The sequence below is a fragment of the Mycobacterium sp. NGS48 genome (assembly GCF_059812585.1).
Genome location: NZ_JCALCY010000003.1, coordinates 391,718 through 507,060, shown reverse-complemented (window position 1 = coordinate 507,060; position 115,343 = coordinate 391,718). Strand labels below are relative to the sequence as shown.

The 115,343-nt window shown below is 67.3% G+C and carries 103 protein-coding genes and 2 pseudogenes (2 of these 105 running past the window's edge); 28 read left to right on the top strand and 77 right to left on the bottom strand.

What is annotated here, in order from left to right:
* Together AC5Y42_RS09270 and AC5Y42_RS09265 are read left to right on the top strand one after the other, a co-directional pair.
* On the top strand, positions 1–544 hold the 3' portion of the coding sequence (locus AC5Y42_RS09270; protein ID WP_499897515.1) for a methionyl-tRNA formyltransferase. The gene continues 395 nt to the left of window position 1, outside the view; 544 of the gene's 939 nt are visible here — the last part of the coding sequence; the start codon falls outside the window, past its left edge; the stop codon is at positions 542–544.
* Complete coding sequence (locus tag AC5Y42_RS09265; RefSeq protein ID WP_499897514.1) at positions 541–8,223, top strand: amino acid adenylation domain-containing protein; 7,683 nt, start codon at positions 541–543, stop codon at positions 8,221–8,223. Before AC5Y42_RS09270 ends, AC5Y42_RS09265 begins: the two co-directional genes overlap by 4 nt.
* 15 nt (positions 8,224–8,238) lie before the next feature.
* Here AC5Y42_RS09265 and whiA read toward each other — a convergent pair whose 3' ends face one another.
* From whiA to AC5Y42_RS09225, 8 genes are all read right to left on the bottom strand, one after another.
* On the bottom strand, positions 8,239–9,216 hold the full coding sequence (gene whiA / locus AC5Y42_RS09260) for a DNA-binding protein WhiA (RefSeq protein ID WP_499897603.1): 978 nt from the start codon (positions 9,214–9,216) through the stop codon (positions 8,239–8,241).
* Positions 9,213–10,268: a YvcK family protein gene (locus tag AC5Y42_RS09255; RefSeq protein ID WP_499897513.1), complete on the bottom strand. Its 1,056-nt coding sequence runs from the start codon at positions 10,266–10,268 to the stop codon at positions 9,213–9,215. Before AC5Y42_RS09255 ends, whiA begins: the two co-directional genes overlap by 4 nt.
* Positions 10,265–11,173 carry an RNase adapter RapZ gene (rapZ, locus tag AC5Y42_RS09250; RefSeq protein ID WP_499897601.1) on the bottom strand — a complete coding sequence of 303 codons (909 nt, stop codon included), beginning with the start codon at positions 11,171–11,173 and terminating at the stop codon, positions 10,265–10,267. The genes AC5Y42_RS09255 and rapZ overlap by 4 nt, the downstream gene beginning before the upstream one ends.
* Positions 11,174–11,184: 11 nt before the next feature.
* The gene (gene uvrC, locus AC5Y42_RS09245) at positions 11,185–13,128 is read right to left on the bottom strand and encodes an excinuclease ABC subunit UvrC (protein WP_499897512.1); all 1,944 of its coding nucleotides are present in this window, start codon (positions 13,126–13,128) and stop codon (positions 11,185–11,187) included.
* A 77-nt stretch (positions 13,129–13,205) separates the two neighbouring features.
* A complete protein-coding gene (locus tag AC5Y42_RS09240; RefSeq protein ID WP_499897510.1) occupies positions 13,206–13,670 on the bottom strand; it encodes a PH domain-containing protein in 465 nt (154 codons plus the stop codon).
* Positions 13,667–14,149 (bottom strand): 6,7-dimethyl-8-ribityllumazine synthase, encoded by a 483-nt coding sequence (gene ribH, locus AC5Y42_RS09235; protein WP_499897509.1) that lies wholly within the window; start codon positions 14,147–14,149, stop codon positions 13,667–13,669. Before ribH ends, AC5Y42_RS09240 begins: the two co-directional genes overlap by 4 nt.
* Positions 14,146–15,423 (bottom strand): bifunctional 3,4-dihydroxy-2-butanone-4-phosphate synthase/GTP cyclohydrolase II, encoded by a 1,278-nt coding sequence (locus AC5Y42_RS09230; RefSeq protein WP_499897508.1) that lies wholly within the window; start codon positions 15,421–15,423, stop codon positions 14,146–14,148. The genes ribH and AC5Y42_RS09230 overlap by 4 nt, the downstream gene beginning before the upstream one ends.
* A 92-nt stretch (positions 15,424–15,515) precedes the next feature.
* Positions 15,516–16,115: a riboflavin synthase gene (locus tag AC5Y42_RS09225; RefSeq protein WP_499897507.1), complete on the bottom strand. Its 600-nt coding sequence runs from the start codon at positions 16,113–16,115 to the stop codon at positions 15,516–15,518.
* Positions 16,116–16,185: 70 nt separating this feature from the next.
* Between AC5Y42_RS09225 and AC5Y42_RS09220 the strand changes: the two genes are divergently transcribed.
* Both AC5Y42_RS09220 and AC5Y42_RS09215 read left to right on the top strand, forming a co-directional pair.
* Positions 16,186–16,887, top strand: a complete 702-nt coding sequence (locus AC5Y42_RS09220; protein WP_499897505.1) for an LppX_LprAFG lipoprotein — start codon at positions 16,186–16,188, stop codon at positions 16,885–16,887.
* Between the two features lie 4 nt (positions 16,888–16,891).
* A complete protein-coding gene (locus AC5Y42_RS09215) occupies positions 16,892–18,430 on the top strand; it encodes an MFS transporter (RefSeq protein ID WP_499897504.1) in 1,539 nt (512 codons plus the stop codon).
* On the opposite strand, the gene ribD is transcribed toward AC5Y42_RS09215, so the two are convergent.
* Genes ribD through fmt form a run of 4 tightly spaced genes read right to left on the bottom strand, consistent with a single transcriptional unit; the run spans position 18,427 to position 22,445 of the window.
* Positions 18,427–19,446, bottom strand: a complete 1,020-nt coding sequence (ribD, locus tag AC5Y42_RS09210; protein WP_499897502.1) for a bifunctional diaminohydroxyphosphoribosylaminopyrimidine deaminase/5-amino-6-(5-phosphoribosylamino)uracil reductase RibD — start codon at positions 19,444–19,446, stop codon at positions 18,427–18,429. The genes AC5Y42_RS09215 and ribD overlap by 4 nt on opposite strands.
* Complete coding sequence (rpe, locus tag AC5Y42_RS09205) at positions 19,443–20,120, bottom strand: ribulose-phosphate 3-epimerase (protein WP_499897501.1); 678 nt, start codon at positions 20,118–20,120, stop codon at positions 19,443–19,445. The genes ribD and rpe overlap by 4 nt, the downstream gene beginning before the upstream one ends.
* 4 nt (positions 20,121–20,124) lie before the next feature.
* A complete protein-coding gene (locus AC5Y42_RS09200; protein WP_499897499.1) occupies positions 20,125–21,516 on the bottom strand; it encodes an RsmB/NOP family class I SAM-dependent RNA methyltransferase in 1,392 nt (463 codons plus the stop codon).
* On the bottom strand, positions 21,513–22,445 hold the full coding sequence (gene fmt, locus AC5Y42_RS09195; protein WP_499897498.1) for a methionyl-tRNA formyltransferase: 933 nt from the start codon (positions 22,443–22,445) through the stop codon (positions 21,513–21,515). Before fmt ends, AC5Y42_RS09200 begins: the two co-directional genes overlap by 4 nt.
* Positions 22,446–22,500: 55 nt before the next feature.
* Between fmt and AC5Y42_RS09190 the strand changes: the two genes are divergently transcribed.
* Positions 22,501–23,481, top strand: coding sequence for an NAD(P)H-dependent flavin oxidoreductase (locus AC5Y42_RS09190; RefSeq protein ID WP_499897496.1), 981 nt, complete (start codon positions 22,501–22,503; stop codon positions 23,479–23,481).
* A 23-nt stretch (positions 23,482–23,504) separates the two neighbouring features.
* Here AC5Y42_RS09190 and AC5Y42_RS09185 read toward each other — a convergent pair whose 3' ends face one another.
* From AC5Y42_RS09185 to AC5Y42_RS09175, 3 genes are all read right to left on the bottom strand, one after another.
* Positions 23,505–25,460: an aconitate hydratase gene (locus AC5Y42_RS09185; protein ID WP_499897495.1), complete on the bottom strand. Its 1,956-nt coding sequence runs from the start codon at positions 25,458–25,460 to the stop codon at positions 23,505–23,507.
* Between the two features lie 73 nt (positions 25,461–25,533).
* Positions 25,534–27,549, bottom strand: a complete 2,016-nt coding sequence (locus AC5Y42_RS09180) for a primosomal protein N' (RefSeq protein ID WP_499897493.1) — start codon at positions 27,547–27,549, stop codon at positions 25,534–25,536.
* Between the two features lie 6 nt (positions 27,550–27,555).
* Positions 27,556–28,278, bottom strand: coding sequence for a lysoplasmalogenase (locus AC5Y42_RS09175; RefSeq protein WP_499897599.1), 723 nt, complete (start codon positions 28,276–28,278; stop codon positions 27,556–27,558).
* Between AC5Y42_RS09175 and lipI the strand changes: the two genes are divergently transcribed.
* From lipI to AC5Y42_RS09155, 4 genes are all read left to right on the top strand, one after another.
* Positions 28,277–29,215: an esterase LipI gene (gene lipI, locus AC5Y42_RS09170; RefSeq protein ID WP_499897491.1), complete on the top strand. Its 939-nt coding sequence runs from the start codon at positions 28,277–28,279 to the stop codon at positions 29,213–29,215. The genes AC5Y42_RS09175 and lipI overlap by 2 nt on opposite strands.
* On the top strand, positions 29,212–30,153 hold the full coding sequence (locus tag AC5Y42_RS09165; protein ID WP_499897489.1) for an alpha/beta hydrolase: 942 nt from the start codon (positions 29,212–29,214) through the stop codon (positions 30,151–30,153). Before lipI ends, AC5Y42_RS09165 begins: the two co-directional genes overlap by 4 nt.
* A gap of 95 nt (positions 30,154–30,248) precedes the next feature.
* Positions 30,249–30,530: a hypothetical protein gene (locus tag AC5Y42_RS09160; RefSeq protein ID WP_499897487.1), complete on the top strand. Its 282-nt coding sequence runs from the start codon at positions 30,249–30,251 to the stop codon at positions 30,528–30,530.
* A gap of 94 nt (positions 30,531–30,624) precedes the next feature.
* Positions 30,625–32,112, top strand: a complete 1,488-nt coding sequence (locus AC5Y42_RS09155) for a flavin-containing monooxygenase (protein WP_499897485.1) — start codon at positions 30,625–30,627, stop codon at positions 32,110–32,112.
* A gap of 67 nt (positions 32,113–32,179) precedes the next feature.
* Here AC5Y42_RS09155 and metK read toward each other — a convergent pair whose 3' ends face one another.
* The 5 genes from metK to mihF form a co-directional block, all read right to left on the bottom strand.
* Positions 32,180–33,391: a methionine adenosyltransferase gene (gene metK / locus AC5Y42_RS09150; RefSeq protein ID WP_499897483.1), complete on the bottom strand. Its 1,212-nt coding sequence runs from the start codon at positions 33,389–33,391 to the stop codon at positions 32,180–32,182.
* A 100-nt stretch (positions 33,392–33,491) separates the two neighbouring features.
* Positions 33,492–34,733 (bottom strand): bifunctional phosphopantothenoylcysteine decarboxylase/phosphopantothenate--cysteine ligase CoaBC, encoded by a 1,242-nt coding sequence (gene coaBC, locus AC5Y42_RS09145; protein ID WP_499897481.1) that lies wholly within the window; start codon positions 34,731–34,733, stop codon positions 33,492–33,494.
* A gap of 39 nt (positions 34,734–34,772) precedes the next feature.
* The gene (gene rpoZ, locus AC5Y42_RS09140; protein ID WP_499890324.1) at positions 34,773–35,102 is read right to left on the bottom strand and encodes a DNA-directed RNA polymerase subunit omega; all 330 of its coding nucleotides are present in this window, start codon (positions 35,100–35,102) and stop codon (positions 34,773–34,775) included.
* A 69-nt stretch (positions 35,103–35,171) separates the two neighbouring features.
* Entirely contained in the window at positions 35,172–35,798 is a 627-nt protein-coding gene (gmk, locus tag AC5Y42_RS09135; RefSeq protein WP_499897479.1) for a guanylate kinase, read from the bottom strand.
* Positions 35,799–35,862: 64 nt separating this feature from the next.
* Entirely contained in the window at positions 35,863–36,180 is a 318-nt protein-coding gene (mihF, locus tag AC5Y42_RS09130; protein ID WP_003932123.1) for an integration host factor, actinobacterial type, read from the bottom strand.
* 518 nt (positions 36,181–36,698) lie between these two features.
* On the opposite strand from mihF, the gene AC5Y42_RS09125 reads away from it, so the two are divergent.
* Positions 36,699–37,106 carry a TOBE domain-containing protein gene (locus AC5Y42_RS09125; RefSeq protein WP_499897478.1) on the top strand — a complete coding sequence of 136 codons (408 nt, stop codon included), beginning with the start codon at positions 36,699–36,701 and terminating at the stop codon, positions 37,104–37,106.
* A 528-nt stretch (positions 37,107–37,634) separates the two neighbouring features.
* Here AC5Y42_RS09125 and pyrF read toward each other — a convergent pair.
* The 7 genes from pyrF to pyrR form a co-directional block, all read right to left on the bottom strand.
* On the bottom strand, positions 37,635–38,453 hold the full coding sequence (gene pyrF, locus AC5Y42_RS09120; RefSeq protein WP_499897476.1) for an orotidine-5'-phosphate decarboxylase: 819 nt from the start codon (positions 38,451–38,453) through the stop codon (positions 37,635–37,637).
* Entirely contained in the window at positions 38,450–41,797 is a 3,348-nt protein-coding gene (gene carB, locus AC5Y42_RS09115) for a carbamoyl-phosphate synthase large subunit (RefSeq protein ID WP_499897474.1), read from the bottom strand. Before carB ends, pyrF begins: the two co-directional genes overlap by 4 nt.
* 97 nt (positions 41,798–41,894) lie before the next feature.
* The gene (gene carA, locus AC5Y42_RS09110; protein WP_499897472.1) at positions 41,895–43,013 is read right to left on the bottom strand and encodes a glutamine-hydrolyzing carbamoyl-phosphate synthase small subunit; all 1,119 of its coding nucleotides are present in this window, start codon (positions 43,011–43,013) and stop codon (positions 41,895–41,897) included.
* The gene (locus AC5Y42_RS09105) at positions 43,010–43,510 is read right to left on the bottom strand and encodes a PH-like domain-containing protein (RefSeq protein WP_499897471.1); all 501 of its coding nucleotides are present in this window, start codon (positions 43,508–43,510) and stop codon (positions 43,010–43,012) included. Before AC5Y42_RS09105 ends, carA begins: the two co-directional genes overlap by 4 nt.
* Positions 43,507–44,799 (bottom strand): dihydroorotase, encoded by a 1,293-nt coding sequence (locus tag AC5Y42_RS09100; protein WP_499897469.1) that lies wholly within the window; start codon positions 44,797–44,799, stop codon positions 43,507–43,509. Before AC5Y42_RS09100 ends, AC5Y42_RS09105 begins: the two co-directional genes overlap by 4 nt.
* The gene (locus AC5Y42_RS09095) at positions 44,796–45,752 is read right to left on the bottom strand and encodes an aspartate carbamoyltransferase catalytic subunit (protein WP_499897468.1); all 957 of its coding nucleotides are present in this window, start codon (positions 45,750–45,752) and stop codon (positions 44,796–44,798) included. The genes AC5Y42_RS09100 and AC5Y42_RS09095 overlap by 4 nt, the downstream gene beginning before the upstream one ends.
* Positions 45,749–46,312, bottom strand: coding sequence for a bifunctional pyr operon transcriptional regulator/uracil phosphoribosyltransferase PyrR (gene pyrR / locus AC5Y42_RS09090; RefSeq protein ID WP_499897467.1), 564 nt, complete (start codon positions 46,310–46,312; stop codon positions 45,749–45,751). The genes AC5Y42_RS09095 and pyrR overlap by 4 nt, the downstream gene beginning before the upstream one ends.
* A gap of 94 nt (positions 46,313–46,406) precedes the next feature.
* On the opposite strand from pyrR, the gene AC5Y42_RS09085 reads away from it, so the two are divergent.
* Positions 46,407–47,063, top strand: coding sequence for a class I SAM-dependent methyltransferase (locus AC5Y42_RS09085; protein WP_499897465.1), 657 nt, complete (start codon positions 46,407–46,409; stop codon positions 47,061–47,063).
* Positions 47,060–48,265: a serine hydrolase domain-containing protein gene (locus tag AC5Y42_RS09080; RefSeq protein WP_499897463.1), complete on the top strand. Its 1,206-nt coding sequence runs from the start codon at positions 47,060–47,062 to the stop codon at positions 48,263–48,265. Before AC5Y42_RS09085 ends, AC5Y42_RS09080 begins: the two co-directional genes overlap by 4 nt.
* A 91-nt stretch (positions 48,266–48,356) precedes the next feature.
* Here the strand turns inward: AC5Y42_RS09080 and AC5Y42_RS09075 are convergent, their stop codons facing one another.
* The 13 genes and pseudogenes from AC5Y42_RS09075 to AC5Y42_RS09015 form a co-directional block, all read right to left on the bottom strand.
* On the bottom strand, positions 48,357–49,511 hold the full coding sequence (locus AC5Y42_RS09075; protein ID WP_499897462.1) for an acyl-CoA dehydrogenase family protein: 1,155 nt from the start codon (positions 49,509–49,511) through the stop codon (positions 48,357–48,359).
* Positions 49,512–49,612: 101 nt separating this feature from the next.
* The gene (locus tag AC5Y42_RS09070) at positions 49,613–50,188 is read right to left on the bottom strand and encodes a TetR/AcrR family transcriptional regulator (protein WP_499897459.1); all 576 of its coding nucleotides are present in this window, start codon (positions 50,186–50,188) and stop codon (positions 49,613–49,615) included.
* An 89-nt stretch (positions 50,189–50,277) separates the two neighbouring features.
* Positions 50,278–50,727 (bottom strand): annotated as a pseudogene (locus AC5Y42_RS09065) (HEAT repeat domain-containing protein); the annotation flags it as partial.
* A 112-nt stretch (positions 50,728–50,839) separates the two neighbouring features.
* Positions 50,840–52,012 carry a site-2 protease family protein gene (locus AC5Y42_RS09060; RefSeq protein WP_499897457.1) on the bottom strand — a complete coding sequence of 391 codons (1,173 nt, stop codon included), beginning with the start codon at positions 52,010–52,012 and terminating at the stop codon, positions 50,840–50,842.
* 17 nt (positions 52,013–52,029) lie between these two features.
* A complete protein-coding gene (locus tag AC5Y42_RS09055; RefSeq protein WP_499897456.1) occupies positions 52,030–52,632 on the bottom strand; it encodes a DUF5994 family protein in 603 nt (200 codons plus the stop codon).
* A gap of 254 nt (positions 52,633–52,886) precedes the next feature.
* Positions 52,887–54,062, bottom strand: a complete 1,176-nt coding sequence (locus tag AC5Y42_RS09050; RefSeq protein WP_499897451.1) for an MSMEG_1130 family ribosome hibernation factor — start codon at positions 54,060–54,062, stop codon at positions 52,887–52,889.
* A 75-nt stretch (positions 54,063–54,137) separates the two neighbouring features.
* A complete protein-coding gene (locus tag AC5Y42_RS09045; protein WP_499897445.1) occupies positions 54,138–54,608 on the bottom strand; it encodes an STAS domain-containing protein in 471 nt (156 codons plus the stop codon).
* Between the two features lie 33 nt (positions 54,609–54,641).
* Entirely contained in the window at positions 54,642–55,142 is a 501-nt protein-coding gene (locus AC5Y42_RS09040) for a GreA/GreB family elongation factor (protein WP_499897444.1), read from the bottom strand.
* A gap of 356 nt (positions 55,143–55,498) precedes the next feature.
* Complete coding sequence (locus AC5Y42_RS09035) at positions 55,499–58,300, bottom strand: aminotransferase class I/II-fold pyridoxal phosphate-dependent enzyme (RefSeq protein WP_499897442.1); 2,802 nt, start codon at positions 58,298–58,300, stop codon at positions 55,499–55,501.
* Between the two features lie 59 nt (positions 58,301–58,359).
* The gene (locus AC5Y42_RS09030) at positions 58,360–58,719 is read right to left on the bottom strand and encodes an antitermination protein NusB (protein WP_499897441.1); all 360 of its coding nucleotides are present in this window, start codon (positions 58,717–58,719) and stop codon (positions 58,360–58,362) included.
* Positions 58,716–59,204: a transcription antitermination factor NusB gene (gene nusB, locus AC5Y42_RS09025; RefSeq protein ID WP_499897439.1), complete on the bottom strand. Its 489-nt coding sequence runs from the start codon at positions 59,202–59,204 to the stop codon at positions 58,716–58,718. Before nusB ends, AC5Y42_RS09030 begins: the two co-directional genes overlap by 4 nt.
* Before the next feature lies 1 nt (position 59,205).
* The gene (efp, locus tag AC5Y42_RS09020) at positions 59,206–59,763 is read right to left on the bottom strand and encodes an elongation factor P (RefSeq protein WP_499897438.1); all 558 of its coding nucleotides are present in this window, start codon (positions 59,761–59,763) and stop codon (positions 59,206–59,208) included.
* Between the two features lie 7 nt (positions 59,764–59,770).
* Positions 59,771–60,871 (bottom strand): M24 family metallopeptidase, encoded by a 1,101-nt coding sequence (locus AC5Y42_RS09015; RefSeq protein ID WP_499897436.1) that lies wholly within the window; start codon positions 60,869–60,871, stop codon positions 59,771–59,773.
* A 34-nt stretch (positions 60,872–60,905) separates the two neighbouring features.
* On the opposite strand from AC5Y42_RS09015, the gene AC5Y42_RS09010 reads away from it, so the two are divergent.
* A complete protein-coding gene (locus AC5Y42_RS09010) occupies positions 60,906–61,610 on the top strand; it encodes a B-4DMT family transporter (RefSeq protein ID WP_499897434.1) in 705 nt (234 codons plus the stop codon).
* Here the strand turns inward: AC5Y42_RS09010 and aroQ are convergent.
* From aroQ to AC5Y42_RS08960, 10 genes and pseudogenes are all read right to left on the bottom strand, one after another.
* Complete coding sequence (aroQ, locus tag AC5Y42_RS09005; RefSeq protein ID WP_499897432.1) at positions 61,607–62,035, bottom strand: type II 3-dehydroquinate dehydratase; 429 nt, start codon at positions 62,033–62,035, stop codon at positions 61,607–61,609. The two genes, AC5Y42_RS09010 and aroQ, sit on opposite strands and share 4 nt — an antisense overlap.
* The gene (gene aroB, locus AC5Y42_RS09000) at positions 62,032–63,120 is read right to left on the bottom strand and encodes a 3-dehydroquinate synthase (RefSeq protein WP_499897430.1); all 1,089 of its coding nucleotides are present in this window, start codon (positions 63,118–63,120) and stop codon (positions 62,032–62,034) included. Before aroB ends, aroQ begins: the two co-directional genes overlap by 4 nt.
* Positions 63,121–63,275: 155 nt before the next feature.
* Positions 63,276–63,791, bottom strand: a pseudogene (locus tag AC5Y42_RS08995) (shikimate kinase); the annotation flags it as partial.
* Entirely contained in the window at positions 63,791–64,996 is a 1,206-nt protein-coding gene (gene aroC / locus AC5Y42_RS08990; RefSeq protein WP_499897429.1) for a chorismate synthase, read from the bottom strand. The gene aroC and the pseudogene AC5Y42_RS08995, both read right to left, overlap by 1 nt.
* Positions 64,997–65,056: 60 nt before the next feature.
* Positions 65,057–65,446 carry a prepilin peptidase gene (locus AC5Y42_RS08985; RefSeq protein WP_499897597.1) on the bottom strand — a complete coding sequence of 130 codons (390 nt, stop codon included), beginning with the start codon at positions 65,444–65,446 and terminating at the stop codon, positions 65,057–65,059.
* A 33-nt stretch (positions 65,447–65,479) separates the two neighbouring features.
* Entirely contained in the window at positions 65,480–66,286 is an 807-nt protein-coding gene (locus AC5Y42_RS08980) for a shikimate dehydrogenase (RefSeq protein WP_499897427.1), read from the bottom strand.
* Positions 66,264–67,442 (bottom strand): endolytic transglycosylase MltG, encoded by a 1,179-nt coding sequence (locus tag AC5Y42_RS08975; RefSeq protein WP_499897426.1) that lies wholly within the window; start codon positions 67,440–67,442, stop codon positions 66,264–66,266. Before AC5Y42_RS08975 ends, AC5Y42_RS08980 begins: the two co-directional genes overlap by 23 nt.
* A gap of 55 nt (positions 67,443–67,497) precedes the next feature.
* Positions 67,498–67,998, bottom strand: coding sequence for a Holliday junction resolvase RuvX (gene ruvX, locus AC5Y42_RS08970; protein ID WP_499897425.1), 501 nt, complete (start codon positions 67,996–67,998; stop codon positions 67,498–67,500).
* Complete coding sequence (gene alaS / locus AC5Y42_RS08965; RefSeq protein ID WP_499897423.1) at positions 67,999–70,695, bottom strand: alanine--tRNA ligase; 2,697 nt, start codon at positions 70,693–70,695, stop codon at positions 67,999–68,001.
* Positions 70,696–70,787: 92 nt separating this feature from the next.
* On the bottom strand, positions 70,788–71,177 hold the full coding sequence (locus AC5Y42_RS08960) for a secondary thiamine-phosphate synthase enzyme YjbQ (RefSeq protein ID WP_499897595.1): 390 nt from the start codon (positions 71,175–71,177) through the stop codon (positions 70,788–70,790).
* Positions 71,178–71,353: 176 nt separating this feature from the next.
* Between AC5Y42_RS08960 and AC5Y42_RS08955 the strand changes: the two genes are divergently transcribed.
* Positions 71,354–71,974, top strand: coding sequence for an antibiotic biosynthesis monooxygenase (locus AC5Y42_RS08955; protein ID WP_499897592.1), 621 nt, complete (start codon positions 71,354–71,356; stop codon positions 71,972–71,974).
* Here the strand turns inward: AC5Y42_RS08955 and AC5Y42_RS08950 are convergent.
* Genes AC5Y42_RS08950 through AC5Y42_RS08940 form a run of 3 tightly spaced genes read right to left on the bottom strand, consistent with a single transcriptional unit; the run spans position 71,971 to position 75,432 of the window.
* Positions 71,971–72,882, bottom strand: coding sequence for an HpcH/HpaI aldolase/citrate lyase family protein (locus AC5Y42_RS08950; protein WP_499897421.1), 912 nt, complete (start codon positions 72,880–72,882; stop codon positions 71,971–71,973). The two genes, AC5Y42_RS08955 and AC5Y42_RS08950, sit on opposite strands and share 4 nt — an antisense overlap.
* A 16-nt stretch (positions 72,883–72,898) precedes the next feature.
* Positions 72,899–74,083: a CaiB/BaiF CoA transferase family protein gene (locus AC5Y42_RS08945; protein ID WP_499897590.1), complete on the bottom strand. Its 1,185-nt coding sequence runs from the start codon at positions 74,081–74,083 to the stop codon at positions 72,899–72,901.
* Positions 74,083–75,432 (bottom strand): LLM class flavin-dependent oxidoreductase, encoded by a 1,350-nt coding sequence (locus AC5Y42_RS08940; protein ID WP_499897420.1) that lies wholly within the window; start codon positions 75,430–75,432, stop codon positions 74,083–74,085. The genes AC5Y42_RS08945 and AC5Y42_RS08940 overlap by 1 nt, the downstream gene beginning before the upstream one ends.
* 69 nt (positions 75,433–75,501) lie before the next feature.
* On the opposite strand from AC5Y42_RS08940, the gene AC5Y42_RS08935 reads away from it, so the two are divergent.
* Complete coding sequence (locus tag AC5Y42_RS08935) at positions 75,502–76,149, top strand: GntR family transcriptional regulator (protein ID WP_499897418.1); 648 nt, start codon at positions 75,502–75,504, stop codon at positions 76,147–76,149.
* A gap of 3 nt (positions 76,150–76,152) precedes the next feature.
* Here AC5Y42_RS08935 and AC5Y42_RS08930 read toward each other — a convergent pair whose 3' ends face one another.
* The gene (locus tag AC5Y42_RS08930; RefSeq protein ID WP_499897417.1) at positions 76,153–77,493 is read right to left on the bottom strand and encodes a replication-associated recombination protein A; all 1,341 of its coding nucleotides are present in this window, start codon (positions 77,491–77,493) and stop codon (positions 76,153–76,155) included.
* Between the two features lie 97 nt (positions 77,494–77,590).
* On the opposite strand from AC5Y42_RS08930, the gene AC5Y42_RS08925 reads away from it, so the two are divergent.
* Positions 77,591–78,499: a hypothetical protein gene (locus tag AC5Y42_RS08925; RefSeq protein ID WP_499897416.1), complete on the top strand. Its 909-nt coding sequence runs from the start codon at positions 77,591–77,593 to the stop codon at positions 78,497–78,499.
* On the opposite strand, the gene AC5Y42_RS08920 is transcribed toward AC5Y42_RS08925, so the two are convergent.
* On the bottom strand, positions 78,492–79,337 hold the full coding sequence (locus AC5Y42_RS08920; RefSeq protein WP_499897414.1) for a DUF3097 domain-containing protein: 846 nt from the start codon (positions 79,335–79,337) through the stop codon (positions 78,492–78,494). The two genes, AC5Y42_RS08925 and AC5Y42_RS08920, sit on opposite strands and share 8 nt — an antisense overlap.
* Before the next feature lie 10 nt (positions 79,338–79,347).
* Entirely contained in the window at positions 79,348–80,274 is a 927-nt protein-coding gene (locus AC5Y42_RS08915; protein ID WP_499897588.1) for a TIGR00341 family protein, read from the bottom strand.
* A gap of 36 nt (positions 80,275–80,310) precedes the next feature.
* Here AC5Y42_RS08915 and AC5Y42_RS08910 point away from each other — a divergent pair, with 36 nt between their 5' ends.
* The gene (locus AC5Y42_RS08910) at positions 80,311–80,700 is read left to right on the top strand and encodes an MmcQ/YjbR family DNA-binding protein (protein ID WP_499897412.1); all 390 of its coding nucleotides are present in this window, start codon (positions 80,311–80,313) and stop codon (positions 80,698–80,700) included.
* Positions 80,701–81,019: 319 nt separating this feature from the next.
* Positions 81,020–81,412 (top strand): transglycosylase family protein, encoded by a 393-nt coding sequence (locus tag AC5Y42_RS08905; RefSeq protein WP_499897408.1) that lies wholly within the window; start codon positions 81,020–81,022, stop codon positions 81,410–81,412.
* A gap of 14 nt (positions 81,413–81,426) precedes the next feature.
* On the opposite strand, the gene AC5Y42_RS08900 is transcribed toward AC5Y42_RS08905, so the two are convergent.
* Together AC5Y42_RS08900 and aspS are read right to left on the bottom strand one after the other, a co-directional pair.
* Positions 81,427–81,819: a PaaI family thioesterase gene (locus AC5Y42_RS08900; protein WP_499897407.1), complete on the bottom strand. Its 393-nt coding sequence runs from the start codon at positions 81,817–81,819 to the stop codon at positions 81,427–81,429.
* Positions 81,820–81,897: 78 nt separating this feature from the next.
* Positions 81,898–83,673, bottom strand: a complete 1,776-nt coding sequence (gene aspS, locus AC5Y42_RS08895) for an aspartate--tRNA ligase (protein ID WP_499897406.1) — start codon at positions 83,671–83,673, stop codon at positions 81,898–81,900.
* A gap of 67 nt (positions 83,674–83,740) precedes the next feature.
* Between aspS and AC5Y42_RS08890 the strand changes: the two genes are divergently transcribed.
* Complete coding sequence (locus AC5Y42_RS08890) at positions 83,741–84,622, top strand: oxidoreductase (protein ID WP_499897404.1); 882 nt, start codon at positions 83,741–83,743, stop codon at positions 84,620–84,622.
* An 87-nt stretch (positions 84,623–84,709) separates the two neighbouring features.
* The gene (ypfJ, locus tag AC5Y42_RS08885) at positions 84,710–85,588 is read left to right on the top strand and encodes a KPN_02809 family neutral zinc metallopeptidase (RefSeq protein ID WP_499897402.1); all 879 of its coding nucleotides are present in this window, start codon (positions 84,710–84,712) and stop codon (positions 85,586–85,588) included.
* Here the strand turns inward: ypfJ and AC5Y42_RS08880 are convergent.
* The 3 genes from AC5Y42_RS08880 to AC5Y42_RS08870 are packed head-to-tail and all read right to left on the bottom strand — an operon-like array spanning position 85,585 to position 88,305.
* The gene (locus AC5Y42_RS08880) at positions 85,585–86,595 is read right to left on the bottom strand and encodes an Rv2578c family radical SAM protein (RefSeq protein ID WP_499897400.1); all 1,011 of its coding nucleotides are present in this window, start codon (positions 86,593–86,595) and stop codon (positions 85,585–85,587) included. The two genes, ypfJ and AC5Y42_RS08880, sit on opposite strands and share 4 nt — an antisense overlap.
* Positions 86,596–86,625: 30 nt before the next feature.
* Positions 86,626–87,504, bottom strand: a complete 879-nt coding sequence (locus AC5Y42_RS08875) for a dihydrodipicolinate synthase family protein (RefSeq protein ID WP_499897398.1) — start codon at positions 87,502–87,504, stop codon at positions 86,626–86,628.
* A gap of 15 nt (positions 87,505–87,519) precedes the next feature.
* The gene (locus tag AC5Y42_RS08870; protein ID WP_499897396.1) at positions 87,520–88,305 is read right to left on the bottom strand and encodes an aldolase; all 786 of its coding nucleotides are present in this window, start codon (positions 88,303–88,305) and stop codon (positions 87,520–87,522) included.
* A 156-nt stretch (positions 88,306–88,461) separates the two neighbouring features.
* On the opposite strand from AC5Y42_RS08870, the gene AC5Y42_RS08865 reads away from it, so the two are divergent.
* Both AC5Y42_RS08865 and AC5Y42_RS08860 read left to right on the top strand, forming a co-directional pair.
* Entirely contained in the window at positions 88,462–90,015 is a 1,554-nt protein-coding gene (locus tag AC5Y42_RS08865; protein ID WP_499897395.1) for a purple acid phosphatase family protein, read from the top strand.
* A 77-nt stretch (positions 90,016–90,092) separates the two neighbouring features.
* Positions 90,093–91,328, top strand: a complete 1,236-nt coding sequence (locus tag AC5Y42_RS08860; RefSeq protein ID WP_499897393.1) for an acyl-CoA dehydrogenase family protein — start codon at positions 90,093–90,095, stop codon at positions 91,326–91,328.
* A 74-nt stretch (positions 91,329–91,402) separates the two neighbouring features.
* On the opposite strand, the gene hisS is transcribed toward AC5Y42_RS08860, so the two are convergent.
* A complete protein-coding gene (gene hisS, locus AC5Y42_RS08855) occupies positions 91,403–92,665 on the bottom strand; it encodes a histidine--tRNA ligase (RefSeq protein ID WP_499897391.1) in 1,263 nt (420 codons plus the stop codon).
* Positions 92,666–92,722: 57 nt separating this feature from the next.
* A complete protein-coding gene (locus AC5Y42_RS08850; RefSeq protein WP_499897389.1) occupies positions 92,723–93,382 on the bottom strand; it encodes an MBL fold metallo-hydrolase in 660 nt (219 codons plus the stop codon).
* 90 nt (positions 93,383–93,472) lie between these two features.
* On the opposite strand from AC5Y42_RS08850, the gene AC5Y42_RS08845 reads away from it, so the two are divergent.
* Both AC5Y42_RS08845 and AC5Y42_RS08840 read left to right on the top strand, forming a co-directional pair.
* Positions 93,473–94,348 (top strand): peptidylprolyl isomerase, encoded by an 876-nt coding sequence (locus AC5Y42_RS08845; RefSeq protein ID WP_499897388.1) that lies wholly within the window; start codon positions 93,473–93,475, stop codon positions 94,346–94,348.
* A gap of 21 nt (positions 94,349–94,369) precedes the next feature.
* Positions 94,370–95,206, top strand: coding sequence for a peptidylprolyl isomerase (locus tag AC5Y42_RS08840; RefSeq protein WP_499897386.1), 837 nt, complete (start codon positions 94,370–94,372; stop codon positions 95,204–95,206).
* Positions 95,207–95,364: 158 nt separating this feature from the next.
* On the opposite strand, the gene AC5Y42_RS08835 is transcribed toward AC5Y42_RS08840, so the two are convergent.
* From AC5Y42_RS08835 to yajC, 6 genes are all read right to left on the bottom strand, one after another.
* Positions 95,365–97,728, bottom strand: a complete 2,364-nt coding sequence (locus AC5Y42_RS08835; protein WP_499897383.1) for a RelA/SpoT family protein — start codon at positions 97,726–97,728, stop codon at positions 95,365–95,367.
* A 49-nt stretch (positions 97,729–97,777) separates the two neighbouring features.
* Complete coding sequence (locus tag AC5Y42_RS08830) at positions 97,778–98,302, bottom strand: adenine phosphoribosyltransferase (protein WP_499897381.1); 525 nt, start codon at positions 98,300–98,302, stop codon at positions 97,778–97,780.
* Positions 98,299–99,951 carry an ABC transporter substrate-binding protein gene (locus AC5Y42_RS08825; protein ID WP_499897379.1) on the bottom strand — a complete coding sequence of 551 codons (1,653 nt, stop codon included), beginning with the start codon at positions 99,949–99,951 and terminating at the stop codon, positions 98,299–98,301. The genes AC5Y42_RS08830 and AC5Y42_RS08825 overlap by 4 nt, the downstream gene beginning before the upstream one ends.
* A gap of 4 nt (positions 99,952–99,955) precedes the next feature.
* Positions 99,956–101,197 carry a protein translocase subunit SecF gene (secF, locus tag AC5Y42_RS08820; protein ID WP_499897376.1) on the bottom strand — a complete coding sequence of 414 codons (1,242 nt, stop codon included), beginning with the start codon at positions 101,195–101,197 and terminating at the stop codon, positions 99,956–99,958.
* A gap of 4 nt (positions 101,198–101,201) precedes the next feature.
* On the bottom strand, positions 101,202–102,857 hold the full coding sequence (gene secD, locus AC5Y42_RS08815; protein WP_499897374.1) for a protein translocase subunit SecD: 1,656 nt from the start codon (positions 102,855–102,857) through the stop codon (positions 101,202–101,204).
* 70 nt (positions 102,858–102,927) lie between these two features.
* The gene (gene yajC / locus AC5Y42_RS08810; protein WP_499897372.1) at positions 102,928–103,251 is read right to left on the bottom strand and encodes a preprotein translocase subunit YajC; all 324 of its coding nucleotides are present in this window, start codon (positions 103,249–103,251) and stop codon (positions 102,928–102,930) included.
* Between the two features lie 59 nt (positions 103,252–103,310).
* Between yajC and AC5Y42_RS08805 the strand changes: the two genes are divergently transcribed.
* Together AC5Y42_RS08805 and AC5Y42_RS08800 are read left to right on the top strand one after the other, a co-directional pair.
* The gene (locus AC5Y42_RS08805) at positions 103,311–103,982 is read left to right on the top strand and encodes a nitroreductase family protein (RefSeq protein WP_499897370.1); all 672 of its coding nucleotides are present in this window, start codon (positions 103,311–103,313) and stop codon (positions 103,980–103,982) included.
* A 58-nt stretch (positions 103,983–104,040) separates the two neighbouring features.
* Positions 104,041–104,286, top strand: coding sequence for a hypothetical protein (locus AC5Y42_RS08800; RefSeq protein WP_499897369.1), 246 nt, complete (start codon positions 104,041–104,043; stop codon positions 104,284–104,286).
* 4 nt (positions 104,287–104,290) lie between these two features.
* Here the strand turns inward: AC5Y42_RS08800 and AC5Y42_RS08795 are convergent, their stop codons facing one another.
* Positions 104,291–105,709: a serine/threonine-protein kinase gene (locus AC5Y42_RS08795; RefSeq protein ID WP_499897368.1), complete on the bottom strand. Its 1,419-nt coding sequence runs from the start codon at positions 105,707–105,709 to the stop codon at positions 104,291–104,293.
* Positions 105,710–105,802: 93 nt separating this feature from the next.
* Here AC5Y42_RS08795 and gabT point away from each other — a divergent pair, with 93 nt between their 5' ends.
* Positions 105,803–107,143 (top strand): 4-aminobutyrate--2-oxoglutarate transaminase, encoded by a 1,341-nt coding sequence (gene gabT / locus AC5Y42_RS08790; protein ID WP_499897366.1) that lies wholly within the window; start codon positions 105,803–105,805, stop codon positions 107,141–107,143.
* A gap of 172 nt (positions 107,144–107,315) precedes the next feature.
* On the opposite strand, the gene AC5Y42_RS08785 is transcribed toward gabT, so the two are convergent.
* Complete coding sequence (locus AC5Y42_RS08785; protein WP_499897365.1) at positions 107,316–107,558, bottom strand: hypothetical protein; 243 nt, start codon at positions 107,556–107,558, stop codon at positions 107,316–107,318.
* Positions 107,559–107,861: 303 nt separating this feature from the next.
* Between AC5Y42_RS08785 and car the strand changes: the two genes are divergently transcribed.
* Positions 107,862–111,341, top strand: a complete 3,480-nt coding sequence (gene car / locus AC5Y42_RS08780) for a carboxylic acid reductase (RefSeq protein WP_499897363.1) — start codon at positions 107,862–107,864, stop codon at positions 111,339–111,341.
* Positions 111,342–111,395: 54 nt separating this feature from the next.
* Here car and AC5Y42_RS08775 read toward each other — a convergent pair whose 3' ends face one another.
* The 6 genes from AC5Y42_RS08775 to AC5Y42_RS08750 all read right to left on the bottom strand — a co-directional run.
* Positions 111,396–112,073, bottom strand: coding sequence for a hypothetical protein (locus AC5Y42_RS08775; protein WP_499897361.1), 678 nt, complete (start codon positions 112,071–112,073; stop codon positions 111,396–111,398).
* 83 nt (positions 112,074–112,156) lie between these two features.
* Entirely contained in the window at positions 112,157–113,200 is a 1,044-nt protein-coding gene (ruvB, locus tag AC5Y42_RS08770) for a Holliday junction branch migration DNA helicase RuvB (RefSeq protein WP_499897360.1), read from the bottom strand.
* A complete protein-coding gene (gene ruvA / locus AC5Y42_RS08765) occupies positions 113,197–113,787 on the bottom strand; it encodes a Holliday junction branch migration protein RuvA (RefSeq protein WP_499897358.1) in 591 nt (196 codons plus the stop codon). Before ruvA ends, ruvB begins: the two co-directional genes overlap by 4 nt.
* Positions 113,784–114,338 (bottom strand): crossover junction endodeoxyribonuclease RuvC, encoded by a 555-nt coding sequence (gene ruvC / locus AC5Y42_RS08760; protein ID WP_499897356.1) that lies wholly within the window; start codon positions 114,336–114,338, stop codon positions 113,784–113,786. The genes ruvA and ruvC overlap by 4 nt, the downstream gene beginning before the upstream one ends.
* A gap of 99 nt (positions 114,339–114,437) precedes the next feature.
* Complete coding sequence (locus AC5Y42_RS08755; RefSeq protein ID WP_499897354.1) at positions 114,438–115,190, bottom strand: YebC/PmpR family DNA-binding transcriptional regulator; 753 nt, start codon at positions 115,188–115,190, stop codon at positions 114,438–114,440.
* 45 nt (positions 115,191–115,235) lie between these two features.
* Positions 115,236–115,343 carry the end of an ABC1 kinase family protein gene (locus AC5Y42_RS08750; RefSeq protein WP_499897353.1) on the bottom strand. The gene runs 1,278 nt beyond the window's last position, so 108 of the gene's 1,386 nt are visible here — the last part of the coding sequence; the start codon falls outside the window, past its right edge — the gene reads right to left on this strand; its stop codon occupies positions 115,236–115,238.

Sequence of the window (115,343 nt, the reverse complement as noted above, 5' to 3'; positions counted from 1 at the left end):
CGTGCACCGGATGGACGACGGCCTGGACACCGGGGACATCCTGGTACAGCATTCGTTACCGATCCGTCCAACCGACACAGGCACCGAGTTGGTACTGCGAGGTATGGACCTCATTCCTGGTGCGCTGGCCGAAGCGCTGAATCAGTTGGAATCCGGCACCGCGGATTGGCGACCACAGAATAAAGCCGAACGAACGTACTGCCACAAGCGTTCGGAGCGCGACAGTTTGATCGACTGGACCTGGCCCGCCGAAGATCTCGGGCGGTTCGTACTTGCATTGTCCGACCCCTATCCCCGCGCGTTTACCTATTACCGCGGTGAACGGATCGAAGTCATCGAGGCACGTGTTTCCGAGGCGCGTTACGGCGGTACCCCGGGCCGGGTGATAGTGCAGGAAGAAGGCGGCGCAGTTGTCTGCGGCCCCAATGCATATCGGGGCGACAATTGCGGTCTGGTGATCACTCGCGTTCGTACCGCGGCCGGCGTCGAGCACCGGGGCGATGAATACTTCCGCCGCGGAGGCTATTTGGACAGCCACGCATGACCGTGCCGCAGATGGGCAGCGCCGCACAGCTGGGGCTGACTCGGGCGCAACTGGACATCTGGCTTGCCCAGCAGACTGGTCGCTTCACTGCGAAGTGGCAGCTGGGCGTGCTTGTGCGCCTCGAGGGCGCGATCGACGCTGGCTTGCTTGAGCGGGCGGTGCGGCAGGTGGTGAGCGAGGCCGAGCCGCTCAGGGCCGCCTTTTTCGAAGTGGACGGGCAAGTTTTCCAACAGGTTGTCGAGTACCCGGACGTAGAGCTTGCTCGCTATGACCTGCTGGGCTCGCGGGATCCCGCACAAGATGCCCATCGGATAGCGGCATCGATCCAACGCACGCCCATGCCACTCGATGGCCCGCTGTTCAGGTTTGCGGTATTGCAGACGCGAGTGGACGAGTCGTACCTGTTCGTGTGCTGCCACCACATCGTGATAGACGGAATGGGCATCGCGGCGGTTTGTCACCGGATCGCTACCGTCTATTCCGCGATCGCGACGGGGGCGTCCGTTCCTTCTGCGATTTTTGGCTCGCTGCGCGAACTCATCGAGTGTGAATCAGAATATGAAGCATCCACCGATTATCTCGATGATCAGGCTTATTGGACGGCGAACCTTCCACAGGAACGCAGGTCGCGTCGTCGATCGGCGCATGCCGTGGACGGGCGCGATCCCGGCGAGTCGTCTGCGCTGGCGCAGATAGACCCGTTCGTCGTCGCCGAGATCCGCACATTCTCAACCGCATTGGGAGTGCGTCGAGCATCGGTGATCACTGCGGCCTGCGCGCTGCTGGTGCACGGATGCGACGTTGAGGGTACTGAGGTCGTACTCGATTTTCCGGTGAGCAGGCGTGTGCGTCCGGCAGCGCAGACGGTGCCCGGCATGGTTTCCGGAGTAGTGCCGCTGGTGTTGAAAGCTTCACCGGGTTCGGCGGTTGCCGATTTTTGCCGCCACGTCGAAACGCGAATGCAAGAAGCGGTGCAGCACCAGCGGTTCCCGGTGCACTTTCTCGAGAAGAAGGCGGGTCTTCGCAGCACCAGCGAGGCACCGAACAGGGTCATTGTCAATTTCATTCCGACGACACGGGTAGCGGACTTTGCGGAAGCTGCAGGATCGGGCGTTGTGACCCATTCCGGTTTCGAGGATCAGCTCGAGTTGTGGTTCATCCGTGCCGATGAGCAGCTCTTTCTCAGGATGGCCGGCCCAGGCCAGTTGTTCTCCGATCGCGATGCCAGCGAATTAGTTCAGCGGTTGGAGCGGGTGCTGATGGCGATGACAGCCGACCCGGGCCGATCGCTGTCGTCACTGGATCTGCTGGACTCCAATGAGCATGCCCGGCTGGATGATTGGAGCAACCGGGCGCCATCGGGCGAGCCGGCAGCCGCGCCGGTGTCGATCCCGGGCTTGTTCACCGCACACGTCGAGCGCGCCCCAGAGGCGGCGGCGCTGACGAACCAGGGCCATTCACTGACGTACCGGGAACTCGACGAGGCGGCCAATCAGTTAGCGCACCTGTTGGTTTGCCATGGCGCGGGTCCGGGTGAGCGGGTGGCGCTGATGTTTTCCCGCTCTGCCAAGGCGATCATCGCGATCTTGGCGGTGCTCAAGACCGGGGCGGCCTACGTGCCGATCGACCCGGCGGTGCCACGGGCGCGGATCGAGTTCATGGTCGCCGACGCGGCGCCGATCGCAGCGATGACCACCGCCGAATTCGCCGATCGGCTGGACGGGCACGGTCTGTCGGTCATCGATGTAGACGATCCCGCTATCGACAGCCAACCCAGCACGGCGCTCACGGCGCCTGCCGCCGACGACATCGCATACCTGATCTACACCTCGGGCACGACCGGCGTGCCCAAAGGTGTTGCCGTGCCTCATCGCAACGTGATCCGGCTGCTGGGCGCGCTGGACGGCGAGCTGAAGCCGTCGCCCGGCCAGGTGTGGACGCAGAGCCACTCCTTGGCGTTCGACTTCTCGGTATGGGAGATCTGGGGGGCACTGCTGCGCGGTGGCCGGCTGGTCGTCGTGCCCGAGTCGGTAACGCGCTCACCCGAAGAGTTCCACGCATTGCTAATCGCCGAACAGGTCAGCGTGTTGAGCCAGACCCCGTCGGCGTTCTATGCGTTGCAGGCGGCCGATGCACTGGCACCGGAGCTGAGACAACAGCTCAAGCTCGAGACGGTGGTATTCGGCGGCGAGGCACTGGAACCGCCGCGTCTTGCGGCATGGTTCAACCATCACCCGGGACCCCCGCGCCTGATCAACATGTACGGGATCACCGAGACGACGGTGCATGCCTCGTTCCGAGAGATTCTTCCCGCCGACGTCGACAGCAATGCCAGCCCGATCGGGGGCCCGTTGGCCCATCTTGGCTTCTTTGTGCTGGATGACTGGTTGCGACCGGTTCCCGCTGGCGTGGTCGGCGAGTTGTATGTGGCCGGTGCCGGCGCGGCCTACGGGTATTTCGGCCGATCGGCATTGACGGCGTCTCGATTTGTGGCGTGTCCGTTCTTCGGCGAAGGCCTTGCGGGACAACGGATGTACCGCACCGGGGATCTGATGTGGTGGGGTGCTGACGGGCAGCTGCGGTATGTGGGGCGCGCAGATGAGCAGGTCAAGATCCGCGGGTATCGCATCGAACTCGGGGATGTCCAGGCGGCGTTGTGCGGGTTGGACGGTGTGCAGCAAGCGGTAGTGATCGTCCGTGAGGACCGCCCCGGCGATAAGCGCCTAGTGGGTTATGCGGTCGGGACCGCCGACCCGGGCGGGCTGCGCACCCAGCTGGCCGATCGGTTGCCGCTCTACATGGTTCCGGCCGCGGTGGTGGTGATCGACGCGCTGCCACTGACGATCAACGGCAAACTGGACACCCGCGCGCTGCCGGCACCGGAGTATCAGGACGGCACTAGTTACCGGGCCCCGGCCAGCACGGTCGAAGAACTCCTGGCCGGGATCTACGCCCTGGTGCTCGGCGTAGAACGCGTCGGAGTGGATGATTCGTTTTTCGACCTCGGCGGTGATTCGCTGTCGGCGATGCGGGTGGTCGCCGCGATCAACACCAACCTGGATGCCGGCCTTTCGGTGCGGACCGTTTTCGAGGCGCCCACGGTGGCCCAGCTGGCGCCTCATATCGGTACCGAGGCGGGTGGGTTGCAGCAGTTGGTGGCCGGCGAGCGGCCTTCGGCGATTCCGTTGTCGTTTGCCCAGAGCGGATTGTGGTTCCTGGATCAGTTGCAAGGTCCGTCGCCGACGTACAACATGGCGGCGGCGTTCCGGCTGTGTGGTCGCCTCGATGCCGACGCGTTGGGTGCGGCGATTGGCGATGTGGTGGGCCGCCATGAGAGCTTGCGCACCTCGTTTACGGCGGCGGACGGGGTGCCCCAGCAGCTGGTGGTGGCCGCCGAGCAGGCCGACTTCGGCTGGCAGATCATCGACGGGACCGGATGGTCTGCGGTCCAGCTGGACGATGCCATCGTCGCTGCGGCGCGTCACAGTTTTGACCTGATAACCGAGATCCCTTTGCGAGCATCGCTTTTCCGCGTCGCCGACGACGAACACGTCCTGGTGGCTGCGGTGCACCACATCGCCGGCGACGGCTGGTCGATCACCCCGCTGATGCGTGATCTGGGTATGGCTTATGCCAGCCGATGCGCGGGGCGGGCACCCGATTGGGCCGACCTTCCGGTGCAGTATGTCGATTACACATTGTGGCAGCGGGCTCAGCTCGGTGATCTCGACGACGTCCACAGCCCAATCGCCGCCCAGCTGGCCTATTGGGAGGGTGCCCTCGCCGGGATGCCCGAGCGCCTACTGCTGCCCACCGATCGGCCCTACCCGCCGGTCGCCGATTACCGCGGCGCCAGGATCGCGGTGGAGTGGTCGGCGCAGCTGCAGCAGCAGGTCGCCCGGGCGGCCCGCGAAAACAACGCGACCAGCTTCATGGTCATTCAGGCGGCCTTGGCCGTGCTGCTGTCCAAGTTCAGCGCCAGCAGCGATGTGGCCTTCGGGTTCCCGATCGCCGGTCGCCGCCATCCCGCACTCGATGAGCTGGTGGGCTACTTCGTCAACGCGTTGGTGCTGCGGGTTGATCTGGCCGGTGACCCTACGGTCGCCGAGGTGCTCGCCCGGGTGCGACAGCGCAGCCTGGCCGCCTACGAGCACCAGGACGTGCCCTTCGAGGTACTCGTTGAACGGCTCAACCCCATCCGGAGCCTGAGCCATCACCCCCTGATCCAGGTGGCGTTGGCCTGGCAGAACTTCGCTTGGCAGCATGACGGCCCCGCTGCCGGGTTGGCCCTGGGGGATCTGCAGGTCACCCCCATGCCGGTGGACACTCACACCGCCCGCACCGACCTGTCCATTTCCCTGGGGGAACGCTGGACCGAAGCCGGTGAGCCCGACGGGATTTGGGGAGGTGTGGAATTCCGCACCGACGTGTTCGATGCGGAACGCATCGAACGGCTGGTCGAGCGGCTGCAGCGGGTGGTGCTGGCCATGACCGCTGACCCCGCCCAGCGGCTTTCGTCGATCGATGTGCTCGACGCCGGTGAGCATGCCCACCTGGATGAGATCGGCAACCGGGCGGTGTTGACCGAGCCCGCGCCGACGCCGGTGTCGATTCCGGCGTTGTGGGCCGCCCAAGTTGCCCGCACACCCGAGGCGCTGGCAGTGACCTGTGCAGGCCTGTCATTCAGCTATCGCGAGGTCGACGAGTCCGCTAACCGGTTGGCCCATCTGCTGTCCGGCCAGGGCGCCGGCCCGGGTGAGTCTGTGGCGCTGCTGTTTTCACGGTCCGCCGAGGCGATCATCGCGATCTTGGCGGTGCTCAAGACCGGGGCTGCCTATCTGCCGATGCATCCGGCGGTGCCGCGGGAGCGGCTCGGGTTCATGGTCGCCGATGCGGTGCCAGTCGCCGCGATCACCACCAGCCGGCTGGCCGACCTGTTCGACGGGTGCGACCTGCGGGTCATCGATGTGAACGACCCCGCTCTTGACGGCCAACCCAGCACCGAGCTACCGGCGCCGAGCCCCGACGACATCGCCCACATCATCTACACCTCCGGCACTACCGGTACGCCCAAGGGTGTGGCGGTCACCCACCACAACGTAACCCAACTGATCGAGTCGTTGGGTACCGCCCTGCTTGGTCCGGGACAGGTAGGGACGCAATGGTATTCGTATGCCTTCGACGCCTCCATCGAAGAAATCTGGGGTGCGCTGTTCCACGGCGGGCGGCTACTCGTTGTGCCCGAGTCGGTGGCGGCCGCACCGGAGGACTTCCAGGCCTTACTGGCTGCGGAGAAGGTCAATGTCGTGCACCAGACCCCCTCTGCGGTAGGGGCGCTTACCCCTGAGGGCTTGGGAACCGCCGCGCTGATCGTCGCCGCCGAGCCCTGCCAGACGGAACTGGTGGACCGGTGGGCGCCCGGCCGGGTAATGAACAACGCCTATGGACCGACCGAGACCACGCTGTGTGTGACGGTCAGTGCGCCGTTGAAGCCGGGGTGCGGGGTGCCGATCGGTGCGCCCGTCGCCGGGGCGGCGCTGTTCGTGTTGGACAACCGGCTCCACCCGGTGCCGGCCGGTGTGGTCGGTGAGTTGTACGTGGCCGGCCGCGGGCTCGGCGCAGGCTATGTGCGCCGAGCGGCTTTGACCGCGTCGCGGTTTGTGGCCTGCCCGTTCGGGGGAATCGGGGCTCGTATATATCGCACTGGCGACCTCGTGCGCTGGCGCAGCGACGGGCAGCTGGACTATGTGGGGCGCATCGATGAGCAGGTGAAAATTCGCGGGTACCGCATCGAACTCGGTGAAGTGTCCGCAGCTTTGGCCGAACTGGACGGGGTGGCGCAGGCGGTGGTCATCGCCCGCGAAGACCGCCCCGGCGACAAGCGCCTGGCGGGCTACGTCATCGAGTCGATGCCCGGGGCAGTGGACCTGGCCGGTGCGCGCCCGAACCTGGCCAAGCGGCTACCGGCCTACATGGTCCCCGCGGCGGTCATGGTGGTGCCGGCGTTGCCGCTCACGCTCAACGGCAAACTCGACACTCGGGCCCTGCCGGCGCCCGACTATCAGGGCGCCGATCAATACCGCGCGCCGGCCAACGCCATCGAGGAGATCCTGGCCGGCATCTACGGCCAGATCCTGGGGCTCGACCGGGTCGGAGCCGACGACTCATTCTTCGACCTGGGCGGGGATTCACTTTCTGCGATACGCGTGATCGCCGCGGTCAACAAATCTTTGGACCTCAGCCTTACGGTCCGCGCTCTGTTCGACGCACCGACGGTGAGCGGTTTGAGTCAACAGTTGGACAGCCAGGCCACCGATCCACGCTTTGTGTCCGTGCACGGTCACGACACCGCCGAGGTGCATGCCGCCGACCTCACGTTGGACAAGTTCATCGACGCTGCGACACTGGCAGCCGCCCCGACCCTGCCGGGCCCCAGCGCCCAGGTGCGGACCGTCCTGTTGACCGGAGCGACCGGCTTCCTTGGGCGCCACCTGGTGTTGGACTGGCTCGAGCAGCTCGAGCTGATCGATGGCACGCTAATCTGCCTGGTGCGGGCCAAGTCCGACGACGACGCGTGGCAACGGCTGGAAAAAACCTTCGACGGTGGCGAGTTCGAGGGCGACCCGCAACTCCTGCAGCGCTTCCGAGAACTGGCCGCCGATCATCTGCAGGTGATCGCCGGCGACAAGGGCGAAGCCAACCTGGGCCTGGACCAGCAGACCTGGCAGCGGCTGGCTGACACCGTCGATCTGATCGTCGATCCCGCAGCCGTGGTCAACGCCGTCCTGCCCTACAGTGCACTGTTCGGGCCCAACGTCGTCGGGACTGCCGAGCTGATCCGTATCGCGCTCACCACGAAACTCAAGCTCTACACCTACGTTTCGAGTGCCAACGTGGGCCACCAGATCGAATCGTCGGCGTTCACCGAAGACGCCGACATTCGGATCATCAGCCCCACCCGCGCCATCGACGACCGGTTGGCCAACGGCTGCAACAGCAAGTGGGCCAGCGAGGTGTTGCTGCGTGAGGCCAACGACTTGTGCGGGCTGCCCGTCGCGGTGTTCCGCTGCGACGTGATCCTGGCCGACGCCACCTACGCGGGCCAACTCAACATGTCGGACATGTTCACCCGGGGCATGCTGAGCCTGGTGGCCGCCGGGATCGCGCCCCGTTCGTTCTACCAACTCGACTCCGACGGCAGTCGGCAACGCGCCCATTTCGACGCGCTGCCAGTCACATTCGTCGCCGAGGCAATCGCCACGCTGGGCGCCCAAGTGGCCAGTTCCTCTTTAACGGGCTTTCAGACCTATCACGTGGTGAACCCGCACGACGACGGCATCGGGCTCGACGAGTACGTGGACTGGCTGATCGAGGCCGGCTACCCGATCCAGCGCATCGATGACTTTGAGGAGTGGTTGCAGCGGTTTGAGACCGGGCTGCGCGCCCTGCCGAATCGACAGCGCCGGCATTCGGTGTTGCAGATGCTGCTGTTGCGCGGTTCCAATCAATGGCAGCCCCTGGAGCCGCCGAACGGCTCCTACGCGCCCGCCGAGCGGTTCCGTGCTGCGGTGCAAGAGGCCAAAATCGGTCCCGACAAGAACGATCCGGACATCCCGCACATCTCGGCGCCGATCATCGTCAAATACGCCACCGACTTACAATTGCTCGGGCTGCTTTAAAGAGCGTAGTCCGGGTTACGCATCTTCCAGCAGGTCCGCAGTCACCGCCGACTCGGTGTCCGGAATGCCGTCCTGTTTGGCCTTGCGGTCAGCCATCGACAGCAGACGTCGAATACGCCCCGCCACAGCATCTTTCGTCATTACCGGATCGGCCAGCCGACCCAGCTCCTCGAGTGAGGCCTGCCGGTGTTCGACGCGCAGCTTGCCGGCCGCGGCCAGATGGTCGGGCACGCCGTCACCGAGAATCTCCAGCGCCCGCTCCACCCGGGCGGCCGCAGCCACCGCCGCACGGGCCGAGCGCCGCAGGTTGGCGTCGTCGAAGTTGGCCAGCCGGTTAGCTGTGGCCCGTACCTCGCGGCGCATCCGGCGTTCCTCCCACACCAACCGGGTGTCCTGGGCGCCCATCCGGGTCAGCAAGGCACCGATCGCCTCGCCGTCGCGAACCACGACCCGATCGGCCCCCCGTACCTCGCGGGCCTTCGCGCTGACGCCGAGTCGGCGCGCCGCGCCCACCAGCGCCAGCGCGGCCTCCGGGCCGGGACAGCTGACCTCCAGCGCCGACGAGCGCCCCGGCTCGGTCAGCGAGCCGTGCGCTAGGAAGGCGCCGCGCCAGGCTGCCTCCGCGTCGGCGACGCTGCCGCCGACGACCTGCGCGGGCAGGCCCCGCACTGGGCGTCCCCGCAAATCCAGCAGTCCGGTTTGGCGGGCCAGCGCCTCGCCGTCGTTGGCGACCCGCAGCACATATCGGGTTTGCTTGCGAATCCCACTGGCGGACAACATATGCACGATCGCGTTGTAGCCGTACAAGTCGAAGATGTCTTTGCGCAGCCGCCGGGCGATGCTGCCCAGGTCAACCTCGGCTTCGACCACTACCCGGCCCGCCACGATGTGCAGTCCGCCGGCGAACCGCAGCAAGGAGGTGACCTCGGCCCGCCGCGCGCTCACCGAGCTCACCACCAGCCGGCTCAACTCGTCTTTGACTTCGGCCGTCATTGCCACCCGTCGTCACCTCTCGGTCCGTCTGCGCCGGTCTTTCGACCTTTACCTTCAATCGTCATGGGGGCCGTCACCGAGGGCGCTGCTGGGCCGGTGTCGCGCACCCCCACCCCTTCCAGCGCGGCGGCCAGCTTGCCAGGGTCATGTAAAGGTGTACCAGGCCGGGCCACGTCGGCGAACTGAACCTGCGCATGCAGCAGCGTCGCGGTGCGGCGCAGCTGGTCACGCTCCCGCTCACTGGGCACCCGCTCAGCGTCGATGATGATGTCGTGGACGGTGAAGTCCGGGGCGTGCTGGGCAAGGACGTGCAGATGGCGCTCCACCGAGAAGCCTGCCGTCTCCCCCGGCTCGGCGACCAGGTTGAGTACCAGCGCCCGACGGGCGCTGGTGGCCTGCAGCGCCGCGGCCAGCCCCGGCACCAGCACATGCGGGATCACGCTGGTAAACCACGACCCCGGGCCCAACACCACCAGGTCGGCGCTCATGATCGCGTCAATGGCCTGCCGGGTGGCCGGCGGATCGCCCGGCAGCAGTCGTACCCGCCGCACCTTGCCGGGAGTGGTCGCGATCGCCACCTGGCCGCGGATCAGCCGGAACATCCGCGGGTCGGCTTCCAGGCCGGAGACATCAGCCTCGATCTGCAGCGCGATCGGACACATCGGCAGCACCCGGCCCCGGACACCGAGAATGCGGCCCAGTTCGTCGAGCGCGGCGACCGGGTCGGCCAACACCTCGGACAGGCCGGCGACCAGCAGGTTGCCGATCGGATGCCCGGCCAAGGCGCCGCTGCCGCCGAACCGGTGCTGCAGGATGGTCGCCCACAGCTGCCCGTGCGGGCTGTCGGATGCCAACGCCGCCAACGCCATTCGCAGATCACCGGGTGGTACCACGTTCAGTTCGCTACGCAGCCGGCCCGAGGACCCGCCGTCGTCGGCGACGGTGACCACCGCGGTGACGTGCGGCGTCAGCCGGCGAGCCGCCGAGAGCGTCGCATACAGCCCGTGACCACCGCCGAGGGCGACAATGCTGGGACTAGTCTCGGGACTCATTCGCGGCCTAGATCCCGGTGCAGCACCCGCACCGACAGTCGAGCGTTGGGCTCGAGCAGCCCCGCCAGCGCTTCGGCGATGGCCACACTGCGATGCTTGCCGCCCGTGCAGCCGATGGCGACGGTCATGTAGCGCTTCCCCTCCCTGCGGTACCCGTCGACAACCAGGGACAGCAACCGATGGTAGGTCTCCAGGAACTCCGCCGCGCCACTCTGGCCGAGCACGTAGTCACGAACCGCCGGATGTTGGCCGGTATGCGGGCGTAATTCGTCGACCCAGTGCGGATTGGGCAGGAAACGCACGTCCATCACCATGTCGGCGTCCATCGGCAGCCCGTATTTGAAGCCGAAGGACTCGACGGTGACGCTGGTGTGGGCGACGGCCTCGGTGCCGAATGCGCGTTCGATGCTTTCCCGCAGCGCCCGCACCGACAGCGTCGAGGTGTCGATGATCAGGTCGGCGTTCGCGCGCACCGGCGCCAGCATCTCGCGCTCGGCGGCGATTCCCTCGGCCAATGTCTGCTGGCCCTGCAGCGGGTGGCTGCGGCGGTTCTGCTCGTAGCGGCGTACCAGCATGTCGTCGGAGGCCTCCATGAACAGCACCCGCGGAGTGATGTTGCGGGTAGCCAGGTCGGTGCGCACCCAGTCCAGGTCCCCGGTGAACCCGCGGGAGCGCACGTCCATCACCACCGCGAGCTGGGTGATTCGCGACCCGGCGGCCAGCCCGAAGTCCACCATCCGGGTGATCAGCTGTGGCGGCAGGTTGTCGGCGACATACCAGCCGAGGTCCTCGAGCACCTTTGCCGCGGTGCCGCGTCCCGCACCTGACAGCCCGGTCACCAGGACGACGTCGATTCCGGTTTCGGTTGTGCCGCCGGCATGATCGGGCTTGCGCGCCAATTCCATTCCGTCGCCTGTCATCCCGACGCCCGTTCAGCAATCTGGTCGCCGCCGCGCAACGCCTCGAGTACCGCGGTCGCGGTCGCCACACCGATGCCCGGGACCGCGGTGATCTCCTCGACGGTGGCCTCCTTGAGTCGGGCCACCGATCCGAAATGGGTGACCAGTGCCTTGCGGCGATGCTCGCCGAGCCCGGGCACCGCGTCCAGCGCCGATGCGGTCATCCGTTTGGACCGTTTGCTGCGGTGATAGGTAATCGCGAACCGATGCGCCTCGTCGCGGACCCGCTGCAGCAAATACAACCCCTCGCTGTTGCGAGGCATGATGATCGGGTCCGGCTCCGAGGGCACCCACACCTCTTCCAGCCGCTTGGCCAACCCGATCACCGCGACATCGGTGATGCTGAGGTCATCGAGCACTGCGCTGGCCGCGTTGACCTGCGGCGCGCCGCCGTCCACGACGTAGAGGTTCGGCGGATAGGCAAACTTGCGCGACTTCCCCTCCGGTGCAAGGGTGTTCGCGTCCTGCAGGTGGCGGGCGAAGCGGCGCCTGGTCACTTCGGCGATCGAGGCGACGTCGTCGGAGCGGCCGCGGCCGGCGGCCTCCCGGATGGCGAAGTGACGGTAATCCGACTTGCGCGGAAGCCCGTCCTCGAAGACCACCAGCGAACCCACCACATCGGTGCCCTGCACGTGGCTGATGTCGACGCATTCGATCCGCAGCGGCGCGTCCGCCAAGCCAAGAGCTTCCTGAATATTCTGCAGCGCAGCAGATCTGGCGGTGAAGTCGCCGGCCCGTCTCAGTTTGTGTTGCTGCAAAGCGTCTTTGGCGTTTCGCTGCACGGTTTCGGCCAGCGCCCGCTTGTCTCCGCGGCGCGGCACCCGAAGTTTCACCCGCGAACCGCGCAGATTCGACAGCCAGCTGGCCAGCTCGTCCGCGTTGGGCGGCAGACAGGGCACCAAGACCTCGCGAGGCACCGGGTTGGTGGATTCGTCGGCGGCGCCATCGAGCTCGGCCTGGTCGGCGTAGAACTGGGTCAGGAACTGCTCGACAAGTCGCGCTTCCCCCGAATCACCGGGTTCGCCCGGCTTTTCGACGATCCAGCCGCGCTGGCCGCGAACCCGCCCGCCACGGACGTGAAACACCTGCACCGCGGCTTCCAGATCGTCGTCGGCGAACGCCACCACGTCGGCGTCCGTACCGTCACCGAGCACCACGGCCTGCTTTTCCAGCGCCCGCTTCAACGCGGAGAGATCATCACGCAGCCGCGCGGCCCGCTCGAAGTCGAGTTGCTCGGCGGCCGAGTTCATCTGCTGTTCCAGGGTCCGCGCGTACCGGTCGGTCTTGCCGGACAGGAAGTCGCAAAAATCCAGCACGATCTGGCGATGCTGCTCGGCGCTGACCCGGCCGACGCACGGCGCCGAACACTTGTCGATGTAGCCGAGCAGACATGGCCGGTCGATTTGCTTGTGGCGCTTGAACACTCCGGCCGAGCAGGTGCGTGCGGGGAACACCCGGGTCAGCAGGTCCAGGGTTTCCCGGATGGCCCAGGCATGCGAGTACGGCCCGAAATAGCGCACGCCCTTGCGCCGCGGTCCGCGGTAGACCATCAGCCGCGGGAATTCCTCGTTGAGAGTGACCGCCAGCACCGGGTAGGACTTGTCGTCGCGGTAGCGGACGTTGAATCGCGGGTCGAACTCCTTGATCCAGTTGTATTCCAGCTGCAGCGCCTCGACCTCGGTGTTGACCACCGTCCACTCGACCTTGGCCGCGGTGGTCACCATCTGCCGGGTCCGCGGGTGCAGGCCGGCGACATCGGCGAAATACGACGTCAGACGGCTGCGCAGGCTCTTGGCTTTGCCGACGTAGATCACTCGGCCGTACTGGTCCCGGAACCGGTAGACGCCCGGCTCGACCGGGATGGACCCGGGCGCGGGGCGATACGTCGCGGGATCTGGCACGTTTCTAGGCTAGTCGGCGCTCCGGGGAGTCGAACGTGAAGTTGGGTTCACACTCGGCGTCGAACGTGAAACTAGTTTCACGCTCGCGGCGATTGGTAGCGCACCACGAGCGCCCGCACGGCGTCCATGGCGTCCACCGCGCGGTCCTTATCGACGGCCTGGATCGCCATCAGCGGGATGTATTCGTCGTCGGGCAGGTCGACCCGCGCCCAGCGGGCACCGGTGGGAAACGACACGCCCACCACATCAGGCCAGGGAACCAGCCGATCGCCGAACAGGTTGCGTACCGACAGTCCGGGCTTGCCCACCCGCAGCCGTGGGCGGGTGAACAGCAGCGCCAGGCCGGCGAGGATCAGGCCCAGCACCACGAACGCCACCTGGTCGGCGGTCTGGAAGATCACCCCGCTGGACTTGATTTTCAGTAAAAAGCCGACGGCGATGTGCGCCGCGGCGATCACGAAGGCCGCGGCATAGGCGAAATACGGCGTCAGATGCGGACGTACCACGACATCCCAATCGGACCGGCCGGGCTCCGCGGTCACGACTTTGCGCGCAGGTCGCGCAGGGTCAATGCGGTGCTCAGCGCGGCCGCCGTCGCCTGAGCCCCTTTGTCCTCGGCCGACGTCGGCAATCCCGCCCGGTCCAGGGCCTGCTCTTCAGTGTTGGTGGTCAGCACGCCATTGGCGACCGGCGTGGAAGCGTCCAGCGAGACCCGGGTCAGGCCCTGCGTCACCGCGTCACAGACATAGTCGAAATGCGGTGTGGCACCGCGAATCACTACACCCAGCGCGACGACGGCGTCATGCTCGCGCGCCAACGCCTGAGCCACCACCGGGATCTCGATTGCGCCGAGGACCCGGACGACCGTGGGGTCGCTGACACCCCAATCGCCGGCGACTTTGCAGGCGCCGGCCAGCAGCGCGTCACAGATCGTGGTGTGCCAGGTGCTGGCTACGATCGCCAACCGTACGCTGGACGCGTCGAGCGCCGGCATTTCCGGCACACCGGCGCCACCCGTCACAGAGCTCCCCCGAATTCGCCTGGCAGGTGGATGGATTCGTGGTAATCCTCCAGGCCGACCAGGTCGTGGCCCATCCGATCACGTTTGGTCATCAGATACCGAATGTTCTCGGCGTTGGCCCGCACCGGCAGCGGCACCCGCTCGATGATGTGCAGCCCGTAGCCGTCGAGGCCAACCCGTTTGGCGGGGTTGTTGGTCAGCAGCCGCATCGAACGGACTCCGAGATCGACCAGGATCTGCGCTCCGATGCCGTAATCGCGTGCGTCTGCCGGTAATCCGAGTTTGAGGTTGGCGTCAACGGTGTCGTCGCCGGCGTCTTGCAGCTGATAGGCCTGCAGTTTGTGCATCAGGCCGATGCCGCGGCCCTCATGACCACGCATGTAGAGCACCACGCCGCGGCCCTCGCGCGCGACCATCGCCATCGCGGCGTCGAGCTGCGGGCCGCAGTCGCAGCGCCGCGAGCCGAACACGTCGCCGGTCAGACATTCCGAGTGCACCCGCACCAGCACGTCGTGCCCGTCGTAGTTGGGACCCGCGACCTCGCCGCGAACCAGCGCCACATGTTCCACGTCTTCGTAGATGCTGGTGTAGCCGACCGCCCGGAACTCGCCGTGCCGGGTGGGGATGCGGGCCTCTGCGACCCGCTCGATGTGCTTTTCGTGCTTACGCCGATACTCGATCAAGTCGGCGATCGCGATCAGCGCCAGACCGTGCTCGTCGGCGAAGACCCGCAGCTCATCGGTCTGCGCCATCGCGCCCTCGTCTTTTTGGCTGACGATCTCGCAGATCGCACCGGCCGGCTGCAATCCGGCCAACCGCGCCAAGTCCACAGCGGCTTCGGTGTGACCGGGACGGCGCAACACTCCACCGTCTTTGGCGCGCAACGGAACCACATGCCCGGGCCGGGTGAATTCGTCGGCGATACTTGCCGGCTGAGCAAGGAGCCGCATCGTGGTCGCCCGATCGGAAGCCGAGATACCGGTACCCACACCATTTTTCGCATCGACAGTGACGGTGTAGGCGGTGCCGTGCTTGTCCTGGTTCACCGCATACATCGGCAACAGCCCCAGCCGGTCGCAGATCGCGCCGTCCAGCGGTACGCACAAATATCCGGAGGTGTAGCGCACCATGAACGCCACGAGTTCGGGGGTGGCCTTTTCGGCGGCGAAGATCAGATCGCCTTCGTTTTCCCGATCCTCGTCGTCGATGACGACAACGGCCTTGCCGGCCGCGATGTCGGCAACCGCCCGTTCGACGGAGTCCAACTTCGTCATCTGTGCCACCCTGGTCTGTTCCCGTCAAGGAACGCAGTCCGAATCGTTGTATTCAGTATGAACCACGAGGATTGCGCTGGTATTGCGGTGGCTTACTCAGCGGGATGGGAGAGTAGCCGCTCGACATACTTCGCGATCACATCGACCTCGAGATTGACCGAGGTCCGCACCGCAGCACGGCCCAACGTGGTCAGTTCCAACGTGGTCGGGATGAGCGACACCTCAAACCAGTCCTCGCCGAGCCCGGAGACGGTCAGCGAGATGCCGTCGACGGTGATAGAGCCCTTTTCCACGACGTAGCGGGCCAGCGCCGCGGGTAGCTCGATCCGCACGACTTCCCAGCGTTCGGCCGGGTTGCGCGCCAGGATCTGGCCGGTGCCGTCGACGTGGCCCTGCACGATATGCCCGCCCAGTCTGCTGGCCAGCGCCGCGGCGCGTTCCAGGTTGACCGGGCTGCCGGCGACAAGCGCGCCCAGGCTGGAGCGGTCCAGCGTCTCACCCATCACATCGGCGGTGAATCGGCCGTCGGGCAGCACCTCGACCACTGTCAGGCAGACCCCGTTGACGGCGATCGAGTCGCCGCGGCCGGCATCGGCGACGACCACTGGGCCGTGGATGGTGAAGCGCGCCGAATCACCCAGGTCGTCCTTGCCGACCACTTCGCCCAATTCCTCGACGATCCCGGTGAACACCGCCTCAGGGTAGTGACTCGCTCGCCCTCGCGCGACGGCCCTGCCGGTCCCACCCTCTACGATGCAACCTATGCAGACGCGTCGTCGACTATTCGTTGTCCTTGCCGCCGTCAGCCTGGCCGCCGCTCTGGTTGCCGGCTGCTCGTCGTCCTCCAAAAAGAACACCGCCCCGCTACCGGATGCGGCGAACCTGGTCAAGCAGTCCAGCCAGACAACCAAGAACGTCAAAAGCGTGCACCTGGTGCTGTCGACGACCGGGAAAATCAAAGGGTTGCCGATAAAGACGCTGAGCGGCGACCTGACCACCGACCCCACCGCTGCGAAGGGGAAGACCACGATCACGTTCTCGGGGTCTGACATCGACGCCGATTTCGTCGTCTACGACGGCACGCTGTATGCGGCAATGACACCCAATAAATGGAGCGACTTCGGGCCGGCCGCCGATATCTACGACGTTTCCACGATCCTGAATCCCGAGAACGGCCTAGCCAACGTGCTGGCCAATTTCACCGACGCCAAAGCCGAAGGCCGCGAGAACATCAACGGGCAGGACACGGTTCGCATCACCGGAAAAGTCTCAGGCGAGGCGTTGCATCGGCTTGTGCCGACGGTGAATGAGACCCAACCCCTGCCGGCTACTGTTTGGATCCAGGAGAACGGCGACCACCAGCTGGTGCAGGCCAAATTGGATCCGAGTGCGGGCAACTCGATTCAGATGACCTTGTCCAACTGGAATGCGCCAGTCCAGGTCACCAAGCCTCAGGTGAGCTGAGCCAATGCAGGCTGGACGCAGAGTCGCGATCAGCGCCGGCAGCCTCGCGGTGCTGCTCGGTGCCCTCGACACCTATGTCGTGGTCACGATCATGCGCGACATCATCATGACGATCGCCATCCCGGTTAACCAGCTGCAGCGGATCACCCCGATCATCACCTGCTATCTGCTGGGGTACATCGCGGCGATGCCGCTGCTGGGCCGGGCCTCCGACCGGTTCGGGCGCAAACTCATGCTGCAGGTCAGCTTGGCTGTGTTCGCCGTCGGCTCGGTGGTCACCGCGCTGTCCGGCGACCTGCACATGTTGGTGGTCGGTCGGATCATCCAGGGTCTGGCCGCCGGCGCGCTGCTGCCGGTGACGCTCGCCCTGGGCGCCGACTTGTGGTCGCAGCGCAACCGTGCCGGTGTGCTCGGCGGGATCGGCGCCGCGCAGGAGCTCGGCAGCGTGCTGGGTCCGCTGTACGGAATCTTCATCGTCTGGCTGACCACCCGCTGGCAGGACGTGTTCTGGATCAACGTGCCGCTGGCCGCCCTCGCGATGCTGATGATCCACTTCAGCTTGCCGTCGAAGGACCGCAGCACTGAGCCGGAGAAGATCGACCTGGTCGGTGGGGTGTTGCTGGCGATCGCTTTGGGTTTGGCGGTCGTCGGGCTCTATAACCCGAACCCCAACGGGCACGAGGTGCTGCCGAGCTACGGGCCGCCGTTGGTCATCGCCGCGATCGGCGCGGCCGTGGCGTTCGCAGTGTGGGAACGCTTTTCCCGGACCAGATTGATCGACCCCGCGGGTGTGCGCTTCCGGCCTTTCCTGGCCGCGCTGGGCGCATCGGTGGCCGCGGGCGCAGCGCTGATGGTGACGCTGGTCGACGTGGAGCTGTTCGCCCAGGGTGTGCTCGGCAAGGACCAGGACGAGGCGGCGCTCATGCTGCTGTGGTTCCTGGCCGCCCTGCCGATCGGCGCGCTGACGGGCGGGTGGATCGCCACCCGGATCGGCGACCGGTTGATGACATTCATCGGGCTGCTCATTGCGGCCGGCGGCTACTGGCTGACCTCGAAGTGGACGATCGATTTGTTGTCGCAGCGCCACGACATCCTGGGCTTGTTCAGCCTGCCCGCACTGGACACCGATCTGGTGATCGCCGGGCTGGGGCTGGGCCTGGTGATCGGACCGCTGACGTCGGGCAGCCTGCGGGTGGTGCCATCGGCGCAGCACGGCATCGCCTCGGCACTGGTGGTGGTGGCCCGAATGACCGGCATGCTGATCGGGGTGGCTGCGCTCAGCGCCTGGGGGTTCTACCGGTTCAACCAGATCATCGCAGCGAAGTCGGCTGCAGTTCCGGACAACGCCAGCCTGGCGGTTCGGCTGGCCCTGCAGGGCCAGCTCTACCGGGAATCGTTCGCCGAGATGTACGGCGGGATCTTCACCGTCACCGCCGTGGTCTGCTTGGCAGGCGCGCTACTGGGGTTGCTGCTGTCCAGCCGGCGGGTGCACGCCGAGGAGCCGGAGCAGCCCGAACGCGAAGCGGTCGCACCGAAGGTTTAGCGCGGCACCAGGCTTAGCACCAGATCGGGCCCGACCCGCTCGGTGCCGTCGAAGCGCCAGCGCAGCGCCCGCGCGATGCTGGGCACCCCGACGTCGTCGACCGCGGTGATCGGCCCGCCGAGCAGGATCGGCGCCACGTAGGCCAGGATGCGGTCGATCGCCCCGGCCCGCAGAAAGGCGCCGGCCAGCGTCGGCCCGCCCTCCAACAGCACGTCGGTGCGATCCGACAGTGCTTTGAGCACCTCGGCCGGGTCGCGGGTGCGGATCACCATGGTCCGCGAGTCGTCATTGAGAACCTGTGCTTCGGAAGGGATTTCGCGCTTTCCCACCACGACGCGCAGCGGTTGGCGATCGGCCAGGCTGCCGTCGGCGAGCCGCGCGGTCAATGCCGGGTCGTCGGCGAGCACCGTGCCGGTGCCTACCACGATCGCGTCGGCGGCTGCCCGGCGGCGATGCACGTCGGCCCGGGCCGCCTCGCTGGTGATCCACCGGCTGGAGCCGTCGGCGGCCGCGCTGCGCCCGTCGATGCTGGTGGCGTATTTCCATGTCACATGAGGCAGCCCGGTTCGTTGCTTGTGCAGCCACTCCCGCAGCGGGCCGGCGATCACCAGATTGGCCTGCACATCGGTGACGACGTGCACGCCGGCGGCTGCCAACCGGGCCGCACCGCCGGCCGCGATCGGATTCGGGTCCGCAACCGCATACACCACCGACGCGATACCGGCATCGAGCAGTGCGTCGACGCAGGGCGGCGTTTTCCCGTGGTGGTTGCACGGCTCCAGCGTGACCACCGCGGTACCGCCCGCAGCCAGACTGCCGGCCCGCCGCAGCGCGACTACCTCGGCATGCGCGCTGCCGGTCGGTCCGGTGCCGCCCACCCCGACCACCCGGCCCTGCCGGTCCAGGATGACCGCGCCGACCGGCGGATTCGGATAGGTTGCGCCCTTGACCAGGTCCGCATGCTCGACCGCCAGGCGCATGGCGGCGTCGTGGTCGATGGCCGCCGCAGTATTCATCGGCGCAGATGCGGGGACGCGGCGCCGGCCCGTCGTCGCAGCGCCTCGACCGCCTCGCCCGGGTCGTCGGCGCTATAGACGGCCGATCCGGCGACAAAGCAGTCGACACCGGCCTCGGCGGCCTGCTCGATGGTGTCGGCGTTGATGCCACCGTCGATCTCCACCACGATGGTCAGTTCGCCGGAGTCGACCATTTTGCGCACCGTGCGCACCTTGCTCAAAACCTCGGGGATGAACTCCTGGCCACCGAAGCCGGGCTCAACCGACATCACCAGAAACGTGTCGAAATCTTTGAGGATGTCCAGATAGGGCTCCAGCGGCGTGCCGGGTTTGATGCTCAGCCCAGCCTTGGCGCCGGCGGCCCGGATGTCGCGGGCCACGCCGACGGGGTTGTCGGTGGCCTCCGCGTGGAAGGTGACGTTGTAGGCGCCGGCTTCGGCGTAGGGCGGCGCCCACCGGTCCGGGTTCTCGATCATCAGATGGCAATCCATCGGGATATCGCTGGCCTGCAGAAGGCTTTCCACCACCGGCAGACCGATGGTCAGGTTCGGCACAAAGTGGTTGTCCATCACGTCGACATGCAGCCAGTCGGCGCCGTCGACGACAGCGGCCTCGTCCGCCAGCCGGGCGAAGTCGGCGGCCAGGATCGACGGTGCTATCAGGGGCCGTGCCATGGGGTTAGCGTACTTGGAGCGCGGCGGCGAACATGGCGTCGGTGCCGTGCCGGTGCGGCCACAGCTGAACATAGGGGCCCTCCCCCAGATCGGCGACCGGCTCGAACAGCGGCCTAGTGTCCAGCGCGCGCACCGGGTGGCGGCGCAGCGCGTCGGCGACGACACCGACGGTTTCGGACAGATGCGGAGAACAGGTGGCATACAGCACCACCCCGCCGGGCCGGGTCAGTGCGATTGCCGCCGTGAGCAATTCACGTTGCAGCCGCGTCAGCGCCGGAATGTCACTGGGCTGACGCCGCCAGCGGGCTTCGGGCCGACGCCGCAGCGCGCCCAGCCCGGTGCACGGCACGTCGACCAGCACCCGATCAAAGCCCGGGTCCAGGCCGGTTTCGCGCCCGTCGGCGCGCAGCACGTCGACCGGTAGACCGCGGGTATTGGCCGCTACCAGGTCCGCGCGGTGCGGTGTCGGCTCAACCGCAGTAACCCGCGCTTCGCGGCCGGCGCCCAGAGCGGCCAGCAGCGCGGTCTTGCCGCCAGGCCCGGCGCACAGGTCCAACCAATGGCCCGCGTCGTCGGCCACCGGTGCCAGCGTCAACGCGCGGGCCACCAACTGGCTGCCTTCGTCTTGGACCAGCGCTTGGCCGTCGCGCACCGCGGGTAGCTCCCCCGGGTCGCCGGCCGGCAGGTAGACCGCATACGGCGAATACCGGCCGACGGTGCCGCCCACCGCATCGGCCAACTCGGTGGCGGTCAAGGTCCCGGGCCGCGCCGCCAGATGCACCTGCGGGCGCTCGTCGTCGCTGGCCAACACGGCGTCGAGTTCGCCCGCAGCGGCGCCCAATGCGTCGGCGAAAGCCTGGGCGATCCAGCGTGGGTGGGCATGGACGAAGGCGGCATGCCCGACGGGATCGGCCGCCCGGTCGGGCGCCAGCTCGTCTACCCAGGACCGCTCGTCGCGGGCGCTGACGGTTCTCAGTACACCGTTGACGAATCCTGCACGCGCCGAATCGAATTCGATCGCCGCCTGCTCGACGGTGGTGGACACCGCGGCGTGCGCTTCGACTCTGGTGCGCAGTAACTGATATGTGCCGAGCCGCAGCAGATCGAGGAGCACCGGATCGATCGCGTCGGGTGACCGTCCGGCGGCCGCGCCGATGACTGCGTCGAGCAGACCGCGGGTGCGGCTGGTGCCGTAGGTGAGTTCGGTGGCGAAAGCGGCGTCACGCCCGGTGATCTGACGTTCACGCAGCAGCGCGGGCAACGCCAGGTTGGGGTAGGCGTCGCGCTCACTGACGGCTCGCAGCACGTCGAACGCGGCCCGGCGGGCGGGGTCCAGCGACCGGCGCCGGGGCGGCCGTCGGGCTGGTTGGCTGCGGCGCGGCGTGCCCGGCGTCATGAGGCGCGCGCCGCGGAGTCCAGCCGGGCGCCGCGAGCCCAATCCACGGCCTTCATGAACTTCTTTCCCGGCGGCTGGATTTCACCGAGCTGCACCGGCTGCGAGCCGGTGCCGACCTGCACCACGTGACGACCGACCTGAATTTGGCCGGGCCGCAGTGCATCTGGCGTCTCGGTGTCGACGCGGACCGGTCCGAGCTTGACCCGCACGTCACCAATCAACGTCCAAGCGCCGGGATGGGGCGTGACGGCGCGGATGCGACGTTCGACGACCTGGGCCGGCAGATCCCAGCGCACCCGGGCTTCGTCGACGGTGATCTTTGGTGCGACGCTGACCCCGTCGCCCGACTGCGGCACCGGTGTCAGCGCCCCGTCGGCGATGCCGTCCAGCGTCGTCTCCAGCAGAGCGGCTCCCGAAACGGCCAGCCGGTCAAGCAGATCTCCGGCGGTGTCGCCCGGCCGGATCGTCTCGGTGACGACGCCGTAGACCGGTCCGGAATCCAGACTCGGCTCGATTTGAAAGGTGGTCGCGCCGGTGATCGGGTCCCCCGCCGCCACGGCGGCCTGCACCGGCGCTGCGCCGCGCCAGGCAGGCAGCAGCGAAAAATGCAGATTGACCCAGCCGTATGGGGGCACCGTCAGCAACTCGTCGCGCAGCAGCGCGCCGTAGGCCACTACCGGGCAGCAGTCCGGCGCTAATTGGGCCAGCTCAGCGACGAACTCGGGGCTGTTCGGCCGCGTCGGCCGCAGCACCGGAATGTTGCGGTCGAACGCCAGCCGGGCCACCGGTGACGGCTGCAGATGCCCACGCCGGCCCGACGCGGCATCGGGCCGGGTGAGCACCGCGACAACCTCGTGGCGCGGGGAGTCGATGAGCCGGCACAGTGCGGGCAACGCAGGTTCCGGGGTCCCGGCGAAAACGAGGCGCACCGGAATAGTTTATGGATACCGCGAGCCAGGAGAACGCTGCATAGGGAGGTTGCTGGTGGCACTGTCGACAACGTTGACTCGGCTATTCGGGATCGACCATCCGATTGTGTCGGCGCCCATGGACGCCGTCGCCGGCGGTGAGTTGGCGGCCGCGGTGAGCGCAGCCGGTGGTCTCGGGCTGATCGGCGGTGGCTACGGTGACGCCGAATGGCTGACCCACCAATTCGACATTGCCGCCGACACCACAGTGGGGTGCGGGTTCATCACGTGGTCTTTGGCGCGCCAACCGCACCTGCTCGAGCTCGCGCTCGAACGCAAACCGGTCGCGGTGATGCTGTCTTTCGGCGATCCGGCCGGCTTCGCGGAGACCATCAAATCCACCGGAGCGCGACTGATCTGCCAAATCCAGAACCGTGTCCACGCTGAGCGGGCGCTACAGGTCGGTGCTGATGTCCTGGTGGCTCAAGGCAGCGAGGCAGGCGGGCACGGCTACGGGCCGCGCTCCACGATGACGCTGGTGCCCGAGATCGTCGACCTCGTCGCTACGCGCAACTCCGCCACGCCGGTACTGGCCGCCGGCGGAATCGCCGATGGACGTGGCCTGGCAGCGGCACTGATGCTGGGCGCGGCGGGGGTACTGGTCGGCACGCGTTTCTACGCTACGACGGAAGCACTGTCCACACCCGAAGCGTGCGACCTGGTCACGGCTGCCATCGGTGATGACGCCTCTCGCACCACCATCTATGACCAGATTCGGCGGTACCGATGGCCAGCCGGCCACAACATGGGCGTGCTGCGCAACGAACTGTTGGATCGATGGAATGGCCAGGAATCCGAATTGGCGCACCAGCTTGACAACACCATCGCCGAATACCGACGCGCCGTCACCGCGTGCGACTACACCATCGCCAATGTCACTGTCGGACAGGCAGTGGGACTGGTCAACGCAGTTACCTCCGCCGCGGACGTGATTATCAGCATGACCGCGCAGGCGGCAGCGGCTCTCTCCGGACGACGGGACGATCTTATGGGCTAGACAGCCCGCGGGAGCAGTCGAAGCTATTGTTCTTCTTCCGCCAACCGTGGAATCAGGCCACCCGCCAACACATCCTTGACCTGCCGCGGCGAAAGTCGATGGCGCACAGTGAAAGACTTGTCCTTGGTGACGTTGTCAACCTGTATGGTGTCGCCGTCGGCCAGGGCATCGCGGACATCCCGGATGCGCAAGGTGTCGTCCTGATCGATCGTGTCGTAGTCGTCGGCGTCGTCGAACTCGAGTGCCAGAACGCCGTAGTTGGCAAGGTTCTGCCAATGGATGCGCGCGAACGACTTCGCGATGACCGCCCGCAAACCCAGGTAGCGCGGGGCGATCGCGGCGTGCTCCCGGGAGGAGCCCTGACCGTAATTCTCGCCGCCGACAACGATATGACCGTCCTCCTCGGTCTCCTGGGCTCGCTCTGGATAGGACTCATCGATCTGGGTGAAACTGAACATCGCCAGTTTGGGGATATTGGAGCGGAACGGCAGCGCCCGCGCACCAGCCGGCGAGATTTCGTCGGTGGAGATGTTGTCCTCGACTTTGAGCAGTACCGGAGCCTCGATTTCGTCGGGCAGCGACGAAAGCTCCGGAAGGCTGGAAATATTGGGCCCTTTCACCGGTTCGACCTTTTTGGCTTCGTCCTCTGGCAACGGCTCCACCAACATCGCGGTGTTGACTGAGCTCTGCCCGGGCAGGTCGAGCTTGGGGTAGTCCATTTTCACGTCGCGCGCCCAGTCCCGCGGGTCGGTGATGACGCCGGTCAATGCGGACGCGGCGGCAGTCTCCGGCGAGCACAACCAGACCGAATCCTCTTTCGTCCCGGACCGGCCGGGGAAATTGCGTGGCATCGTGCGCAGCGAGTTACGGCCGACGGCCGGCGCTTGGCCCATGCCGATGCAGCCCATGCATCCGCTCTGATGGATACGCGCCCCGCCGATCACCAGCTCGGCCGTCGCGCCCATTTTGGTCAGATCGGCCAGGATCTGCCGCGATGTCGGATTGACGTCGAAGCTGACTTGCGGCGCCGTTTGGCGTCCGGCCACCATCGCGGCCGCGATCGCGAAATCGCGCAGACCGGGGTTGGCGCTCGAGCCGATGACCACCTGGGCGATCTCCTCACCGGCGACCTCGCGTACCGGCACCACGTTGCCCGGTGACGATGGTTTGGCGATCAGCGGTTCGATCTCGGACAAATCGATGCTGTCCTCGACGTCGTAGCCGGCGTCGTCGTCGGCGAGCAGCTCTACCCAATCGTCCTCGCGCTCCTCTGCGCGCAAGAACTCGCGGACGGCGTCGTCACTCGGGAAAACTGTTGTGGTGGCGCCGAGTTCGGCACCCATGTTGGCGATTACGTGACGGTCCATGGCCGTCAGGCTGGCCAGCCCCGGCCCGTAATACTCGATGATCCGGTTCACCCCGCCCTTGACGTCATGTCGGCGCAGCATCTCCAAGATGACGTCTTTGGCCGAACACCATTCCGGCAGTTCGCCTTCCAGCCGGATGCCCCACACTTCCGGCATGCGGATGTGCAGCGGTCTCCCGGTGATCGCCAGCGCGACCTCCAGGCCGCCCACCCCGATCGCCAGCATGCCCAGCGAACCGGCGGCCGGCGTGTGTGAATCCGAACCCACCATCGTCTTGCCCGGAATCCCGAATCGCTGCATATGTGTTGGATGCGAGACCCCGTTACCGGGCTTGGAGAACCACAGCCCGAACCGCTGCGCGGCGGTACGCAGATATTCGTGATCTTCGGCGTTCTTCTCGTCGGTTTGCAGCAGGTTGTGGTCGACGTACTGGACACTGACCTCGGTACGTGCGCGGTCAAGTTCCAGTGCCTCGAGTTCCTGCATCACCAGCGTGCCGGTGGCATCCTGTGTCAACGTCTGGTCGATATGAATGGCGATCTCTTCGCCGGGGGACATCTCACCCGATTCGAGGTGCGAGTCGATCAACTTCTGCGTGACATTCAGTGACATACCGGCTCCTTATCTGGTGGCGATACTCGCACGTGCCCGCATAGCGAGTACCCAGTTGAGCCGGTGAATCCGCCTAACCGATGTGCAACGGGTCGACCTGCACGCGCACCGGCTCGTGGTCTTGTCGGGCGCTGAGCATCGCGACGGCGCGGCGCAGCGCCGCTGCCAGCGCCAAACCCTGCTCACGGGGCACCCGCACCAGCATCCGGGCCACCGGCAGGTCCGCGGCGGTGCCCGCCGGGCGGCGCGCGCCCGGCGGCAGATCCACCGGGCCAAGCAGCTCGGCGCCGCCCGGCAGTTGAGTGTGGTCCAACAGCGCAGCGACCGCGGCGGTGCTGCCGTCGAGCGCGGCGATGTGCACACTCGGCGGCAGGCCAACCTCGGCGCGGGCGGCCGACTCGGCTTCTGCGTGCCCGACCGGATCCCACCGGATCAGCGACTGCACGGTCGGGATCGCCGATTCGGCGACAACCGCCACTACCCCGCCGTCGCCGCGGGCACGCACCAGCGCCGCGGCGGCCAGCCAGCGCCGCAGGGTGTCTTCGGCCGCGCGCAGATCCTGCCGCGCCAGCAGCGCCCAGCTGTCCAGTAACAGCGCCGCACCGTAGCCGCCGGCTGCCCGCGGTTCGGCCCCCGGGGTGGCGACCACCAGGGCCGCGCGGTCGGCGACGTCCGACACCACCGCCTCACCACCGGACGTGATCACCGTTGTCTGAGGAAATGCCCGGCCAAGTTCCTCCGCGGTGCGCCGAGCGCCGACGACCACCGCACGCACCGCGGTCGAGCCGCAGCGCGGGCACCGCAGTGCGGCATCGGCGCGTCCGCACCAGCGGCAAACCGCCGTACCGGTATCGGGCAGCGACAGTGGGCCCGTGCAGTGTCGGCATCGTGCGATCGCGCGGCAACGTCCGCAGGCCAGCGATGGCACATAACCTCGGCGGGGTACCTGGACCAGCACCGGCGCGTCGGCGTCCAACGCAGATCGCGCGGCCCGCAAGGCAACCGAGGGCAGCCGCGCGCTGCGGGCCGCCGAGTCGCGTTCGTCGGCGTATCCGCCGTCCTCGAGTGCGACCACCCGCGGGGTGCGAACCCGCACTGCCGGGCGGGCCGCGACGATGTCGTGGGCCCATCCGCTGCGCACCAGCGCGTGGGCTTCGGCGGTACGGGCGTAGCCCCCGATCAGCGCCGCGCAGCGCGTCTGATGGGCACGCAGCATCGCCACCTCGCGCGCGTGCGGATACGGGGACCTCGGCTCGGCCAGCGTGTCGTCGCCGTCGTCCCAGATCATGATCAGACCCAGGTCGGTCAGCGGGGCGAACACCGCGCTGCGGGTGCCGATGACCAGTCGCGCGCTGCCGCGCAGCGCCGCCAGCCAGCGCCGATAGCGCGCGGCGGGTCCCAGTCCGGCCGACAACGCCACGATGCCGGCCGCGTCGAGCAGCGCGATCGCCGCCTGCCACAGTTCGTCCACGTCGCGCTGATCGGGCACCACCGCCAACACTCCCCGCCCGGCTTGCACCGTCTGCGCGGCCGCCTCGGCGAACCGGTCCGTCCAGCGCTCACCGGGCAACGCCTGCCAGACCGCGCGCGCGGCCCGCGACTCGGCCAGCGCAGCCAAAAACTGGCCGCCGCGAGCGTAGACCTGCCAACCGGCCGGATCGACCGGCTTGACCACGGGTTGGCTTGGTGGCGTTGCGGTTTCGCGTTCTACCCGGGCATGTCGAGCCGGTATTGCCAGCCGAAGCACGTCGGCGCGGGTGCCGGCGTAGCGTGCCGCGACTGCGTCGACGAGTCGACGGGTCTCCCCGGTGAGCACCACTTCGGGCGAGACGACACGGTCCAGCCACGCCAGCTTGCCGACGTGATCGGTGTCGGTGCGGCGTTCCAGGACGAATCCGTCGACCAGTCGGCCGTGGAATCGCACCCGCACCCGCACCCCGGGGTGCGCGTTGTCGGACTGGTCCGCTGCTACCAGATAGTCAAATTCGCGGTCCAGATGCGGCACCGTGAGCAGCGGCAGCACCCGGGCGATGGGTTCATGCTCCGCGGGCTGCCGCTTCCCGCGAGCGTGCGTGTCCCCGACCGACACGCCGCGCTAATCCCCGGGTTCTCGCGCGCTCGCGGGAGGCCGGCCGAAGAAGAATCCCGCCGTAATCAGGATCTGCGCTGCCGCATAGGCCCACCAGACCGGCACCGCCAACGCTTCATTACCCAGGACGAACCGGCCGATACCGATCATCGCGTCCGATGCCGCGAAGCACACCGCGCCCACTGCGGTCCAGGCCGTGGGCAGTCGCGCCAGCAGCGCAGCACAGACCATGGCGCCCAGCACCACGATGTAGACGATCACCGGCACCGTGAGGTTTTCGCGCGTCAGCCCCGGCCAGAACCACACCAGCAGCGCCAGACACGCTACGCACGTCGCCACGACCGCCAGCAGACGCGGCAAGGATCGGGACGCCAGCGGGACCAGCGCCCCCAGAAAACACAGGTGCGCCAGCAGGAACGACGCCAGCCCCAACACGAACGACATCGTCCACCACGGGATGGCCAACAACACATCGCCGATCGCCGAGAACGCCAGCGCCGGCATCAGCCAGCGCCGCTCGCGGACAATCGGATGCGCAACCGCCGCGCCGACCAGTAGCAGCGCCATCGAGGCTTTGAATATCGGCTGGCCGGTGAACCGCCCGGTCAGTTCGGCGCCCGGCAGCGAACGTAATGCCGTCACGGTCAGAAATAACCCGTAACCGAGCCCTGCCCAGCCGGCGAGCACCCAGGCGCCGCTGACCATGCGCGGTGCGTACGGTGTCTGCATGTCCGACGACACCGGTTCCGCTATCGACCCCATTCTGCTGAAGGTACTGGATAAGGTGCCGTTCCGGTTATCGCTCGACGACGGGCTCGAGGCGGCCCGGAAACGGCTGCGGGACCTGCCGCGGCGTTCGGTGCACCCGGACCTGCGAGTCGACAACCGCACGATCAACGGTCCGGATGGACCCATCGACATCAGAATCTATTGGCCCCCAACAGATGCCGTGTTGCCGGTGGTGGTGTACTTCCACGGCGGCGGCTTCGTCGTCGGCGACCTCGACACTCACGACGGCACCTGCCGACAGCACGCCGTCGGCGCCGACGCGGTGGTGGTATCGGTGGACTACCGGCTGGCACCCGAGCATCCCTATCCCGCGGCCATTGACGACGCCTGGGCCGCAACGCAATGGGTCGCCGAGCACGGCGACGAGATCGAAGCCGACGTCACCCGGTTGGCAGTGGCCGGAGACTCGGCCGGCGGCACCATCGCCGCGGTGGTTGCACAGCGCGCTCGCGACGATGGCGGCCCGCCGATCGCCTTCCAGTTGTTGTGGTACCCGTCCACGCTATGGGATTCGTCGCTGCCGTCGTTCACCGAAAACGCCGCGGCGCCGGTCCTGGGCCGCGACGCCGTCGCCACGTTTTCCCGTTGGTACGCAGGCGAAGTCGACTTACGCGAGCCGCCGACGGGGATGGCACCGGGACGGGCGAAGAACCTGGCGAACTTGGCACCGGCGTACATTGCGGTCGCCGGACATGATCCGCTGCGCGACGACGGGCTGCGCTACGGCGAGCTGCTCCACGCCGCCGGTGTCTCCGTCGAGGTGCATAACGCCGTGACGCTGGTGCACGGCTACGTCGGCTACGCCGGTGTGGTGCCCGCTGCCACCGAGGCCACGGACCGCGGATTGGCGACGCTGCGGAAAGCGCTCCACCGATGATCGCCCGGCCCGAGATCGACCCTGCTCTAAAAACGTTGTTGGACGCGGTATCGCTGACGTTCACCGCCGCCGACGGGGTGGAGGTCGCGCGGGCAAAGCTGCGCCAATTGCACGCGCCGCCAGAGATGTTGCCGCAGTTGCGGATCGAGGAACGCACCATCGGGGCGGGTGTCCCGGTGCGCATCTACTGGCCGCCGGCCGCCGAGCACAGCGAGCTGCCCGTCGTCGTCTTCTACCATGGCGGCGGATGGTCGATCGGCGACCTGAACACCCACGACCCGGTTGCCCGCGTGCATGCCCTGGGCGCTGAGGCCATCGTGGTCTCGGTCGACTACCGGCTCGCGCCCGAGCACCCGTTCCCGGCCGGGGTCGACGACTGCTGGGCCGCATTGCAGTGGGTCGGCGAGCATGCCGGCGAGCTGGGCGGTGACCCGAAGCGGATCGCCGTGGCCGGCGATTCCGCCGGCGGCAACCTGTCGGCGGTGATGGCGCAGCTGGCCCGCGACCACGGCGGGCCGGCGCTGGCATTTCAGCTGCTGTGGTATCCGTCGCTCATTGGCGACCTGTCGCTGCCGTCATTCACCGAAAATGCCGATGCGCCGATCCTGGACCGCGACGTCATGGACGCCTTCCTGCAGTGGTATGTGCCCGACGTCGACATCAGCGACCCGACTGGGTTGCCGGCCATGCTGGCGCCGGCCAATGCCGCCGATTTCTCCGGTCTGGCGCCGGCCTATATCAGCACCGCCGGACACGATCCGCTGCGCGACGACGGCGCCCGCTACGCAGAATTGCTCACCGCCGCCGGCGTGCCGACCGAGCTGAGCAACGAGCCGACGCTGGTGCACGGCTTCGTCAGCTTCGCGCTGTTGGTCCCCGCCGCGGCTGAGGCGACCAACCGTGGAGTGGCCGCGCTGAAGAAGGCGCTGCACGGGTAGCGCGTCACCGTTCCTGGCCTGGACCGATGCGAGCGCCCCTATCCACCACTACAGTGGGCGCTTCCGTTGACCGAACGTCGAACAGGAGCCGATTCATGCTGGTGCTGACGCCCGCGGCCGCCGAGGTCGTCAAAGCCGTGACCACCGCACCAAATGCCCCAGTGGAGGCCGGGCTGCGGATTGCGTCGACCGCGGATGAACAGAACGCCTTGCAGCTCAGCGCGACAGAGGGGCCAGGTGACGGTGACCAGGTCGTGGAGGGCGAGGGCGCCCGGGTCTTCCTGGAACCGCGAGTCGCCGAGTTTTTGGACGACAAGGTGCTGGACGCACGAGTGGACGATGAGGGCGCCCACTTCGTGTTACTTGACAAAGCCTGAGTTGATCCCGCAGGTCCGTAACGGGCCGGCGGCATAGCTCATAGAGTTGCTGCATGATCACGGCATGGGGCGCGCATCGGTGGGGGCGGCGCGCATGACGAGTACGCAGCCCGACTACCACGCCCTTGTCGTCGGCGCCGGGTTCTCCGGCATCGGCGCCGCCATCAAACTCGACGAGGCCGGACTCGGTGACTACCTGGTGATCGAAGCCGGCGACGGTGTCGGCGGCACCTGGCACTGGAACACGTATCCCGGTATCGCCGTGGATATTCCGTCGTTTTCCTACCAGTTCTCGTTCGAGCAGCGGCCCGACTGGTCGCGAACCTATGCACCGGGCAACGAGCTGAAGGCCTACGCCGAACACTGCGCCGACAAATACCGCATTCGTCCCAAGATCCGGTTCAACACCAAGGTCTTGTCCGCGGAGTTCGACGACGAGCAGGCGCTGTGGCAGGTGCACACCGATCCCGGCGGGGTGGTCACCGCGCGGTTTCTGATCAACGCCAGCGGTGTGCTCACCGTGCCGAAGTTGCCTGACATCGATGGCGTCGACTCCTTCGACGGCATCACGATGCATACCGCGCGCTGGGATCACCAGCAGGACCTGAGCGGTAAGCGGGTCGGCATCATCGGCACCGGCGCTTCAGCCGTTCAGGTGGTTCCGGAGATCGCGCCAATCGTCAAGCAGCTCACCGTTTTTCAGCGCACACCTATTTGGTGTTTTCCGAAGTTCGACGTGCCGCTGCCCAAGCCGGTGCGCTGGGCGATGCGGATCCCCGGCGGCAAAGCGGTTCAGCGCTGGGCCAGCCAAGCCTATGTCGAGGCGACCTTCCCGATCCCGGCACAGTACTTCACGGTGTTCCCGATGGCCCGGTGGATGGAACGAGCCGGGCGCACCTACCTGCGCCAACAGGTCGAGGATCCGGAGGTGCGTGAACAGCTCACACCCGGTTATGCCGTGGGCTGCAAGCGGCCCGGCTTCCACAACAGCTATCTGTCCACGTTCAACCGCGACAACGTCCGGCTGGTGACCGAGCCGATCGACAAGATCACGCCGTCGGCGGTGGCCACCACGGGTGGCGACAGCCACGAGATCGACGTGCTGGTGCTGGCGACCGGCTTCAAGGTGATGGACACCGACAGCGTGCCGACGTTCGCGGTCAGCGGCAGCGGCGGGCGCTCGCTGAGCCAGTTTTGGGACGAGCACCGGTTGCAGGCTTACGAAGGGGTCAGCATTCCCGGGTTCCCGAATCTGTTCAGCGTGTTCGGCCCCTACGGCTATGTCGGGTCATCGTATTTCGCGCTGATCGAAGCGCAGACCCACCACATCGTGCGGTGTCTGAAGCGGGCCGGTCGCGATGACGCGACCCGCGTCGAAGTCACCGAGCAGGCCAACGACCGGTACTTCGCCGAGATGATGCGCCGTCGGCACCGCCAGGTGTTCTGGCAGGAGAGTTGCCGGTCGGCCAACAGCTACTACTTCGACAAGAACGGCGATGTGCCGCTGCGGCCCACTACTACCGTCGAGGCCTATTGGCGCAGCCGTCGTTTCGATCTCGACGACTACAGCTTCACGGCTTAGGAGCGCGAGCAGACAGAGAATCGCACTGCGCGGGCGTTTCGCATGCGATTCTGCGTCTGCTCGCCCGCTAGATGGCTGATTTCAGCGCGTCGACCATGTTGAGCTGCTCCCAGGGCAGCTCGACGTCGGTGCGGCCGAAGTGGCCGTAGGCGGCGGTCTGCGCGTAGATCGGCCGCAGCAGGTCGAGGTCGCGGATGATTGCGCCGGGCCGCAGGTCGAACACCTCGCCGATGGCCTTCTCGATCTTGATCGGGTCGACGGTCTCGGTGCCGAACGTCTCGACGAACAATCCCACCGGAGCGGCCTTGCCGATGGCGTAGGCGACCTGCACCTCCACCCGCTCGGCCAGCCCTGCGGCCACGACGTTTTTGGCCACCCAGCGCATCGCGTAGGCCGCCGAGCGGTCCACCTTCGACGGATCCTTGCCGGAGAACGCGCCGCCGCCGTGGCGGGCCCAGCCGCCATAGGTGTCGACGATGATCTTGCGGCCGGTCAGCCCGGCGTCGCCCATCGGCCCGCCGAGGACGAACTTGCCGGTCGGGTTGACCAGCAGCCGGCAGTCGGAGGTGTCCATGGTGTCGTGCGCAAGGTCGGACAGGACCGTGTTGACGACCTTCTCGCGAATGTCCGGAGTCAGCGTTCCTTCCAGGTCGATGCCGTCGGCATGCTGGGTGGACAGCACCACCGTGTCCAGCCGCACCGGGATGGCGCCGTCGTACTGGACGGTGACCTGGGTTTTACCGTCTGGCCGCAGGTAGTCCAGCACGCCGTTCTTGCGAACCTCGGTGAGCCGGCGCGACAGCCGGTGCGCCAGCGCGATCGGCAGCGGCATGTACTCGGGGGTGTCTTTGATCGCATAGCCGAACATCAGGCCCTGATCCCCGGCGCCCTGCGCGTCCAGCGGGTCACCCGCGCCCTCGACGCGGGTCTCATGGGCGGTGTCGACGCCTTGGGCGATGTCGGGCGACTGGGCGCCGATGCCGATGTTGACACCGCAGGTGGTCCCGTCGAAGCCCTTGTCCGATGAGTCGTAACCGATGTCGAGGATGCGACTGCGGACGGTGTTGGTGATGTCGGCGAACGCTTCCTTCGCGGTCGTCGTCACCTCCCCGACCACATGAACCTGGCCGGTGGTGACCAGCGTCTCGACCGCCACCCGCGACCTCGGGTCGTCGGCCAGCAGCGCGTCGAGCACCGAGTCGCTGATCGCGTCACAGATCTTGTCGGGATGGCCCTCGGTTACCGACTCACTGGTGAACAGCCGACCCTTTTCGCTCACACCCAGATCCTTCCCATTCTCGACAAAATGTTAGTTAGGCGAAGTATATCGCCATGCTCGTCGCCCGGCCCGCGGGGGCGGGCGTCACACGATAACGCGCCTACCCGCCGCCGCCCTGCAGAAAGGTGGCGATTGCGTCCACGATACGACTGGCCATCAGCGTCTTCGAGCCGTGCTGCAGCGCCGTCTCGGTGCCGTCGGAGCTCAGCAACCAACCGTCGTTGCTGTCCACCTCGAAAGCCTTACCCTCGCCGACGGCATTGACCACCAGCAGGTCGCAGCCCTTGCGGCGCAGCTTGGCCCGGGCGTGGAACAACACGTCGCCGTTATCGTCGCCAGTCTCGGCGGCGAACCCGACGATTGCCCGCATGTTGGGCAGTTGGCCGTCGGCGCGGGACCGCACTGCGGCGGCCAGCACGTCGTCGTTGCGGACGAGCTCGATGACCGGCGGCGCCTCGGCGCCCTTCTTGATCTTGGCGGTCGCCACCTGCGACGGACGGAAGTCGGCGACGGCCGCGGCCATCGCCAGCACGTGGGCGTCGGGCGCGTGCTTGGAGACCGCGTCGCGCAGCTGCTGCGCGGAGCTGACCTGCACCACCTCGACACCGGCGGGGTCGATGAGCCCGGCGGTGTGTCCGGCGATCAGCGTCACCTCGGCGCCGCGCTGGGCGGCCACCCGCGCCAGCGCATAGCCCTGCTTTCCCGAGCTGCGGTTGCCGATAAAGCGCACCGGGTCGATCGGCTCGCGGGTGCCCCCGGCGGTCACCAGCAGCCGGCAACCGGCCATGTCATAGGGCAGCGCGTCGTGCCGCTCCAGCAGCAGGCGGACCAGCGTGGTGATCTCTTCGGCCTCGGGCAGCCGGCCGGCGCCGCTGTCGGCGCCGGTAAGACGCCCGGACGCGGGTTCCAGCACCACGGCACCGCGACGGCGCAGCGTGGCCACGTTGTCCTGCGTGGCGGGGTGTAGCCACATCTCGGTGTGCATGGCGGGCGCGAACAGGACCGGGCATCGCGCGGTGAGCAGGGTTGCGGTGAGCAGGTCGTCGGCCCGGCCGGCGACGGCGCGGGCCAGCAGGTCGGCGGTGGCCGGCGCGACGACGACCAGATCGGCTTGCTGGCCGATCGCGACGTGCGGCACCGCCGGGACATCGTCGAAGACGCCGGTGTGCACCGGCTGGCCGGAGAGCGCCTCGAAGGTCGCGGCCCCGACGAAACGAAGGGCGGATTCGGTGGGGATGACCCGAACCTGGTGGCCGGCCTCGGTGAGCTGGCGCACCACGGTGCATGCCTTGTAGGCGGCGATGCCACCCGAAACGCCGACGACGATCCGTTTGCGGTCCATCACTCCCGCTCTTCGAGCATTCCGTGGCGCCTGACCGTCTTATTCGCCTTCGGTGTGCTCGAGCAGGTCGGCGTGGATCTCGCGCATCGCGATCGACAACGGCTTTTCCTGCAGCCCGGGCTCGACCAGCGGCCCGACGTACTCGAGGATGCCCTCACCGAGCTGGTTGTAGTAGTCGTTGATCTGCCGGGCCCGCTTGGCGGCGTAGATCACCAGCGCGTACTTGCTCGACACGCGGTCCAGCAGCTCGTCGATGGGGGGGTTGGTGATGCCCAGCGGCGTGTCATAGCCGACCGCGCCGGATGCCGGATCCAGTTGATCCATGGTGGAAACGGCGGCAAGTTGTGCGTCGGATTGCGGGGTGCTCACGTAAGTCTTTCTCCTGGCGGCGTAGAGCGGCGGACAATGTGCGGTGGTGAATCGGCTCTAGATGGCGGATCACGCCGTATCCGGCGCGGTGCCCACCAGCAAGGATACCAACTCCGAGCAGGCAGTTTCCAATCGACTGTTCACCACGATCTCATCGAAATCACCCTGAGCTGCCATTTCGGTCCGGGCGGTGGTAAGCCGACGGCGGATTACTTCGGCGGTCTCGGTGCCGCGGCCGACCAATCTGGCCTCAAGCACCTCCCAGCTCGGCGGCGCCAGGAACACCGTGATCGCTTCCGGCAGTGCCTGCTTGACCGCGCGGGCTCCGGCCAGGTCCACCTCGATGAGCACCGGATGGCCGGATTCGGTGGCCTCTCGGACCGGCTGAGCCAACGTGCCGGACCGGTGTAGCCCGCCGTGGATGTCGGCCCACTCCAGCAGCGCGCCCTCGTCGATCAGCTGCTGAAATCGTGCAGCCGTCACGAAGTGGTAGTCGACACCGTCGACCTCGCCCGGACGGGGCTCCCGAGTCGTCGCCGACACGCTGAAGTGCAGGTCGGCGATGCGCTCACGCAGGCAGCGGACCAGCGTCGATTTGCCGACCGCAGAGGGACCGGACAGCACGACAACACGTCCTGCGGCTTGCGGCCGCAGCCGTTCGTCGCGCTCGCCGTCCGGTCCTCCGTCGGCGCTCACCGACTCCCCTCGACTAACTTGCCCGACTGGCGCTCAGGCCCTCCGGCCTGCATCGTCGTCGGGTTTAGGAGAAGTCGAACTTTTCCAGCAGTGCCTTGCGCTGACGATCGCCGAGCCCACGCAGGCGGCGGGTCGGTGCGATTTCGAGCTCAGTCATGATTTCCTGCGCCTTGACCTTGCCTACCTTCGGCAACGCCTCCAGCAGCGCAGATACCTTCATCTTGCCCAAAACCTCGTCGGTCTCAGCATCCTTGAGCACCTGCTTGAGGTTGGTGCCGCCGCGCTTGAGCCGGTCCTTGAGCTCGGCACGCGCTCGACGCGCGGCAGCAGCCTTCTCCAACGCGGCCGCGCGCTGCTCGTCGGTCAACTGGGGAAGGGCCACGATTCCTCCGTCTCATCGATCTTTGGTTTATCTCAGCCGGGTACTCCAGCCAGCGGAGACGACCGTACTCACGGTGCCAGACGAAATCTAACCCGCCCCCCTGGTTAGAGCCACAAAGGCCCAGCGTGCGGGGCGGTGCGGCGGTACTTCGGCGGGACGCGCAGCGGCGTGGCCGGGCACCGGCCCGACGAGCTACCTTCGCCTGAGCGGGACCCGGATCCGCTGTCTAGCAGGGGTTTTGGCTGCCGCTCCGGCCTGACGCTGGGCGAGGCCCAACCGTCGCGAGTGCCTTAAAAGGTGCTGACAACCCGAAATTTGATCAATTACGCACGTCACGGCGTGTCGCGCGTGTCGCGCGGCGCTTCGCGCCGGAGCCGGCAACGCGGCTCTCGGCGTTTACCGGGCGGGATGGGCGGGGCCGGGCCACGTGACAGCTGTTACTACGTTTCGTAGTAGGGACTGACGTTATCCGCGCCGACGGGCGGGTCCGGAGTAGTCGCACAGGATAGGATCGGCTCGTGCCGACGATGCGGATCCGTGAGGCCGCCGAGTTGCTGGGGGTCAGCGACGACACCGTTCGGCGGTGGATCGACCAGGGCACCCTGTCCGTCAGCCACGACCAATCCGGCCGAAAGGTGATTGCCGGCGACGTCCTGGCGGAATTCGCGCGAACCAACGCGCCGCTACAGCCGCCAAACCCGCTCGGCGTCGGCAGTTCGGCACGCAACCGCTTCGTCGGCTTGGTCACCAAAGTGGAGACGGACAAGGTGATGGCCCGCGTCGAGATGCAGTGCGGACCCTTCACCGTCGTCTCCCTGATGAGCGCGGAGGCCGCTCGCGAGTTGGAGCTCGAGCCTGGCAGCGTCGCGGTGGCCATCGTCAAAGCCACCACCGTCATCGTCGAAACACCCGGACAGTCCGCCTAACCAGGCGCGTGTCGGCAAGATACGCCGCGTCGTCGGATCCGGATGCCATGTCCGCCGACTGGCAGCCAAATCACAACTACCCGTGCGCATTTCCGTTAGTTGTTAGCAGGCCGTCCACAACGCCGGCTCAGCATGACAACGGCTTTGCCGCTTAACGTTCAGGGCGTAGGCCGACAACATACGAGATGGAAAGGGAGTAAGACCTGTGAACGCAAAACGAATGCTGTGCGCCTCGTCGATCGCTGCCGGCGTCGGACTGGCTGGGCTCGTGAGCGGCGGTATCGCGACGGCGAATGCGGCTCCAGCACCGGGCATTTCGCCGGTGGCTACCAGTAAGGGTGCACCCGCCCCGGCCCCTGGACCGAGCGTCAAACTCGACCACCACGACCGGAAAAAGGTCGTCAAACGACAAGAAGCAACTCAAGCACCACCCCGCTCAGATCACGCCGACTTCCGGCCGTCGCTGAGTACTCGCGCAGGATGAAGGCGGGCCATCACCGAGTGGCCCGCCTTCTGGTAGCCGGTGCGTTATCCCGCAGTCAGGTATGCGACCGCGTCGCGCATCTGCTCGCCGGCCGCGCGCAGGGCGACGACGTCCGGTCCGGCCCGCAGCACGTCGCGCGACACCGCGGGCCACAGCTGGTTTGAGCTCGCCCCACCCAGTCGCGATAACGCGTCGGCCCGGCCACCCTGAGCGCCGATACCAGGCAGCAGCACCGGCCCACCGAGGTCGTTGAGATTGGGCACCTCGGCCAGCGTGGCGCCGACGACAACCCCGACCGAAGCGGGCTGGCGGGTCCGGTTCCACGCGGCGACGTCGTCGACCACGGTCTGCGCAACAGTGCGACCGCCGCTCATGGCCCGCTGCACGCCGGCGCCTTCCGGGTTGGAGGTGGCGGCCAGTACGAATACTCCCCGCTCGCGGCTCACCGCGGTGTCCAGCAGCGGCTGCAGCGAACCGAATCCCAGATAGGGCGAGGCTGTCACCGCGTCGGCCGTCAGCGGCGACTCGCCCAGCCACGCTTCGGCGTAGGCGGCCATCGTCGACCCGATATCGCCCCGTTTGGCATCGGCCAACACCAGCACACCAGCGGCACGCAGGGCGCCGATCGTGCGCTCCAATACCTGGTATCCGGCAGCACCATAGGCCTCGAAAAACGCCACTTGCGGTTTGACCATGGCGAATCCGGCGAACGCCTGCACACAGGTGTCGCAGAACGCGGCCAATCCGTCGGGTGTCGGCGGCAAATCCCAGCTGCGCAACAGTTCAGGATGGGGGTCTATCCCAAGGCATAACGGTCCGCGCTGCGACCTGGCCTCGGCCAGTTTGGCGCCGAATCCGCTCATGCTCGATGGTCGCCGATGGCGCTGTGCAACTCTTGCAGCGAGCGCACGCCGATGTCTCCGCGGATTCCCGCTTCGATGCCCTGGACGGCGGCCGAGGCGCCCTGCACGGTTGTCACGCAGGGGATGTTCATTCCCACTGCTGCCGAACGGATCTCGTAACCGTCGATGCGCGGCCCGGAGTTGCCGTAGGGCGTGTTGATCACCATGTCGACCTCGCCGGCGCGGATCGCGTCGACAGCCGACAGCGGCGGTCGGTCCGGTCGCGGCGGTTCGAAATGCTTCCGCACCTCGTCGCAGGGAATGCCATTACGGCGCAGCATCTCCGCGGTGCCTTCGGTGGCCAGCACCCGAAAGCCCAAGTCGGCCAGCCGCTTGACCGGGAACACCAGCGACCGCTTGTCGCGGTTGGCCACCGACACGAACACCGTGCCCTGCGCCGGCAACGAACCGTAGGCGGCGGTTTGGCTTTTGGCGAATGCGCTGCCGAAGTCGCGGTCGATGCCCATGACCTCGCCGGTCGATTTCATCTCAGGCCCCAGCAACGAGTCGATTCCAGAACCGTCGGCGGTACGGAACCGGTGGAACGGCAACACCGCTTCCTTGACCGCGATTGGAGCATGCGGCGCCGCGCTGGCACCATCACCGGAGGCCTCCAATAGCTTCTCCGAGCGCAGCTGGGCAATGTTGGCGCCCAGCATGATTCGCGCGCACGCCTTGGCCAGCGGTATCGCCGTCGCCTTCGAGACAAAGGGCACCGTGCGGCTGGCGCGCGGGTTGGCCTCCAGCACGTAGAGCACGTCGTCCTTCAGCGCGAATTGCACATTGAGCAGTCCCACCACGCCGATGCCGTGCGCGATTGCCTCGGTGGCCCGTCGCACCTTTTCGATATCGGTGCGCCCCAGCGTGACCGGAGGTAGTGCGCACGCCGAGTCCCCGGAGTGGATGCCGGCCTCTTCGATGTGCTCCATGATGCCGCCGATATAAACTTCGCTGCCGTCGCACAATGCGTCGACGTCGATTTCGATCGCATCCTCGAGGAAACGGTCAACCAGCACCGGGTGCTCGGGCGACAACTCGGTGGCGCGGGCGATGTAGCCCTGCAACGTCTCGTCGTCGTAGACGATCTCCATGCCCCGACCGCCCAGCACATACGACGGCCGCACCAGCACGGGGTAGCCGATCTCGGCGGCGATCCGGCGGGCCTGCTCGTAGGTTGTCGCGGTGCCGAACCGTGGCGCCGGCAACCCCGCCGCGTTGAGTACGTCACCGAAGGCGCCGCGGTCTTCGGCCAAATCGATCGCTTCCGGCGGCGTTCCGACGATCGGCACGCCGGCGTCGGCAAGCCGTTGCGCCAGGCCAAGCGGCGTCTGGCCGCCGAGCTGCACGATGACACCGACCACTCCCGGGCCACCGATGCCCGACTGGGACTCGGCGTAAAACACCTCCAGCACGTCCTCGAAGGTCAACGGCTCGAAGTACAACCGGTCAGCGGTGTCGTAGTCGGTGGAGACGGTCTCCGGGTTGCAGTTGACCATCACCGTCTCGAAGCCGGCCCGCGACAACGTGGTTGCCGCATGTACGCAGCTGTAGTCGAACTCGATGCCTTGCCCGATGCGGTTGGGGCCCGACCCGAGGATGAGCACCTTGGGTTTGTCGGTTTGCGGGGCTACCTCGGTTTCAGCGGCCGGGTCGAGCTCGTAGCTGCTGTAGTGGTACGGCGTCTTGGCCTCAAACTCCGCCGCGCAGGTGTCCACCGTCTTGTACACCGGGTGGATACCCAGCCGCCCCCGCAGTGACCGCACGCCGTCCTCACCGGCCAATTCCGGTCGCAGCGCGGCGATCTGGCGGTCGGACAGGCCGTTGTGTTTGGCGCGCTGCAGCAGATCCACGTCGAGCACCGCGGCGTCGGCCAGCTCACGCCGCAGCCCCACCAGTTCGGCGATCTGCGCGACGAACCACGGGTCGACTCCGGATGCGTCCGACACCTGCTCGACCGAAGCGCCCAGCCGCAACGCCAGCTCGATATCGTAGAGCCGGCCCTCGGTCGGGGTGCGCAGCCGCTCCAGGGTGTCCTCGACGTCGGTTTGCGGGTCCGGCTTGGTCCAGAACCCGGCACGACTGGTCTCCAGCGACCGCATCACCTTGCCGAGTGCCTCGACGAAGTTGCGGCCCAACGACATTGCCTCGCCGACGGATTTCATTGTGGTGGTCAGCGTCGGATCGGCGCCGACGAACTTCTCGAACGCGAACCGCGGCGCCTTGACCACGACGTAGTCCAGCGTGGGTTCGAAACAGGCTGGGGTCTCTTTGGTGATGTCGTTGAGGATCTCGTCGAGGGTGTAGCCGATGGCCAGTTTGGCGGCGATCTTGGCGATCGGAAATCCGGTGGCCTTCGACGCCAGCGCCGAGGACCGCGACACCCGCGGATTCATCTCGATGACGATTAGCCGACCATCGCGCGGGTCGACCGCGAACTGAATGTTGCAGCCGCCGGTGTCCACGCCGACCTCACGCAGGATCGCGATGCCCAGATCCCGCATCCGCTGGTATTCCCGATCGGTCAGGGTCATCGCCGGCGCGACGGTCACCGAGTCACCGGTGTGCACACCCATGGGGTCGACGTTTTCGATCGAGCACACCACCACGACGTTGTCGTTGCCGTCGCGCATCAGCTCGAGTTCAAATTCCTTCCAGCCGTAGATCGATTCCTCGATCAGCACGTTGGCGCTCGGCGAGGCGGCCAGCCCGGCGCCGGCCATCCGCTCGACTTCCTCGGCGCTGTGCGCCATTCCCGAGCCCAGACCGCCCATGGTGAAGCTCGGCCGTACCACCACCGGCAGCCCCAGCTCCTCGACGGTCTCGCGGACCTCGTCCATCGTGAAACACACGCGGCTGCGTGCGGATTCGCCGCCGACCTTGGCGACGATGTCCTTGAACCGCTGCCGGTCCTCGCCGCGCTGGATGGCGTCGAAATCAGCGCCGATCAGCTCGACGCCGTAGCGCTCCAGAACCCCGTTCTCGTAGAGCGCGACCGCGGTATTGAGTGCGGTTTGGCCGCCCAGGGTGGCCAATAGCGCGTCGATCTTGTTGCCGCGCTCGGCCTGCTGGGCGATGACCCGTTCGACGAAGCCCGCGGTGATCGGCTCGACGTAGGTGTGGTCGGCATACTCCGGGTCGGTCATGATGGTGGCCGGGTTGGAGTTGACCAGGCTTACCTGCAGGCCCTCGGCGCGCAGCACCCGGCAGGCCTGAGTGCCCGAATAGTCGAACTCGCAGGCCTGCCCGATGACGATCGGCCCGGACCCGATCACCAAGACATGGTTGAGGTCATTACGACGCGGCACTAGTTGCCCACCTTTCTGGCGCGAGCGTGCGTGTTCCCGCCCGCACGCTCGGCGTGTCGGGCGGGAACACGCACGCTCGCGGTAATGGTGAGGGGGCTCATCGCCGGGCCTCCATCAGGTCGACGAACTGGTCGAACAGGTATTCCGCGTCGTGCGGCCCGGCGGCGGCCTCCGGATGGTATTGCACCGAGAAAGCCTGCCCGTCAGCCAGTTTGACGCCTTCCACGACACCGTCATTGGCGCAGGTGTGGCTGACGACCGCCGGGCCGAACGGCGTGTCGAACCGTTGCCCCGCCTCGCCTTCCAGGGCGAAGCCATGGTTCTGCGCGGTCACCGCGACCCGCCCGGTGGCATGGTCCATCACCGGGATGTTGATCCCGCGGTGACCGAACACCATCTTGTAGGTGGACAGGCCCAACGCGCGGCCCAGGATCTGGTTGCCGAAACAAATGCCGAACAACGGGATTCCGGCGCCCAGCACCTCTCGGGTCACCTCGACGACATGCGCGGCGGTGGCCGGGTCGCCCGGACCGTTGGACAAGAACACGCCGTGCGGCCTGATCTCGGCGATCTGCTCGAAGGTCGTCGACGACGGCAGCACATGGCTGCGGATGCCGCGGCGGGCGAAGTTGCGCGGCGTGTTGGTCTTGATCCCGAGATCGAGCGCGGCCACGGTAAACCGGTGCGACCCTTCGGGATCGACGACGTAGCTGCCGTCCGTGCTGACTTGGCCCGCGAGGTCGGCGCCCAGCATCGGCTGCTGGCCCCGCACCCGCTGCAGTAACTCTTCAGAGTCGGCGAGCGCGGCACCGGAGAACACGCCCGCTTTCATCGCGCCGCGGCTGCGCAGATGCCGCACCACCGCGCGGGTGTCGATGCCAGCGATCCCGACGATCTGTTGGCGGACCAGTTCGTCTTCGAGCGTGGTGGTGGCCCGCCAGTTCGACGGGCGCGGCGAGAGATCCCGCACGGCATAGCCGGCGACCCAGATTCGATCGCCGCGGCTCTCGGCGTCCTCGTCGTTCCAACCGGTATTGCCGATCTGCGGAGCAGTCGCGATCACGATCTGACGGTGGTAGCTGGGATCGGTCAACGTCTCCTGATAACCCGACATTCCAGTGGAAAACACCGCTTCGCCGAGCGTTTCGCCGATCGCCCCGAACGGGGTCCCGCTGAAGATCCGGCCGTCCTCCAGGACCAGCACTGCTTTCATCACGCTTCCTCCGGCAGCCAGCGGGCGTAATCGTCGCGGTTGTCGCCGCAAAAGCCGGTGTCGATCTCGGCGCCGGAGGGCAGCCGCCAGCGGATCGCCAGGATCCCGTTGCGCGGGGTCACCTTGCCGACAATGCCGCGTTCGGTGCGGATGGCGCCGATCGACTCTTGCGGAATCCAGATCGGCCGGCCGCCGCTGCGTTGCACCATGATCCCCTCCGGGTAGCGGGTCAGCACCGCCTTGGTGCGGTAGCCCAGATCTCCGACCGCGACCCGGTCGTGCCAGCTGGGCACCAGCGTGCAGCCGACATAGATGCCGCGCGTCGGCGCGACGGTCGGCGCGCCCACCGTGTCGGGCACCGGCGGCAGCGTGCCGATCAGCGCGGCCTGCCGCTCGCCGCGGCGGCGCCAGCCGCGGATCATCAGCTGGATCACGAACGTGATCCCCACCACCAAAACAGCGGCGAAGATCAGCGAGATGACCAGCGTCCCGGAGTTCACGCTGGGCTCTTTCCGTCGCGGGCGGTGACCTTGCCGCGCAACAGCGTCGCGGTCACCGCCGCAGGCAGCGTCATCGATTCGTAGGGCGTGTTGGCCGATCGACTGGCCAACTCCGCGCCGGTTACCGTCCAGCTGGCATCGGGATCCACCACGGTCAGGTTGGCCGGTTCGCCGACTTCCAGCGGGCGGCCCTGATCGGGCAACCGGGCAATGCGGGCAGGATTTTCGCTCATCACCCGCGCCACGTCCCGCCAGGTCAGCAAGCCTGGGCCCACCATCGTCTGGACCACCACGGACAGCGCGGTCTGCAGGCCGAGCATGCCGGGCAGCGCAGTGGCGAACTCGACGCACTTCTCGTGCTCGGCGTGGGGTGCGTGATCGGTGGCCACACAGTCGATTACCCCGTCGGCCAAGGCTTGACGCAACGCGATAGCGTCGGCGGCCTCGCGCAGCGGCGGGTTGACCCGGTTGGTGCCGTCGTAGCTGGCGAGTCGACTGTCGTCGAGCAGCAGGTGATGCGGTGTCACCTCGGCGGTAATCGAAATACCTTGTTGTTTAGCCCATTTCAGGAGCTCGACGGTGCCGGCGGTGGAGGCATGGCAGATGTGTACCCGGGCACCGGCGTCGCGGGCCAGCAGCGCGTCGCGGGCGACGATCGACTCTTCGGCCGCCCGGGGCCATCCCGACAGCCCCAGCCGCGCCGCAGTGGGGCCTTCATGGGCGACGGCGCCGGCCGTCAACCGTGGCTCCTCGGCGTGCTGGGCGATCAGCACACCAAGGCCGGTCGCGTACTCCAGGGCGCGGCGCATCACCAGCGGGTCATAGACGCACTTGCCGTCGTCGGAGAACATCCGCACCTGTGCGGCGCCGGCCGCCATCATGCCCATCTCGGTGAGTTGAGTGCCGGCCAGGCCGACGGTGACCGCTCCGACCGGGTGCACGTCGACCAGGCCGACCTGCTGGCCGCGATGCCAGACGTGGTCGGTGACCACCGGGCTGTCGGCGACGGGATTGGTGTTGGCCATGGCGAACACCGCGGTGTAGCCGCCGAGCGCAGCTGCGGCCGAACCGGTTTCGATGTCCTCGGCGTATTCGCGGCCCGGTTCACGCAAATGCGTGTGCAGATCGACGAATCCCGGCAGCAGCACCTGCCCGGTGGCGTCGATCACGTCGGCGGAATCGGGAATCGCCAGTCCCGCACCGATTTCGGCGATCTGACCGTCGTCGACCAGCACGTCGACCCGGTCGCCCTCGCCGTAGCGGCGCACGCCGCGGATCAGCACACTCACGCTGCGATATCCTCCGCCCCCACCAGCAGGTGGAACAGTACCGCCATTCGCACATGCACCCCGTTGGAAACTTGCTGCAACACCGCCGATTGCGAAGAGTCGGCCACTGAGAACGCGATCTCCATGCCGCGCAGCATCGGACCCGGATGCAGCACCACGGCGTGGCCGGGCAGCATGGCCTGCCGCCGGTCGGAGAGCCCGTAGAGCACTGAATATTCGCGCGCAGTCGGGAAAAAGCCGCCGTTCATCCGCTCGGCCTGTACCCGCAGCATCAGCACCGCATCAGCAGCGGGCAGTTCGGCGTCCAGGTCGTAGGACACGGTGACCGGCCAGTCGGCGACCCCGACCGGCAGCAGCGTGGGCGGCGCCACCAGCACCACCTCGGCACCCAGGGTCGCCAACAGCATCACGTTGGAGCGGGCAACCCGGCTGTGCAGGATGTCGCCGACGATCACGACGCGCCGGCCCTCGATGCCGCCGAGCCGCTGCCGGATGGTCAGGGCGTCCAGCAGCGCCTGGGTCGGATGCTCGTGGGTGCCGTCGCCGGCATTGATCACCGACGGCCCAGCCACGTCGGTGCCTAAAGGAGACGTCCAGTCGGCAAGCCGATGCGCCGCACCCGAGGCCGGATGGCGGATCACCAACGCGTCGGCGCCGGCCGCGCGCAGCGTCAGCGCGGTATCGCGCAGCGACTCCCCTTTGGCCACCGACGATCCCGTCGAACTGACGTTGATCACGTCGGCGCTCATCCACTTGCCGGCCACCTCGAACGACACCCGGGTGCGGGTGGAGTTCTCGTAGAACATCGTGATCACGGTGCGACCTCGCAGCGTGGGCAGCTTGCGCACCTCACGTCCCACTAGGGCCTCGGCGAACCGGTCGGCGTCGTCGAGGATCGCGGTGGCCTCGTCACGGGACAGGTCACCGGCCGCCAACAGGTGCCTCGGGCTCATCGGGAGATCACCACCCCATCACGGTCGTCGTGCTCGACCAGCAGTACATGCACACTCTCGCTGCGCGAGGTCGGCACGTTCTTGCCCACGTAGTCGGCGCGCACCGGCAGCTCACGATGGCCGCGGTCGACCAGCACGGCCAACTGCACGGCTCGCGGCCGGCCCTGGTCGCGCAGCGCGTCGAGCGCCGAGCGCACCGACCGTCCGGAGTAGAGCACGTCGTCGACGAGGATCACCAGCGCGTCGTCGATGCCCCCGACCGGGATCGAGGTGGCCTCCAGCGGGCGCGGCGGCTTTTGCATCAGATCGTCGCGGTACAGGGTGATGTCCAGCGCGCCCTGGTCGACCGTCACGCCGCTGAATTCGGCGATGTGGGCGGCCAGCCGCTCGGCCAGCGCCACCCCGCGGGTCGGGATGCCCAACAGCACCACCCTTGGCGCGTCGGGTCCGTCCAGCGCGGTCTTTTCGATGATCTGGTGCGCGATACGGGAAATGGTGCGGCTCACGTCGGCCGCCGACATCAATTCGCGGCCGGTGCCGGTGTCTCCCGCAGCACCCATGCGAAACCTTGACCTCCTTCTCCGCCTCACCGGACGGATCGTTAAAGGATGTCGACTGTCGGGCAGCCTAGCACTGCCCACTACCCTGGCGAAAATGACAGGCACCGAATCGTCCGGCTTTTCCGGGATCGATTTCGACGCGCTCTATCGTGGCGAAAACCCGGGCGCAGGCCGGCCGGCGGTGACGACCCCGCCCTGGGACACCAAGGCACCCAAGGACAGCGTTGTCGCTTGGCAGCAGCAGGGCCTGGTGCACGGTGAGGTCCTCGACGTCGGTTGCGGTCTCGGTGACAACGCCGTCTATCTGGCCCGCCGGGGTTTCCGCGTCACCGGACTCGACATCTCCCCGACCGCGCTGATCACCGCCGAGCGCCGCACCAGGGACGCGGGCGTAGAGGTGACGTTCACGGTGGGCGACGCGACCACCCTGTCGGGCTACACCGACGCCTTCGACACAGTCATCGACAGCGGCATGTTCCACTGCCTCGACGAGGACGGCAAACGCAGCTACGCCGGCGCGGTGCACCGCGCCACTCGGGCCGGCGCCACCTTGTTGCTCAGCTGCTTTTCCGACGCCAACCCGCCGGACGAGGAGTGGCCGCGGCCCGCAGTGTCCGAGCAGACACTGCGCGATGTGCTCGGCGATGCCGGCTGGGACATCGAGTCGCTGGAACCGGCGGCGGTGTACCGCGAAGGATGGGGCGGCGAGATGGTGTTCTGGTACGTCCATGCGCAACGGCGGGCCGAGTGAACCTCGAGGGAAATCAGACCTCCATGCGCGAGGCCTGCGACTACGGGCTGCTCGCCGGCGCATTGACCATGGTGTGGCAGCGCGGAAAAGTGTTGCAGGTCAATGAAGTCGGTTACCGCGACCTTGATGCCGGGCTGCCGATGCAGCGCGACACATTGTTCCGAATCGCGTCGATGAGCAAGCCGGTCACCGTCGCCGCCGCGATGAGCCTGGTCGACGAGGGCAAGCTCGCGTTGCGCGCGCCGATCTCGCGGTGGCTGCCCGAATTCGCCGAGATGCGCGTGCTCGACGACCCGGCTGGTCCGCTGGATCGGACACATCCGGCGCAGCGGGCGATCCTGGTCGAGGATCTGCTCACCCACACCAGCGGTCTGGCATATGGATTTTCGGTCGGCGGTCCGATCTCGCGGGCGTATGTTCGGTTGCCGTTCAGTCAAGGTCCCGATAGCTGGCTTGCCGCGCTGGCTGATCTGCCGCTGGTCCACCAACCGGGTGACCGGGTCACCTACAGTCACGGCATCGACGTGGTCGGCGTGCTGGTCTCGCGGATCGAGGGCAAGCCATTTCATCAGGTTCTCGACCAACGGATTCTGCAGCCGCTGGGCATGACCGACACCGGGTTCTGCGTCTCGGTCGAGGGGCGGCGGCGAGCCGCGACGATGTACCGGCTCGATGAGAACGACCGGCTGCGCGACGACGCGATGGGGCCGCCGCACCTGACGATGCCGAATTTCTGTAACGCCGGCGGCGGACTGTGGTCGACGGCCGACGACTATCTGCGATTCGTTGAAATGCTGCTGGCTGAGGGGACTCTCGACGGCGTCCGCGTGCTGTCGGAAGAGTCGGCGCGCGCGATTCGCACCGACCGGCTCACCGCCGAGCAGAAGCGACATTCGTTCCTGGGGGCGCCGTTCTGGATCGGCCGCGGGTTCGGGCTGAACCTTTCGGTGGTGACCGATCCGGCCAAGTCGGCGCCGTTGTTCGGGCCCGGCGGGCTGGGGACGTTCAGTTGGCCGGGCGCTTACGGGACGTGGTGGCAGGCCGATCCGGCCGCCAACCTGATCCTGCTGTACCTGGTTCAGAACCTGCCCACGCTCTCATCGGATGCGGCCGCCGCGGTCGGGGGGAACACGTCGCAGGCCAAACTGCAAGCCGTACAACCGAAGTTCGTGCGCCGCACCTACCGCGCGTTGGGGTTGTAGGGTTTCGCGCCGATTGTGCGGTTTCGTACGCGACGCGCCCGCGGTAGGCGTATCAAGTCGCACACTCGTGGCGCTCAGAACCTCCGAGGCGTCAGATCATCGCGATCGGTGAGACTTTCACACCGATCTCCAGTGCGCCGGCCAGTTCGCGGCTGACGTCGTAGTCGAATACCACATGCCCGGAGATGACGTCGACGTCCCTTTTGGCCCGCTGCAACGGGTTGTCCAGAAATTGCGCGCTGGCCCCGGAGGCTTCCAGCAGATCGGCGATCACCGCACGCGATTCGTGCACGATATGCGCGGCGCCCACCCGGGCGTTCGCACGGGCCGCCCGGCTGACCCGCTGCCCGCTACCGACGGCGTCCTGGATCCGGTTTGCGGTGTCGTCGAGTAACGCGCGCAACGCCTGCAGCCGTACCCGTGCTTGACCGAGTCGCAGTTGTGCGGCCGGTTGATCCTTTTGCGCCACACCGGAATATGCGAGCACCCGCTCGCCGAGTCGCCGTGCATAAGTGTCGGCGACCAGTTCTGCCGAGCCCAGCGCAGGCATCGCGGCTGTCAGGGCCAGGGCGGGCACCATCGGCCAGCGGTAGGTCGCCGCGTCATGCAACTGCGCACCCGGTGTGGTGCCGGCGTAGATGTCGGTGACCTTGACCAGGCGGTGGCCGGGCACCCATACGTCGTCGACGATGACGTCGTTGGAGCCGGTCGCGCACATCCCCGCGGTATGCCAGACGTCGTCGACTTGGATGTCGGAGGCCGGCAGTAGCACCAGCGCCGGGTCCGGGTCACAGAACGCGCCGACCAACACCCAGTCGGCGTCCATCACGCCGGTCGCCCATGACCACCGTCCGGACAGCCGAAAGCCACCGTCGACCGGGGTGCCCCGTCCGGTCGGTGCCAGCGGCGCCGGACACAGCACCGGCCCGTTGGCGAACACTTCGTCCTGGGCCTTCTCGCTCAGCAGCGCCAACATCCAGTTGTGCAGGGTGTAGAAGCCCAGCGTCCAGGCGCTCGACGCGCAGCCGTGGGCCATTCGCCGTACCGCATCGAAGATCTCGGGAAACTGCGCCTGCTGCCCGCCGTACCGCGCCGGTTGCAACAGCCGCGCCAGTCCACAGGCCCGGTAGTCGGCAATGGTGTCCTGCGGCAGTCGGCGCAGTTTCTCCGCCTCGCCCGCGCGCTCGGCCAACCGGTCCACGAAGTCGTCGGTGATCCCCGGCGCAGCCGCGGGTGATGCCGTCATGTCAGGCACGTTACCATACCTTTTGGTATGGTAGTCGGCGATCGAAGTCGCGATCGGTGAAAAGCCCGCGCGGCGACCAGTTTCGGCGTCATTGGGCGGCATCAATGCCGCAGCATCACCTCGAGGAACGCTTCGCGACGGCCGGCGGCTTGCGGGCTCGGCCGCGAGCCAGACAGGTGCAAGAACCCGATCCCTGCGGCAAACGTGGCGTTGGCCCGCATATCAGCCTGGTCGGTGTCGAAGCCGTCGTCGACGAAAGCCTGCCGCACGGCGGCGACGACACGTTGGTCCGAGGCGCGCACCGCATGAGCGACTGCCGTCTCCGAGCGCGCCCATTCCCGCATTGCGCGCTCCAGCATCCAGTGCCGCGGACCGACCAGCGCGGTCATCATCCGCGACAGCCGCTGGCGAGGCGGATCGACCGCCAAGTCGTCGAAGTACCAGCGATCCTCGTCGCGGACGGCCGCCCAGGCGTCGATCAGCGCTTTGCGGTAGGCCTTCATGTCGCTGAAGTGCCAGTAGAAGCTGCCTTTGGTGACCCCCAGCCGACGGCAGAGCCGGTCGAGGGTCAGGGCCTTGATGCCGTCCTCGGCGAGTACCCGAAAACCTTCCTGCACCCAGTCTTCTACGGAGAGCCGGGAATTGGCTGAATCACCCGAAGTCGCCACGCTCGCCAAGCCTAGCCACCCAGTGCGACGCTGATTGCCGAAATTCGCCGCTTTGGCCGACGGCCACGTGCGGGTCGCGCGGCTGCGCTGGTCAACGGCTATGTGGAGTCGCCGGCCAACGCATGCCGGGCGTAGGCGCGGACGTCGGCGTCGTTGTCTTTGAGCGCCACGCTCAGCGCGTCCCGCACCGCGGCTTCACCGCCCCACCGGGTCAGGCTCAGCACGGCCGCCTTGCGCACGTCGAGGTGCTCATCGCCCAGCGTCTGGACGAGCAAGGGAACCGCCGACTCAGGCGGGGCCCCGGACAGCGCGCGCGCCGCGCCCTCCCGTAGTTGCCAGGCCGATGACCGGAGCGCCTGCTCAACCACAGTCAAATCATCGGCGCTGCAGCCCAATTCGCCAGACGCGGCGAGTGCTGCGGCACACACCAGTGGATCGGGGTCGCCGAGCAGCCTGTGGACGACGTCGGCACCGGCCTGCAGTGTGGCCAGGCCGTTGGCCGCGGTAATGCGGACCTCCCGGTTGTTGTCACCTCGTCGCGAAAATACCGCGACTCGGGCGAACTCTCCGCAACGGCGCCGGCTCCTCTGACTGGCAGAACGGATCGATTGACTTCTGCCGGATGGCATCAGAGTCGAACCCGCAGCGCGTGCCTGACGGCTAGTTCACCCCAGAGGTCGTTTCGGCGATGTCGGCGCCGCTGGTTCCGGTCCGTACACCCAGGCCGTGTAGCGCGGCCGCACGGCTGATGTCGCTGGGCGAGACGATGCCAACCAGGTCGTCGTCGCGGAATACGAGCGCCCTGCCATCTGCGCATCCTTTGAGCCTGGAGAGCAAGGCCGATAACAGTTCGTCCGGCCGGGCTCGCGGAATCTCATCCGGCGGGCAGGCCACCTCGCGCAGCAGCGTGGTCGCCCGCCGCGCGGCCGGAACGGCGCGGATCCGGTTGAGGGTGACAAGGCCTTGCAGCCGCGCGGCGTGGTCGAGCAACGGGAATGCGGAGTGCCGGCGCAACAGCGCGATGTCGCGCAGAAACTCGGCGATGCTGGAGTTGCCGTCCGCCGTTTCGGGGTGCTCGGTCATGACGTCGCGAACCCGGACTCCCGCCAGCGCCGCGCTCGTCCGGGCATGGTGCTCCTCAGCGCTGGCCATGGTGACGACGAACAAGCCGAGCAGGATCCACCACAGACCGCTCCCGAGGCCACCACCGATAGTTTGCAGTATGCCCAACGCGATCAGAGTGAAGCCGAAAATTCTGCCCGCCCTTGCGGCTACCACCGTCGCGGTGAGCCGATCACCTCGCCATGCCCATACCGCGGCGCGCAGGATCCGCCCGCCATCCAATGGCGCCGCCGGGATCGTATTGAAGACGGCGAGCACCACATTGATCACGGCCAAATAGCCGGGTACCGCCACCATCAGGGCGTTCATGTCGGCCAGATTGCCCAGCCAGGCCACTGCGCCGAATACCGCTGCCATCAGCAGACTAGTGAGGGGACCGATCGCAGAAATGCGGAAATCAGCGCCGGGCGTGGAGGCCTCGCCGCGCAGCCGGGCGACCCCGCCGAGCAGCCACAGCGTGATGCCCTCCACTTCCACGCCGTTGCGTTGCGCCACGATCGCATGAGCCAGTTCGTGGGCCAGCAGCGACACCACGAACAGCACAGCGGCCACCACCGCCGCCAGCGGGTATGCGCCTGACGGGAACCCTGCGGCGAGCCGCGAAAAACGCACCGACAGACCGCCGATCAGCAGCACCACGATGGCCAATACGCTCCAGTGCACACCGACGGCCACACCGGCTATCCGCCCCAGCCTTACCGTCGAATTCATAGTCGCCCCTTCGCTTCTCATCTCATGCCGGCGGCCGCTGTGGCCTGAGCGCAGGGTTTTTGGCCCGGACCGACGATGTGTGGCCGCGATCGTGCGCGCAGGTCCCGCTGAGCTCCTCCTTCAGATTCCCAGCGGTTCAGTGCTATTAAGGCTTGGTGGCGATCCTTGGCCTGGCGCTCGCTGATCCCGAGTAGCCGGTCGGGTGCGCAAACATTCCCGGCGCTGGCCGCGGTTGTCATCGCCGTGTACGCATCGCTGGCATCGGTGTATGGCGGGACCAGCAGGAGGGCCAATTTCCCAACCCGCTTCCCGAAAACTGTTATGACGTTTGGCGCGTCTTGGCTGGCGTCGAGAATCACGTCGCCGCCTTGGTGGTCGACGCTCGGCGGTGTTGGTGACCAATCAGTTTGGTGATATCGCACCCGGTTAATCGGCCCGAACCGTGACGAGAGTGCGCCGAGCAGCCCGGGAAGCTCGGCGGCAAGCCTCATCGATCGTGGCCACCAGGCTCCCTGCACGAAGCCACACGACCGGTGTGCGGGCTTCAGCCGCAATCTTATGGCCCCGATTGCCGGCCGGCGCGGTGCTACCGCACCAACGCCTTCTGTGGTTGCTGACATGTACTGCCCTTCGGACCTTGTTGTTCGATGTTCTTCGCGCAACGCTCGTTTCGGTGCACGCATCGCGCGTCGCTCCCTTCGCGGTCGATGCGTTTGGCGCTGACCATCACCGACGCCTGCGCTCGAACCCTGCTAGTCACGCTCCATGGTGGTACGGATTTTCGATGACTGCCTTGGCGTGGTGCGACAACGCGAATGTCTGCTTTTGTCGCTTCGCCACAGCGCCACTTGTCGAAGGAGAGCCGAGCTAGCCTTTACCAGCGCAGCAGCGCAGCCACACCCGCGGTGTCTCTCAACACCCCTTCGGCCGCACCCTCGACGGGACTAATTCGGGCCCCAGTATTGAGTGCTCGCTCGACCAGCCTTTCGGTCAATCGTGGCTCGCGCGTTCCCGGTTGTCCGTCGGGGCCGACCTCGTTTCCGGCGTACAACGTCCGGTCGGCACCCACCATCCCGGTGTAGCGGACCTGCGGGTCGTACACCAAGTGTGCGACTCTCCCGTCGTTCAACGCTGCAGCTGCCTCGGATAACCCGAGGGCGGCGGTACCCGTCCCGGCGGCATCGCGGACATGCTCCAAGAGCTGCCTTTCCCGTTCGCCCTGCTGCTCATGAACCCATTCCGTGACGGCCGTTGCGAGCGCAACATCATCCAGTCCGTTGAGGACCCGAGCGTCGTGGAATACCTTGCCGCGAAGCGTGTGGGGGAACCTCGCGACGGTCGGTTCGGTCCATCGTTCCCCGCCACTGATCAATATCCGCTCCCAGCCGCGATCATCGGCCAGCGCCGCAGCCGCCTTGGTGACCTGGTCTAAGAATCGCTCGATCCGGTCGCGGTCGCGAGCTTGCCGCTGTTCGCGCACCGGCGAGTGAAACTGCCCTTCCGGGCCGCCGCCGACTTGGCCGGCACGCTCGTGCGGCGCCTCAGCGTACGGCTGCGCCATCTCACTCAGCATCCGAAGCGACCCGACTCGCCACTCGAGCAGCCGGGCCTCCTCCGCTGACACCAGGACGACGCCAGCCGCCCGACCCTCATCGAGCAACTCCAGCAGCGGATGGATGAACGGTCCACCGTCGAATACCACCCGATTGGCCACTGGCATCGCGCTCTCAAATCGCAGAATCCAGTCGCTATCCAACGCGGCGAAGGCGATGCGGCCTCGTCCCGATGCTGCCGGGCTTGCCAGACTCTCGATTTGTGGCCAGAGTCGCTCGAGCGCGGCAGCCACGTCGCGGTGCTGATCAGAACCGGCATCCTCGGCAACCCGACGCTGCAACTCCCGAAAACGGTTTCTCAGGTCGATTGCGACGCCTTGCAGGTTCGGGTCTTGGCTGGGATCTGCGCTTACGTAGACGGACAACACCCCAAGCTTGTCGGTTCGCTGGGAGATTTCCCGCAGATCGTCCTCATCGAGCCGCTCGATCGCGCTCATAGTTCGCCACCTCGTTCCCTTCGCCGGTCCTTCAAGACATGTGCCGCGCATTGCGGTAGTCCCGCCCGCTCTCCCTCATCTGACCGCCGCTGGGCGACGCGACACCGTTGGCGCCCATGTCTGGTGATAAAGCGCCAGCAACCGCCGGGCGTCCTTCGGGTCGGCTGCGACGGGCAATCGGTCGGTGCTGTCCATTGCGCGCAGGAGCCGGCTGACCGCCTCGTTGGCAACCAGAGCCCATTGCACGCCTATCCGCTGGCAGTGTTGGGCGAATCCAATCAAGGCTTGGAAGCCTTGGCCGCCAACGAAATCCACTCCGGAGAGGTCAACGATGAAAGATCGTCCTCGGTTGGCCAGATCATTGACATAATCGCTCAGCAGCTCGGCACCACAAGCGTCGAGGACGCCACGTACCTCGACAGCGGTGATATCCGGTTGGAAATGTGTACTCAGCAACATTCGCGGCCGAACGGTTCCCGCCCAACCACCTCGGGCAAGCTGGCGTGTGCGGCACTTCACGCCAAAAGGCTTGTTAGCGATAGACACTGGGCCTCCTGATTGTTTACTTCGCGGCAGCTGCTAACGCTCCGCCACGATCGCTGCGGCCGATGAAACAGATTGAGACTGCGAGCTTTTCCAGGAACGCGTGCCGTTGGGCACAACCTCGAGCAACGTTATGGGCAGGTGTGCGCCATCGGGGATCGCGTAGCTGCGCTGTTCGCCGGGGCGCGCGCCGGCGATCGCACGACCTAACGGCGATGCCATCGAATAGGCCTTGACGTGCGCGTCTTCCGCGGCGCGAGCACGCCTGCCGAGCGAAAACATTTCGGTTTCGCCGGTGGCATCGTAGCGGATAGTGAGCAGCATTCCTGGCTCGGCGGTGCCGTCGCCAGAAGCCTTCTCATCAACGACGGCGTTGGTGAGCAGGTCGTGAATCTTGTGAATGCGCTTTATCAGTGCCGTGTCGCGCCTGCCGAGATTCCCGTCGTAATCCATCAAGTCGTCGGGGACTTCAATGCCGGGCTGCGAGCGCAGCGCCGCCAATTCGTTCTGCAAGCGGACATAGTCCTGCCGTGTCATGCAAACTCGTTCGGTCGCAGTCATTTTGGGTCCTATCCTTAGGTATCGACGGTTACCAACACCCATTGTCGGCTAGGCCGGCACCGCAGCGCTTGCCCCAACGCGACAAGCCCGCCGTGCGCTGTTGTCGTTTTCCAACAAGACCGCCGTACCCCGTAATGCGCCGTCTTGGCCCGCGCAGGGTGAAACCATTCGTCGCGACGTCGTCATCCAGCCGGGGCCGGCGAGCCGTCGATGATCAGGCCGCGGGGCGGCCACTATATTTTCGTTGTCGACCGGTTGGGGCGAACGTGCGCAGATCCGGTTATCGGCACGGCGTGTCGGCCGGGGACACGCACGCTCGCGCCAAAGTGGGGTTACCCGAGGATGGCGCGGGTCGACGCCACAGCCACGTGCGCGGCGTTGCCGTTGCCGCTTGCCTCAGCCACGGCGCGACGAGCTGCGGTCATCCGCTGCAACGCGTCCTCGGTGAACACCGACAGCCCCAACTCCGGGTTGTAGCCGTGGATTTCCTTGACGTCGAGCTCGGCAAGGAAATACAGGATTTCCTTCGAGATCATCTGACCCGGCACCAGCACCGGGAAACCGGGCGGATAGGGCACCACGAACGTCGTGGACACTAACGGTTTTCCGTCGGAAAGCCGGCGCCCGGCCGCGCCGAGCTGAACGTGTTCACGGTCGGAATCCTCGTATCCGGCGTAGAACGCCGACCGCATGTCGCCGAACAGGCAGACCTTGTCGGGGCGGAATGCGTTGTCAAATTCGCTGAAGTCGGGCAGCGGCGGCAGGTCCTCGGTGATCTCCTCGACCCGGCGCTGTTGCAGCGCGCGATCGTCCTTGCTGGCCGCGCATTGGCTTCGCTCGAAGTCGGTGGCCACCCGACGCAGCGCGTCGAGCAGGTAGTGAACGCTCGACCAGGTGACACCGATCGTGAAGATCAGCAGCACGCTGTTGATCGAGGTCTTGTTGATCTGAATGCCGAACCGGTCCATCAGGATCTTCTCGCGGAAGTCGTAGCCGTTCATTCCGGTCTTGCCGATGAACAACGTCACCCGGGTCGGATCGAGTACGAACTGATCGGAGCGCCAGGCCTCGTTCCACTCGGCCAGCGCGCCTTGCCGGACCTGACGGTAGGAACTGACCGTCGACGCCCGGAACTCGTCGGGCACCAGGTCGGACTCGTCGAGGATGCGAAACCACTTGCCGATCAACCGGTCTTTGCGCACCCGGTGGCGAAACACCAGCGCCATGTCGTAGACATAGCGCACCATCTGGAAGCCCTCGATGTCGACCTGGCGGCGCGCCAAATCCAACGAGGCCAGCAGCTGCTGATTGGGTGAGGTCGAGGTGTGGGTCAAAAACGCCTCACCGAACGCGTCACGACTCAGCGCCTTGAAATCCTGGTCGCGGATGTGGATCATCGACGCCTGCCGAAGCGCCGACAGCGACTTGTGGGTCGAATGCGTCGCATACACTCGGACCCGCGCTCGGTCGGGGTCGGGCAGCAACCGCCGGGTACGCCACTGTTCGCGGTCGACCCCCTGCATCGACGCCTGCCATTCCCGGTACTGCTCGGCGTAGGCGGCAGACGACAGCATCGATTCCAGTTGCTCGGCGGCAATCATCGCCGTGCGCTGCCGCGCCCAGGGCACCGCGGTGGCAAACGCGTACCACGCCTCGTCCCACAAAAAGCAGATGTCCGGTTTGATGGCCAGCACTTCCTCCATCACCCGGCGCGGGTTGTAGACGACGCCGTCGAAAGTGCAGTTGGTCAGCAGCAGCATCCGTACCCGGTCCAGCTGTCCGGCCGCCTCGAGATCGAGCAGCGCCTTTTTGATGGTGTCCAGCGACACCGCTCCATAGATGGCGAACGGCTTCAGCTCGTAGGCATCCAGGTACAACGGGTAGGCGCCGGCGAGCACCAGGCCGTAATGGTGTGACTTATGGCAGTTGCGGTCGATCAGCACGATGTCGCCGGGCCGGGTCAGGGCCTGCACGACGATCTTGTTGGCGGTCGACGTGCCATTGGTGACGAAGTAGCTGTTGTTGGCATTCCAGGTCAGCGCGGCTTTGTCCATGGCCGCCCTGATGGTGCCGTGTGGGTCCAGCAGCGAATCCAGTCCGCCCGAGGTCGATGACGTCTCGGCCATGAAGATGTTGCGGCCGTAGAACTCCCCCATGTCCTGCAGCGACTTTGAATTGAAGATGCTGGCGCCACGGGCGACCGGAAGAGCGTGAAACTGGCCGGCCGGCCGCGCCGCGTAGGCGCGCAGCGCGTCGAAAAACGGTGTGGCGAAGCGATTCCGGATGCCGGCAAGCACGGTGCTGTGCAGGTCGGTGACATCGTTGAGCCGGTAGAACGTGCGGTCGTAGATGTCCGGTTCGTCCTCGGTGTCCGCGGCGATCGACTCGTCGGTGAGCAGGTAGAGATCGATGTGCGGCCGCAGCTCGCGAATCCACTCGCCGCACTCCACCCAGTCGTGGGTGCGGTCGGTGGCGACCACGTCGTCGTTGGCGCCCAACAATGTGGTCATCAACGGCACCCGGTCGCGGGAACGCAGTGGCAAGTCATGGCGGATGATCGCGGCCTGAATCTCGCCGTTCAACGCGACCGCGGTGATGGCGTCCTCGACGCTGGTCACCACCAACAGCTCGAACTGCACGTCGTCGGATGGATCGCGCAGCGCGCGCAGGCATTCGGCCAGGCTCTCCGGGGCCGTCTCCGGGGCATCGTCGCCAAGTAGCACGGTGTAGAACTGCTGTTCTTTGGCCCGGGCCACCAACTCCTGATCGGCCAGCGACGCCGAAGTGTCGAACAACGCTGCGCGGTCGCCGTATTCGGAGAGCAGCCGCACCGCAAGCGACACCCCGTCGGAGAGGCTGACGGTGGCGAGGTTGTCGAGATACCGGCGGAAGGTGGCAAGGTTCTCCGCGCCGGGGTACAGCCAATACCGCTCGTAGGCACCGAGGCGATTAAGCAGCCGCTTGACCCGGGCCGCCTCGTGGGTGGTGTCCAAGCCGGCACGGTTGACCACCGCGAGCTGATGGCAGGCGTCGTCGAGCAGGTTCCAGGTATCAATTCGCGAGTACGACGGATTGGCTACCGCCGCCAGCGCGGAAACCCGAAGCCGTCTAGGGCGCTCGCCGTTACGATCCATCTGGCCAGTGTGTCTCGCCGGTGATCACGATGAGGCGGTTTCGTCGACGTGGGCCGTCGTCAGCTCTCCAGTTCGTCGTCCTGAGAACCACGGCTGATGGCCATCCGCCGCCATCCCCGCGCCGGCACCTCGGTGACATCGGACAGCGAGCGCACCACGGCCTGCGTCAGCCCCATGATGGCGGCCATCACCGGAAGCAGCGGCGAGAGCGGCTTGGCCACTGAGCGAACCGTATTGATGCGCCGGGCCACCACGTAACGCTCGATCGAGTGATACAGCCACGCCCCGACACCCAGCGCGTAAATCGCCAGCGTCGCCGCGATCGCCGCCTGCCCGTAGGCCGCGCACACGACGGCGCCCAGCACCACCGTCGCTGCCAGCACGCCGGCGATGACCACCCGCAACTCCAGCCGGGTCACAACTGGTGGTTGCCTCCCCGGAGGGCTTGCGAGGCAGCGCGGATCTGGGGTGTCACCAGCATCACCTGTCCGAGCACTCCGTTGACGAACCCGGGCGAGTCGTCGGTAGACAGCTCCTTGGCCAACTGCACGGCCTCGTCGACTGCGACCGGCTCCGGCACGTCGTCGGCGTGCAGCAACTCCCACACCGCCACCCGCAGGATGGCCCGGTCCACCGCCGGCAGTCGTTCCAGGGTCCAGCCCTGCAGGTGCGACGCGATCAGCTCGTCGATATGGGCGGTGTGCTCGGCGACCCCGCGAGCCACCGTCTCGGTGTACGCATGCAGCGGCGCGACGTCGGGTTTCGCCGCTGCCAGCGCGGCCCGGGCGTCGGCGACCTCAACCGGTGTCAAACGGCGGGCCTCGGCCTCGAACAACAGGTCGACGGCGCGTTTGCGGGCCTGATGACGTCCCTTGATAGGCCTCGCCGGCTTGGCATCAGCCACGTCAAGCACGGCCGAGGTAGCTGCCGTCGCGAGAGTCGACTTTGAGCTTGTCGCCGGTGTTGATGAACAGCGGCACGTTGATCTGCGCACCGGTCTCCATCGTTGCCGGCTTGGTGCCCGCGCTGGAGCGGTCGCCCTGCAGGCCCGGGTCGGTGTGGGTGACCTGCAGCTCGACGGTCACCGGCAGCTCGAGGTACAGCGCCGACCCATTGTGGAAGGCGACCTGTACCGGCATGCCCTCCAGCAGGAAATTCGCGGCGTCGCCGACCAGCGACTCGGGCAGCGGGTGCTGCTCGTAATCCTGGCTGTCCATGAACACGAAGTCCGAGCCGTCGCGGTACAGGTAGGTGGTGTCGCGGCGGTCGACGGTGGCCGTCTCCACCTTCACTCCGGCGTTGTAGGTCTTGTCGACCACCTTGCCGGAGACGACGTTCTTCAGCTTGGTGCGCACGAACGCCGGCCCCTTGCCGGGTTTGACGTGCTGGAATTCGACGATCTGCCACAGCTGGCCGTCGATCACCAGCACGAGTCCGTTCTTGAAGTCGGCAGTCGATGCCACGAGTCTCCTAGAGAATGGCCAGTTCCTTGGGGAACCGGGTCAGCAATTCAGGGGTCTGCCCAGGCGCTTGCACCGCGTCCGACACAACGAGGGTGTCTTCGATGCGGACACCGCCGCGGTCGGGCACATAGACACCGGGCTCCACCGTCACCACGGAGCCCGCCAGTAGTGTACCGGCGGCGCCGGCACTGATCCCCGGCGCTTCGTGGATCTGAAGCCCCACCCCGTGGCCGAGGCCGTGGCCGAAATGGTCACCGTGCCCGGCGTCGTCGATAACCCGGCGCGCCGCGCCGTCGACATCGGCCAGGCTCGCTCCGGCCCGCAGCGCCTCGCGGCCGGCTTGTTGGGCGGCAGCGACCAGTTGATACATGTCGTGCTGCCAATCGGCGGCCGCACCCAGCACGAAGGTACGGGTCATGTCGGAGTGATAACCGCCGACCAACGCGCCGAAGTCGATCTTGACGAAGTCACCGGTGGCCAGCACCGCGTCGGTGGGCCGGTGATGTGGGATCGCCGAATTGGCTCCGGCGGCCACGATCGTCTCGAACGAAGCGCCGTCGGCGCCGTGGTCGAGCATCAGGGCCTCCAACTCGCGGCCCACCTGGCGTTCGGTTCGGCCCGGCCGCAGACCGCCGCGCTGCACCAATTCGGCCAGCGCGGCATCGGCCGCCTCGCAGGCGAGCCGCAGCAGGGCTACCTCGCCGGCGTCTTTGACCTCGCGCAGCGCTTCGACCGTCCCCGACGCGCGGACCAGCTCGGTGCCCATGGCCTCGCGGGACAATGCGTCGAACCCGTCCACGGTGACGACGTGGCTCTCGAAACCCAACCGCTGCACGCCGGCGGCGACAGCGCGTCCGGTCAGGTAACGACCGCAGGCCCGCTCGATGGCCACCTCCACGTCGGGTGCCTGCTGAGCGGCCTGGGTGCGGTAGCGGGCGTCGGTGGCCAGCACCGAAGTCCGGCGGTCGCCGAAGACCAGCAGCGCGGCATTCGAGCCGGTAAATCCGGAAAGGTATCGCACATTGATCAGGTCGGTGATCAGCATCGCGTCCAGCCCGTTGCCGTCAATTCGGAAGCTGAGATTGTCTCGACGCTGAGAATGTGTCACGCCCGACGACGGTACTCGTCTACGCTGTGCCCTCATGACTAACTGGATGCTGCGCGGTCTGGTCTTTGCCGCCGCGATGGTCGTCGTCCGCTTGTTCCAGGGGGCATTGATCAATGCCTTTCAGACTGCGGCCGCCATGATCAGCATTGTGCTGCTGCTGATCTTCCTCGCCGGCGTCGTCGTCTGGGGCCTGATCGACGGCCGCGCCGATGCCAGGGCAAACCCCGACCCGGACCGTCGTGACGACCTGGCGATGACGTGGCTGCTGGCCGGCTTGATCGCCGGGGTACTCAGCGGCGTGGTCGCCTGGCTGATCGGACTGGTCTACAAGGGCCTCTATGTCGGCGGGCTGATCAACGAGATCACCACGTTCGCCGCCTTCACCGCGCTGCTGGTGTTTTTGGGCGGCATCGCCGGGGCGACAGTCGGTCGTTGGCGCACCGACCGCAAAGGCGATTACGCCCCCCGTCCCGGAGCTGAAGAGGACCGGGTCGACACCGACGTGTTCGCCGCTGTCCGGCCCGACGACGCGACGGCTGCCGCCGAGGGCGGCGCAATGCGCGAGGAGCAAGCCGGTGCCGTCGCCACCGCCGAGCGCGACGAGCACACTCCGCAGCCGGCCTACAGCGAGTCACCGACCGAAGAAATCAAGCTGGCCGATTACGACCAGGAGACCGCCGCGGCGGCGGAGGCGGAGCAGACCGAGCCGGCCCCCAAAACCGAGAAGGATCAGCGCTAAACGCCGGCCAAGTAGCGCAGCGCCAGCAGATAACCCTGCACGCCGAGACCGACGATCACCCCGGTGGCGATCGGACTCAGATACGAATGACGCCGAAACTCCTCGCGGGCGTACACATTGGAGATATGCACCTCGATCAACGGCGCGCGTAGCTCGGTGCACGCGTCACGCAATGCCACCGACGTGTGCGTCAGACCGCCGGCGTTGAGGATCACCGGCTCTGCGGCATCGGCCGCGGAATGAATCCAGTCCAGCAGCTGCGCTTCGTTATCGCTTTGCCGCACAACCACTTTCAGTCCCAGCTCGGCGGCCTCGCGTTCGATCATTGCGGCCAGATCGTCGTGGGTGGTGTCGCCGTACACGTCAGGTTCCCGGCGGCCCAGCCGGCCCAGATTCGGTCCGTTGATCACGTTCACCGTCGTCACTGGGCTGCGACCTCCGCATAGGCGGCCACCAGCAGTGCCGGGTCCGGGCCCTCCAAGCGGCCGGGCTTGGCCAGCCCGTCGAGGACCACGAACCGCAGCACGCCGGAGCGGGTTTTCTTGTCACCGGCCATGTATTCCATTAACTGGGGCAACGCGTCGGCGTCATAGCTGACCGGCAATCCCAGGGAGGTCAGGATTGTGCGGTGCCGGTCGGCGGTGGCGTCGTCGAGCCGCCCGGCCAGCCGGCCCAATTCGGCGGCGAACACGAGGCCCACCGACACCGCGGCGCCGTGGCGCCACTGGTAGTGTTCCCGCCGCTCGATGGCGTGGCCCAAAGTGTGCCCGTAGTTGAGGATTTCGCGCAGCTGCGATTCCTTCTCGTCGGCGGCTACGACCTCGGCCTTGACCGTGACCGCGCGGCGGATCAGCTCTGGCAACACGTCGCCGGTCGGGTCCAGCGCGGCCCGCGGATCAGCTTCGATGAGATCCAGGATCACCGGGTCGGCGATGAAACCGGCTTTCACGACTTCGGCCATGCCGGCCACGATTTCGTTGTGCGGCAACGTCTCCAAAGTGGCCAGGTCGACGAGCACGGCGGCCGGCTGGTGAAAGGCGCCCACCAGGTTTTTACCGGCATCGGTGTTGATCCCGGTCTTGCCGCCGACGGCCGCGTCGACCATCCCGAGCAAAGTGGTGGGTATGTGCACAATGTCGACGCCCCGTAGCCAGGTCGCCGCCGCGAAGCCGGCCACGTCGGTGGCGGCTCCGCCGCCGAGGCTGACCACCGCGTCCTTGCGCCCGACTCCGATGCGGCCCAACACCTCCCAGATGAAACCCACCACCGGCAGATCTTTGCCTGCTTCGGCATCCGGGATTTCGATACGGTGTGCGTCGGCGCCCTTGTCGGCCAAGCGCTTTCGGATTACCTCGGCGGTCTCGGCCAGCACCGGCTGATGCAAAATCGCCACCCGGTGTCGACCAGAGAGCAGTTCGTCGAGTTCGGTGAGCAGCCCGGTGCCGATCACCACCGGGTAGGGCGGGTCGACGGCCACCTGCACGGTGACCGGCGTGGCGATGTCGCTCATTTGCGTGCTCCGGCGCGACGGGCGGCCAGCGCGGCGGGGGTGGCCGGAGTCGGTGGCGTCGCCGGCTTTTGGGGCGCGGTGTCGGGGCTGCCTTCCAGCGCGGATGGCGACGTGCGCCGCCATGGCGCGCGACGGCGACCGCGACCCGCGGTGCCCGGGTCGTCGAGCCGCGACACGATGTAGTTGACGACAGCTCCGGGATTACGGCGATTGGTGTTCACCCGGATGGTGGCGACGCGCCGGTACAGCGGAATCCGCTGGGACATCAGCGCTTTGAATTTCGAGCACTTCTCGGCCTCGTCTTTCGCGGCCAGCAACGGGCGCACGGTGTTGCCGCCGGTGCGGCGCACCCCTTCGGCCGCGGTGATCTCCAGGAACACCACCGTGTGGCCGGCCAGTGCGTCTCGGACGCCCGGGGTGGTGACGGCACCGCCGCCGAGCGACAGCACCCCGTCGTGATCGGCCAGCGCCTGACGGATGACCTGCTCCTCGATCCGACGGAATTCCTGCTCGCCGTCGGCGGCGAAGATATCGGCGATGCTGCGCCCGGTCTGCTGCTCGATCGCGGCGTCGGTGTCGAGCAGCTCGACCCCGAGGGCTCTGGCCAGCCGTCGTCCGATCGTGGACTTGCCCGATCCGGGCAAACCCACCAGTACGGCCCGGGGCGCCATTACCCCGACACCCGAGCTTCGGCGGCGGGTTGCCGCTCGGCGACCGAGCGCAGGTAGGCGTCGACGTTGCGGCGGGTTTCGGTCAGTGAATCGCCGCCGAACTTATCCAGCACCGCACGGGCCAACACCAGCGCCACCATGGTCTCGACCACCACACCGGCGGCCGGCACCGCGCACACATCGGAGCGCTGGTGAATGGCGACGGCCTCGCCACCGGTGGCCATGTCGACGGTGGCCAGTGCCCGCGGCACGGTGGAAATCGGCTTCATCGCCGCGCGCACCCGCAGCGGCTGCCCGTTGGTCATACCGCCTTCCAGCCCGCCGGCCCGGTTGGTCGAGCGGACGATGCCGTCGGCCCCGGGATACATCTCGTCGTGGGCGCGGCTGCCGCGGCGCCGGGCGGTTTCAAACCCGTCACCGATGCCCACGCCCTTGATCGCCTGGATGCCCATGACCGCGGCCGCGAGTTGACTGTCGAGTCGGTTGTCGCCGCTGGTGAACGATCCAAGACCGACCGGCAGGCCCACCGCGACGGCCTCCACCACGCCGCCGAGGGTGTCGCCGTCCTTTTTGGCGGCTTCGATCTCGGTGATCATGGCTTCCTCCGCCGCCTTGTCGTAGGCCCGCACCGGGCTGGCGTCGATCGCGGCGAGGTCTTCGGGCTGCGGCGGCGGGCCGTCGTAGGGCTTCGACGCGCCGATGGACACCACGTGGGAGAGCACTTCGACACCGAGGGCCTGGCGCAAGAATTGCCGGGCGATGGTGCCGGCGGCGACGCGGGCGGCGGTCTCGCGGGCGCTGGCACGCTCCAGCACCGGGCGGGCGTCGTCGAAGCCGTACTTGAGCATGCCGGCGTAGTCGGCGTGGCCGGGCCGCGGCCGGGTCAACGGCGCATTGCGGGCAACCTCGAGCGCCGCCGCGTCGACCGGGTCGGCAGCCATCACTTCTTCCCACTTGGGCCATTCGGTATTGGCGATCTCGATGGCGATCGGCCCGCCCAATGTGCTGCCGTGCCGGACCCCGGCCAATACGGTGACCTGGTCGCGTTCGAACTTCATCCGCGCGCCGCGGCCGTAGCCGAGACGGCGACGGGCCAGTTGGTCGGCGATGTCCTCGGAGGTGACGGTGACTCCGGCGACCATGCCCTCGACCACGGCCACCAGCGCACGGCCGTGGGATTCGCCAGCAGTGGTCCAACGCAACACGTGTCCCATCCTCCCACGCCGGGTTCTCACCACCCAAAAGCCGGCGTGACGCTGGCGAGGTCAAAATATCGCCAGGCCCACCGCCGCCAGGCTCGCCAAACACATCGCCGGGCCGTGCGGCACGGTTCGGACGCCTCGAAGCAAAGCGGCCACGCCCGTCGCCGCGGTCAACAGCGGCGCACCCAACGCGGCCAGCAACCACACCTCGACGCCGAAGCGGCCGGTCAGCGCGCCCAGGGCGAGCGCCAACTTCACATCTCCCCCGCCCATCGCCGACGGCGACGCCAGATGCACCAGCAGATACACCGCGGCCAGCGCCGAGCCGCCGGCCAACGCCGGCACACCGCGGTCGGCGATGACGGCGGCCAGCAGGATCACCACAGCCCCGGGCAGCGTCAACCAGTTGGGTAGCCGCCGCGCTGCGATGTCGTAGCCGGTCAGTGCGCCCATCCACAGCAACACCGCCGCCGTCACGGCGGGAGGCTAACCCAACGCCGCGGTCATCGCCGCTCGGGGCGCGGGTTGCCCTGTGAATTGTTCGACCTGCGTGAACGCCTGGTGCAACAGCATCTGCAGGCCGTTGATCACCCTCCCGCCGGCCGCGCTGACCGCGGCGGCCAGCGGCGTCGGCCACGGGTCGTAGACGGCGTCCAACAACACCGGCGCCCGGCCCAAAACGCCCGCATAACGCTCGGCCACATCCGCCGGCAGCGTGTTGACCAGCACCCCTGCGGCGGCCACCTCATCGGCCAGTTCAGCGCTGTCCAGCTCGCAGAACCGGGTCGCCACGCCGATCCGGTTGCCCAGCTGTACCAACCGGGCGGCCTTGTCGGGATTGCGCGCGGCGACGGTGACGCCGCTGGCACCGAGGTCGGCCAGCGCGACCACCACCGCCGGTGCGGTGCCGCCGGAGCCGGATACCACCGCGTGTCCCGACGCGGTGCCGAGCGCGCCGACGACGCCGTCGACGTCGGTGTTGTCGGCCCGCCAGCCGTGGGGAGTGCGCAGCAGCGTGTTGGCCGAACCGACCAACTCGGCGCGCGGGGTCCGCTCGTCGGCGAACGCCAGCGCGGCGAATTTGCCCGGCATCGTCACCGAGACACCCACCCACTCCGGCCCGAAACCACGGACTACGCCGGGCAGCTCCTGAGCGCCGCATTCGATGCGGTCGTAGGTCCAGTCCGGCAGGCCCAGGGCGCGGTAGGCCGCCAAGTGCAACTGCGGGGAGCGCGAATGCGCAATCGGCGAGCCGAGGACGCCCGCCCGTCTACCGCGCGGAGTCGAGGACACCGTTGTGTTTGGCCAGCTCGATATTGGCCAGATGCTGCTGGTAGTCCCGGGTGAACAGGGTGGTGCCCTGGGCGTCGATGGTGACGAAGTACAACCAGTCACCGGGCTCGGGGTGTTCGGCGGCCGACAGTGCGTCGGTGCCGGGCGAACAGATCGGTGTGGCGGGAAGCCCCTCGGACATGTAGGTGTTCCACGGTGTGGGCTGCGCGCGGTCGGCGTCGGTGGTGGCGACCTCCCGGCGATCCAGCGGATAGTTCACCGTCGAGTCGAATTCCAGCGTGCGGTGCTCGGCGAGCCGGTTGTAGATGACTTGGGCCACCTTCGGGAAGTCCTCCGGTGTGGCCTCGCGTTGCACCAGCGACGCCACCACCAGCACCGCATGCGGTGACAGGTTCATCGCGTTGGCGGTATCGAGCAGTCCGGACTTCACATAGTTCACCGCGCTGGTACTGATCAGCGTCGACAGAATCGTCTGCGGGGAGGCCGACGGGTTGACGTTGAACGTTCCGGGCGCGATCAAGCCCTCGATCCGGCGGTGATCGGCGCCCATGTGTGTCATCGGATCGACGGCCCAACCGGGCACTCCCAGCTTCGACGGTGGGGTGTCGGCAGCCGCGGTCCGCAGGTCGGTCACCGACGCGCAACGCCGGTTCCCGTCGAGTTCCACACAGGTGGCCCGCGAGATCAGGGTGAAAATACCGGGCGTCGCGGCGTTGGTCTTGACGTCGGTGGTGTCGTCGAGTTGACGGCCCTCGGGGATGACCAGCCTGCCCACCCGGCTGTCGGGGTCGACGAGTCGTTCGACGGCCGACGATGCGGGAATCTCGGTGCGCATCCGGTAGAAGCCGGGCTGAATGGCCGAGATGGCGGAGTTGCCGTGCGCGGCGTCGATGAACGCCCGGACCGTGCGGATCACGCCCCGATCGTGCAGGGTCTCGCCGATCGCGGTGGTCGAGTCGCCCGCCTGGACCTGGATGACCACATCCTGTTTGCCGCTGCCGCGGTAGTCGGTCGACGAGCCGAAGGTGTGCCACAACTTGGAACCGACGAAGACAGCCGCGACGACTACGACGATCAGCAGGACCGCGGCGAACCCTCCGACGATGCGCCGACGCCGGCGCCCCCGCTCGGCGCGGATCCGCTCGGCGCGCGTCATTGTGCGGCGAGCCGGCCCAACCGCAACAGGTCGGGCCCGGCCGTGTCCGGGTCCGTCACGCACCGTTGAACTCCCCGGGCAGCGCGGTGCGGCGTTGGTCGAGCCACCCCTGCAGGATCGCCACCGCCGCCGCCTGGTCGATGACTCCGCGCTGACCCTTGGCCCGGACACCGGCCTCCCGCAGCGATCGCTGCGCGGCGACCGTCGTCAGCCGCTCGTCGGCCAGCCGCACCGGGACCGGCGCGATCCGGCGGGCCAGCAGATCGGCCAACTCGATCGCGTCACGCGCCGACGGGCCGGTGCGGTCGGCCAGGGTGCGCGGCAACCCGACGACCACCTCGACCGCGTCGAGTTCGGCGACCAGCTCACCGAGCCGGCGCAGATGGCCGCCGGACCGGTCGCGACGCACGGTCTCCACCGGGGTGGCCAGGATCCCGTCCGGGTCACTGCACGCCACACCGATGCGCACGCTGCCGGCATCGACACCCAGCCGCCGACCCCGTCCGGGATCGTCCCGACCGGGCCGATCCGGTAGGCGGTGCGCTGCGGTATCCACTCAGCTGACCCGCGCAATCTGCGCCCGCAGCGCGTCGAGTGCAGCGTCGATGCCCGCCGGGTCCTTGCCCGAGCCCTGGGCGAGATCCGGCTTGCCTCCGCCGCGCCCCGCGACCGCTCCGGCCAGCTGCTTGACCAGGTCGTCGGCGTGGATCCCGAGGTCCTGGGCGGCAGGGTTGGCGGCGACCGCATACGGCACCGTGCCGCTGTCGCCCTCGGCGATCAACGCGACGACGGCGGGATCGTTGCCGAGTTTTCCGCGGATGTCGCCGACCAGCGAACGCAAATCACCGGCCGTCATTCCCGCCGACATCCGCTGCGCCACCACACGCACGTTACCGATGCGCTGTGCGCCCGCTGCGGCGTTCACCGCAGCGGCGCGCGCATTCGCCAGCCGGGCGCGTTCGAGCTCTTTCTCGGCGGCTTTGAGGCGCTCGACCAGGTTGGCCACTCGGGCGGGCACCTCCTCCGAGGGCACCTTGAGCGACGAGGCCAGCCCCGCCATCAGCGCGCGTTCCTTGGCCAGGTGCTTGAACGATTCCAATCCGATGTAGGCCTCCACCCGGCGCACCCCGGAACCCACCGAGGATTCACCCAGAATGGTCACCGGACCGATCTGCGCCGAATTGTGCACGTGCGTGCCGCCGCAGAGTTCCAGCGAGAATGGCCCGCCGATTTCCACGACCCGCACCTCGTCGGGGTAGCTTTCGCCGAACAGCGCCAGCGCGCCCATCGCCTTGGCCTTGTCGAGTTGTTCGGTGAAGGTGTGCACTTCGAAATCGGCCTGCACCGCCTGGTTGGTCACTTCCTCGATTTGGCTGCGCTGCTCATCGGTCAACGCGCCCTGCCAATTGAAGTCGAACCGCAGGTAGCCCGGCCGATTCAGCGAGCCAGCCTGAACAGCATTGGGCCCCAACACTTGTCGCAATGCGGCATGCACCATGTGGGTGCCCGAATGTCCCTGGGAGGCACCCTTGCGCCAACCGGCGTCAACCGCTGCGACGACGGTGTCGCCCTCGACGAATTCGCCGGACTCCACATTGACGCGGTGCACCCACAGGGTTTTGGCGACCTTTTGCACATCGGTGACCGCCGCCCGGGCGGTCTCACCGGCGCCCGTACCGCTGATCGTCCCGGCGTCGGCGACCTGCCCACCCGATTCGGCATAGAGCGGAGTGCGGTCCAGGACCAGTTCGACGGCGCCTGCTGCCCCTTCTGGGCCATGCGCGATCACCGGCACCCGTTTGCCGTCGACGAAGATACCCAGAATCCGTGCCTCCGAGGCCAACTCGTCGAAGCCGGTGAACTCGGTCGGACCGGCGTCCACCAACTCGCGGTAGGCGCTCAGGTCGGCGTGTGCGTGTTTGCGCGCGGCGGCGTCGGCTTTGGCGCGACCGCGCTGCTCGGCCATCAACTCCCGGAAGCCGGCTTCGTCGACCTGCAGCCCGGCTTCGGCGGCCATCTCGAGGGTGAGCTCGATCGGAAATCCGTAGGTGTCGTGCAGCGTGAACGCATCCGGTCCGGCCAGCACTGTGGCGCCCGACGCTTTGGTGGCGCCGGCCACCTCCTCGAACAGCCGGGAGCCCGACGCCAGCGTGCGGTTGAAGGCGGTTTCTTCGGCCACCGCGATCCGGTTGATCCGGTCGAAGTCGGCGACGAGTTCGGGATACGACGGGCCCATCGCGTCGCGCACGGTGGCCATCAGGTCGCCAACGATGGGATCCTCGATGCCCAGCAGTTTGGCCGAGCGAATCACCCGGCGCAGCAGTCGGCGCAGCACGTAGCCGCGGCCGTCGTTGCCGGGGCTGACCCCGTCGCCGATCAGGATCGCCGCGGTGCGGCTGTGGTCGGCGATGATCCGGTAGCGCACATCGTCGTCAGCGTTGCCGACATCATATTGACGAGGTGCGCGTGCGGCCACGACATCGATGACCGGACGCAGCAGGTCGGTTTCGTAGACGTTGTGCACGCCCTGCAGCAGAAACGCGACCCGCTCGACTCCCATGCCGGTGTCGATGTTCTTGCGCGGCAACGGTCCGAGGATCTCGAAATCCTCCTTGGTGGTGCCCTCGCCACGCTCGTTTTCCATGAACACGAGATTCCAGATCTCGATGTAGCGTTCCTCGTTGACCGCTGGGCCGCCCTCGACGCCGAACTCCGGTCCACGGTCGTAGTAGATCTCCGAGGACGGGCCGCACGGCCCGGGGATGCCCATCGACCAGTAGTTGTCGGCCATCCCGCGGCGCTGGATCCGCTCAGCCGGCAGGCCGGCGACCTCCTGCCACAATTGCGCGGCGTCGTCATCGTCGAAATAGACTGTGGCCCACATTCTTTCCGGGTCCAGGCCATACCCACCGTCGGCGACGCTGCCCGTCAGCAGGCTCCAGGCCAATTCGATGGCGCCACGCTTGAAGTAGTCGCCGAACGAGAAATTGCCGGCCATCTGAAAAAAGGTGTTGTGCCGGGTGGTGATCCCCACTTCGTCGATATCCGGCGTGCGGATGCACTTCTGGATGCTGGTGGCCGTCGGGTACGGCGGAGTGCGCTGCCCCAGAAAGAACGGGACGAACTGGACCATGCCGGCGTTGACGAACAGCAAGTTGGGGTCGTCGAGGATCACCGAAGCACTGGGCACCTCGGTGTGGCCCGCTTTCACGAAATGATCGAGGAACCGTTTCCTGATCTCGTGTGTCTGCACGTGTCCGTCGCTGTCCTAGTAATTAAATCGACCGCATTACCTTACCGGCCTGCACCGATCGGCGATCGTGCCGACCGGCCCCGCCCGGATGGCTACCCGCCGACGAAACTCAACCGCACCGACCGCGTGGGGTTATCCCGGTTGAGGTCGACGAGGACCACGCTCTGCCATGTGCCCAGCAGCGGTTCGCCACCGGCTACCGGCACCGTCACCGACGGCGCCACCAGGGCCGGCAGCACATGGTCGGCGCCGTGGCCCGGCGAGCCGTGCGCGTGCCGGTAGCGGTCGTCGCGGGGCAGCAACCGCTCCAGCGTGTCGACGAGATCGTCGTCGGAACCGGCGCCGGTCTCGATGATCGCCACCCCGGCCGTCGCGTGCGGAACGAACACGTTGCACAGCCCGTCTGCGCGGGCAGCGCAAAACGAGCGCACCGCCTCAGTCAAGTCCACGATGCGGCGACGCTTGGTGTCCACCTCCAGCACATCGCTGTCCACGTTGACCAGCCTACGGGCCGACCTCGGCTACCTACCAATCGCAAGCCCCGACCCGCCGCAAAACCATTGCGACGCTTATCCCGTTGGAGGAAGGTGGTTACTGGACCGGTGGCGCTACCAGGGCGCTGCCGCCGAGCGGATTCGACCAGAAAGGGAGGGTGATCGTGTACGCGCGCTCTACCACCATCGAGGCGCAGCCGTCGTCCATCGACGCGGGCGTCACGCACGTTCGTGATGTGGTCATGCCCACACTCCAACAGATCGACGGATGTGTCGGTGTTTCGTTGTTGGTCGACCGCCAGGCCGGTCGCTGCATCGCGACCAGTTCTTGGGAGTCGCAACAGGCGATGCAGGCCAGCGCCGAGCGAGTACGGCCGGTTCGTGACCAGGCCGCCGAGGCGTTCGGCGGCAGCCCGACAGTCGACGACTGGGAGATCGCCGTGCTGCACCGCGACCACCACTCCGGTCCGGGCGCCTGCGTGCGGGCCACCTGGCTCAAGGTGCGGCCCGACCAGTTCGATAAGGCCATCGAGTTCTACCGGGAGTCGGTACTGCCCGCGATCGAGGAACTTGAGGGTTTCTGCAGCGCCAGCCTGATGCTGGACCGCGCCTCCTGGCGGGCGGTGTCGTCGTCGACGTTCGACAGCCTCGAGGCGATGGAGCGCAACGGGGACGCCGCGCGTTCACTGCGTACCTCTCGGCTGCGCGACCTGGGCACCGACCAGTACGACCTCGGCGAGTTCGAGCTGGCGCTGGCTCACCTGCGGGTGCCCGAGCTCGTCTAAGAGCCGATTCTTCCGTCGATCAGGGCGGCGCGCGCCAGCGTCGCCTGCGCCATCTTGACATGGGCGGCGTCGACGAGAACTCCGTTGACTCCGACCGCGCCCAGGCCCTTTTCCTCACCGTCGCGGTAGGCGGCGACGTTGCGCTCGGCGAGCTCGATCTCCGCCGCCGTCGGCCCATACACCTGGTTGGCTACCGGGACCTGGCTGGGGTGAATGGCCCACTTGCCGGTGTAGCCGAGCAGCCCGGCTCGCCGCGCGTCGCGCTCATACCCGTCGAGGTCGCGGTAGTCGGGGTAGGGCGCGTCGATCGCTTCGATGCCCGCGATGCGGGCAGCGACCAACACCTTGTTGCGGGCGTAGTGCCAAAAATCGCCCGGGTAGTCACCGACGGGGACGAAGTTGGTGTCCACCCTGGCTCCTTGGGACAGCGAGAAGTCGCCGACCCCGAAGATCAACGCGTCCAGCCTGGGGCTGGCCGCCGCGATCTGCTCGGCGTTGGCCAGGCCTTCAACTTCCTCGATCAGCACCTCGAGGGCGATCGGGCGCCGCAACCCCAGCTTGGCTTCCAGCTGCGTCAGCAGCACGTCGACCCACCAGACGTCTCGGGCGGTGCGGGCTTTGGGGATGATGATCGTGTCGAGGTGGTCGCGCGCCTGGGTGACGACCTCGATGATGTCCTCGTGGCACCACGGGGTGTCCAGGCCATTGATGCGAATCGCTCGAACGCTGCGTCCCCAGTCGAGTTCCCTCAGTGCCGCAACGGCTTTGGCGCGGGCTGTCTCTTTGTGCGCCGGCGCGACGGCGTCCTCGAGATCGAGGAACACCAGGTCGGCGTCGGAGGCGGCGGCGTGGGCGAACATGTGGTCGTTGCTGGCGGGGACGGCCAGCTCCGAGCGGCGTAACAACATCGGTGGATCTCCTTGGTTACAGCACGCCGCGAGCGTGCAGGTCGTCGATTTCGGGGGTGGTCAGGCCGAGCAATTCGCCGTAGACCTCGGCATTGTGTTCGCCGAGCCGGGGGCCGAGGTGCTCGACGCGACCGGGCGCCGCGGAGAACCGTGGCACCGGTGCTTGCACGGTCATGGCGCCCAGTTGATCGTCGTCGACTTCGACGAACACTTCGCGGTGGGTCAACTGCTCGTCGGCGACCAGGTCGGTGATGTCGTAAACCGGTGCGGCCGCGACGTTTTCAGCGTCCAGGATCTTCATGGCTTCGGCCAGTGTCTTGCCGCCCACCCAATCGGAGACCACCTGGTCGACCTCTCGCGCCCGCGCCAACCGCCGCTGCGGATCGGCGAAGTCAGCGTCGTCGACCAGGTCAGCGCGCCCGATGGCCCGAAACACCCGCAGCGCCAGTGCCGGCGAGCTGCCCGACATCGCCAGCCAGCGGCCGTCGACGGTGCGGTAGGTGTTGCGCGGCGCCGAGATGTCCCAGCGGTTGCCCGCCCGGCTCGGCACCAGTCCGAGTTGGTCGTAGCCCAGCAGCGTCTGCTCCAACAGCCGCGCCAGCGGATCGATCAGGTTGACATCGATCAACTGGCCGGGCGCCCCGTGCACGTCGCGGTGATACAGCGCAATCATCACCGCGTAGGCGGCGTTCAGCGACGCCACCCCGTCGGCGAGCATGAACGGCGGCAGCGTGGGCGGTCCGTCGGCCTGGCCGGTGATGTTGGCAAAGCCGCTCATCGCCTCGCCGAGTGTGCCGAAGCCGGGTCGGTCGCTTTTCGGGCCGGACAGGCCATATCCGGTGATGTGCAGCATGATGATTCGGTCGTTGACCTTGCGCAGCGTGTCGTAGTCCAAACCCCACTTCGCCAATGTGGAAGGCCGGGTGTTGGCGATCACGACGTCGGCCTGCCCGGCCAGGCGACGCAACAGCGCTTGGCCCTCGGCGACCCGGAGGTCGCAGGTGATCGAACGCTTGTTGCGCGACACCGACTTCCACATCAACCCGACCCCGCCGCGCTGGTGTCCCCAGCCGCGGATCGGGTCTCCGCCACCGGGTTGTTCGACCTTGACGACGTCGGCGCCGAATTCACCGAGGTAGGTGGCCACCAACGGTGCGGCGGCGAGCGTGGCGATGTCGAGCACCCGGATGCCGTCGAGCATCACGCGCTGAGGCAGGCCGGCCGCTGCAAACCCAGGTGGTCGCGCAGGGTCGCGCCGTGGTAGCCGGTGCGGAATAGCCCCCGCCGCTGCAACTCGGGAACCACCATCCGCACCACGTCTTCGAAGGCGCCGGGCAAATGCGTTGCGGCCAGGACGAATCCGTCGCAGGCACCCGTGTGGAACCACTCCTCCATCTGGTCGGCGACCTGTGTGCCGGTGCCGACGAAGCGGGGCCCCTGCAGCAGGGTGGCTCGGTGGCCGGCCAGATCACGCAACGTGACGGTGTCGCCGCCGATGTGGGCGCGCAGGTTCTGCACCAGCCCGCGGATACCGGATACCGATGCGATCAACTCGTCGGTGATCGGGTCATCGAGGTCGTGCCGGGAGAAGTCGTAGTTCATCAGCTCGGACAGCAGGGTGAGCGACGCCATCGGGTGCACCAGGTCGTTGAGGAAGACTTGCTCGCGGTGCTTGGCGTGATCTTCGGACTCGCCGACCACCGCGTAGGCCATCGGGCACAGCTTGACCGACTCCGGGTCGCGGCCGGTGGCGGCGATGCGCTCCTTCTGGTCGGCGTAGTGGCTGCGGGCCACCTCGATTCCCGGGTCGCCGGTGAAGATCAAATCTGCCCAGCGCGAAGCGAATTCACGGCCCCGCCCCGACGAGCCGGCCTGGATGATCACCGGCCGCCCCTGCGGGCCGCGCGGCACGGTCAGCGGCCCGCGCACCGAGAAGTACTCGCCGACGTGGCCGAGTTCGTGCACTTTATCCGGGTCGGCATAGTGCCCGCCGGCCCGGTCGTGCAGCACTGCGTCGTCCTCCCAGGTGTCCCACAGGCCGACCACGGCGTCGAGGAACTCGTCGGCGCGGTCATAGCGCGCGTCGTGGCCCAGATGCGCGTCGACGCCGAAGTTCTGGGCCTCGCTGTCGTTGACCGAGGTGACCACGTTCCACGCCGCGCGACCGCCCGACAAATGATCGAGGGTGGCGAAGCTGCGAGCTACATGAAACGGCGGGTAGTAGGTGGTCGAGCAGGTCGCGCCCAGTCCGATGCGTGATGTCGCCTGGGCGAGCACCCCGAGCACGATGGACAGGTCCAGCTTCACCGGCCGCGCGCCGTAGCGCACCGCGTCGGCGACCGAGCCGCCGTAGATTCCCGGCATCGCCAACCGGTCGTCGAAGAACATCAGGTCGAAGCAGCCCTCTTCGAGTTGCCGGCCAATCTTGGCGTAATAGGAGGCGTCCAGGTAGCGGTGTTCGGTGGCGGGGTGGCGCCATGATCCCGCGTACACCGAGGTGTTGCCGGCCTGCATGAAGGCGACGAGCGCCATCTGTCGCGAAGTGGTCATGCCTTGATGTCTAACATCTGATATATCAGATTTCAAGTGTTAGATGCCTGGTTCGGCTACAGTCGCGCTATGACCAGCAGCGGCGTCGACATTTCCGGCACCGTGCGGGAGCGCGCGGCGCGGGAGTTGCGCGACCGCATCCTCACCGGGACGCTGCCCGCCGGCACCCGACTCGACCTCGACGCGATCACCAAGGAGTTCGCCACCAGCCGCACCCCGGTGCGTGAGGCGCTGCTGGAGTTGTCCTATGAGGGGCTGGTGCGGGTAGCGCCGCGCAGCGGCGTCACGGTGATCGGCATCCGCCCCGACGACGTGCTCGACAGCTTCACCATTCTCGGCGTATTGACCGGTCAGGCCGCGGCGTGGGCGGCGCAGCGGGTCGCCCCCGACGGCATCGATCGGTTGCGCGAGTTGGCTACCGACGTGGAATCGCGGTCCGGGCAGGGCCGCATCGTCGATGCGAATTGGCGGTTTCATCGCGAGATCCACCGGGCCGCGCACTCGCCGCGGCTGATGGCGCAGATCCGCCAGGCCGTGCGGGTGGTGCCGTCGAACTTCCTGGCGGTGTTTCCCGAACACGAGCATCACGCGCTGGAGGACCACCAGGCGCTGGTCGCCGCCCTCGCCGACGGCAATGCCGAGCGCGCCCGCGATATCGCCGAACGCCATGTGCTGGATGCCGGCCGCTCGTTGGCGAGCTCGCTGGCGGCGGGCTAGCAGCTAGCCGCGCTTGCCGCGGATGATCGCGCGCAGCCTGTCCAGCCGGCCCGCGATATCGCGTTCGCCGCCGCGCCCGGTCGGGCGGTAGTAGTCCGAACCGACTATTTCGTTCGGCGGATACTGCTGCGCGACAACGCCATCCGGATGGTCATGGGAGTATTTGTAGCCCTGGGCATTGCCCAGCGCGGCGGCACCCGAATAGTGGCCATCACGCAGATGCGGCGGCACCAGGCCGGCCTTGCCGGCCTTGATGTCGGCCATCGCCGCGCCCAGTGCGGTGGTCACCGCGTTCGACTTGGGTGCGGTGGCCAGGTGCACGGTGGCATGCGCGAGGGTCAACTGGGCTTCGGGCATGCCGATCAGCTGGACGGTCTGCGCCGCGGCGACGGCGGTCTGCAGTGCGGTCGGGTCGGCCATTCCGATGTCCTCGCTCGCCAGGATCATCAGCCGGCGGGCGATGAACCGCGGGTCCTCGCCGGCGACCAGCATCCGCGCCAGGTAGTGCAGCGCGGCGTCGACGTCGGAGCCGCGCACCGATTTGATGAACGCGCTGATGACGTCGTAGTGCTGGTCGCCGTCGCGGTCGTAGCGGACAGCGGCCTCGTCCAGGGACTGCTCGATCGTCTCGACGCTGACCCGCTCCCCCGCCTCGGCCGCCACCTCCAGCGCCGTCAGCGCGCGGCGGGCGTCGCCGGCGGCCAGCCGCACCAGTAACTCGACGGCATCAGCGGCCACGTCGACGCGACCGTTCATACCGCGCGGGTCCTCTATCGCGCGCTGCACCACAGCGCGGATGTCGTCGGTGGAAAGAGGCCGCAGCTGCAGGATCAACGAGCGCGACAGCAGCGGCGCCACCACCGAGAACGACGGGTTTTCGGTGGTCGCCGCCACCAGCAGCACCACCCGGTTCTCCACAGCTGAGAGCAGCGCGTCCTGCTGCGTCTTGGAGAACCTGTGCACCTCGTCGATGAACAGCACAGTCTGCTGGTCGTGCGCGGCGGCCCGGCGCGCCAGATCGATCACCGCCCGGACTTCCTTCACGCCGGCCGACAGCGCCGAAAGCGCTTCGAACCGTCGGCCGGTGGCCTGCGAGATCAACGCCGCCAGCGTGGTCTTCCCGCTGCCCGGCGGACCGTAGAGGATGGCCGAGGCCACGCCCGAGCCCTCGACCAGTCGGCGCAGCGGCGAACCGGATTGCAACAGGTGATCCTGACCGACCACCTCGTCGAGGGTTGCCGGCCGCATACGCACCGCCAGCGGCGCAGCGGCCGACCCGTCGTGAGCGGGTTCGGTAAGACTCGCCGGGACGTCGAACAGACCGTCGGACACGAACTCAGGCATACCACGTCGCCGTCGACGGCGCGTTCTCGGCGGTGAGCACGAATAGTTGTTACGTTCGGCGGACGCGATACTTCAGCCCACCAGCTAGGAGCGGCAGATGAGCGGCCCCCCGGAGCACCCCGGCAGCCCGACCGACCCGCCGGGCGCAAACCCCGGCTATCCACCACCCGGCTCCGGGCCGCCCCAGGGCTACGGGGCACCTCCCGGTTACGGGGCACCCCCGCCCCCGCCCCCTGGAGCTCCGCCCGGCTATGCACCTACCCCGCCCGGCTATCCGCAGCCGGGCGGCTACCCGCCGCCGCACCAGGGATTCGACGTCGGCGATGCGTTCAACTGGGCGTGGAACAAGTTCAGCCAGAACGCCGGCCCGCTGATCATTTCGACCTTGCTCTACATTTTGCTGCTGATGGTGCTCGGCGGTGTCCTGGTGGCGCTGATCTTCGCCACCGCCGATACCGACACGGTGACCGTCAGCGGCGACGGGTACTACGACACCTCGGTCACCGGATCGCTCACTGCCACCTCGATCGTGGTCATGATCATTGGCTACCTCGTCTTCTTCACGCTGTCGATGTTCATCCAGGCCGCTTTCCTCTCCGGCTGTCTCGACATCGCCGACGGCAAGCCGGTGAGCGTCGGATCGTTCTTCAAGCCGCGCAATTTCGGCGCGATGATCCTCACCGCTCTGCTGGTCGGTGTCGTCACCGCGGTCGGTTTGGCGCTGCTCGTCGTCCCGGGCGTCATCGTCGGATTCCTCGCCCAGTTCGCCGTCGCGTTCGTCGTCGACCGGTCCCTCTCACCTGTCGGCGGGTTGAAGGCCAGCATCGGCACGGCCAAGAACAACGTCGGCGGCGCACTGCTGTCCTGGCTGGTGCAGTACGCGGTGCTGCTGGTCGGAACGGTGATTTGCGCCGTGGGTCTGCTGGTGGCCGGCCCGTTGGCGACGCTCATCCAGACCTACACCTATCGACGCCTCTCCGGCGGGCAGGTAGCTCCGCTCAGCTGACCTGCGGCTGGGTCACAAAGTCGATCAGCTCCTCGACCCGGCCGATCAGCGCCGACTCGAGATTCTGCCAGTCCCGCACCCGGCTACGGATGCGCCGCCACGCCGCGGCGATGTCGGCTTGGCTGGTGTGCGGCCAGCCCAGCGCCTGGCAGATGCCGTGCTTCCAGTCCACGCTGCGCGGTATGACGGGCCACTCGGACAAGCCCAGCCGGTTCGGTTTGACGGCCTGCCAGATGTCGACGAAGGGATGGCCGACCACCAGCGTGTGCGGGCCACCGGGTCCCCGATGGACGGCTGCGGCCAGCCGGGCCTCCTTGGAGCCGGGCACCAGATGGTCGACCAGCACGCCCAGCCGCCGCGTCGGGCCGGGGCGGAACTCCTTGACGACACCGACGAGGTCATCGACGCCGCCGAGATACTCGACCACCACGCCCTCGACCCGCAGGTCGTCACCCCAGACCTGCTCGACGAGCTCGGCGTCGTGGCGGCCCTCGACGTAGATCCGGCCGGCCGACGCCACCTTGGCCTGGGCGCCGGCAAGCGCCACCGAACCCGACGCCGTACGCGCCGCGGCCTTGGGTGCGTGGCGACGCGGCGCGGTCAGGATCACCGGCTTGCCGTCGATCAAGTAGCCCGGGCCCACCGGGAAGCCTTGACGGCGACCATTCCGGTCCTCGAGGTCCATGCGCCCGTATTCGACACGCACCACGGCGCCCACGTAGCCGGTCTGCGCGTCTTCCACGACCATGCCCAGCTCCACCGGCAGCTCGACCGAGCGGATTCGTCGTGATCGGTGCGGGTCGTCGGCGAGAACGTCGGTTCCGTAGCGGTCGGTCACCCGAGCGATCCTAAGAACGCCGCAGCCGACTTGCGGTGCCGCCGCGCCGCACGGTCAGCACCAGTACGCCGGCCACCGTGATGCAGACCAAGTTGATCGCCAACTGCGCGACCGATTTTGCGACCACATCCCAATCGCCGGTGGTGGCCGCCACCACCGCAAATCCGGCGGCGGGGACCGTGGTGACCGAAATGAACACTCCGACCAGCGCCGCCGACTTCGCGGACACCAGCGACAGCATGCCGGCGGCGCCGGCCAGTAGCGCGACCACCACCGACAACGGGCCGACCTGAAAGATGAAGTCGACGTGTCGGGGCTCCCGCAGGTTGCCCAGATCCACCCAGCCGACCGCCTCGCCGGCCAGCGTGGCGATCGCGGTCACCACCATCGCCAGCGGAAACCCGACGGCCAGCGCGGTAGACGCGCGCCGGGCCAGGTCCATCCGCCGCCGTACCAGCGCCACCGAGAGCGCCGCCAACGGACCGAACTCCGGGCCGACCACCATCGCGCCGACCACCGTCACCGTCGAGTCGGTGATCACCCCGATCGCGGCGATCAGGCAGGCCAGGCACAAAAACAACAGGAACGTGAGGTTGAGCGTGGACTCCTCGCGGGTGCGCCCGATGAGCTCCTCCCAGACCAGCGCGTCGGCGGGATCACCCGGCGCTTTCTTCTCGGCCCGGTAGGCGGCCTTGGACACCACGGTGTCGATGGCCTCCATGGTGATCGCCCCGCGATCGGCCAGCCCCAGCGTCTTGAGCCGCTCGACGACGTCGTTGGCCACTTCCCGGGCGATATCGGCGGTGAGCAAATCGCCGGCCGGGTCGATGCCCGCCTGCTTGTGCAGCGCGATGTGCGCGACGCCGGGTTCGCGCTCGAGCAGCTTCACCAAGTCGTCCCGCAACTCCGGCGGAGCGATCACCCGCAAGTGCAACACGATCCGCACATTAGCTTGCGGGCGCACAATTACGGGGTGGCCACCTGGGACGACGTCGCCGGTATCGTCGCCGCGCTCCCGCTCGCCGAGGAGCGGTCACCCCACGATTGGCGGGTGGGCAAGAAACTGGTCGCCTGGGAGCGGCCGCTACGTGCCTCCGACCGAGAGGCATTGGCGGCGTCGGGTATTGAGCCTCCTGCCGGCGACATCCTCGGTATCCGGGTAGCCGACGAGGGCGTCAAGTTCGCGCTGATCGACGACGAGCCGGAGGTGTATTTCACCACTCCGCATTTCGACGGCTACCCGGCGGTGCTGGTTCGGCTGGCAGAGATCGACGAGCTCGGGCTGGCCGAACTGCTCACCGAAGCTTGGCTGACACAGGCGCCCAAACGTCTGGTGGAGGAATTCCTCGCCGAGCCGGACTGACGGCCCGGCGGATTTGCGGGGCGGGGCTGAAGTTCCAGCTTGCGCCGCTCCACTGATGTAACTCTAACAACACCTACAACTCTGACCACTTGAGTAACATCAATCACAAAAACATAAATGCGCCACTACAGGCATCAGATATCACTGCAATAACACCGGCAACATTTGCACCGATTTACCGTTTAAACCCCAGAACAACAAGTATCTCGCTAAGCGAATTCAGCCTCAGCTGTTGACAACTTTCACTATGGTTTGTTACATGTCGTTAATGGCGCATCACGGTGCAGCATCCATTTCGAAAACGTTGTGCAAGTCATTGATGAAAGGCGCAGTCGTCGTCGTCGCCATTTCGCTGGTGATTGATCCGGCCACCGGCGTGGCGTACGCCGAAGGGGTCAACTGGGACGCCGTGGCCGAATGCGAGTCGGGAAATGACTGGTCGGCCGATACCGGCAACGGGTTCTACGGCGGCCTGCAGTTCAAGCAGTCGACTTGGGACGCCAACGGAGGTGTCGGCTCGCCGGCGGATGCCTCACGCGAGCAGCAGATCGCGGTCGCTGAACGAACTCTGCGGACGCAAGGACCCGAGGCCTGGCCCAAATGCGGCCCCAACCAGGCGCTGTTTCCGACCGAAGTGGTCAACATTCTGCGGTCGGGGCATCCGGTCCGAACCACGCTGAGAAAACTGTGGTCGAAAGCGATCCCGCATTAGGCGCCACGGCCCGGCTATCCGGTCAGCACGGCCTGGGTCTGGGTGACCTGGGCGACCAATTTCCCGCGGTCGTCGGTGAGATTGGTCTGCGCGACGATAGTGGTTCGGCCGACGTGCAGTGGCTCGCAATTGGCAGTGACAGTGCCCGCGCGCACGGCCCGGAATAGGTTCGTTTTCGACTCAATTGTGGCGGTGCCTGCTCCCGGCGGAAGGTTTGCCACCGCGCATAGCGCGCCGATCGTGTCAGCGAACGCCATCAGCGCTCCCCCGTGCATGATCCCGCCCGAGGTGCACCGGTCTTCGGTCCAATCCATGGTGGCGGTCACCCGCTGCGGCGTGACCTCGACGACGTCGATTCCCAGGGTGCCGGCGAACGGGATGAGAGCAGCCAGGTTGTTGGTGTCCATGTACGCAGCTTGCCCGACCCGCGTTATCCGCTTCGTCGAAATCGACCGTTAGCGCTCAAATGAGCGCGGAAATCGGCTCTACCGTCGATCTCGATCCTCGGGCCGGGCATCGATCCCGGATTCCTTGCGCTGCTGCGCGGTGATCGGTGCCGGCGCGTCGGTCAGCGGGTCCACACCACCGCCGGATTTCGGGAACGCGATGACTTCCCGGATGGAATCCATGTCGGCCAGCAGCGCGGTGATGCGGTCCCAGCCGAACGCGATGCCGCCGTGTGGCGGTGCCCCGAAGGTAAAGGCGTCCAACAGGAATCCGAATTTCTCCTGTGCTTCCGCCGCGTCGATGCCCATCATCGCGAACACCCGCTCCTGGATGTCGCGGCGGTGAATACGAATCGAGCCGCCGCCGATTTCGTGGCCGTTGCACACGATGTCGTAGGCGTCGGCCAGCGCGCTGCCCGGGTCGGTGTCGAAGGTGGCCTCCGATTCCGGTTTGGGCGCGGTGAACGCGTGGTGCACCGCGGTCCAGGCGCCGGCGCCGACGGCAACCTCGCCGGCTGCGGCGGCCTCGTCGGCCGGCTCGAACAGCGGAAAGTCCACCACCCACGTCAGCGCCCAGGCGGCCGGGTCGATCAGGTCCAGTCGCTTGGCGATCTCGATGCGGGCCGCGCCCAGCAGCGCGCGCGAGGTCTTCGGCGGCCCGGCCGAGAAGAAGATGCAATCGCCGGGTCCGGCGCCGACATACTCGGCCAGGCCGGCACGTTCGGTGTCGGCGAGGTTCTTGGCCACCGGGCCGGACAGCGCGCCGTCCTCGCCCACCAGCACGTAGGCCAGCCCCTTGTGCCCGCGCTGCTTGGCCCAGTCCTGCCAGCCGTCCAGCGTCCGTCGCGGCTGCGACGCCCCGCCCGGCATCACCACCGCGCCGACATACGGGGCCTGGAACACCCGAAAGGTGGTGTCTTTGAAGAACTCTGCGCATTCGACGAGCTCCAGCCCGAACCGCAGGTCGGGCTTGTCGGAGCCGAACCGCCGCATCGCCTCGGCATAGCTGATCCGCGGCAACGGCAACGGCAGGTCGTAGCCGATCAACGCCCACAGCGCCCGGAGTACCTGTTCGGAGATCGCCAATACGTCGTCGGCGTCGGCGAAGCTCATCTCCATGTCGAGCTGGGTGAACTCCGGCTGGCGGTCGGCGCGGAAATCCTCGTCGCGGTAGCAGCGGGCGATCTGGTAGTAGCGCTCCATGCCCGCGACCATCAGCAGCTGCTTGAACAGCTGGGGGCTTTGCGGCAGGGCGTAGAACGAGCCCGGCTGCAGCCGGGCCGGAACCAGGAAGTCGCGGGCGCCCTCCGGCGTGGAGCGGGTCATCGTCGGTGTCTCGATCTCGACGAAGTCGTGGTCGGCCAGCACCGCACGCGCGGCGGCGTTCACCTTGGAGCGCAACCGGATTGCCCCGCCGGGCCCGTCGCGGCGCAGGTCGAGGTAGCGGTACTTCAGCCGAGTCTCCTCGCCGGCGGATTCGTCGAGCTGAAACGGCAGCGGCGCGCACTCGCCCAGGACGGTCAGCGCCGTCGCGTTGACTTCGATCTCGCCGGTGGCGATGTCCGGGTTGGCGTTGCCATCCGGACGGATCTCGACCACACCCTCGACGGCGATGCAGAATTCGGCGCGCAGTCGGTGCGCCTGCTCCAGCACATCAGCCGCGCGGAACACCACCTGAGACACGCCGGATGCGTCGCGCAGGTCGATAAAGATCACCCCGCCGTGGTCGCGGCGGCGCGCCACCCAACCGGCCAACGTCACCTTCTGACCGGCATCGGCGGCACGCAACGAACCGGCGACGTGACTGCGCAGCACGAACTACTCCTCTGCAAACGGTTGGGAACGACAGCCCAGTCTAGAGGCGGTAATTTCAACGCTCGTCATGGATATTGCCCTTGTCGGTCCCGGTGCTGTCGGCACGACGGTCGCGGCGTATCTGCACGCGGCCGGTCACCGGGTACTGCTGTGCGGACGAACCCCGCGTGACCGGATCGAACTGCGGCCCGACGGCGCCGATCCGATCGTGGTGCCGGGCCCGGTGCACACGCAGCCGAGCGAGATCAGCGGCCCCGTCCAGATCGTCCTCCTGGCGGTCAAAGCCACTCAGAACGACGCCGCAGCCGGCTGGCTGGCCCGCTTGTGCGATGTGCACACCACCGTGGCCGTGCTGCAGAACGGGGTGGAGCAGGTCGAGCAGGTACAGCCGCATTGCCCGTCGTCAACGGTGGTGCCGGGGATCGTCTGGTACAGCGCCGAGACCCATCCGGACGGGTGGGTGCGGCTACGCACCGAACCGCGGCTGGTGCTGCCCACCGGACCGGCCGCGGACTGGCTCGCCACGGTGTTGCGCGAGGCCGGCTGCGTGGTGGACTGCGAACCGGACTTCACCACCGCGGCCTGGCGCAAGCTGCTGGTGAATGCGCTGGCCGGGCTGATGGTGTTGACCGGCCGGCGGTCCGGCATGTTCGGGCGCGACGACATGGCCGCATTGAGTCGCCGCTACGTCGCCGAATGCCTGGCCGTGGCCCGCGCCGAGGGCGCCGACCTCGGCGACGACGTGGCCGACGAGCTGGTCGAGATGTTCCGCCGCGCCCCGAGCGATATGGGCACCTCGATGCTGGCCGACCGGGAGGCTCACCGGCGGCTGGAGTGGGATATCCGCAACGGGGTGATCGTCCGCAAGGCGCGCACGCATGGCCTGGCCACGCCGATCAGCGACGTCGTCGTACCGCTGCTGGCCGCCGCCAGCGACGGCCCGGGCTGAGCCCCGCGGCGGTCATCCACCGGCGCGCCGAACCGTAGTGTGAAAAGCTGATCCGGCGACCCGACCTAGCGGCAAACGGAGCGTGCGATGACCTTCAACGAGGGTATGCAGATCGACACCAGCACCACGTCGTCGTCCGGCGGCGGCGGTCGGCGGATGGCGATCGGCGGCGGTCTGGGCGGGCTGGTGATCGTGGTAGTGGCCATGTTCCTCGGCGTCGATCCGGGCAATGTGCTCAGCCAGCAACCGATGAACACCAACCAGGACGTCGCGCCGGGCTTTGACTTGAACACCTGCCGCACCGGGGCCGACGCCAACAAGTACGTGCAGTGCCGCGTGGTGGCCACCGGCAACTCGGTGGACGGGGTGTGGAAGCAGCTGATGCGCGGCTACACCCGCCCTCACGTGCGGCTGTTCAGCGGCCAGGTCAGCACCGGCTGCGGGGCGGCCACCAGCGACGTCGGCCCGTTCTACTGTCCGCTGGACAAGACGGCGTATTTCGACACCGACTTCTTCGACGTGCTCAAAACCCAGTTCGGTTCCAGCGGTGGGCCGTTGGCGCAGGAATACGTGGTCGCGCACGAGTTCGGCCACCATGTGCAGAACCTCCAGGGCGTACTCGGCCGCGCCCAGCCGGGCGCGCAGGGTTCCGGCGGCAACGGCGTGCGCACCGAGCTGCAGGCCGACTGCTATGCCGGGGTGTGGGCGCACTACGCATCGATCACCAAGCAGGAAAGCACCGGCGTGCCGTTCCTGGAGCCGCTGAGCGACAAGGACATCGACGACGCACTGTCGGCGGCGGCGTCGGTGGGCGACGACCGTATTCAACGCAAGGCGACCGGGCGCACCAACCCCGAGTCGTGGACCCACGGGTCGTCCGAGCAGCGGCAGCACTGGTTCACCGTCGGCTATCAGACCGGTGACCCCAACCAGTGCGACACCTTCCGGGCGGGAGAACTCGGCTAGAACAGCGTTGGCTGCAAAGCCTCGGCGGCCAGGCCCGGTGGTGCGGGATTGAGTCGCCGCTGATCACCGGTCAGACCGTATTTGGCGATCAGCGGCGTAACCCGGTCTCGCAGCTCGTCGCGGTACTGCTGCGGCAGATAGGCGCTGCGCCGGTACAACTCGCGATACCGGCCGAGCAGCTCCGGGTGGGTGCGGGCCAACCACGACAAGAACCAGCCGCGCGTCGACCCGCGCAGATGCAGGCCCAGCACCGTCACACCGGTCGCACCCGCGGCGGCGATCTGGCTCAGCAGGCTGTCGAGCTGTTCGGCGGAATCGGTCAGGTGCGGCAGTACCGGCGCCACCATCACATGGCAGTCCAGGCCGGCATCGCGGATCGCCGCGATCAGCCCCAACCGCGCCCGAGGCCCGGGAGTACCCGGTTCCACGGCCGCATGCAACTCGGCATCGCCGACGGCCAGGGAGACGGCCACCCGGACCGGGATCTGCCCGGCGGCGTCGGCGAGCAACGGCAGGTCGCGCCGCAGCAGGGTGCCCTTGGTCAGGATCGACAGCGGCGTGCCCGACTCCGCGAGCGCATCGATGATGCCGGGCATCAACGCATAGCGACCCTCGGCGCGCTGATAGGGATCGGTGTTGGTACCCAAGGCGACGGTCTCGCGGCGCCAGGATTTACGGCGCAGCTCACTCCGCAGCACGTCGACGATATTCGTCTTGACGACGACCTGGGTGTCGAAGTCGTTGCCGCAGTTGAATTCCAGATACTCGTGGGTGGGCCGGGCAAAACAGTAACGGCAGGCATGCGAGCAACCGCGATAGCCGTTGACGGTGTACCGGAACGGCAAGACAGCGGTGTTGGCGATCTTGTTCAGCGCCGACTTGCACAGCACCTCGTGGAACGTGATGCCGTCGAACTGCGGGGTCCGTACGCTGCGGACGAGTCCGATCCGCTGCAAACCGGGCAGCGCGCCGTCATCGACGTCGATGCCCTGGGTGTCCCACCGCATACCCCATTCGAACGCCAGTTCGAGTTCCTGTCAAGCGGGCAGCAGTTTGCGCAACGTATCGCGGCCCTCGTCGTCGAGCGGCAGCAGCGGACGGCGCGGGTCTCCGACGCCGGCACCGAGCAGCTCCAATCCGGCCTTGACGGTCGTGGCGAGGCCGCCGGCGACGATGAACTGCAACAGCGGTTTGAGGTCGTCGTAGATCTTCTGCGCTTTGTCCAGATCGCCGGCCCGCACAGCGTCGTACAAGTCGATGCATGGCTGCGGTCGCAGGCACGGGGCGGCCGTGCACCATCCGGCGGCGCCAGCCCGCAGCGCGTCGAGCACCAGCGGGTTGCTGCCGTTGTAGAACGGCAGCCGGCCACCGCTGAGCTCCGCGATGCGCTGCATCCGGGACAGGTCGCCGGTGGACTCCTTGACCATCGTGAGGTTCTCGATGCTCTCGAACATGTGCACCAAAAGCTCCGGGCTCATGTCGATGCCACTGGTGGCCGGGTTGTTGTAGGCCATGATCGGAATTCCGATCGCCTCGCCGATGCTGCGGTAGTGCGTGACGATCTCGCGCTCGGTCAGCTTCCAGTAGGACACCGGCAGGATCATCACCGCGTCGGCGCCGGCCTTCTCGGCCACCTGCGCACGCCGAATCGTGTTGGCAGTGGTCAGGTCTGACACCCCGACGACGACGGGCACCCGGCCGTCGACGGCGGCGATGGTCGTGTCGACGACGGTGTTGAACTCGCCTTCGTCGAGATAGGCCAGCTCGCCGGTGCTACCGAGCGGGGCAATCGCGTGGACACCGGCGCGCACCAACCGGTCGACCAGCGCGGTCAACGCCGTGGTGTCGATCGGGTCCGTGAAATCGGCGGTGAACGGAGTCACCGGGTAGGCGATGATGCCGTGAATTGTCGGCACTGCGGACTCCTTCGGTCAGCTCGTCAAGGCATCGGGGTGTTGCGTGAGCGCGCGGCGCGCATAGTAGGCGAAATTCGCCCGGCTACGTTCCGGCCGCAGCGTCCAGTCGTGGGCTTCGCGGGCCAGCTTCTCCGGTAGGTCCTTGATGGCGCCGGCCGACATGGCGGCCAGCTGCAGTTTGGCCGCACGCTCGATGAGCACCGCCAGCGAACACGCCTCCTCGACGCTGGCACCGGCCACGATCTGGCCGTGGTGAGCCAGCAGGATGGCCTTTTTGTCGCCGAGGGCAGCGCTGATGATCTCGCCCTCCTCGTTGCCGACCGGAACCCCCGGCCAATCCGCCAGAAACGCACAGTCATCGTAGAGCGGCGTGGTGTCCATCTGGGACACCACCAGCGGAACCTCCAGCATGGCCAGTGCGGCGACGTGGAAGGCGTGGGTATGGACGATGCACTGCACGTCGGGCCGGGCGCGGTAGATCCAGCTGTGAAAACGGTTGGCGGGGTTGGCCATCCCGTCGCCGTCGAGCACATTGAGGTCCTCGTCGACGAGTAGCAGGTTGGCGTCGGTGATCTCGTCGAAGCCCAGTCCCAGCCGCTGGGTGTAATAGGTGCCCGGCTCCTCCGCGCGAGCGGTGATCTGTCCGGCCAACCCTGAATCGTGGCCCTGGTCGAACAGGGCGCGGCAGGTCAGCGCCAGCTTCTGGCGGGTCGACAACGCCGACTCACCGACATTGGCGGCCAAGCTGTCTTGTGCACGCCGCATCAAGTCAGCTTTGGAATCGGTGAACGTGGTGGCCATCAGCGGCTCCCTGAATCGTAGGGATATGACACTCACAATTACAGTAGGACACTTTGTGTCATGGTGCAAACCCTGCGCGCTCGGGTCCTGTGCGCAGGCTAGCGGAGCGTTACCGCCAACGCAGAAATCTGCTCCCGGGTGCGGTATGAAACAAAGATGAGCGACGAGTCGGGCATCAGCCGCCGCACGCTGTTGACGGCCGGGGCGGCGGCGATTGCGGGAGTGGGCATCGGCGGTGCCGGAGCAACGCTGCTGCGCTCACCCGGACCGGCCGTGTGGACGCAGCCCGACGGCAGCGGTGCGCAGCCGGCGCGAGGCCTGCATCTGCAATTCGGCCGGAACGCCGCCACCGACGTGGTGGTGTCCTGGCAGACCACCGACGCGGTACGCAACCCGCGGGTACTGGTGGGCATGCCGACGTCGGGCTTCGGCCGCACGGTACAAGCCGAAACCCGCACCTACCGGGACGCCAAGTCGCGCAGTGAGGTTCGCGTCTACCATGCGGCGCTGACCGGTCTGGCTCCGGACACCGATTACGTCTACGCGGCGGTGCATGATGGCACCAGCCCAGAGCTGGGCACCGTGCGCACTGCGCCGTCGGGGCGGAAGCCGTTGTGTTTCACCAGCTTCGGCGATCAGGCCACTCCGACGCTCGGCAGGCTGACGGGCACCACGTATACCAGCGACAACCTGGGCTCGCCGGCCGCCGCGGACACCACGACCGCGATCGAGCGCATCGGCCCGTTGTTCAACTTGGTCAACGGCGACCTGTGTTACGCCAACCTCGCCCACGATCGGATCCGCTCCTGGACCGATTGGTTCGACAACAACTCACGCTCGGCGCGCTACCGGCCCTGGATGCCGGCGGCGGGAAACCACGAAAACGAATTGGGCAACGGCCCAGTCGGATTCGAGGCTTACCAGACCTACTTTGCGCTGCCAGATTCGGGAGCCGACCCGGCGCTGCGCGGACTGTGGTATTCGTTCACCGCGGGATCGGTGCGGGTGATCAGCCTGTCCAACGACGACGTGTGCTTCCAGGACGGCGGCAATTTCTATGTGCACGGCTATTCCGGTGGTGCGCAGAAGCGTTGGCTGGAAGCCGAACTCGCCGATGCGCGGCACGCCCCCGACGTGGACTGGGTGGTCGTGTGCATGCACCAGACGGCGATCTCGACCACCGACCGCACCAACGGCGCCGACCTCGGCATCCGCCAGGAGTGGCTGCCGCTGTTCGACCGCTACCAGGTCGATTTGGTGGTGTGCGGTCACGAACACCACTACGAACGCTCGCATCCCGTGCGCGGAGCGCTGGACGGCGAAACGAGAACCCCCCGACCGGCCGACACCCGCGCCGACCTCATCGACGCCACCAAGGGCACCGTGCACGTAGTGATCGGCGGAGGTGGCACGTCGGCGCCGTCGAACACGATGTTTTTCGACCGGCCCCAATGTCGCGTCGTGACCGGCGTCGGCCGACTCAATCCCGCGACCGGACGCAAAGCACCGATCTATGTCGTGGAGGACGCGCCATGGTCGGCGTTTCGCGACCGCACGCATCCCTACGGCTTCGCGGCCTTCGATGTCGACCCGGGCCCTCCCGGCGGCAACACATCGATCACCGCGACGCACTACGCGATTACCGGATCGCTCGGTGCGCTCACCGTCGTCGACCAATTCACCTTGACCAAGCCACGGGGTGGGCCGTGACCTCTGGTAACGTCATTTCCGTTTACGACGAATGAGACTCTCGGGAGGCGCCGCATGCCGTCACGTGAGCTGCCGTCATGATCGCACCTCCGCGCACCAGCGAGTCGGTGGCCGAGTTCGCCCAGCGGGCCCGCGGGTGGCTGGCTGCGACGATGCCGCGCATCGAGTCAGGCAATCCGCCGTTTGCCGATCGCGGCGTGTCGGAGTCGTGGCAGCGGGCCCGCGAACTGCAGCGGCGACTCTACGACGACGGGTTCGCCGGGATCTGTTTCCCGGTCGAGTACGGCGGGCTAGGGCTGAGCATCGAATACCAGAAGGCCTTCGACGCCGAGAGCGCCGGTTACGAGATGCCGCTGATCCTCAACACGCCGACCTTCACGATCTGCTGCGCGACAATTCTGGATACCGGCAGCGAAGAGCAGAAGCGTCAACACATTTCGGCGGCACTGCGTGGCGACGAGGTACTGGTTCAGCTGCTCTCCGAGCCCAGCGGCGGATCGGATCTGGCCGGCGTGATCACTCGCGCCGAGCGGCGCGACGGCAGATGGGTGGTCAACGGCGCGAAGACCTGGAGCACCGGAGCGTTCGCCGCCGACTACGGCCTGCTGCTGGCCAGGACGAATTGGGCAGTGCCCAAGCATGACGGGCTGACCATGTTCTTGGTGCGCATCGACAGCCCCGGAATGACGTTGCGGCGCATCAAGCAAGTCAACGGTTCCACCGAGTTTTGCGAAGAGTTCTTCGACAACCTGGAGCTCAGCGACGACGAGGTGCTCGGCGAGGTCGACAAAGGCTGGGACGTCGCGTCGCGCCAGCTCTATCACGAACGGCGCGCCGTCGGCGGCGGCTCGGAGTTCGCCAGCGGCAGCGGCAGCGAGAACGCCCAGGAGAAGACACCCGACTACGGCGTCCTGCTGCAGGCGATCGGACAGACCGGCAACGACCGTGTCCGCGAGAAGGCCGGCCGGGCGCTGGTGCATCGCGCGGTGCGTGATCAGCTGATCGACCACGTCTACCGCGGTGTGCTCGAAGGCTCGCTACCCCCGGCCGCCGGGACGCTGATTCGGCTTTTCCACGCCGAGGCCATCGAACTCGAGGTCGACACCACATTGGCGATCGCGGGCAGCTTCGGTGTGGTCGGCGAACTGCTCGCCGTCGGCGAACGCTATCTGTCCCGGCAGACCGCGGCGCTCGGCGGCGGCAGTACCGAGATGGCGCGCAACGTGATCGGCGAACGGATGCTGGGCTTTCCGCGTGAACACGCAGCCGATCGCGGTGTGCCGTTCAACCAGGTCAAGCACAACCGGAGCTGAGGGCCTTTCTGCGCGAGCGTGCGTGTTCCCGGTCGACACGCCGGGCTGATAGCCGGGAACACGCACGCTCGCGGTCAAGAGGTGAGTCGCGAAAGCACCTCGGCCACAACCGTGTCCGTCGCAACGTCCACCTGCTCGCCCGAGCCGAGGTCTTTGACGCCGACGATGCCTTCCTCGATCTCGCGGTCACCGGCCACCAGCGCCAACCGGGCGCCCGATCGGTCGGCGGCACGCATCGCACCCTTGAGTCCACGGCCGCCGTAGGCCAGGTCCACCCGCACGCCGGCGACACGCAGTTGGCCGGCCAGCGTCGCCAGCCGCAGCTTGGCCTGCTCGCTGAGCGGCACTCCGAACACGTCGCAACGAGTCGTCGCGCCAACGGTTTTGCCCTCGGCCTGCAACGCCAGCATGGTGCGGTCCACGCCGAGACCGAACCCGATGCCGGACAGGTCCTGGCCACCCAGCAGGCGCATCAGCCCGTCGTAGCGGCCGCCGCCGCCGATACCCGACTGCGCCCCCAGCCCGTCGTGCACGAATTCGAAGGTGGTCTTGGTGTAGTAGTCCAGCCCGCGCACCATCCGCGGGTTGATCACATACGGCACGCCGAGCGCGTCGAGATGAGCCTGCACTGTCTCGAAATGCTGCTTGGCGACATCGGAGAGGTGGTCGATCATCACCGGCGCGTCCGCGGTCATCGCTTTGATCTCCGGGCGCTTGTCGTCGAGCACCCGCAGCGGGTTGAGCTCGGCGCGCCTGCGGGTCTCCGGATCCAGGTCGAGCGCAAACAGGAAGTCCTGCAACAGCTCTCGGTATTGCGGACGGCAGGTGTCATCACCCAGTGAGGTGAGTTCCAGGCGAAACCCCGTCAAACCCAGAGAACGGAAGCCGGCGTCGGCGACGGCGATCACCTCGGCGTCCAGCGCGGGGTCGTCGACCCCGATGGCCTCCACCCCGACCTGCTGCAGCTGGCGGTAGCGGCCGGCCTGCGGGCGCTCGTAGCGAAAGAACGGACCCGCGTAGCACAGCTTGACCGGGAGCGCGCCGCGGTCCAGCCCGTGCTCGATGACCGCGCGCACCACCCCGGCGGTGCCTTCCGGGCGCAGCGTCACCGACCGGTCGCCGCGGTCGGCGAAGGTGTACATCTCCTTGGACACCACATCGGTGGACTCCCCCACCCCGCGCGCGAACAGCGCAGTGTCCTCGAAGATCGGCAACTCGATGTCGCTGTAGCCGGCGCGCCGTGCCGCGTCGAGCAACCCGTCGCGCACCGCGACGAACCGCGCCGCATCCGGCGGGACGTAATCCGGTACACCCTTGGGTGCCTGGAACTGAGTCACTTTGCGCCGCTCCTCCTCATCGCTGCGCTCTGCATCGTCGCCGGCGCGGGGCCACGCTCACAGCCCTTCGAGGAAGGGGTTGTGCCGGCGTTCGGCGCCGATCGTGGTCTTGGGGCCGTGTCCGGGCAGGACCACGGTCTTGTCGTCGAGGACCAGCAGTTTGTCGGCGATCGAGCACAGCAGGTCGCGGCCGCTGCCGCCGAACAGGTCGGTGCGCCCTACCGAGCGCTCGAACAGCGTGTCGCCAGTGAGCACGATGTCGGACCCGTCGCCGGTCACCCGGAACACCACCGACCCCCGGGTGTGGCCCGGGGTGTGGTCGACGGTGACGGTGATGTCGGCCAGGTCGATCTTGTCGCCGTCGCGGTCGAGTTCGACGACCTGCTTGGGCTCGCGGAACATCGCCGCCAGCAGGGCCTGGCCCAGCCGCGGGCCGAATCCTTTGATCGGATCGGTCAGCATGAACCGGTCTTCGGGGTGGATGTAGGCCGGGCAACCGAAGGTGTCGGACACCTTCTGGGCTGACCAGATGTGGTCGATGTGGCCGTGGGTGAGCAGTACCGCCGCCGGGGTGAGCCGATTCTCGTCGAGGATGCGCCGCAGCGGGCCCATGGCGCGCTGACCGGGATCGACGATGATGGCGTCGGCCCCGGGATGCGGCGCCAGCACATAGCAGTTGCACTGCAGCAACCCGGCGGGAAACGCGGAAATCAACACGATCCCCAGTTTCCCACGTTGCGCCTGACTGCTGGCACTCTGGCACACTCTGTGCTGACCCACGCGAACGATCGAGGAGGGACTTCGGCGGTGCCGACCAACGAACAGCGACGGGCGACAGCCAAGCGCAAACTCGAACGCCAGCTGGAACGCCGCGCCAAGCAGGCCCGTCAGCGCAGGATTGCGGCGATCATCGCCGGATCGGTCGCAGCGGTGGTCGTCATCGCCGCGGTGGTCATCACTGTGCTGGTGACCAACACGGACAAGAACGAGAAAGCGTCGGGAACCGAGGGCGGTGCGACGACCACTCAGAGCGCGGCTCCGGCGGGGCCGCCGCTGCCGTCGTTCACGCCGTCGGCTGATCTGGGCGCCAACTGCCAATACCCGCCGTCCCCGGACCTGGCCAGCAAGCCGGTGAAACCGCCGCGGACCGGCAAGGTGCCGACCGAGCCGGCCCAGATCAGCGTCAGCATGGTCACCGACCAGGGCAAGGTCGGTCTGCAACTGGCCAATGCGAAATCCCCCTGCACGGTGAACAGTTTCGCCAGCCTGGCCCAGCAGGGCTTCTTCAACGACACTCAGTGCCACCGGCTGACCACCTCACCGACGCTGGGCGTGCTGCAGTGCGGCGACCCCAAGGGCGACGGCACCGGCGGCCCGGGTTACCAGTTCGCCAACGAATACCCCACCGATCAATACCCGTCGAACGATCCCAAAGCCAAGGAGCCGGTCGTCTACCCGCGCGGGACGCTGGCGATGGCCAATTCCGGCCCGGACACCAACGGCAGCCAGTTCTTCATGGTGTACCACGATTCGCAGCTGCCGCCGGAATACACGGTGTTCGGCACCATCCAGGACGACGGGCTGGCGACGCTGGACAAGATCGCCAAGGCCGGCGTCGCCGGCGGCGGCGAAGACGGCCCACCCGCTACCCCGGTCACCATCAAGTCGGTACTGCTGGACTGACCGAAGGAGCTTGTGGCGCAAATGAATAAATCCGGCAAGACGTTGTCGACGCCGACAATCCTGCTCATCGCCGGCGGTGTCATCGCCGTGCTCGTCGCGGTCGTCGCGGTGGTCGCCGTCAACCGCGACTCGGAAAAGACGACCAGCACCGGCACCCCGGAAACCAGTGCGTCACCGTGGGCGCCGCCCAGCGCCTCACCGCGATCGGCGCCGCCGGCGAATGGACAATTGCCGCCTTTTACCCCGACCGAGCATCTGGGCTCCGACTGCCAATACCGGCCGTCGACGGATCCGGCCAGCAAGCCGGTAGACCCGCCCCGGACGGGCAAGGTGCCAACCGACCCGGCGCAAGTCAGCGTCAGCATGGTCACCGACCAGGGCAATGTCGGCCTGCAACTGGCCAACAATCAATCCCCTTGCACGGTCAATAGTTTCGTTAGCCTGGCGCAGCAGGGCTTCTTCGACGGCACCCAATGTCACCGGCTGACCACCTCGCCGAGCCTGAGCGTGCTGCAGTGCGGCGACCCGAAAGGCACCGGCGCCGGCGGCCCGGGCTATCAGTTCGCCAACGAATATCCGACCGATCAATTTCCGCCATACGATTTAGCGCTGAATCAACCGGTCGTCTACCCGCGCGGCACACTCGCGATGGCCAATGCCGGGCCAGGGACCAACGGCAGTCAGTTCTTCATGGTTTACCAGGACTCGCAGCTGCCACCGCAGTACACGATTTTCGGGACCATTCAAGACGATGGGCTGGCCATGCTGGACAAGGTCGCTGCCGCCGGTGTTGAGGGCGGCGGCACGGACGGGACGCCCGCCACCAAAGTCACGATCACGTCGGTGCGGTTGGACTGAGCAGGCCGCGAAACTGCAGCCAGCGCTGTAGTTTTCGAGAAATCACGACCGTAGCTGCAGTTTCGCGGAGCAAGCCGCCAACTCTCGCCGCGAGCGTGCGTGTTCCCGGCCGCACGCTCGGCGTGTCGGCCGGGGACACGCACGCTCGCGCAAGAAAATTAGGCCGCGGACGTCACCCGGTAGACGTCGTAGACGCCTTCGACATTGCGGACCACGTCGAGCAGATGCCCGAGATGCTTCGGGTCGCCCATCTCAAAGGTGAAGCGGCTGATGGCAACCCGGTCACCGGATGAGGTGGTCACCGAGGCCGACAAGATGTTCACCTTCTCGTCGGCGAGCACCTTGGTCACGTCGGAGAGCAACCTGTGCCGGTCCAGCGCTTCGACTTGAATGGCCACCAGGAACACCGACGACGGCGACGGCGCCCAGTGCACCTCAATGATCCGCTCGGCCTGCTGCTGCAGCGACGCGGCGTTGGTGCAGTCGGTGCGATGCACGCTGACCCCGCCGCCGCGGGTGACGAACCCCAGGATCTGATCCCCGGGCACCGGCGTGCAGCATTTGGCCAGCTTCGTCAACACCCCCGGGGCACCGGGCACCGCGACCCCGACATCGTCGGTGCTGCGCGGACGCCGCGGCATCGTCGCGGGGGTGGACCGCTCGGCGAGGTCCTCTTCGGCCTGATCGATACCACCGAGTTCGGCCAGCAACCGCTGCACGACGTGCTTGGCCGACACGTGGCCCTCGCCGACCGCGGTGTAGAGCGCGGACACGTCGGTGTAGTGCAGCTCATTGGCCACCGCCACCATCGATGCGCCGTTCATCAAGCGCTGCAACGGAAGTCCTACGCGGCGAACCTCGCGCGCCATCGCCTCCTTGCCGGACTCCAGCGCTTCCTCGCGACGCTCTTTGGCAAACCACTGACGAATCTTGGTCTTGGCGCGCGGTGACACCACAAACTGCTGCCAGTCTCGCGACGGCCCGGCGTTGAGTGCCTTAGAGGTGAAAACCTCGACGACTTCGCCGTTTTCCAGCTTGCGCTCCAGCGCCACCAGCCGACCGTTCACCCGGGCACCGATGCAGCGGTGGCCGACCTCGGTGTGCACGGCGTAGGCGAAGTCGACCGGTGTCGACCCGGTCGGCAGCGTGATCACATCGCCTTTCGGCGTGAACACGAAAATCTCTTGAACCGCAAGGTCATAACGCAACGACTCGAGGAACTCACCGGGGTCGGCGGCTTCCCGCTGCCAGTCGAGCAGTTGCCGCATCCAGGCCATGTCGTCGATCTCAGCGGCGGCATGTGGATGCGGAACTCCGTTGCGACCCTTGGCTTCCTTGTAACGCCAGTGCGCGGCAATACCGTACTCGGCGGTGCGGTGCATGTCGCGGGTGCGAATCTGCACCTCCAGTGGCTTGCCCTCCGGGCCGACAACCGTGGTGTGCAGCGACTGGTACACCCCGTAGCGGGGCTGGGCCATGTAGTCCTTGAACCGGCCGGCCATCGGCTGCCACAACGAATGCACCACGCCCACAGCGGCATAACAGTCCCGAATCTCCTCGCACAGAATCCGGATGCCGACCAGGTCGTGGATGTCGTCGAAGTCGCGGCCCTTGACGATCATCTTCTGGTAGATCGACCAATAGTGCTTGGGCCGTCCCTCGACCACCGCGTTGATCTTCGAGGCGGTCAGGGTGGCGATGATCTCGGCGCGCACCTTGGCCAGGTAGGTATCGCGCGACGGCGCCCGTCCGGCCACCAGCCGCACGATCTCCTCGTACTTCTTGGGATGCAGAATCGCGAAAGCCAGATCCTCCAGCTCCCACTTGACCGTGGCCATCCCCAGCCGATGTGCCAGCGGCGCAATCACTTCCAGCGTTTCGCGGGCTTTGCGAGCCTGCTTCTCCGGCGGCAGGAAACGCATCGTACGCATGTTGTGCAGCCGGTCGGCCACCTTGATCACCAACACCCGCGGGTCACGCGCCATTGCGGTGATCATTTTGCGGATCGTCTCGCCTTCGGCGGCGCTGCCCAGCACCACCCGGTCCAGCTTGGTCACCCCGTCGACGAGATGACCGACCTCTTCGCCGAACTCCTCGGACAACGCCGCCAGCGTGTACCCGGTGTCCTCGACGGTGTCGTGCAGCAGGGCGGCGACCAGCGTGGTGGTGTCCATGCCCAACTCGGCCAGGATGTTGGCGACCGCCAGTGGATGAGTGATGTAGGGATCCCCGGAATGCCGCATCTGGTCGGCGTGCCGTTGTTCGGCGACGTCGTAGGCGCGTTGCAACAGCGACACGTCGGCCTTGGGGTGGATCTCGCGGTGCACCGCCACCAGCGGCTCGAGCACGGGGTTGAGCGTGCTGCGCTGGGCGGTCATCCGCCGGGCGAGTCGGGCCCGAACCCGCCGCGACGCGCTGCTGGACGTCTTGAGCGTCTCCGCGGCCGGCGGTGCCTGCGGAATGTCGGCGATCTGCAGTGGTTGAGTGGGCTGCTGGACAGCCGTGCGCTGGTCATCCGCCACGTTCGTCACCTCCGATCACCCAGGATATCGCTCAACCACAATTGTCCCGCTAGATGCGACGCAAGCTGTGTACCGGCAGCGGCGCCACCACGTCGCGCCCGCCCAGCGCGGCGAGTTCCAGCACCACCGCGGCCATCGTCACCCGGGCGCCACTGTGGGTGAGCAGCCGGTGCGCCGCCGCGACGCTGCCGCCGGTGGCCAGCACGTCGTCGACGATGACCACACTGCGGCCGGCCAACTCGATGCCGTCGGCGGGGATCTCCAGGGTGGCGGTGCCGTACTCCAGATGGTAGGACTCGGCGAGCACTGGCGGCGGCAGCTTGCCGCCCTTGCGGATGGCCAGCATGCCGGTGCCGAGCCGGGCCGCCACCGCGCCGCCGACCAGGAAACCGCGGGCGTCGATGCCGGCGATCACCTCGGCGCCGGCGGCCACGTCGGCCAGCGCGTCGGTCACTGCGGCCAGCCCGCGCGGATCGGCAAACAGCGGGGTCAGATCCTTGAATTGGACACCCGCCGTGGGGAAGTCGGCCACCTCACGGGTCAACGACGCAATGAGATCGCCAGCCTGAGTCACCGCACCAGCACCCAGCGGTCCATATTCCAGCCGGCGCCCCAGCGGCTGGGGTTGGTGCCCACGGCATACATCTTCTTCGACATGAGCAGGCTGCGCTGCTGGCAGTACAGCGGCAGCGTCGGCATATCGGCCCACAGCACCGGCGCGCTCTCGGCCAGCAGCCGGACCAACTCGGCCGGGTCGGCGGATACCGCCAGCGCACTGATGATCCCGTCGATCTGGCCGTTGTGGTAGCCGGAAAGGTTGTTGCCGTTGCCGGCGTGCAGGGCGTAGGCGTCGATCGCCGAGGACCCGGTGGATCCGCTGCCGGTGGCGCCGCCGGTGCTGGCCAGCAGCACGTCGATCTGCCCGTCGCGCAGCGTCTGCGGGCCGGTGGCGTCGGAGGTGACGTCGGAGACGGTGATACCGGCCGGCGCACAGGCCTTGACGATCGCGCCGACGGTGGCGGCCAGCCGCGCGTTCGGTGCCCGGTAGCCGATCCGCACGGTCAGCGGCGCCTTGCCCAGCGCATCACGGGCGGCGTCCGGATTCGACCGGGCGAACTGCGCGGCCTCGGGAACGTTTTCGGCCTGGCTGATGGCGTCTTCGGCGGCGGTGTGCAGGCGCACATTGGCAATCGGCACGCCGGCGTCGCGGGCGATCACGTCGCGCGGGGTGCACAATGCGACCGCGCGGCGCGCACGAGTCTCGGACAGCGGACCGCCCGGGGCGAAGATCAGCTGCTGGATTCCATCCGACGGCGCGTCGATGCGCTGGTAGTCGTCCGGGGTGATCACCGACCCCGACGAACCGGTCGCCACGTCGACGACATCAACGCTCTGATTGTTGAGCCGGTCTTGGATGTCGGCTTTCTGCGGCCACACCGTGACCCGCTTGGTCATCGGCTTGGCGCCCCACCAGCGGTCATTGGCGACGAGCACCACCCCGCCGTCGTTCAGCACCGATTCGATCTTGTAGGGCCCCGACGATGGGAAATGCTTGGTGTCCAGACCGGGTTTGAGGTCCCAGATCGTGTTCCACAGCTGGGCGATGCGCTCGATGGCCGGCCCGTTGTTGACCATCACCGCGGCGGCCACGCTCATCTTCAGTTCGTCGGAGATGACGTGCGACGGCATCATCGTGGTGGCAGTGAACAGCTGGTGGTAGTCGACGACGTTGCGGTCCGGCTGGAATGACACCCGGGCCTTCTTCTGCCCGGGCTGACAGTCGATGGCGGCGATGTCGACGTAGCCGGCCTGGCTGGCGGCGTGGAAGGCGGGGTACCGGCCGGATTGGGCCGCCCACGCCAGCATCAGGTCGTCACAGGTGACCGGCTTGCCGTCGGAATAGACGGCCTTGTCGGCGATCTGGTAGTCCAGCACCAGCGGCGCGCCGCCCACCACCGACACCGTGCCGAAGTCGTGGTCGGCGACGACCTGCCCGTCGGGCCCGTGGTAGCCGAACCCGGTCAGGGTGCGGGCAAACGCCTGGGCACCGGCCGACGCGGCGCCGGTCACCGTGGTGGTGTTGTAGGTGACCAGCGCGCCGTCGACGGCGTAGCCGACGTGCCCGGCGGCACTACCCGAGCAGCCCGACAGGCTCGCGAGCCCCGCTGCTGCCACGATGGCCGCCAGACAGCTGGCGGCCACGCGCCGGGGCCAGGCAGCCATGCGGCTAGCTCTTGTTTCGCTTGCCGGTTGGCCGTACCGGCCGCGCGCCCGGCGCCGGCTTGTTCGAAGCGGGCTTGTTCGGAGCCGGCTTGTTCGAAACCGCCACGGTGTTCTGCCGGTCCGGCTCGTCCTCGGCCGATTCCGCGGGCTCCGAAGTCTTCTCGGAAGCGCCGCTGCGCCGGCGCAGCACCCGGCGGGTGTGCGTCCGCACCAACTCGGTGCGCTCACGCAGGCTCACCAGCAGCGGGGTAGCGAAGAAGATCGACGAGTAGGTACCCACGATGATGCCGACCAGCTGCACCAGCGCCAGGTCCTTCAACGTGCCCACACCCAACAGCCACACCGCCACCACCAGCAGCGCGACCACCGGCAACACCGAGATCAAGCTGGTGTTGATCGAGCGCATGAACGTCTGGTTGACCGCCAGGTTGGCCTGTTCGGCGAAGGTACGCCGGGTGGTGTGCTGGAAGCCGTGGGTGTTCTCCTCGACCTTGTCGAACACGATCACGGTGTCGTAGATGGAGAACCCGAGAATCGTCATCAACCCAATGACGGTCGCCGGGGTGACCTCGAAGCCGACCAGCGAATAGATGCCCGCGGTGACGGCGACGTCGAAGAACATCGCGACCAGCGCGGAGATCGCCATGTAGCGCTCGTAGCGCGCCGTGATGTAGATCGCGACCAACACCAAAAAGACCACCAGCGCGATCACGGCTTTCTTGGTGATCTGGCCGCCCCAGGTCTCCGAGACCGCCGAGTCGCTGATCGCCTGCTTGCTGGGCTTACCGTCGGGGCCTTTTGGCTGGAACCTGTCGAACAGCGCGTTGCGCAGCTTGGCCGTCTGGTCGTTGTCCAGGGGCATCGAACGGATCTGCACGGTCGCCGAGGCGCCGTTGCCGACGATCACCACCGACTCGGGGTCAGAGCCGATGACGTCGTGGTAGACCTCGGTCACCTGGCTGGTCTGAATGTCCCCCCGGGGCATCGACACCTTGGTTCCGCCCGCGAAGTCGATACCGAAGGTGAATCCGCGAAGCACGATGCTGGCGATCGCGATCGCGACAATCGCCCCGCTGACGCCGTACCACAGTCGGCGGCGGCCGACCACCTCGAACGCGCCGGTCCCGGTGTACAGCCGGGACAGAAAGTTGTGGTGCGGCAGCTGGGTGGCGCTGTCGTCGGCTTCGGCGCTCGTCGTCTCGGTGATTTCTGCGCTGTTCAAGGCTTCGCCTGCTTTTGCGGCCATCTCGCTACCCCCGTCCTGTGTGGGCTGCGGCGCGCCGCTCGCGCGCGACCTGCTGTACCGCGCCCAGGCCGTTGTACGCGGGCTTGCCCAGCGTCGGGGACTTCGACGCCAGATACACCAGCGGCCAGGTCACCAGGAACACCACGACAAGGTCGAGGACCGTGGTCAGGCCCAAGGTGAATGCGAAGCCCTTGACCTGTCCGATCGCCAGGAAGTACAGCACCGCGGCGGCCAGGAACGTCACCGCGTTGCCGGACACGATTGTCTTGCGGGCCCGCGCCCAACCACGAGGAACCGCTGACCGGAACGAACGGCCTTCGCGGATCTCGTCTTTGATGCGTTCGAAGAACACCACGAACGAGTCGGCGGTCGTGCCGATACCGATGATCAGCCCCGCGATCCCGGCCAGATCCAGCGTGTAGTTGATGTAGCGGCCCAACAGCACCAGGATCGCGAACACCATTGCGCCGGCAGCCACCAGCGACAGCGCCGTCAGCAATCCCAGTACCCGGTAGTACAGCAGCGAATACAGCAGCACCAGCACCAGCCCGATCGCACCGGCGATCAGTCCCGCTCGCAACGACGTCAAACCTAGTGTGGCCGAAACGGTCTCGGCTTCCGAGGATTCGAACGACAGCGGCAACGACCCGTACTTGAGCACGTTGGCGAGCTGGCGGGCGCTGTCGGCGGTGAACGCCGGGTCGCCGCCGGTGATCTGGGTTCGGCCGCCGGGGATCGCCTCACGGATCTGCGGTGCGCTGACCACCTGGGAGTCCAGTGTGAACGCGGTCTGGGTGCCGATGTGGGCGGCGGTGTAATCCGCCCAGATGTTGGCCGCCGCACTCTTGAACTGCACATCGACGACGTAACCGCTGCGCGGGTCGAGGCCCGAGGTGGCGTTCTGGATCTGGTCGCCGCTGATGATGGACGGCGCCAGCAGGTAGGCGGTTTTGTGGTCCTTGTCGCAGGTAATCAGCGGCAGGTTGGGGTCGTCGTTGCCGGCCAGGATGTCGTCTTTATCGCACTGGGTGGCCTGGTATTGCAGTCCGTAGAACTGGATGGCCTTGTCGGTGCTCTGCCGCCACTCCTTCTCTTTGGAGATGCGCTCGGCGAGGTCCTTGCGCGGATCCGCGGGCCCCGGCTGCACCGGCGACGGCGGCGGCTCCTGCGGGTAGGGCCGCGGCTGCGGCGGAGGCGCCTTCTGGTCTGTCGGCGCCGGTTCGTTGCCCGGCTTTTCACCCGCCGGCGTCGGCGACTCCTCCCGCGGCGGAGCGGCCTGGGCGGGCATGCCGTTGATCACCGGCCGGACGTACAGCCGTGCGGTCTGGCCCAGATTGCGGGCCTCGTTGCCGTCGTTCCCGGGCACGGTGATGACCAGGTTGTCGCCGTCGACAACAACCTCCGAACCCGAGACACCGAGCCCGTTGACCCGGGCACCGATGATCTGCTGAGCCTGCGACAGCGCATCCCTGGACGGCCGGGAGCCATCCGGTGTCCGTGCGGTCAACGTGACCCGGGTGCCGCCCTGCAGGTCGATGCCGAGCTTCGGTTCGGCCTGCTTGTCCCCGGTCAAAAAGACCAGCAGGTACACGCCGATGAGCATGACCAGAAAGATCGTCAGGTAACGGGCAGAGTGCACCGGCGACGAAGACGATGCCACGTTGTTGAGTCTCCTCGCTTACCGATCAGTTCGACTGCTCCCGCAAAGGGTACGTGCCGAGCGGCAGGACTTAGTCCTTGGGCAGTCGCTCCGGGTCGGCGGTGAGTTCGACGGCGCCGTCGTCGACCTCTTCGATCTCCGGGTCGATGCGGTCGCGGATCGCCATCTTCATCCAGGTGGTCACCACGCCCGGCGCGATCTCCAGGTCCACGGTGTCGTCGTTGAGGTCGGTGATCGTGCCCTGAAGCCCCGATGTGGTGTGCACCCGGTCGCCGATACCCAGCGACTCGTGCAGGTCGATGGTGGCCTGCATCACCCGCTTCTGACGCCGCGACGCAAAGAACATGAACGCCGCCAGGATAATCAGCAGCGGCAAGAAGACGAGCATATCCATGACCGCCAGTGTGCCATTGCGCCGTTCTGGGCCTTGACGAGCTACTCCATGATGAGGTGATGGAACTCCTTTCGGCGTTGCGCACTACCGGCGCAGTTCGCGACTTCACCGATCAGCCCGTCGACGACGCCACCGTGGCGCGGGTGCTCGATAACGCCCGGTTCGCGCCCAGCGGCGCCAACGCGCAGGCGTGGCGGATCGTGGTGATCAAAGACCCCGAGCGACGGCGCCGGCTGCGGGATCTGTATCAACGCGGTTCCCGCGACTACCTGGCGTTGACCGCCGCCGGGCTGCGGCCCTGGTCACCGACCAACGACCGCAACGCCGAGGCCAGCGCCCTGGCCGCCGGACAGTCCGACACCGCAGGAGCGTTCGCCGAACGCTTCGACCACGTCCCGGTCCTGCTTGCGCTGTTCGCCGACCTGTCGCTGCTGGCGGCGGTGGACCGCGACGCCGACCGGTACACCTTCGCCGGCGGTGCCTCGATCTACCCGTTCGCGTGGAGCATCCTGCTGGCAGCCCGCGAAGAAGGCCTGGGCGGGGTCATCACGACGATCGCGATCCGGGAGGAGCCGCAGGTCAAAGCTCTGCTCGCGGCTCCGGACCCGCTGGCGCTGGCCGCGGTGATCGCGCTCGGGCACCCGGTTCGCCAGCCGCGCACACTGCGCCGCGCGCCGGTCGCCTCGTTCGCCACCGTCGACACGATCGACGGCCCGGCGTTTGACGCATGACGCGGCCGTCAATACATAAGCTCATCGCACGGTTAACACGCATTCCTGGAGGTCTGTCATGAATAACCTCGTCGGCCGGTTGGCGGCCGCAGCCATGCTGGCGGCAGCAACGATGGCGGTCGTGGTGGTCGAGACACCAGCCCTGGGCTCGGCGGAGCCGCTGAACTGCCCCGAGGGCCAGTACTGGGAGCCCACCGGCAACGTCTGCCGCCCGCTGGGCACCGGCCCGCAACCCCTGAATTGCCCCGACGGCCAGTACTGGAACCCGGCCGACAACGTGTGCAAGCCACTCGGCCAACCCTGACCCGTCAATCGGAGGCGTAGTCGACCATCGGCTCCACGAAGTGCCGACCGTCGGACAGCATGATGGTCAAGCCGTCGCTACGTACCTCGTATCGGGTTCCGTCGACCGGGTTGACGACGTCGAATCCGCCGGATGAGCGGACCGCGTAGGCGAGTTCGATTGCGGCGCCGTCGCTGAGCCGAACGCCCCGGTAGTAGTAGCGGCTGGGCCCGGCTTGGCAGATCACCAGCACCGACTCGTCGGTGCGGGCCAGCACCGCGGGCCGGTTTCCCGGGTCACAGCGGGCGCCGGGATAGTCGATGAAACCCTGCGCATCGGCGCCCGGCAAGCTGAGCAGGGGTGGGGCGACCGGCGACGACGACGATGGCGGCGACGAGCGCGTGCTTGCCGGCGGGACCGCAACGTCGGCAGGGCGACCCGCCCCGAAACCCCACCACAGCGCGCCGGCCGCGGCGATCAGCACCGCAGCCGCCGCCGCGGCCAGCACCGGCCACCGGCGCCGGGAAGGCGTGGCCTGTTGGATGGAGGAGCCGGGATCGGTCGGGGGCTGATCGGGCTGCGTCGCCGCGGGCGGCGGGACCCCGGCCGACCAGACCCACGCCGTGTTGGCGGCCTGGGCAAGCTCGCCGGCAGACGGGAACCGCTCCCCCGGTTGTTTGGCCATCCCCCGAGCGATCACCTCGTCGAAGGCCGGACCGAGATCCGGCCGAATCTGGCTGGGCCGCGGCGGCGGAGTCAGCAAGTGGGCGCCCAACAGCTGGTCCAGTTCGCCCTGCGGGAACGGCGGTTGGCCGGTGAGGCATTCGTAGAGCACGCAGGTCAGCGAGTAGACGTCGGCGTGCGGTCCCACCGGTCCGCCGCTGAACCGCTCCGGGGCCATGTAGAGGTAGGTTCCGCTCAAGGTGGCGGCGTTGGTCCCGCTGGTACCCGAGGTCGAACGGGCAATACCGAAGTCGACGAGGTACGCAAAGTCGGTGCGGGTCAACAGCACGTTCTGCGGCTTCACGTCGCGGTGCAGCAGCCCGTCGGCGTGCGCAGCGTCGAGCGCCGCCGCCACCTGCGCGATGATCGACACCGCCCGCCCCGGGTCCAGCGCCCCGGTCTGGCGCAGCATGGCCTTGAGGTTGCCTCCTTCGACCAGCCGCATCTCGATGTAGAGAACGCCGTCGATTTCGCCGAAGTTGTGCACCGGGATGACGTGCGGTTCTTGCAGCCGCGCCACGAGTCGTGATTCGCGGCGGAACCGCTGCTGAAAAGTGGTGTCTGCGGCCAGTTCTGGGCGCAGCAGCTTGAGCGCGACCGTCCGGTCTTTGCCGGTGTCGTACGCCCGGTACACCTCGCCCATGCCGCCGCGGCCCAGCAACGCCTGCAGCTCGTAGGGCCCGAACATGGTGCCGATGCGTGAGCCTTCCGCGGAGGCCATATCGGCATCTTCTCAGGCAGTTCCCATAGTGATCGCGGTTTCGAGCGCTCGCCCGGAGGCGTTTCGGGTGTGGCCGCAACTAGGCTCGGGTACATGCCCACTCTCGAACAGAGTCGCCACCTCGTCACCGAAATCCCGGGCCCCGCATCGCTGGAATTGGCCAAACGCCGGTCTGCTGCGGTCGCCCGAGGTGTCCGCAGCACGATGCCGGTCTATGCCGTGCGTGCCGGCGGCGGCATCGTCGAAGACGTCGACGGCAATCGGCTCATCGACTTGAGTTCCGGCATCGCGGTCACCACGATCGGCAACGCCTCTCCGCGGGTCGTCGATGCGGTGCGCGGACAGGTCGCCGACTTCACCCACACCTGCTTCATGGTGACCCCCTACGAGCAGTACGTCGCCGTCGCCGAGCAGCTCAACCGGCTCACCCCGGGCTCCGGCGAGAAGCGCTCGGTGCTGTTCAACTCGGGTGCCGAAGCGGTGGAGAATGCGGTCAAGGTGGCCCGCGCCTTCACCCGCAAATCCGCGGTGGTCGCCTTCGACCACGCCTTCCACGGTCGCACCAACCTGGCCATGGCCCTGACCGCACAGTCGATGCCGTACAAGAGCGGCTTCGGGCCGTTTGCGCCGGAGATATATCGAGCGCCGCTGTCCTACCCGTATCGCGATCGGCTGCTCGATAAGGAGTTGGCCACCGACGGCGAACGGGCGGCCGCGCGGGCGATCCGCGTCATCGGCAGGCAGATCGGCGCGGACAACCTGGCCGCCGTCGTCATCGAGCCGATCCAGGGCGAAGGCGGCTTCATCGTGCCGGCCGAGGGGTTCCTACCGACCCTGCTGGAGTGGTGCCGCCAGAACGACGTCGTCTTCATCGCCGACGAAGTACAGACCGGATTCGCCCGCACCGGTGCGATGTTCGCGTGCGAGCACGAAGGCATCGAACCCGACCTGATCTGCACCGCCAAGGGCATCGCCGACGGGCTGCCGCTATCGGCGGTCACCGGCCGCGCCGAGCTGATGGACGCCTCCCACGTCGGTGGGCTGGGCGGCACGTTCGGGGGCAACCCGCTCGCCTGCGCGGCCGCACTGGCCACCATCGCGACCATCGAGAGCGACAACCTCATCGAGCGCGCACAGCACATCGGGCGGCTGATGACCGAGCGGTTGTTCCGGCTGCAGGCCGACGACGACCGGATCGGCGATGTGCGCGGTCGCGGCGCGATGATCGCCGTCGAGCTGGTGAAATCCGGCGGTACCGAACCCGACGCCGAGCTGACGAACAAACTGGCCACCGCCGCGCGCGCCGCCGGCGTCATCCTGCTGACCTGCGGCACCTTCGGCAATGTGGTGCGGTTCCTGCCGCCGCTGGCGATCAGCGACGAGTTGCTCACCGAAGGCCTCGACGTGCTGGCAGGGCTTCTCGCGGAGATGTGACGTCACGATAATCCCAGCTGTCGCAAAGAATTTGGGATGCGACGATGTGCCCGCCTCGTAGCGACAAATGACGGTGTGGCGCAGCCATTCGGCGGAGATGTGTTCACTCCGGACACTGCGGCTTCGTCAGTCACGCGAGAGGGGACGTTGTCGCTGGTGGGAAGGTGCCCGGCTACGAGCGATACTTGGCTTGCTCGCGTAATGCCAGCTCGCGTTTGTAGATCCGGTGCTCGGTACCGCGCGGCATCCAGCCGGGTCCATATCGACCGCGTCTCAGCCGACGGACCCGGCCGTAGCCCATTTCCCAGCGCAACGCGTCCGAGATGGATTTCGACGCCCGCCCGCCCACGGCAAAACCGTGTCGCGCGAGCGCATCGGCCAACTCGCCCACGGTGGCCGGCCCATGGCGAAACAACTACATTGTTAGGACGTAGCGGAGTTCGGTCCCCCGCAATAGCAGCGAGTCATTCATCGCCTGACCGTCGCATGGACGTCCGACAACCAGTCCCGTGTCGCTGATAGGCGGGCACATTGGGCATCACCACATTTGCGGTGACTGGTGTGACAGGTGGGCCGGAAGGCGGCAGGCGTTGAGCGGGCGCCGTTAGCTTGATCACCCTATGCGCGGGAATAACATTAGCTTTGCTAACGTAGTAACCCATTGACGCAACGGTGCGCCGTAAATGTGAAACGTCCTAATCCTTGCGAGAGGACCCCAATGCCCACCGATACCCCCGAAGAGCTCGTCGAGCGCCGCATCGCCGATTTGATCGCCAACGACCCACAGTTCGCCGCGGCCCGCCCTGACCCGGCCGTCGCCGCAGCGGCGCAAGAGCCCGGACTCCAGCTGCCGCAGGTGATTCAGACCATCCTCGACGGCTATGCGGACCGGCCCGCACTCGGCCAGCGCGCGGTCGAATTCGTCCGCGACCAGATCGGCCGCACGTCGGCGCGACTGCTGCCCCGCTTCGACACGATCAGCTACCGCGATTTGGGTCGGCGCGTGGATGCGCTGGCCAGCGCATGGGCCGCTGACGCCGTGTCCGCCGGCGATCGGGTGTGCGTGCTCGGCTTCACCAGCGTCGACTACACCACGATCGATGTGGCGCTGGCGCGCGTGGGCGCGGTGTCGGTGCCGATGCAGACCAGCGCGGCAATCACGCAGCTGCGGCCAATCGTCGTCGAGACCGAGCCGGCCGTGATCGCGGCAAGCGTCGACCATCTGCCCGACGCCGTCGAACTGATCCAGACCGGGCACCAGCCCGCCCGGCTGGTGGTGTTCGACTACCACCAGCAAGTCGACGACCACCGGGATGCCGTGCAGGCCGCCCGCGCGCAGTTGGCCGACAGCCCGGTCGTCGTGGAAACGCTGGACGAGGTGCTGGACCGCGGAAAGGCGCTACCGGCATTGCCTACAGTCGTCACCGACGACGACAACGCGCTGGCGCTGCTGATCTACACTTCCGGCAGCACCGGCGCACCCAAAGGCGCGATGTACCCGCGGCCCAACGTCGCCAAGATGTGGCAACGGTCGTCCCGGAACTGGTTCGGGCCGAGCGCCGCGTCGATAACCCTCAACTTCATGCCGATGAGTCACGTGATGGGCCGCGGCATCCTCTACGGCACGCTTGGCAACGGCGGCACCGCCTACTTCGGCGCCAAGAGCGACCTGTCCACGATGCTGGACGACCTCGCGCTGGTGCGGCCGACCGAACTGAACTTCGTGCCGCGAATCTGGGAGATGCTCTTCCAAGAGTTCCAGAGCGAAGTGGACCGCCGCACTGCTGAGGGATCGGACCGTGCGGTCGCCGAAACCGACGTCATCGCCGAGCAGCGGCAGGATCGCCTCGGCGGGCGGTTCATCTTCGCGATGACCGGCTCGGCGCCCACGTCTCCTGAGTTGAAGGTCTGGGTCGAGTCCGTCCTCGAGATGCATCTGCTCGACGGCTACGGCTCCACCGAGGCGGGCATGGTGCTGTTCGACGGCGAAGTGCAACGCCCGCCGGTCATCGACTACAAACTGGTCGACGTCCCGGATCTGGGCTACTTCCACACCGACCAGCCCTATCCACGGGGCGAGTTGCTGCTGAGGACGGAGAACTTGTTCCCCGGCTACTACAAGCGACCCGAAGTCACCGCGGAAGTGTTCGACGCCGAGGGCTACTACCGCACCGGCGACGTGGTGGCCGAGGTCGGCCCCGACCGGCTGGTCTATGTCGACCGCCGCAACAACGTGCTCAAACTCGCCCAGGGCGAGTTCGTCACGGTCGCGAAACTGGAGGCGGTGTTCGGCAACAGCCCACTGGTGCGGCAGATCTACGTCTACGGCAACAGCGCGCACCCCTACCTGCTGGCGGTCGTGGTGCCGACGGATGTGAACGCGTCAAAGTCGGCGATCGCCGAGTCGCTGCAGAACGTGGCCAAAGAGGCCGGTCTGCAGTCTTACGAGGTGCCGCGCGACTTCCTCATCGAGACAACACCTTTCACGCTGGAAAACGGTCTGCTCACCGGCATTCGCAAGCTGGCGTGGCCGAAACTGAAGCAGCACTACGGCGAACGGCTGGAACAGCTCTACGACGAGCTGGCCGAAGGGCAGGCCAATGAGCTCAGCGAGCTTCGTCGCAGCGGTGCCGACGCGCCGGTGCTGGAGACCATCAGCCGGGCCGCGGCCGCGCTGCTGGGTGCGTCGACGTCCGACCTGCAGCCCGACGCGCACTTCACCGACTTGGGTGGAGACTCGTTGTCGGCGTTGACATTCGGCAACCTGCTGCGTGAGATCTTCGACGTGGACGTGCCGGTCGGCGTGATCGTCAGCCCGGCCTCGGATCTGCAGGCCATCGCCGACTACATCGAGGGCGAACGGCAGGGCTCCAAGCGACCCACGTTCGCCTCCGTGCATGGCCGCGACGCGGTCGAGGTGCACGCCGGCGATCTGACGCTGGACAAGTTCCTCGACGCCGCCACGCTGGCCGCCGCACCATCGCTGCCTGGACCGAGCTCAGAGGTGCGGACAGTGCTGTTGACCGGCGCGACCGGCTTCCTGGGCCGCTACCTGGCCCTGGATTGGCTGGAGCGGATGGACCTGGTCGACGGCAAGCTGATCTGTCTGGTGCGCGCCAAGTCTGATGCCGAGGCGCGGGCCCGGTTGGACAAGACCTTCGACAGTGGCGACCCGGCACTGCTGGCGCACTACCAGAAGCTGGCCGCCGATCACCTGGAGGTCATCGCCGGCGATAAGGGCGAGGCCAACCTCGGGCTCGATGACGCGACCTGGCAGCGCCTGGCCGACACGGTCGACCTGATCGTCGACCCGGCGGCGCTGGTCAACCACGTGCTGCCGTACAGCGAGCTGTTCGGCCCCAACGCGCTGGGGACTGCCGAGCTGATCCGGATCGCGCTGACCACCAAGAAGAAGCCGTACAGCTACGTGTCGACGATCGGGGTGGGCGATCAGATCGCTCCGGGCAGCTTCACCGAGGATGCCGATGTCCGGGTGATGAGCGCGACCCGCCGGATCAACGACAGCTACGCCAACGGCTACGGCAACAGCAAGTGGGCCGGCGAAGTGCTGCTGGCCGAGGCGCACGAGCTGTGCGGCCTGCCGGTCGCGGTGTTCCGCTGCGACATGATCCTGGCTGACACCACGTATGCGGGCCAGCTCAATCTGCCGGACATGTTCACCCGGACGATGCTGAGTCTGGTGGCCACCGGGATCGCACCCGGCTCGTTCTACCAGCTGGACGCCGACGGCAACCGGCAGAGCGCGCACTACGACGGCTTGCCGGTCGAGTTCATCGCTGAGGCCATCTCGACGTTGGGCGCTCAGAATGTGGAGGGCTTCCAGACCTACCACGTGATGAATCCCTACGACGACGGCATCGGGATGGACGAGTACGTCGACTGGCTGATCGACGCCGGGTACAAGATCCAGCGGATCGGCGACTACGGCGAGTGGTTGCAGCGGTTCGAGATGACGCTGCGGGCTCTGCCGGAGAAACAGCGCCAGTACTCGTTATTGCCGCTGCTGCACAATTACCAGAAGCCGGAGACGCCGATCCAGGGCTCGATTGCGCCGACCGATCGGTTCCGCGCCGCGGTGCAGGACGCGAAAATCGGCCCGGACAAAGACATTCCGCATGTCAGCGCACCGGTGATCGTCAAGTACATCACCGACCTGCAACTGCTCGGCCTACTCTGACGCAGACACGCCACGTCCCCCATTTCCGCTCGAAATGGGGGACTTGGCGCTTATTCAGTGTGACGCGTCGACGTGTTTGCGCCGACGGAAGAAGCTGCTCTTGGAGCGCTGCGGCTCTTGGGCGGGAAGCTGATCGGCCCGCGCCTGGGTGACCGCATCCGGTGAGGCTTCGGGTGCAGGCGTGTACTCCGGAGCGGGCGTGTAGTCCGCCGAAGCGACCTCGGGAGCAGGAGCCGCGGCTGCGGGCACCGCCTCGACATCTCGCGCCATCCGGACCGCGACCCGTGCCAGCACAGCGCCGGCCAGGAACACGATCAGCGCGCCCAGCCCGGAGAAGTAGGTGACTTCGAGCAACGCCCGCTTGGCGTCGGTGGCGGCCACCGGGTGGCCGACGCTGCCGATCCGCAGCGTCGAGGCGAAGGCGCCCCCGACCACGAACCAAGCACCGGCGAAGGCCGCCAACCAGCCGCCGAACATCGCGGTGGCGCGGTTTCCTGAGCCCAACAGCAGCAGGCCACCAACCACGGTGGTGACGCCGGGGAACACTTCCAGCCAGCCACGGGCCGCGGTCCAGGCCCATTCCTGGTCCGGCGTATAGGCCCAGTGGAAATACGGTCCGATGAACGGGGCCAACGCACCCCACGCACCCAGAGCGATCAGGAGCAATCCGCTGACCGCGCCGCGGCTGCGAGGCATATGCAGGCTGCCCGGGGCCGTCCGCGAGTCATTCATGACAATCTCCTCACACAGTTGATACCGACGGTGTCGGCTGCGTGCTGGGTACCCGGATCGGGTGCGGTCGTAACTCGACGTAACTAGTCGAAAAGCCCCGCTTGGCCCAGCCCACCGGCCCCGACCGGCGGCACCATGCCCAGATGCGTCCAGGCCTGGGCCGTGGCCACCCGGCCGCGTGACGTGCGGGCGATCATTCCGGCTCGCACCAGAAACGGCTCGCACACCTCCTCGACGGTGGTGGCTTCCTCCCCGACCGCTACCGCCAGCGTCGACACCCCGACCGGGCCGCCGCCGAAGCTGCGGGTCAATGCCGACAGCACGCCCCGGTCCAGCCGGTCCAGGCCGAGTTCGTCGACGTCGTACACCGCCAACGCCGACTTGGCGACATCGCGGGTGATGACGCCGTCGGCACGGACCTCGGCGTAGTCACGCACCCGTCGCAGCAGGCGGTTGGCGATCCGCGGGGTGCCGCGCGAGCGGCGCGCAATTTCCGCGCCGGCTTCGGCGCCCAGTTCGACACCCAGGATGCCGGCCGACCGGGCCAGCACCCGCTCCAACTCGGCGGGCTCGTAGAAGTCCATGTGCGCGGTGAACCCGAACCGGTCGCGCAGCGGCCCGGTCAGCGCACCGGACCGGGTGGTGGCACCGACCAGGGTGAACGGTGCCACCTCCAGTGGAATCGATGTCGCCCCAGGCCCTTTGCCGACGATCACGTCGACCCGAAAGTCCTCCATCGCCAGATACAACATCTCCTCGGCGGGCCGGGCGATGCGATGGATCTCGTCGATGAACAGCACGTCGTGCTCGACGAGGTTGGACAACATCGCGGCCAGGTCGCCGGCGCGTTCCAGCGCGGGTCCGGACGTCACCCGCAACGACGACCCCAGTTCGGCGGCGATGATCATCGCCAGCGACGTCTTGCCCAGCCCGGGCGGCCCCGACAGCAGGATGTGATCCGGTGTGCCGCCGCGATTTTTGGCGCCTTCGATGACCAGTTGCAGTTGTTCGCGCACCCGCGCCTGGCCGATGAATTCGCGCAGCGAACGCGGCCGCAGGTTGGCGTCGATGTCACCCTCGCCGACGGTCAGCGCCGGTGAGACCTCACGCTCGTCGGGCTCACTCATGTGGACTTACCCAGGAGCGACAGGGCCGCGCGCAACGCACTGGACGTGGTGGCGGCGTCGTCGCCGGCCAACACGCTGTCCGTGGCCTCTTCGGCATGTTTGGCCGCAAAGCCAAGTCCGACAAGGGCTTCCACCACCGGGCCGCGGACGCTGTGGCCGTTGACCGACGCGCTAGGTGTCGGTCCGACCGGACCGATCTTGTCGCGGAGTTCGAGCACCATCCGCTCGGCGCCGCGCTTGCCGATGCCCGGCACCCGGGTCAGCGCGGTGATGTCACCGTCGGCCAGCGCGTGGCGCAGCGCGGCCGCGTCGTACACCGCAAATGTGGCCAATGCGATCTTGGGCCCGACGCCGGAGACGCCCAGCAGTGTCAGGAAGAGGTCGCGAGTGTCGGCGTCGGGAAACCCGTACAGGGTCATCGAATCTTCCCGCACGATCATCGCGGTGATCAGCCGCGCCTCGCTGCCGCGACGTAGCGTGGCCAACGTCGACGGGGCGGCCATCAGCTTGTACCCCACGCCGCAGGCTTCGATCACGACATGGTCGAGCGCGATGTCGAGCACCTCTCCGCGTACCGAGGAGATCATGTCGCGGCCTTCACTTTCGCGTTGAACTTCCGGCGCTGCTCGGCCGCCTTGGCTTCGGCGGCGGCCATCCTGGCGATCATCGGCGCGCGCCAGCAGTGACAGATCGCCAGCGCCAACGCGTCAGCAGCATCCGCCGGCGTCGGTTTGGCCTGCAACCCAAGAATTCTGGTCACCATGGCAGTGACCTGCGCCTTTCCGGCGCCGCCGTTGCCGGTGACCGCGGCCTTGACCTCGCTGGGGGTGTGGAAGTGCACGTCGATGCCGCGCTTGGCCGCGGCCAGCGCGATCACGCCGCCGGCCTGCGCGGTGCCCATCACCGTTGACACGTTCTGCTGGGAGAACACCCGCTCGATCGCGACGACGTCCGGATGGTGGGTGTCCAGCCAGTGTTCGACGGCGTCGCTGATCGTCAGCAGCCGCCGCGGCACCGCCACGTCGGCCGGGGTGCGCACCACGTCGACGTCCAGCGCGATCACCTGCCGCCCCAGGCCACCTTCGATGACCGACAGGCCGCAGCGGGTCAGACCCGGATCGACGCCCATCACGCGCACGTCAAGCTCCCTCGATGCCGAACGGTTGTTCGATACCCTAACGGGCAGCGCCGACAAGAGCCGGTAGGACACGCGGTCAGAGCCGCGACCGGCGGGCGGTCACTCCTCGATCTGAGCCAGGATCTCGTCGGGGATGTCGGCGTTGGTGTAGACGTCTTGCACGTCGTCGCTCTCTTCGAGCGCATCGACGAGTTTCATGACTTTGCGGGCACCCTCGGCGTCCAGCGGAACGGTGACCGACGGCTGAAAGCCCGCCTCCGCGGAGTCGTAGTCGATGCCGGCGTCCTGCAACGCGGTGCGCACTGCCACCAGATCACCTGGCTCGCTGAGGATTTCGAAGCTGTCGCCAAGGTCGGTGACGTCTTCGGCGCCGGCTTCCAGCACCGCGGTCAGCACGTCGTCTTCGGTCAGCCCGTTCTTCTCCAAGGTCACCACGCCCTTGCGGGCAAACAGGTAGGCCACCGAGCCGGGGTCGGCCATGTTGCCGCCGTTGCGGGTCATCGCCACCCGCACCTCGCTGGCGGCGCGGTTGCGGTTGTCGGTCAGGCATTCGATGAGCACAGCCACCCCATTGGGCCCGTAGCCCTCGTAGGTGATGGTTTGGTAATCGGCGCCGCCGGCCTCTTCACCGGCGCCACGTTTGCGGGCCCGCTCGATGTTGTCGTTGGGCACCGAGTTCTTCTTGGCCTTTTGGATGGCGTCGTACAGCGTCGGGTTGCCCGACGGGTCACCGCCGCCGACGCGGGCCGCGACCTCGACGTTCTTGATCAGCCGGGCGAAGTTCTTGCCGCGACGCGCGTCGATGACGGCCTTCTTGTGCTTGGTGGTGGCCCATTTGGAGTGGCCGCTCATCGGCGTGCTACCTCTTCTGTTGCTGGCAAAGTTCGCCAGACGAGTCTACGTGGGCGGCTGGTACCGATCGTCCGTCGCCCGCGGGCGGTGCCCCTCCCCGGGCGGGAAGAATCCCGGTATCCATCGTTCGATCAGCGCGGCGTAGGCAACCTG

Coding starts and splice junctions, on each gene's coding strand:
- AC5Y42_RS09265 (WP_499897514.1), top strand. CDS start 541: ATGACCGTGCCGCAGATGGGCAGCGCCGCACAGCTGGGGCTGACTCGG.
- whiA (WP_499897603.1), bottom strand. CDS start 9,216: ATGACGGCCGAAGTCAAAGACGAGTTGAGCCGGCTGGTGGTGAGCTCG.
- AC5Y42_RS09255 (WP_499897513.1), bottom strand. CDS start 10,268: ATGAGTCCCGAGACTAGTCCCAGCATTGTCGCCCTCGGCGGTGGTCAC.
- rapZ (WP_499897601.1), bottom strand. CDS start 11,173: ATGGAATTGGCGCGCAAGCCCGATCATGCCGGCGGCACAACCGAAACC.
- AC5Y42_RS09230 (WP_499897508.1), bottom strand. CDS start 15,423: ATGACGAAGTTGGACTCCGTCGAACGGGCGGTTGCCGACATCGCGGCC.
- AC5Y42_RS09220 (WP_499897505.1), top strand. CDS start 16,186: ATGCAGACGCGTCGTCGACTATTCGTTGTCCTTGCCGCCGTCAGCCTG.
- AC5Y42_RS09215 (WP_499897504.1), top strand. CDS start 16,892: ATGCAGGCTGGACGCAGAGTCGCGATCAGCGCCGGCAGCCTCGCGGTG.
- ribD (WP_499897502.1), bottom strand. CDS start 19,446: ATGAATACTGCGGCGGCCATCGACCACGACGCCGCCATGCGCCTGGCG.
- rpe (WP_499897501.1), bottom strand. CDS start 20,120: ATGGCACGGCCCCTGATAGCACCGTCGATCCTGGCCGCCGACTTCGCC.
- AC5Y42_RS09200 (WP_499897499.1), bottom strand. CDS start 21,516: ATGACGCCGGGCACGCCGCGCCGCAGCCAACCAGCCCGACGGCCGCCC.
- AC5Y42_RS09185 (WP_499897495.1), bottom strand. CDS start 25,460: ATGTCACTGAATGTCACGCAGAAGTTGATCGACTCGCACCTCGAATCG.
- lipI (WP_499897491.1), top strand. CDS start 28,277: ATGTCCGACGACACCGGTTCCGCTATCGACCCCATTCTGCTGAAGGTA.
- AC5Y42_RS09175 (WP_499897599.1), bottom strand. CDS start 28,278: ATGCAGACACCGTACGCACCGCGCATGGTCAGCGGCGCCTGGGTGCTC.
- AC5Y42_RS09165 (WP_499897489.1), top strand. CDS start 29,212: ATGATCGCCCGGCCCGAGATCGACCCTGCTCTAAAAACGTTGTTGGAC.
- AC5Y42_RS09160 (WP_499897487.1), top strand. CDS start 30,249: ATGCTGGTGCTGACGCCCGCGGCCGCCGAGGTCGTCAAAGCCGTGACC.
- AC5Y42_RS09155 (WP_499897485.1), top strand. CDS start 30,625: ATGACGAGTACGCAGCCCGACTACCACGCCCTTGTCGTCGGCGCCGGG.
- coaBC (WP_499897481.1), bottom strand. CDS start 34,733: ATGGACCGCAAACGGATCGTCGTCGGCGTTTCGGGTGGCATCGCCGCC.
- pyrF (WP_499897476.1), bottom strand. CDS start 38,453: ATGAGCGGATTCGGCGCCAAACTGGCCGAGGCCAGGTCGCAGCGCGGA.
- AC5Y42_RS09095 (WP_499897468.1), bottom strand. CDS start 45,752: ATGAGCCCGAGGCACCTGTTGGCGGCCGGTGACCTGTCCCGTGACGAG.
- pyrR (WP_499897467.1), bottom strand. CDS start 46,312: ATGGGTGCTGCGGGAGACACCGGCACCGGCCGCGAATTGATGTCGGCG.
- AC5Y42_RS09085 (WP_499897465.1), top strand. CDS start 46,407: ATGACAGGCACCGAATCGTCCGGCTTTTCCGGGATCGATTTCGACGCG.
- AC5Y42_RS09075 (WP_499897462.1), bottom strand. CDS start 49,511: ATGACGGCATCACCCGCGGCTGCGCCGGGGATCACCGACGACTTCGTG.
- AC5Y42_RS09060 (WP_499897457.1), bottom strand. CDS start 52,012: ATGAATTCGACGGTAAGGCTGGGGCGGATAGCCGGTGTGGCCGTCGGT.
- AC5Y42_RS09055 (WP_499897456.1), bottom strand. CDS start 52,632: ATGTCAGCAACCACAGAAGGCGTTGGTGCGGTAGCACCGCGCCGGCCG.
- AC5Y42_RS09050 (WP_499897451.1), bottom strand. CDS start 54,062: ATGAGCGCGATCGAGCGGCTCGATGAGGACGATCTGCGGGAAATCTCC.
- AC5Y42_RS09040 (WP_499897444.1), bottom strand. CDS start 55,142: ATGACACGGCAGGACTATGTCCGCTTGCAGAACGAATTGGCGGCGCTG.
- AC5Y42_RS09035 (WP_499897442.1), bottom strand. CDS start 58,300: ATGGATCGTAACGGCGAGCGCCCTAGACGGCTTCGGGTTTCCGCGCTG.
- AC5Y42_RS09010 (WP_499897434.1), top strand. CDS start 60,906: ATGACTAACTGGATGCTGCGCGGTCTGGTCTTTGCCGCCGCGATGGTC.
- aroB (WP_499897430.1), bottom strand. CDS start 63,120: ATGAGCGACATCGCCACGCCGGTCACCGTGCAGGTGGCCGTCGACCCG.
- AC5Y42_RS08985 (WP_499897597.1), bottom strand. CDS start 65,446: ATGGGCGCACTGACCGGCTACGACATCGCAGCGCGGCGGCTACCCAAC.
- AC5Y42_RS08975 (WP_499897426.1), bottom strand. CDS start 67,442: ATGACGCGCGCCGAGCGGATCCGCGCCGAGCGGGGGCGCCGGCGTCGG.
- AC5Y42_RS08950 (WP_499897421.1), bottom strand. CDS start 72,882: ATGTTGTTACGCCGCTCGGAGCTGGCCGTCCCCGCCAGCAACGACCAC.
- AC5Y42_RS08945 (WP_499897590.1), bottom strand. CDS start 74,083: ATGCTCGACGGCATCCGGGTGCTCGACATCGCCACGCTCGCCGCCGCA.
- AC5Y42_RS08940 (WP_499897420.1), bottom strand. CDS start 75,432: ATGACCACTTCGCGACAGATGGCGCTCGTCGCCTTCATGCAGGCCGGC.
- AC5Y42_RS08935 (WP_499897418.1), top strand. CDS start 75,502: ATGACCAGCAGCGGCGTCGACATTTCCGGCACCGTGCGGGAGCGCGCG.
- AC5Y42_RS08930 (WP_499897417.1), bottom strand. CDS start 77,493: ATGCCTGAGTTCGTGTCCGACGGTCTGTTCGACGTCCCGGCGAGTCTT.
- AC5Y42_RS08925 (WP_499897416.1), top strand. CDS start 77,591: ATGAGCGGCCCCCCGGAGCACCCCGGCAGCCCGACCGACCCGCCGGGC.
- AC5Y42_RS08905 (WP_499897408.1), top strand. CDS start 81,020: ATGAAAGGCGCAGTCGTCGTCGTCGCCATTTCGCTGGTGATTGATCCG.
- AC5Y42_RS08900 (WP_499897407.1), bottom strand. CDS start 81,819: ATGGACACCAACAACCTGGCTGCTCTCATCCCGTTCGCCGGCACCCTG.
- AC5Y42_RS08890 (WP_499897404.1), top strand. CDS start 83,741: ATGGATATTGCCCTTGTCGGTCCCGGTGCTGTCGGCACGACGGTCGCG.
- ypfJ (WP_499897402.1), top strand. CDS start 84,710: ATGACCTTCAACGAGGGTATGCAGATCGACACCAGCACCACGTCGTCG.
- AC5Y42_RS08880 (WP_499897400.1), bottom strand. CDS start 86,595: ATGCGGTGGGACACCCAGGGCATCGACGTCGATGACGGCGCGCTGCCC.
- AC5Y42_RS08870 (WP_499897396.1), bottom strand. CDS start 88,305: ATGGCCACCACGTTCACCGATTCCAAAGCTGACTTGATGCGGCGTGCA.
- AC5Y42_RS08865 (WP_499897395.1), top strand. CDS start 88,462: ATGAGCGACGAGTCGGGCATCAGCCGCCGCACGCTGTTGACGGCCGGG.
- AC5Y42_RS08860 (WP_499897393.1), top strand. CDS start 90,093: ATGATCGCACCTCCGCGCACCAGCGAGTCGGTGGCCGAGTTCGCCCAG.
- AC5Y42_RS08840 (WP_499897386.1), top strand. CDS start 94,370: ATGAATAAATCCGGCAAGACGTTGTCGACGCCGACAATCCTGCTCATC.
- AC5Y42_RS08825 (WP_499897379.1), bottom strand. CDS start 99,951: ATGGCTGCCTGGCCCCGGCGCGTGGCCGCCAGCTGTCTGGCGGCCATC.
- secF (WP_499897376.1), bottom strand. CDS start 101,197: ATGGCCGCAAAAGCAGGCGAAGCCTTGAACAGCGCAGAAATCACCGAG.
- yajC (WP_499897372.1), bottom strand. CDS start 103,251: ATGGATATGCTCGTCTTCTTGCCGCTGCTGATTATCCTGGCGGCGTTC.
- AC5Y42_RS08805 (WP_499897370.1), top strand. CDS start 103,311: ATGGAACTCCTTTCGGCGTTGCGCACTACCGGCGCAGTTCGCGACTTC.
- AC5Y42_RS08800 (WP_499897369.1), top strand. CDS start 104,041: ATGAATAACCTCGTCGGCCGGTTGGCGGCCGCAGCCATGCTGGCGGCA.
- AC5Y42_RS08795 (WP_499897368.1), bottom strand. CDS start 105,709: ATGGCCTCCGCGGAAGGCTCACGCATCGGCACCATGTTCGGGCCCTAC.
- gabT (WP_499897366.1), top strand. CDS start 105,803: ATGCCCACTCTCGAACAGAGTCGCCACCTCGTCACCGAAATCCCGGGC.
- car (WP_499897363.1), top strand. CDS start 107,862: ATGCCCACCGATACCCCCGAAGAGCTCGTCGAGCGCCGCATCGCCGAT.
- AC5Y42_RS08775 (WP_499897361.1), bottom strand. CDS start 112,073: ATGAATGACTCGCGGACGGCCCCGGGCAGCCTGCATATGCCTCGCAGC.
- ruvB (WP_499897360.1), bottom strand. CDS start 113,200: ATGAGTGAGCCCGACGAGCGTGAGGTCTCACCGGCGCTGACCGTCGGC.
- ruvA (WP_499897358.1), bottom strand. CDS start 113,787: ATGATCTCCTCGGTACGCGGAGAGGTGCTCGACATCGCGCTCGACCAT.
- AC5Y42_RS08755 (WP_499897354.1), bottom strand. CDS start 115,190: ATGAGCGGCCACTCCAAATGGGCCACCACCAAGCACAAGAAGGCCGTC.